The sequence below is a fragment of the Pantoea sp. SM3640 genome, assembly GCF_015654165.1.
Lineage (GTDB): Bacteria > Pseudomonadota > Gammaproteobacteria > Enterobacterales > Enterobacteriaceae > Pantoea > Pantoea vagans.
Genome location: NZ_CP064872.1, coordinates 573581 through 688923, shown reverse-complemented (window position 1 = coordinate 688923; position 115343 = coordinate 573581). Strand labels below are relative to the sequence as shown.

At 56.8% G+C, this 115343-nt stretch carries 97 protein-coding genes, 3 tRNA genes, 1 other RNA gene and 1 pseudogene (2 of these 102 running past the window's edge); 29 read left to right on the top strand and 73 right to left on the bottom strand.

The features are described from left to right. On the bottom strand, positions 1-3745 hold the 5' portion of the coding sequence (locus IV493_RS03275) for a nitrate reductase subunit alpha (RefSeq protein WP_095706756.1). Its footprint begins 17 nt before the window's first position; the window shows 3745 of its 3762 coding nt (coding positions 1-3745); the start codon lies at positions 3743-3745; the stop codon falls past the left edge of the window. Between the two features lie 101 nt (positions 3746-3846). Next, a complete protein-coding gene (locus IV493_RS03270; RefSeq protein ID WP_195857725.1) occupies positions 3847-5238 on the bottom strand; it encodes a NarK family nitrate/nitrite MFS transporter in 1392 nt (463 codons plus the stop codon). A 355-nt stretch (positions 5239-5593) separates the two neighbouring features. On the opposite strand from IV493_RS03270, the gene narL reads away from it, so the two are divergent. Continuing rightward, positions 5594-6196, top strand: a complete 603-nt coding sequence (gene narL / locus IV493_RS03265) for a two-component system response regulator NarL (protein WP_230300002.1) — start codon at positions 5594-5596, stop codon at positions 6194-6196. Positions 6197-6501: 305 nt separating this feature from the next. Further along, entirely contained in the window at positions 6502-9063 is a 2562-nt protein-coding gene (mutS, locus tag IV493_RS03260) for a DNA mismatch repair protein MutS (RefSeq protein ID WP_033783961.1), read from the top strand. Positions 9064-9196: 133 nt separating this feature from the next. Here mutS and rpoS read toward each other — a convergent pair whose 3' ends face one another. The 13 genes from rpoS to cysG all read right to left on the bottom strand — a co-directional run bounded on the left by rpoS (position 9197) and on the right by cysG (position 20559). Continuing rightward, positions 9197-10189 carry an RNA polymerase sigma factor RpoS gene (rpoS, locus tag IV493_RS03255; protein WP_009086923.1) on the bottom strand — a complete coding sequence of 331 codons (993 nt, stop codon included), beginning with the start codon at positions 10187-10189 and terminating at the stop codon, positions 9197-9199. Between the two features lie 57 nt (positions 10190-10246). Further along, positions 10247-11347 carry a murein hydrolase activator NlpD gene (nlpD, locus tag IV493_RS03250; RefSeq protein ID WP_013358860.1) on the bottom strand — a complete coding sequence of 367 codons (1101 nt, stop codon included), beginning with the start codon at positions 11345-11347 and terminating at the stop codon, positions 10247-10249. A gap of 162 nt (positions 11348-11509) precedes the next feature. After that, positions 11510-12136 (bottom strand): protein-L-isoaspartate(D-aspartate) O-methyltransferase, encoded by a 627-nt coding sequence (locus IV493_RS03245; RefSeq protein WP_013358862.1) that lies wholly within the window; start codon positions 12134-12136, stop codon positions 11510-11512. Next, positions 12130-12891, bottom strand: a complete 762-nt coding sequence (surE, locus tag IV493_RS03240) for a 5'/3'-nucleotidase SurE (RefSeq protein ID WP_013358863.1) — start codon at positions 12889-12891, stop codon at positions 12130-12132. The genes IV493_RS03245 and surE overlap by 7 nt, the downstream gene beginning before the upstream one ends. Positions 12892-13082: 191 nt before the next feature. Further along, positions 13083-14123 (bottom strand): tRNA pseudouridine(13) synthase TruD, encoded by a 1041-nt coding sequence (gene truD, locus IV493_RS03235; RefSeq protein ID WP_195857723.1) that lies wholly within the window; start codon positions 14121-14123, stop codon positions 13083-13085. Continuing rightward, positions 14120-14602, bottom strand: a complete 483-nt coding sequence (ispF, locus tag IV493_RS03230; RefSeq protein ID WP_008927107.1) for a 2-C-methyl-D-erythritol 2,4-cyclodiphosphate synthase — start codon at positions 14600-14602, stop codon at positions 14120-14122. Before ispF ends, truD begins: the two co-directional genes overlap by 4 nt. Further along, complete coding sequence (ispD, locus tag IV493_RS03225; protein WP_195857722.1) at positions 14602-15318, bottom strand: 2-C-methyl-D-erythritol 4-phosphate cytidylyltransferase; 717 nt, start codon at positions 15316-15318, stop codon at positions 14602-14604. Before ispD ends, ispF begins: the two co-directional genes overlap by 1 nt. 3 nt (positions 15319-15321) lie before the next feature. Then, positions 15322-15639, bottom strand: coding sequence for a cell division protein FtsB (ftsB, locus tag IV493_RS03220; protein ID WP_013358867.1), 318 nt, complete (start codon positions 15637-15639; stop codon positions 15322-15324). A 169-nt stretch (positions 15640-15808) separates the two neighbouring features. Further along, entirely contained in the window at positions 15809-16129 is a 321-nt protein-coding gene (locus tag IV493_RS03215; RefSeq protein ID WP_013358868.1) for a DUF3561 family protein, read from the bottom strand. Between the two features lie 52 nt (positions 16130-16181). Next, a complete protein-coding gene (gene cysC, locus IV493_RS03210) occupies positions 16182-16787 on the bottom strand; it encodes an adenylyl-sulfate kinase (protein WP_095706752.1) in 606 nt (201 codons plus the stop codon). Further along, on the bottom strand, positions 16787-18214 hold the full coding sequence (gene cysN / locus IV493_RS03205) for a sulfate adenylyltransferase subunit CysN (RefSeq protein WP_095706751.1): 1428 nt from the start codon (positions 18212-18214) through the stop codon (positions 16787-16789). The genes cysC and cysN overlap by 1 nt, the downstream gene beginning before the upstream one ends. An 11-nt stretch (positions 18215-18225) precedes the next feature. Beyond that, positions 18226-19134: a sulfate adenylyltransferase subunit CysD gene (gene cysD, locus IV493_RS03200; RefSeq protein WP_013358871.1), complete on the bottom strand. Its 909-nt coding sequence runs from the start codon at positions 19132-19134 to the stop codon at positions 18226-18228. 9 nt (positions 19135-19143) lie between these two features. Continuing rightward, on the bottom strand, positions 19144-20559 hold the full coding sequence (gene cysG, locus IV493_RS03195) for a siroheme synthase CysG (RefSeq protein WP_013358872.1): 1416 nt from the start codon (positions 20557-20559) through the stop codon (positions 19144-19146). Positions 20560-20924: 365 nt separating this feature from the next. Between cysG and IV493_RS03190 the strand changes: the two genes are divergently transcribed. Next, a complete protein-coding gene (locus IV493_RS03190; protein ID WP_013358873.1) occupies positions 20925-21938 on the top strand; it encodes an aminopeptidase in 1014 nt (337 codons plus the stop codon). A gap of 9 nt (positions 21939-21947) precedes the next feature. Beyond that, entirely contained in the window at positions 21948-22232 is a 285-nt protein-coding gene (locus IV493_RS03185) for a YciI family protein (protein WP_013358874.1), read from the top strand. 59 nt (positions 22233-22291) lie between these two features. Here the strand turns inward: IV493_RS03185 and IV493_RS03180 are convergent, their stop codons facing one another. The 3 genes from IV493_RS03180 to cysJ are packed head-to-tail and all read right to left on the bottom strand — an operon-like array spanning position 22292 to position 26555. After that, a complete protein-coding gene (locus tag IV493_RS03180) occupies positions 22292-23026 on the bottom strand; it encodes a phosphoadenylyl-sulfate reductase (protein WP_195857721.1) in 735 nt (244 codons plus the stop codon). After that, positions 23023-24744, bottom strand: coding sequence for an assimilatory sulfite reductase (NADPH) hemoprotein subunit (gene cysI / locus IV493_RS03175; RefSeq protein ID WP_013358876.1), 1722 nt, complete (start codon positions 24742-24744; stop codon positions 23023-23025). The genes IV493_RS03180 and cysI overlap by 4 nt, the downstream gene beginning before the upstream one ends. Next, positions 24744-26555 carry an NADPH-dependent assimilatory sulfite reductase flavoprotein subunit gene (cysJ, locus tag IV493_RS03170; RefSeq protein ID WP_195857720.1) on the bottom strand — a complete coding sequence of 604 codons (1812 nt, stop codon included), beginning with the start codon at positions 26553-26555 and terminating at the stop codon, positions 24744-24746. The genes cysI and cysJ overlap by 1 nt, the downstream gene beginning before the upstream one ends. Before the next feature lie 298 nt (positions 26556-26853). Between cysJ and queD the strand changes: the two genes are divergently transcribed. After that, the gene (queD, locus tag IV493_RS03165) at positions 26854-27213 is read left to right on the top strand and encodes a 6-carboxytetrahydropterin synthase QueD (protein ID WP_013358878.1); all 360 of its coding nucleotides are present in this window, start codon (positions 26854-26856) and stop codon (positions 27211-27213) included. A 93-nt stretch (positions 27214-27306) separates the two neighbouring features. Here queD and queE read toward each other — a convergent pair whose 3' ends face one another. The 6 genes from queE to rlmD all read right to left on the bottom strand — a co-directional run bounded on the left by queE (position 27307) and on the right by rlmD (position 35884). Then, positions 27307-27978 (bottom strand): 7-carboxy-7-deazaguanine synthase QueE, encoded by a 672-nt coding sequence (gene queE, locus IV493_RS03160; RefSeq protein WP_107320067.1) that lies wholly within the window; start codon positions 27976-27978, stop codon positions 27307-27309. A gap of 150 nt (positions 27979-28128) precedes the next feature. Beyond that, positions 28129-29424 carry a phosphopyruvate hydratase gene (gene eno, locus IV493_RS03155; protein WP_013358880.1) on the bottom strand — a complete coding sequence of 432 codons (1296 nt, stop codon included), beginning with the start codon at positions 29422-29424 and terminating at the stop codon, positions 28129-28131. A 76-nt stretch (positions 29425-29500) separates the two neighbouring features. Then, a complete protein-coding gene (gene pyrG, locus IV493_RS03150; RefSeq protein WP_013358881.1) occupies positions 29501-31138 on the bottom strand; it encodes a glutamine hydrolyzing CTP synthase in 1638 nt (545 codons plus the stop codon). A 230-nt stretch (positions 31139-31368) separates the two neighbouring features. Next, positions 31369-32157, bottom strand: a complete 789-nt coding sequence (gene mazG / locus IV493_RS03145; protein ID WP_095706748.1) for a nucleoside triphosphate pyrophosphohydrolase — start codon at positions 32155-32157, stop codon at positions 31369-31371. A 149-nt stretch (positions 32158-32306) separates the two neighbouring features. After that, positions 32307-34538 (bottom strand): GTP diphosphokinase, encoded by a 2232-nt coding sequence (relA, locus tag IV493_RS03140; protein WP_013358883.1) that lies wholly within the window; start codon positions 34536-34538, stop codon positions 32307-32309. A 29-nt stretch (positions 34539-34567) separates the two neighbouring features. Continuing rightward, positions 34568-35884 carry a 23S rRNA (uracil(1939)-C(5))-methyltransferase RlmD gene (rlmD, locus tag IV493_RS03135; protein WP_195857719.1) on the bottom strand — a complete coding sequence of 439 codons (1317 nt, stop codon included), beginning with the start codon at positions 35882-35884 and terminating at the stop codon, positions 34568-34570. 93 nt (positions 35885-35977) lie between these two features. Between rlmD and barA the strand changes: the two genes are divergently transcribed. Next, positions 35978-38713, top strand: a complete 2736-nt coding sequence (gene barA, locus IV493_RS03130; protein ID WP_013358885.1) for a two-component sensor histidine kinase BarA — start codon at positions 35978-35980, stop codon at positions 38711-38713. A 175-nt stretch (positions 38714-38888) separates the two neighbouring features. On the opposite strand, the gene IV493_RS03125 is transcribed toward barA, so the two are convergent. From IV493_RS03125 to IV493_RS03100, 6 genes are all read right to left on the bottom strand, one after another. Next, the gene (locus IV493_RS03125) at positions 38889-40028 is read right to left on the bottom strand and encodes a glycerate kinase (protein WP_013358886.1); all 1140 of its coding nucleotides are present in this window, start codon (positions 40026-40028) and stop codon (positions 38889-38891) included. Between the two features lie 73 nt (positions 40029-40101). After that, positions 40102-40986 carry a 2-hydroxy-3-oxopropionate reductase gene (gene garR / locus IV493_RS03120; RefSeq protein WP_013358887.1) on the bottom strand — a complete coding sequence of 295 codons (885 nt, stop codon included), beginning with the start codon at positions 40984-40986 and terminating at the stop codon, positions 40102-40104. Positions 40987-41005: 19 nt separating this feature from the next. Continuing rightward, positions 41006-41776 (bottom strand): 2-dehydro-3-deoxyglucarate aldolase, encoded by a 771-nt coding sequence (garL, locus tag IV493_RS03115; protein WP_013358888.1) that lies wholly within the window; start codon positions 41774-41776, stop codon positions 41006-41008. A gap of 45 nt (positions 41777-41821) precedes the next feature. Beyond that, complete coding sequence (gudD, locus tag IV493_RS03110; protein ID WP_195857718.1) at positions 41822-43153, bottom strand: glucarate dehydratase; 1332 nt, start codon at positions 43151-43153, stop codon at positions 41822-41824. A gap of 10 nt (positions 43154-43163) precedes the next feature. After that, positions 43164-44510, bottom strand: coding sequence for an enolase C-terminal domain-like protein (locus IV493_RS03105; protein WP_195857717.1), 1347 nt, complete (start codon positions 44508-44510; stop codon positions 43164-43166). Beyond that, on the bottom strand, positions 44507-45868 hold the full coding sequence (locus tag IV493_RS03100) for an MFS transporter (RefSeq protein WP_033733627.1): 1362 nt from the start codon (positions 45866-45868) through the stop codon (positions 44507-44509). The genes IV493_RS03105 and IV493_RS03100 overlap by 4 nt, the downstream gene beginning before the upstream one ends. Positions 45869-46433: 565 nt before the next feature. On the opposite strand from IV493_RS03100, the gene garD reads away from it, so the two are divergent. Beyond that, positions 46434-47993, top strand: a complete 1560-nt coding sequence (garD, locus tag IV493_RS03095) for a galactarate dehydratase (RefSeq protein WP_013358892.1) — start codon at positions 46434-46436, stop codon at positions 47991-47993. A 49-nt stretch (positions 47994-48042) separates the two neighbouring features. Here the strand turns inward: garD and IV493_RS03090 are convergent, their stop codons facing one another. From IV493_RS03090 to syd, 4 genes are all read right to left on the bottom strand, one after another. Beyond that, positions 48043-48489 carry a flavodoxin gene (locus tag IV493_RS03090; RefSeq protein WP_195857716.1) on the bottom strand — a complete coding sequence of 149 codons (447 nt, stop codon included), beginning with the start codon at positions 48487-48489 and terminating at the stop codon, positions 48043-48045. A gap of 12 nt (positions 48490-48501) precedes the next feature. Further along, positions 48502-49281: a tRNA pseudouridine(65) synthase TruC gene (gene truC / locus IV493_RS03085; RefSeq protein ID WP_033783976.1), complete on the bottom strand. Its 780-nt coding sequence runs from the start codon at positions 49279-49281 to the stop codon at positions 48502-48504. After that, entirely contained in the window at positions 49281-49610 is a 330-nt protein-coding gene (locus IV493_RS03080) for a YqcC family protein (protein WP_195857715.1), read from the bottom strand. The genes truC and IV493_RS03080 overlap by 1 nt, the downstream gene beginning before the upstream one ends. Positions 49611-50198: 588 nt before the next feature. Beyond that, a complete protein-coding gene (syd, locus tag IV493_RS03075) occupies positions 50199-50747 on the bottom strand; it encodes a SecY-interacting protein (RefSeq protein WP_013358896.1) in 549 nt (182 codons plus the stop codon). Positions 50748-50809: 62 nt separating this feature from the next. On the opposite strand from syd, the gene queF reads away from it, so the two are divergent. From queF to xni, 3 genes are all read left to right on the top strand, one after another. After that, entirely contained in the window at positions 50810-51655 is an 846-nt protein-coding gene (queF, locus tag IV493_RS03070; protein WP_013358897.1) for an NADPH-dependent 7-cyano-7-deazaguanine reductase QueF, read from the top strand. Between the two features lie 169 nt (positions 51656-51824). Further along, positions 51825-53189 (top strand): nucleotide 5'-monophosphate nucleosidase PpnN, encoded by a 1365-nt coding sequence (ppnN, locus tag IV493_RS03065; RefSeq protein WP_195857714.1) that lies wholly within the window; start codon positions 51825-51827, stop codon positions 53187-53189. A 34-nt stretch (positions 53190-53223) separates the two neighbouring features. Next, positions 53224-53979, top strand: coding sequence for a flap endonuclease Xni (gene xni, locus IV493_RS03060; RefSeq protein WP_161732836.1), 756 nt, complete (start codon positions 53224-53226; stop codon positions 53977-53979). A 24-nt stretch (positions 53980-54003) separates the two neighbouring features. Here the strand turns inward: xni and rlmM are convergent, their stop codons facing one another. The 4 genes from rlmM to IV493_RS03040 form a co-directional block, all read right to left on the bottom strand. Then, on the bottom strand, positions 54004-55104 hold the full coding sequence (rlmM, locus tag IV493_RS03055) for a 23S rRNA (cytidine(2498)-2'-O)-methyltransferase RlmM (RefSeq protein ID WP_033783981.1): 1101 nt from the start codon (positions 55102-55104) through the stop codon (positions 54004-54006). Next, positions 55097-55492, bottom strand: coding sequence for a DUF423 domain-containing protein (locus IV493_RS03050; RefSeq protein WP_013358901.1), 396 nt, complete (start codon positions 55490-55492; stop codon positions 55097-55099). The genes rlmM and IV493_RS03050 overlap by 8 nt, the downstream gene beginning before the upstream one ends. 50 nt (positions 55493-55542) lie before the next feature. Further along, positions 55543-56460: a transcriptional regulator GcvA gene (locus tag IV493_RS03045; RefSeq protein WP_003854641.1), complete on the bottom strand. Its 918-nt coding sequence runs from the start codon at positions 56458-56460 to the stop codon at positions 55543-55545. Positions 56461-56794: 334 nt separating this feature from the next. After that, positions 56795-57016: a YgdI/YgdR family lipoprotein gene (locus IV493_RS03040; protein ID WP_003854643.1), complete on the bottom strand. Its 222-nt coding sequence runs from the start codon at positions 57014-57016 to the stop codon at positions 56795-56797. A gap of 209 nt (positions 57017-57225) precedes the next feature. Here IV493_RS03040 and csdA point away from each other — a divergent pair, with 209 nt between their 5' ends. Next, the gene (gene csdA / locus IV493_RS03035; protein WP_195857713.1) at positions 57226-58434 is read left to right on the top strand and encodes a cysteine desulfurase CsdA; all 1209 of its coding nucleotides are present in this window, start codon (positions 57226-57228) and stop codon (positions 58432-58434) included. Positions 58435-58436: 2 nt separating this feature from the next. Then, positions 58437-58892 carry a cysteine desulfurase sulfur acceptor subunit CsdE gene (gene csdE / locus IV493_RS03030; protein ID WP_095706740.1) on the top strand — a complete coding sequence of 152 codons (456 nt, stop codon included), beginning with the start codon at positions 58437-58439 and terminating at the stop codon, positions 58890-58892. Here the strand turns inward: csdE and tcdA are convergent. Continuing rightward, positions 58871-59683 carry a tRNA cyclic N6-threonylcarbamoyladenosine(37) synthase TcdA gene (gene tcdA, locus IV493_RS03025; protein WP_013358904.1) on the bottom strand — a complete coding sequence of 271 codons (813 nt, stop codon included), beginning with the start codon at positions 59681-59683 and terminating at the stop codon, positions 58871-58873. The genes csdE and tcdA overlap by 22 nt on opposite strands. A gap of 48 nt (positions 59684-59731) precedes the next feature. Next, on the bottom strand, positions 59732-60880 hold the full coding sequence (gene mltA / locus IV493_RS03020) for a murein transglycosylase A (RefSeq protein WP_195857712.1): 1149 nt from the start codon (positions 60878-60880) through the stop codon (positions 59732-59734). A 203-nt stretch (positions 60881-61083) separates the two neighbouring features. Here mltA and IV493_RS03015 point away from each other — a divergent pair. From IV493_RS03015 to IV493_RS03005, 3 genes are all read left to right on the top strand, one after another. Further along, positions 61084-61160: transfer RNA gene (locus IV493_RS03015), tRNA-Met, on the top strand. A 65-nt stretch (positions 61161-61225) separates the two neighbouring features. Then, positions 61226-61302 (top strand) — tRNA-Met (locus tag IV493_RS03010). Positions 61303-61356: 54 nt separating this feature from the next. Next, positions 61357-61433: transfer RNA gene (locus tag IV493_RS03005), tRNA-Met, on the top strand. A gap of 110 nt (positions 61434-61543) precedes the next feature. Here IV493_RS03005 and amiC read toward each other — a convergent pair. Next, positions 61544-62788, bottom strand: a complete 1245-nt coding sequence (gene amiC, locus IV493_RS03000) for an N-acetylmuramoyl-L-alanine amidase AmiC (RefSeq protein ID WP_195857711.1) — start codon at positions 62786-62788, stop codon at positions 61544-61546. Positions 62789-63020: 232 nt separating this feature from the next. Between amiC and argA the strand changes: the two are divergent. Next, positions 63021-64348 (top strand): annotated as a pseudogene (gene argA, locus IV493_RS02995) (amino-acid N-acetyltransferase). A gap of 49 nt (positions 64349-64397) precedes the next feature. On the opposite strand, the gene recD reads toward argA, so the two are convergent. From recD to rppH, 12 genes are all read right to left on the bottom strand, one after another. Further along, entirely contained in the window at positions 64398-66239 is a 1842-nt protein-coding gene (recD, locus tag IV493_RS02990) for an exodeoxyribonuclease V subunit alpha (protein ID WP_195857710.1), read from the bottom strand. Further along, positions 66236-69775 carry an exodeoxyribonuclease V subunit beta gene (recB, locus tag IV493_RS02985; protein WP_195857709.1) on the bottom strand — a complete coding sequence of 1180 codons (3540 nt, stop codon included), beginning with the start codon at positions 69773-69775 and terminating at the stop codon, positions 66236-66238. The genes recD and recB overlap by 4 nt, the downstream gene beginning before the upstream one ends. After that, positions 69772-72663, bottom strand: a complete 2892-nt coding sequence (gene ptrA, locus IV493_RS02980; RefSeq protein ID WP_195857708.1) for a pitrilysin — start codon at positions 72661-72663, stop codon at positions 69772-69774. The genes recB and ptrA overlap by 4 nt, the downstream gene beginning before the upstream one ends. A 108-nt stretch (positions 72664-72771) precedes the next feature. After that, positions 72772-76149 (bottom strand): exodeoxyribonuclease V subunit gamma, encoded by a 3378-nt coding sequence (gene recC / locus IV493_RS02975; protein ID WP_147790012.1) that lies wholly within the window; start codon positions 76147-76149, stop codon positions 72772-72774. A 101-nt stretch (positions 76150-76250) separates the two neighbouring features. Next, the gene (locus IV493_RS02970) at positions 76251-76490 is read right to left on the bottom strand and encodes a prepilin-type N-terminal cleavage/methylation domain-containing protein (RefSeq protein WP_195858145.1); all 240 of its coding nucleotides are present in this window, start codon (positions 76488-76490) and stop codon (positions 76251-76253) included. A 46-nt stretch (positions 76491-76536) separates the two neighbouring features. Beyond that, complete coding sequence (locus IV493_RS02965) at positions 76537-76941, bottom strand: DUF2509 family protein (protein ID WP_013358914.1); 405 nt, start codon at positions 76939-76941, stop codon at positions 76537-76539. Next, positions 76938-77465: a prepilin peptidase-dependent protein gene (locus IV493_RS02960; protein WP_195857707.1), complete on the bottom strand. Its 528-nt coding sequence runs from the start codon at positions 77463-77465 to the stop codon at positions 76938-76940. The genes IV493_RS02965 and IV493_RS02960 overlap by 4 nt, the downstream gene beginning before the upstream one ends. Continuing rightward, complete coding sequence (locus IV493_RS02955) at positions 77462-77932, bottom strand: prepilin-type N-terminal cleavage/methylation domain-containing protein (RefSeq protein ID WP_033783991.1); 471 nt, start codon at positions 77930-77932, stop codon at positions 77462-77464. The genes IV493_RS02960 and IV493_RS02955 overlap by 4 nt, the downstream gene beginning before the upstream one ends. A 188-nt stretch (positions 77933-78120) precedes the next feature. After that, complete coding sequence (thyA, locus tag IV493_RS02950; protein WP_195857706.1) at positions 78121-78915, bottom strand: thymidylate synthase; 795 nt, start codon at positions 78913-78915, stop codon at positions 78121-78123. Further along, the gene (gene lgt / locus IV493_RS02945) at positions 78912-79793 is read right to left on the bottom strand and encodes a prolipoprotein diacylglyceryl transferase (RefSeq protein WP_033733822.1); all 882 of its coding nucleotides are present in this window, start codon (positions 79791-79793) and stop codon (positions 78912-78914) included. Before lgt ends, thyA begins: the two co-directional genes overlap by 4 nt. A 138-nt stretch (positions 79794-79931) precedes the next feature. Further along, positions 79932-82178, bottom strand: a complete 2247-nt coding sequence (gene ptsP, locus IV493_RS02940; protein ID WP_033783993.1) for a phosphoenolpyruvate--protein phosphotransferase — start codon at positions 82176-82178, stop codon at positions 79932-79934. Positions 82179-82190: 12 nt separating this feature from the next. Next, on the bottom strand, positions 82191-82718 hold the full coding sequence (rppH, locus tag IV493_RS02935) for an RNA pyrophosphohydrolase (protein WP_009087042.1): 528 nt from the start codon (positions 82716-82718) through the stop codon (positions 82191-82193). A 684-nt stretch (positions 82719-83402) separates the two neighbouring features. Between rppH and mutH the strand changes: the two genes are divergently transcribed. From mutH to IV493_RS02915, 4 genes are all read left to right on the top strand, one after another. Further along, positions 83403-84080, top strand: a complete 678-nt coding sequence (mutH, locus tag IV493_RS02930; protein ID WP_110330840.1) for a DNA mismatch repair endonuclease MutH — start codon at positions 83403-83405, stop codon at positions 84078-84080. 100 nt (positions 84081-84180) lie between these two features. Further along, on the top strand, positions 84181-84891 hold the full coding sequence (locus IV493_RS02925; protein WP_195857705.1) for a TerC family protein: 711 nt from the start codon (positions 84181-84183) through the stop codon (positions 84889-84891). A 118-nt stretch (positions 84892-85009) separates the two neighbouring features. Further along, entirely contained in the window at positions 85010-85228 is a 219-nt protein-coding gene (locus IV493_RS02920) for a YgdI/YgdR family lipoprotein (RefSeq protein WP_013358922.1), read from the top strand. 139 nt (positions 85229-85367) lie between these two features. Beyond that, positions 85368-86408 carry an NADP(H)-dependent aldo-keto reductase gene (locus IV493_RS02915; RefSeq protein WP_013358923.1) on the top strand — a complete coding sequence of 347 codons (1041 nt, stop codon included), beginning with the start codon at positions 85368-85370 and terminating at the stop codon, positions 86406-86408. 39 nt (positions 86409-86447) lie between these two features. Here the strand turns inward: IV493_RS02915 and IV493_RS02910 are convergent, their stop codons facing one another. Continuing rightward, positions 86448-86897 (bottom strand): GNAT family N-acetyltransferase, encoded by a 450-nt coding sequence (locus IV493_RS02910; protein ID WP_095706730.1) that lies wholly within the window; start codon positions 86895-86897, stop codon positions 86448-86450. A 3-nt stretch (positions 86898-86900) separates the two neighbouring features. Beyond that, positions 86901-88157: a diaminopimelate decarboxylase gene (lysA, locus tag IV493_RS02905; RefSeq protein WP_033783995.1), complete on the bottom strand. Its 1257-nt coding sequence runs from the start codon at positions 88155-88157 to the stop codon at positions 86901-86903. Between the two features lie 102 nt (positions 88158-88259). Here lysA and IV493_RS02900 point away from each other — a divergent pair, with 102 nt between their 5' ends. Beyond that, the gene (locus tag IV493_RS02900; RefSeq protein ID WP_195857704.1) at positions 88260-89180 is read left to right on the top strand and encodes a LysR family transcriptional regulator; all 921 of its coding nucleotides are present in this window, start codon (positions 88260-88262) and stop codon (positions 89178-89180) included. Here the strand turns inward: IV493_RS02900 and IV493_RS02895 are convergent. After that, positions 89177-90340, bottom strand: a complete 1164-nt coding sequence (locus tag IV493_RS02895; protein WP_033783996.1) for an MFS transporter — start codon at positions 90338-90340, stop codon at positions 89177-89179. The two genes, IV493_RS02900 and IV493_RS02895, sit on opposite strands and share 4 nt — an antisense overlap. A 361-nt stretch (positions 90341-90701) precedes the next feature. On the opposite strand from IV493_RS02895, the gene IV493_RS02890 reads away from it, so the two are divergent. Continuing rightward, on the top strand, positions 90702-91328 hold the full coding sequence (locus IV493_RS02890) for a serine protease (protein ID WP_013358928.1): 627 nt from the start codon (positions 90702-90704) through the stop codon (positions 91326-91328). On the opposite strand, the gene IV493_RS02885 is transcribed toward IV493_RS02890, so the two are convergent. The 6 genes from IV493_RS02885 to xerD all read right to left on the bottom strand — a co-directional run bounded on the left by IV493_RS02885 (position 91325) and on the right by xerD (position 98165). Then, positions 91325-91819 carry a cupin domain-containing protein gene (locus IV493_RS02885; RefSeq protein WP_195857703.1) on the bottom strand — a complete coding sequence of 165 codons (495 nt, stop codon included), beginning with the start codon at positions 91817-91819 and terminating at the stop codon, positions 91325-91327. The two genes, IV493_RS02890 and IV493_RS02885, sit on opposite strands and share 4 nt — an antisense overlap. A 123-nt stretch (positions 91820-91942) precedes the next feature. Then, positions 91943-93463, bottom strand: a complete 1521-nt coding sequence (gene lysS / locus IV493_RS02880) for a lysine--tRNA ligase (RefSeq protein ID WP_195857702.1) — start codon at positions 93461-93463, stop codon at positions 91943-91945. Positions 93464-93465: 2 nt separating this feature from the next. Further along, positions 93466-94564 (bottom strand): peptide chain release factor 2 gene (gene prfB, locus IV493_RS02875; RefSeq protein WP_098052461.1). Its coding sequence is split into 2 segments (ribosomal slippage): positions 93466-94488 and positions 94490-94564, totalling 1098 coding nucleotides; the frame shifts between segments, so codons are not numbered across the junction. A gap of 232 nt (positions 94565-94796) precedes the next feature. Continuing rightward, positions 94797-96533, bottom strand: coding sequence for a single-stranded-DNA-specific exonuclease RecJ (gene recJ / locus IV493_RS02870; RefSeq protein WP_195857701.1), 1737 nt, complete (start codon positions 96531-96533; stop codon positions 94797-94799). Between the two features lie 3 nt (positions 96534-96536). Next, the gene (gene dsbC, locus IV493_RS02865) at positions 96537-97250 is read right to left on the bottom strand and encodes a bifunctional protein-disulfide isomerase/oxidoreductase DsbC (RefSeq protein WP_013358933.1); all 714 of its coding nucleotides are present in this window, start codon (positions 97248-97250) and stop codon (positions 96537-96539) included. A gap of 21 nt (positions 97251-97271) precedes the next feature. Next, positions 97272-98165: a site-specific tyrosine recombinase XerD gene (gene xerD / locus IV493_RS02860; RefSeq protein WP_013358934.1), complete on the bottom strand. Its 894-nt coding sequence runs from the start codon at positions 98163-98165 to the stop codon at positions 97272-97274. A 102-nt stretch (positions 98166-98267) separates the two neighbouring features. Between xerD and fldB the strand changes: the two genes are divergently transcribed. Next, positions 98268-98786: a flavodoxin FldB gene (gene fldB / locus IV493_RS02855; RefSeq protein WP_033733827.1), complete on the top strand. Its 519-nt coding sequence runs from the start codon at positions 98268-98270 to the stop codon at positions 98784-98786. A 72-nt stretch (positions 98787-98858) separates the two neighbouring features. On the opposite strand, the gene IV493_RS02850 is transcribed toward fldB, so the two are convergent. Continuing rightward, positions 98859-99269 (bottom strand): protein YgfX, encoded by a 411-nt coding sequence (locus tag IV493_RS02850; RefSeq protein ID WP_195857700.1) that lies wholly within the window; start codon positions 99267-99269, stop codon positions 98859-98861. Then, positions 99244-99510, bottom strand: a complete 267-nt coding sequence (sdhE, locus tag IV493_RS02845; protein ID WP_013358937.1) for an FAD assembly factor SdhE — start codon at positions 99508-99510, stop codon at positions 99244-99246. Before sdhE ends, IV493_RS02850 begins: the two co-directional genes overlap by 26 nt. Positions 99511-99736: 226 nt before the next feature. On the opposite strand from sdhE, the gene ygfZ reads away from it, so the two are divergent. Then, entirely contained in the window at positions 99737-100723 is a 987-nt protein-coding gene (gene ygfZ / locus IV493_RS02840; RefSeq protein WP_195857699.1) for a tRNA-modifying protein YgfZ, read from the top strand. A gap of 49 nt (positions 100724-100772) precedes the next feature. Here the strand turns inward: ygfZ and IV493_RS02835 are convergent, their stop codons facing one another. After that, positions 100773-101438, bottom strand: a complete 666-nt coding sequence (locus tag IV493_RS02835) for a hemolysin III family protein (RefSeq protein WP_013358939.1) — start codon at positions 101436-101438, stop codon at positions 100773-100775. Positions 101439-101608: 170 nt separating this feature from the next. Here IV493_RS02835 and IV493_RS02830 point away from each other — a divergent pair, with 170 nt between their 5' ends. Then, entirely contained in the window at positions 101609-102328 is a 720-nt protein-coding gene (locus IV493_RS02830; protein ID WP_013358940.1) for a MurR/RpiR family transcriptional regulator, read from the top strand. Positions 102329-102443: 115 nt separating this feature from the next. After that, positions 102444-103883 (top strand): 6-phospho-beta-glucosidase, encoded by a 1440-nt coding sequence (locus IV493_RS02825; RefSeq protein ID WP_195857698.1) that lies wholly within the window; start codon positions 102444-102446, stop codon positions 103881-103883. A gap of 30 nt (positions 103884-103913) precedes the next feature. Here the strand turns inward: IV493_RS02825 and IV493_RS02820 are convergent, their stop codons facing one another. From IV493_RS02820 to IV493_RS02785, 8 genes are all read right to left on the bottom strand, one after another. Then, positions 103914-104657: an SDR family oxidoreductase gene (locus tag IV493_RS02820; RefSeq protein ID WP_195857697.1), complete on the bottom strand. Its 744-nt coding sequence runs from the start codon at positions 104655-104657 to the stop codon at positions 103914-103916. A 66-nt stretch (positions 104658-104723) separates the two neighbouring features. Beyond that, complete coding sequence (gene gcvP / locus IV493_RS02815) at positions 104724-107597, bottom strand: aminomethyl-transferring glycine dehydrogenase (RefSeq protein WP_195857696.1); 2874 nt, start codon at positions 107595-107597, stop codon at positions 104724-104726. A gap of 80 nt (positions 107598-107677) precedes the next feature. Further along, on the bottom strand, positions 107678-108064 hold the full coding sequence (gcvH, locus tag IV493_RS02810) for a glycine cleavage system protein GcvH (RefSeq protein WP_033733675.1): 387 nt from the start codon (positions 108062-108064) through the stop codon (positions 107678-107680). Between the two features lie 23 nt (positions 108065-108087). Continuing rightward, entirely contained in the window at positions 108088-109185 is a 1098-nt protein-coding gene (gene gcvT, locus IV493_RS02805) for a glycine cleavage system aminomethyltransferase GcvT (RefSeq protein ID WP_195857695.1), read from the bottom strand. Between the two features lie 432 nt (positions 109186-109617). Further along, the gene (ubiI, locus tag IV493_RS02800) at positions 109618-110820 is read right to left on the bottom strand and encodes an FAD-dependent 2-octaprenylphenol hydroxylase (protein WP_195857694.1); all 1203 of its coding nucleotides are present in this window, start codon (positions 110818-110820) and stop codon (positions 109618-109620) included. A gap of 13 nt (positions 110821-110833) precedes the next feature. Continuing rightward, complete coding sequence (gene ubiH / locus IV493_RS02795) at positions 110834-112012, bottom strand: 2-octaprenyl-6-methoxyphenyl hydroxylase (protein WP_195857693.1); 1179 nt, start codon at positions 112010-112012, stop codon at positions 110834-110836. Further along, positions 112009-113331 (bottom strand): Xaa-Pro aminopeptidase, encoded by a 1323-nt coding sequence (gene pepP / locus IV493_RS02790; protein WP_081463853.1) that lies wholly within the window; start codon positions 113329-113331, stop codon positions 112009-112011. The genes ubiH and pepP overlap by 4 nt, the downstream gene beginning before the upstream one ends. 46 nt (positions 113332-113377) lie before the next feature. Continuing rightward, positions 113378-113956 (bottom strand): YecA family protein, encoded by a 579-nt coding sequence (locus IV493_RS02785; RefSeq protein WP_195857692.1) that lies wholly within the window; start codon positions 113954-113956, stop codon positions 113378-113380. A 170-nt stretch (positions 113957-114126) separates the two neighbouring features. Between IV493_RS02785 and zapA the strand changes: the two genes are divergently transcribed. The 3 genes from zapA to IV493_RS02770 all read left to right on the top strand — a co-directional run. Beyond that, positions 114127-114456: a cell division protein ZapA gene (zapA, locus tag IV493_RS02780; RefSeq protein ID WP_008925677.1), complete on the top strand. Its 330-nt coding sequence runs from the start codon at positions 114127-114129 to the stop codon at positions 114454-114456. A gap of 40 nt (positions 114457-114496) precedes the next feature. Then, positions 114497-114680: non-coding RNA, 6S RNA (gene ssrS / locus IV493_RS02775), on the top strand. Positions 114681-114772: 92 nt separating this feature from the next. Continuing rightward, positions 114773-115343: the 5' portion of a 5-formyltetrahydrofolate cyclo-ligase gene (locus tag IV493_RS02770; RefSeq protein WP_095707692.1), read on the top strand. It continues 23 nt past the right edge of the window; the window shows 571 of its 594 coding nt (coding positions 1-571); the start codon lies at positions 114773-114775; its stop codon lies off the right edge, out of view.

Below are 115343 nucleotides of genomic sequence, written 5' to 3'. Positions count from 1 at the left end.
GCTGGCTGCCCTGGCAGGCATCGTTGCCTTCCCCATCTAACCAGTTAACGTTGTTCATTTTTCTCACCACCACGAACTCATCGCGGTTAGAGCCGACGGTGCCGTAGTAGTTAAAGCCCCAGGAGAGCTGGGCATAACCGCCGATCATATGGGTCGGTTTCGGACAGGTTCGCGTCACGGAGTTATGGATGCCGCCGCGCTGGCTGGTGATTTCCGAACCGGGGATATTCACGATACGTTCCTGTGCGTGGTACATCATGGTCATACCGGCCGGGATACGCTGGCTCACCACAGCACGCGCGGTCAGTGCACCATTGGCATTGAACGCCTCGATCCAGTCGTTATCCACAATGCCCAGCTCGCGGGCGTCATCTTCACTCATCCAGACAATCGGTCCGCCACGCGACAGCGTCAGCATCAGCAGGTTGTCACTGTAGGTAGAGTGGATGCCCCACTTCTGATGTGGCGTCAGGAAATTAAGCGCCTTCTCCGGATTACCGTTAGGCTTGCTGTTCAGCAATGGCTTCGCCGCACGGGTATCGATAGGCGGACGATAGACCATCAGGCTCTCACCGAAGGCGCGCATCCACTCATGATCCTGATAGAGCTGCTGACGACCGCTCAGGGTACGCCACGGGATCAGCTCATGAACGTTGGTGTAGCAGGCGTTGTAGGAGACATGTTCATCTTCCAGACCTGACCAGGTCGGGCTGGAGATAATTTTGCGCGGCTGCGCCTGAATATCGCGGAAGCGGATCTTCTCATCTTCTTTGTTCAGCGCCAGATGCGTGTGGTCACGACCGGTAATCGCGCCCAGCGCCTGCCAGGCTTTCACCGCCACCTGACCATTGGTTTCCGGAGCGAGCGCCAGGATCACTTCGGCTGCATCAATCGCCGTGTCAATATTTGGCCGTCCCGCTGCCGGGCCATCCGCTTTGACATAGTTAAGCTGTTTGAGGAAATCGACCTCTTTGCTGGTGTTCCAGCTGATCCCTTTGCCGCCGTTACCCAGGGTATCCAGCAACGGCCCCAGCGAGGTAAAGCGTTCCCAGGTCGCCGGATAGTCGCGTTCCACCACCATGATGTGTGGCGCGGTTTTGCCCGGAATCAGGTCGCACTCGCCTTTTTTCCAGTCTTTGGCTTCAAACGGCTGCGCCAGTTCGGCAGGTGAGTCATGCAACACCGGCAGCGTCACCACATCCGTTTCAACACCTAAATGGCCAGGGCAGAGATCGGAGAAGGCTTTGGCAATGCCTTTGTAGATCTCCCAGTCGCTTTTTGAATCCCAGGCCGGATCGACAGCCGCCGAAAGCGGATGAATAAACGGATGCATATCCGAGGTATTCATATCGTCTTTTTCATACCAGGTGGCGGTTGGCAGCACGACGTCAGAGTAGAGACAGGTGCTCGACATGCGGAAGTCGAGTGTGACCACCAGATCCAGCTTGCCTTCGGCACCCTGATCCAGCCATTCCACTTCTTCGGGTTTCACGCGACCCTGCTGACCTAAATCTTTCCCCTGAATACCGTTTTCGGTGCCCAGCAGATATTTCAGCATGTACTCATGCCCTTTGCCTGAGGAGCCGAGCAGGTTGGAACGCCAGACAAACAGGTTGCGCGGGAAGTTCTGCGGGTTGTCCGGCTGTTCAGCGGCAAACCGGATAGTGCCCTGCTTCAGGCTCTCCACGGTGTAATCCAGCGGTGACTGGCCGGCGGCTTTCGCCTTCGCCGCGATATGCAGCGGGTTGACGTTGAGCTGCGGCGCGGAAGGTAACCAGCCCATGCGTTCGGAACGGACGTTAAGGTCGATCAGGCTGCCGCTGTAGCGGCTTTTGTCCGCCAGCGGTGACAGCAGTTCGCTGGTGGCCAGGGTTTCATAGCGCCACTGACTGGAGTGGTTGTAGAAGAAAGAGGTGCTGTTCATCTGACGTGGCGGACGCTGCCAGTCCAGGCCAAAGGCCAGCGGTGTCCAGCCGGTCTGCGGACGAAGTTTCTCCTGACCGACATAGTGCGCCCAGCCCCCGCCGCTCTGACCGACGCAGCCGCAGAAAATCAGCATGTTCATCAGGCCACGGTAGTTCATGTCCATGTGATACCAGTGGTTCATACCGGCACCGACGATGATCATTGAGCGGCCACGGGTTTTTTCAGCGTTTTCGGCAAATTCGCGGGCAATGCGGATGATGTTCTGACGGGAAACGCCCGTAATCTGCTCTGCCCAGGCCGGGCTGTAGGCTTTAATCTCGTCATAGCTTTGCGCGCAGTTGGCATCATCCAGACCACGAGCCAGACCATAGTTCGCCAGCGTCAGATCGTAGACGCTGGTAACCAGCGCTTCACTGCCATCCGCCAGCTGCAGGCGTTTCACCGGCAACTTGTGCAGCAGAATCTCATCCAGCGCGACGCTGTTAAAATGCTCGCGGGTGATGCCGCCAAAGTAAGGGAAACCGACCTCAACCACCTCATCGTGGCTGCCGAGCAGGCTGAGCTGCAGCTCCACTTCTTTTTGCGACAGGCCGTCGCGCTGCTCCAGGTTCCATTTGCCTTTTTCACCCCAGCGGAAGCCGATAGAGCCCTGCGGGGCAATCAATTCACCGGTCGCCTGATCCAGCGCCACGGTTTTCCACTCCGGATTATTCTCCTGACCCAGACCATCCACCAGATCGCTGGCACGCAGCTGACGGCCTGCGGCGTAGTAACCGCCCTCGCGTGGCTCCAGCATGACCAGCATCGGCATATCGGTGTAGCGGCGCACGTAATCGCGGAAATAGCCGACTTCGCGATCAAGATGGAACTCTTTCAGCATCACATGGCCCATCGCCAGCGCCATCGCGCTGTCGGTGCCCTGCTTCGGACTCAGCCACTGGTCACACAGCTTCGCGACTTCGGCATAGTCCGGGGTAATGGCCACGGTTTTTGTCCCTTTATAGCGGACCTCCGTGAAGAAGTGCGCATCCGGGGTACGGGTCTGCGGCACGTTCGAGCCCCAGGCAATAATGTATGAGGAGTTGTACCAGTCGGCCGATTCCGGCACGTCGGTCTGCTCGCCCCAGGTCATCGGTGACGCAGGTGGCAGATCGCAATACCAGTCATAGAAGCTCAGGCAGGTTCCGCCGATCAGTGACAGGTAACGTGCGCCCGCAGCGTAGGAGACCATCGACATCGCCGGAATCGGCGAGAATCCCATAATACGGTCAGGGCCGTAGGTCTTCGCGGTGCAGATGTTCGCAGCAGCGATCATCTCGTTCACTTCCTGCCAGCTGGAACGCACAAAGCCACCGCGTCCGCGCGCCTGCTTATAGCTTTTCGCTTTCTCTGGATTGCTGATGATGGATGCCCAGGCCTCTACCGGATCGCTGTGCTGCGCTTTCGCGTCGCGCCACAGCTGGATCAGCTTCTTACGCATCAGCGGATACTTCAGGCGGTTAGCGCTGTAGAGATACCAGGAGTAGCTGGCTCCGCGTGGGCAGCCGCGCGGCTCATGGTTGGGCAGATCGGGACGGGTACGTGGATAGTCGGTCTGCTGGGTCTCCCAGGTGACCAGTCCATTTTTGACGTAGATTTTCCAGCTGCAGGAGCCGGTACAATTAACACCGTGGGTAGAGCGCACAACTTTATCGTGCTGCCAGCGGCTGCGGTAGCCATCTTCCCAGTCGCGGTTGCTGTTTAAGGTCTGCCCATGCTGGCCGGAAAAAGGCTCAGCCAGCTGTTTGAAATAACGAAATCGATCAAGAAACTTGCTCATCCGGAATACTCCTGAAGGCCTGGTATGACATTGCTGACTCTGCATCTGTCGCGACACAGAAAGTAAAATGGTGCCGGTGCGCCACACCGGCTTTGTCGTTATCAGGCGCGGGCTTTTCGTCCGTAAACCAGCCAGGTCACGGCGATGCAGCAGAGATAAAAGACCAGGAAGATTTTCATCGCGCCAGCGGGTGAACCGGTCATGGCGAGCGACAGGCCAAAGGTCTGTGGAATAAAGAAGCCGCCCAGTGCGCCAATAGCGGAGATAAAGCCCAGCGCAGCCGAGGTTTCTGTCGCCGCTTCACGCTGCGCATGCGCATCGTCGCCACCTTCAGCTTTAATACGTTCCAGCGTCAGCTTGCGGAAGATCACCGCAATCATCTGGTAGGTGGAGCCACTGCCCAGACCGGCAGTCAGAAACAGGCCCATAAACACCGCGAAGAAGGCGATAAACGAGCCATCATGTCCGTCCCCCGGCAGCGTGAGAAACAGCAGCGCGGCAAACAGCGCCATCAGGATGTAGTTGACCAGCGTGACGCGGGTCCCGCCGAGGCGGTCAGAAACAATGCCGCCTGCTGAACGGGCCAGCGCACCAATCAGCGGGCCGAAAAAGGCGTAATGCATGATCACCACATCCGGAAACTGCGTTTTCGTCAGCATGGCGAAACCGGCAGAAAACCCGATAAAGGAACCGAAGGTCGCCAGGTAGAGCAGCGCCATGATCCACAGGTGTGGACGTTTCAGCACCGGCAACTGCTCACGCAGCGAGGATTTCGCCGCTGCGAGATCGTTCATGCCGAACCAGGCCGCCAGCGTGCCGACCGCCAGGAACGGCACCCAGATCCAGGCCGCATTTTCCAGCCAGAGGCTGTCGCCGGTGACGGTGGTATGGCCCACATCGGCAAAGCCAAAAATGGCACAGGAGATTGCCAGCGGTGCGACAAACTGCATCACGCTGACGCCAAGATTACCGAGACCACCGTTGATACCCAGCGCGCCGCCCTGATGGGCTTTAGGGAAGAAGAAGCTGATGTTGCCCATGCTTGACGCGAAGTTAGCGCCACCAAATCCGCACAGCAGGGAGATCACCATAAATGTCGCGAATGAGGTCTGGCTGTCCTGAACCGCAAAGCCGAGCCACAGGCAGGGAATGATCAGGATACCGGTGCTGAAGGCGGTCCAGCGGCGGCCACCAAAGATGGGGATCACAAAAGAGTAAGGCACACGCAGCAGCGCGCCGGACACCGACGGCAGCGCGGTCAGCAAAAAGAGCTGCTCCGTAGTGAAGTTAAAGCCGACTTTATTCAGGTTAACCGCGACGGTGCTGAACAGCATCCAGACGCAGAAGCCCAGTAGCAGGCAAAAAACAGAAATCCACAGATTACGGCTGGCGATACGCTTGCCGCGCATCTGCCAGAACGCCTCGTTTTCCGGTTGCCAGTCCTGGATTAATGCGCCGCGCGTCGGGGTTTGCAGTGGGGCAGATTGGGTCATAAATCTCTCATCAGCAGAATAATAATTGTGCATATCCTGCGCATCCGGCCTGGCGGCTTGCTTGATACAAATCAACGGCAATGCAGGTTCAAAGGCGTGGCAATCTCTGATTATCCTGGTTAAGTAGTTAACTGAATGCAGATAACCCTTATAAATCATGCGGTTTAATTACTGCTGCGAACCCCTTCAGCAAAAGGGCATCTGAATGGAAATAAAGGAGTAGTCCTTTGGGGGTATATAGCAACCCCGCTTCACCGGTAAGATAGGCACCTTCGCCCGCACAGGGCCGGCGTACAGGACAGGAAAGATTGTGACGGCAGAGAAATTTACGCTCTTATTAATCGATGACCACCCCATGCTGCGCAACGGGCTGAAGCAGCTGATTGCGCTGGATGAACGACTGCAGGTGGTGGCCGAAGCGGGTAACGGCATTGATGGTCTGGCGCTGGCACAACAGCACGATCCCGACCTGATCCTGCTGGATCTTAATATGCCGGGTCTGAACGGGCTGGATACCCTGACCCAGCTGCGCGAAATCGCCCTTTCTGGCCGCGTGGTGGTGTTCAGCGTTTCCGATAATGAAGAGGATGTGGTCAGCGCACTGAAGCGCGGCGCGGATGGTTATCTGCTGAAAGATACGGAACCGGAAGCCTTGCTGAAAGCGCTGCATCAGGCGGCCGCCGGGCAGATCGTACTCAGCGAAGCGTTAACCCCGATTCTGGTTGCGCGGTTGCGCGAATCGCAGCCTGCACAGACGCGCGATATCAGCCAGCTAACCCGACGTGAACGCGACATCCTGCAGCTGATCAGCGATGGAATGACCAATAAAGCCATTGCCCGCAAACTGGACATCAGTGAAAGCACGGTTAAGGTTCACGTCAAATATCTGCTGAAAAAAATAAACCTCAAGTCCCGCCTTGAAGCCGCCGTCTGGGCGCTGCAGAACGGGCTGCACTGAGCATTTTTCTTCTGCTGTGCGCTATAGCGCCGCCCCGCACACCGTAAACTGACGCAGAAATCGCGAGCCGCCTCGCAGCACCGCGCCAGAGTAATGAAAAACGCCACTTTTCTGTCGCCAGCCGTCGCCACATTTGCCAGGATGCCTGTCAGGTTACACCCGGTCAGGATCAGGACGTTTATCAGGCTGGCATATGCCCTGCCCTATTCGTTATCATCTGGTTATCCTGCGTGCCTGGAATCCCTTTCGGTTTCATGGGCGTTGACCGCCAGAAATTCACCGCATTAAAGATGAGTTAAAACCTTATGCAAGAGCCAACCGAAAAGGACTTTCCTTCCCATACGCCCATGATGCAGCAGTACCTGCGCCTCAAGGCGGAGCATCCTGATATTCTGCTGTTTTACCGGATGGGTGACTTCTACGAGCTGTTTTATGACGACGCCAAACGCGCCTCGCAGCTGCTGGAGATTTCACTTACCAAACGCGGGGCGTCCGCGGGCGAACCGATCCCGATGGCGGGTGTGCCCTATCATGCGGTTGAAGGCTATCTGGCTAAGCTGGTGCAGCTGGGCGAATCGGTTGCCATCTGTGAGCAGATAGGCGATCCGGCGCTGAGCAAAGGCCCGGTGGAGCGCAAAGTGGTGCGCATCGTAACACCCGGCACCATCAGTGATGAGGCGCTGTTGCAGGAGCGGCATGACAATCTGCTGGCGGCGATTGTGCAAAGTCCGCGCGGTTTTGGCTACGCCACGCTGGATATCAGCTCAGGCCGTTTTCGCTTAAGCGAACCGGCGGATGCTGAAACCATGGCGGCAGAGCTGCAGCGCACCAACCCCGCCGAGCTGCTCTATCCCGAGGATTTTCAGGCAATGTCGCTGATCGATCAGCGTCGTGGACTGCGCCGTCGTCCGCTGTGGGAGTTTGAGATCGATACCGCGCGCCAGCAGCTGAACCTGCAGTTTGGCACCCGCGACCTCAATGGCTTCGGCGTGGAGAACGCGCACCTCGGGCTGAGCGCGGCGGGCTGCCTGCTGCAATATGTCAAAGATACCCAGCGCACCACACTGCCCCATATCCGCTCGCTGAGCATGGAGCGGCAGCAGGATAGCATCATCATGGATGCCGCCACCCGCCGTAATCTGGAGATCACCCAGAACCTGGCAGGCGGCACCGACAACACCTTAGCGGCCGTGCTGGATAAAACCGTTACGCCAATGGGCAGCCGGATGCTGAAGCGCTGGCTGCATATGCCGCTGCGCGATGTGCGCATCATTAACCAGCGTCAGGAGTCGATTGCTGAGCTGCAGAATCTCAGCGAAGTCCTGCAACCGGTGCTGCGTCAGGTTGGCGATCTGGAACGTATCCTGGCGCGACTCGCACTGCGCACCGCCCGTCCGCGCGATCTGGCCCGCATGCGCCATGCGTTTCAGCAACTGCCAGAACTGAACCAGCTGCTGGCCGACGTAAAAGCGCCACAGCTACAAAAGCTGCGCACGCAGATGGGCGAATTCACCGCACTACGCGAGCTGCTGGAGCAGGCGGTGATTGAGTCACCGCCGGTGCTGATTCGTGACGGCGGCGTGATCGCGCCCGGCTACAATGCAGAGCTGGATGAGTGGCGCGCGCTGGCCGATGGCGCAACCGACTATCTGGACCGGCTGGAGATCCGCGAACGCGAGAAGCTGGGACTGGATACGCTGAAGGTCGGCTTTAACGGTGTGCATGGCTATTACATCCAGGTCAGCCGTGGCCAGAGCCATCAGGTGCCGATGCACTATGTCCGTCGTCAGACGCTGAAAAATGCTGAACGCTACATCATCCCGGAACTGAAAGAGTACGAAGACAAAGTCCTCACCTCGAAGGGCAAAGCGCTGTCGCTGGAGAAAAGCCTGTATGAGGCGCTGTTCGATCAGCTGCTGCCGCACCTTGAAGCGCTGCAGCTGAGTGCCGCCGCGCTGGCCGAACTGGACGTATTGAGCAACCTGGCCGAACGTGCCTGGACCCTGAACTATTGCCGTCCGGTGCTGCAGGATAAAGCCGGAATTAAAATCAGCGGCGGTCGCCATCCGGTGGTTGAGCAGGTTCTGAAAGAGCCGTTTATTGCTAACCCGCTGTCACTGGCACCACAGCGCAGAATGCTGATCATTACCGGTCCCAACATGGGCGGTAAAAGTACCTATATGCGACAGGCGGCACTGATTGCACTGATGGCATGGATCGGCAGTTTTGTTCCTGCTGATGAGACGCTGATTGGCCCGCTGGATCGCATCTTTACCCGCGTCGGTGCAGCTGACGATCTCGCCTCCGGGCGCTCGACCTTTATGGTGGAGATGACCGAGACCGCCAACATCCTCCACAACGCCACTGAAAACAGTCTGGTGCTGATGGATGAGATTGGACGCGGCACCTCGACCTACGACGGTTTATCGCTGGCCTGGGCCTGTGCTGAAAACCTGGCGAACCGCATCAAGGCAATGACACTGTTTGCCACTCACTACTTCGAGCTGACAACATTGCCGGAAAAAATGGAAGGCGTGGTCAACGTTCATCTGGATGCGGTTGAGCATGGCGACACCATCGCCTTTATGCACAGCGTTCAGGAAGGGGCTGCAAGCAAGAGTTATGGTCTGGCCGTCGCCGCGCTGGCCGGTGTGCCTAAAGAGGTGATCAAGCGGGCGCGGAACAAGCTGAAAGAGCTGGAGACCGTTTCAAACCACTCGGCATCATCAACGGTAGATGGTTCTCAGCTGCCGCTGCTGGTTGAAGAGACCTCACCAGCGGTGGAGGCGCTTGAGGCGCTGGATCCGGATACGTTGACACCGCGTCAGGCACTTGACTGGATTTATCGGCTTAAATCGCTGGTGTGATAGCACGCCGTATCGTGTAAAAGCACGGTGCGGCACTGGCATTTCTTTGTAAATCACTTTTCTGCAGGCATAAAAAAAACGGTGGTTTTCACCACCGCTTTTTGCATTCGAACTCAGACCATCTTACAGACGATTATTCACGAAACAGTGCTTCAATGTTGAGACCCTGCGCCTGCAGGATTTCGCGCAGACGGCGCAAACCTTCAACCTGAATCTGACGTACACGCTCACGGGTTAAGCCGATTTCACGACCCACATCCTCAAGCGTTGCCGCTTCATAGCCCAACAGGCCGAAACGACGCGCCAGCACTTCACGCTGCTTGGCGTTCAGTTCGAACAGCCACTTGACGATGCTTTGTTTCATATCATCGTCCTGCGTGGTGTCTTCCGGGCCGTTATCTTTCTCATCGGCCAGAATATCCAGCAGCGCTTTTTCAGAATCACCGCCTAATGGCGTATCAACTGAGGTAATGCGTTCGTTGAGACGTAACATACGGCTTACGTCATCAACTGGTTTATCAAGCTGCTCGGCGATCTCTTCCGCACTTGGCTCATGGTCGAGCTTGTGGGAAAGTTCACGCGCGGTACGCAGATAAACATTCAGTTCTTTAACAATGTGAATCGGCAGACGAATGGTACGGGTTTGATTCATGATCGCCCGTTCAATAGTCTGACGAATCCACCAGGTGGCGTACGTCGAGAAACGGAACCCACGCTCCGGGTCAAATTTCTCTACGGCGCGAATCAGGCCGAGGTTACCTTCTTCAATCAGGTCCAGCAGTGCTAAACCACGATTGCTGTAACGACGGGCGATTTTCACCACCAGGCGTAAGTTACTTTCGATCATGCGACGACGGGAAGGGATATCACCCCGCAATGCACGGCGAGCGAAGAAAACTTCTTCCTCTGCCGTTAACAACGGAGAATAGCCAATCTCCCCAAGATAGAGCTGCGTCGCATCTAATACACGCTGCGTCGCACCCTGTGATAGCAACTCTTCTTCCGCTACGTCGCTATCACTGGCTTCATTTTCAACAAGGGCCTTCTCGTCAAAAATTTCAGCTCCGTTCTCATCGAATTCCGCGTTCTCATGTAACTCGTTTACTTTCAGCGTATTCTGGCTCATAAGCGGCTCCTACCCGTGATTCCAGGGCAGAACATAAAAAGGGTTTGTTCTGCCGGATTATCGCTGCGGTAAATAACGCAACGGGTTTACGGATTTCCCCTTGTAACGAATTTCAAAGTGTAATCTGACTGAACTGGTTCCGGTGCTACCCATGGTAGCGATTTTTTGCCCCGCCTTAACTTCCTGTTGTTCCCGAACCAGCATTGTATCGTTGTGGGCGTAGGCGCTCAGGTAATCATCGTTGTGTTTAATGATGATTAAATTACCGTAACCCCGGAGTGCGTTACCTGCGTAAACCACTCGTCCTGAAGCAGTGGCAACCACAGATTGTCCGCGCGTCCCGGCGATATCGATGCCTTTATTGCCACCTTCGGCGGCAGAGAAGTTATCGATAATCTTCCCGTCAGTCGGCCAGCGCCAGCTTCCGACCGGCGTTGAACTGTTGGTAGTACTGCTAACCGTTGGGGGTGCGGTAACCACCGGAGCTGTTGTCGTTGCAACATTTGCTCCTTTCGAAGGCAACAATTTGCTGCCACCCGAATTACCTGAATCATCAGAATACGTAATAACAGGTTGCTGTGCAACAGCAGGCGATTTAATTTGTGGCGCCGCCGGAACGCCGCCCTGCGTTGCATCAGCAACGGTAATGGGATTGCCACCGGTAATCGGCTGACCCGACCCGTTACCAATCTGTAAAGTCTGACCCACATTCAGGCTGTATGGCGCAGCAACGTTGTTGCGCTGGGCTAAATCACGGAAATCATTGCCGGTAATCCAGGCAATATAAAACAAGGTGTCTCCGCGCTTAACGGTATACGTTTCACCGGAGTAGCTACCCTTAGGAATATTCTGGTAACTGCGGTTGTACACGATCCGGCCGTTCTGCGTCTCAACATTACTGTTGGTACTAACCATTCCGCCATTGCTGGGGACGGATGCTGAATTTCTGCTTAACATTTGTCCCTGAGACGGCGCGGCAGGCACACCACCCGAAACCGGGCCTGCGCCAGCCTGGCTGTTCATCATGCCGCCATCATCGCCAACGCGGCTGATCGGTGCCTGTGAGTTGTCGCCAGAGCTGCAGCCTGCCAGCCAGAATCCTACCAGTGAAAGTGCCGCCAGACGGCGTAACTGAAAAAGTGTGCTTCCCGTGCTCATTAATCCCCCGTGATGGCAACGCTGATCTATCTGTTTCACTGTACCCGCCAGCAGAATGCTCTGCGCGGCGCGATAAAATCTGTGTTTTCGTTGAATGAACTGGATAGTAACAATATCAACCAGGTGGTGCCATGAAACAGTTGTGAAGAAATACGAAGAGCGTCAGGCGAGATCGCCCTGTACGAGCGGAACAAAACGCACCGGTTCAATGATCTCTTCCGTGACCTCTTCGCCCTGACGGCGCAGGCGCTTCAGTACCTGCTGATCTTCGCCAACCGGCAGCACCATAATGCCGCCTTCTGCCAGTTGTGCTATCAGCGCAATCGGAATTTCCGGTGGAGCGGCGGTAACAATGATGGCATCGAACGGACCGCGAGATGGCCAGCCCTGCCAGCCATCGCCATGGCGGGTTGATACATTATGCAGATCCAGCTGTTTCAGACGGCGTTTGGCCTGCCATTGCAGCCCTTTGATGCGTTCCACTGAATAGACATGGTCGACCAGATGGGCAAGAATCGCTGTCTGATACCCGGAACCCGTACCAATCTCCAGTACACGCGAATGCGGATTCAGCCCGAGCAACGCGGTCATCCGCGCGACCATATAAGGCTGTGAAATCGTCTGACCGGAGCCGATAGGCAAGGCCACATTGTCCCAGGCTTTATGCTCAAACGCCTCGTCGATAAACCGTTCGCGCGGCACCTCGCTGATGGCTTTCAGCAGATTTTCATCATCAATACCCTGCTGACGCAGTTGTGACAGCAGTGTCTCAATACGCCGATTCACCATGCCAGGTTCACCTCAGCTTTAGCCAGCCAGTCACTAAGCACGTTCTGCGCGCTGTGTGCCGTTAAATCGACATGCAGTGCGGTGACAGAAACATAGCCCTGATCCACGGCGGCAAAGTCCGTATCCGGGCCCGCATCCAGTTTTTCGCCCGGCGGGCCAATCCAGTAGAGGGTATTGCCACGCGGATCCTGCTGCGCAATCACCTGATCCGCCGGATGGCGACTGCCACAGCGCGTCACGCGGATGCCTTTGAGTTCGGTCAGCGGCAGATCGGGGACATTGATGTTGAGAATGCGGCCGGTGCGCAGCGGTTCATGCGTCAGCGCCCTGAGGATCGCGCAGGTCACCGCTGCCGCGGTGGCATAGTGCTGATGGCCGTTAAGTGAAACCGCTATCGCCGGTAAACCAAGATGCCGCCCTTCCATCGCCGCCGCCACCGTGCCGGAGTAGATGACATCATCGCCCAGATTGGGGCCGGCGTTGATGCCTGACACGACAATATCGGGACGCGGCTGCATCAGCGCATTCACCCCCAGATAGACGCAATCGGTCGGGGTACCCATCTGAACCGCGATATCGCCGTTTTCATGGGTGAAAGTACGCAGGGGTGTTTCCAGCGTTAAGGAGTTAGAGGCACCGCTTCGGTTACGATCGGGAGCAACAACCTGCACGTCAGCAATCTGCCGCAGAGCGTTTGCCAGAGTCTGAATGCCTGGCGCATGAATGCCGTCATCGTTGCTGAGCAATATCCGCATTTCGTTCTGACCTTTTTTTATTCGACTGGTCGCCGTGACTGGACCTGTTTGAACGGCATGGCAACAGGTGATGAATGGACAGCGATTTTTGCATTCTAGCGAGGCACGCAAGGAAGTGGTAGGCGTAAATCACACGACGGTGGGGGTTTGCCGCAACATTACCCACAAGTCGGGTCATGTTGCAGCGAAGATTACTCATCAGGCTGATCGGGCGAATCCGTTTGAGTCAGCAGCTCCCGGACCACGCTGGTAGCAAAGCTGCCCGCAGGCAGCCAGAACGACAGTTCCAGCGTGACGTCATCCCACCAGCCCCACTGCATATCGCGCGGCACCACCAGCATAGCGCGGCGGGCTGCATCAACCTTCTCACGTTCGATCAATCCCAGCAGCAGCGACTCATCCGCCAGCGCCTGCTGTTCAAAGGCCAGCGCGTCAGCCTGCGGGCCAGGCTGGCCGCGTCCCGGCAGCGGCGCGGTAATGCGCAGCTCATGCTGTTCAACCCGGCGCTGTGACTCTGCCAGTTCATCAGGCTGGGCGACAAACCAGCTGCCACGGCCAGTCAGTTGCAAAGCATCGCCGTTGAGCACCTGCGTCAGGCTGCTCTGCTGTTGCAGACGCACGCTGGTCACCTGATTAAACAGCGCACTGCGTGCGGCGGAGAGCATCAGGCTGCGCTTGTTGCGGTCGCGAATAATAATCTCATTGCGCGCCCACTTCTCCGCCATCACCAGGTTATTGCCGCCGCGACCAAATCGCTGTTCACCAAAATAGTTGGGCGCGCCCGCATCGCGAACCTGCACCAGACGCGTTTCAACCGCATCGCGGTCGCTGATCTGGCGGATAACCAGCCGGAACGCATTTCCCGCCAGTGCGCCGATGCGCAGCTTACGCTTGTGACGCACCACCTGCAAAATATCGACGCCCTCAAGCGAAAAACCGCGCAGATCGGGCATCGCATTGCCTGGCAGACGGAAACAGAGGGTCTGCTCCGTGACCGCATGGCGGTCTTTCATCCCGGCATAGCTCATGTCGCGCTGATGAATACCAAGATACTTAGCCAGCGCCTCCGCCACAAAGCGGGTATTGGCCCCGACTTTACGGATGCGTACCAGCAGATGCTCACCTTCCCCATCCGCGCTATACCCGAGGTCTTCCACCACCACGAAATCTTCCGGATTGGCTTTGATCACGCCGACGGCTGTGGGCGTGCCGTGCAGGTAATTCAGCGTCATTGGCTGTCAGCTTTCAGGACTAATGCGACCGCTTCACAGGCGATGCCTTCGCCGCGCCCGGTAAAACCGAGCTTCTCGGTGGTGGTCGCTTTGACGTTGACCGCATCCATGTGGCAGCCTAAGTCTTCTGCGATGTTGATACGCATCTGTGGCACGTGCGGCAGCATTTTCGGTGCCTGAGCAATAATCGTGACGTCGACATTACCGATACGATAGCCTTTGGCTTCAATACGACGCCAGGCCTCACGCAGCAGGCCGCGGCTGTCCGCCCCTTTAAAGGCCGGATCGGTGTCGGGAAACAGCTTGCCGATATCGCCCATCGCTACTGCGCCCAGCAGTGCGTCAGTCAGCGCATGCAGCGCCACATCGCCATCGGAATGGGCGATAAAACCGTGTTCAAACGGGATCCGCACACCGCCAATCACTAACGGACCTTCTCCGCCAAAGGCGTGAACGTCAAAACCGTGACCGATACGCATCATGCGCTCTCCTTTAATTGAATCTGACTCAGATAAAAAGCCGCCAGGGCCAGATCTTCTGGCCGGGTGACTTTGATGTTATCACTGCGTCCGCTGACTAACAGCGGATGGTAGCCGCAATACTCCAGCGCCGACGCTTCATCGGTGATGGTCGCGCCTTCTGTCAGCGCCCGCGTCAGGCAGGCGGTAAGCAGCGCATGAGGGAAAAATTGCGGCGTTAAGGCGTGCCAGAGATCGTCACGTTCTACGGTATGGGCTACTGCCGCTTTGCCCGGCTCGCCCCGCTTCATGGTGTCGCGCACCGGCGCAGCCAGAATTCCGCCTACGTGGCTCTGTTCGCGCACGTTGAGCAGTTGCTGGAGATCGTCGGGATGCAGACAGGGACGCGCAGCGTCATGCACCAGCACCCAGGCGGAACCCTGTGCGGCCTGCAGTCCGGCCAGCACCGATTCGGCACGGGTTTCTCCGCCTGTCACCCTGAGCACGCGCGGATCGCGCGCCAGCGGCAGGGAAGCGAAGTGCTCGTCATCGGGGCTGAGGGCAACAATCACCTGTCTGATGGCGGGATGGGAAAACAGACGTGTAATGCTGTGTTCCAGAAGGGTGTGCTGACCAATGGTCAGATACTGCTTCGGACAGGTTGCCTGCATGCGGCTGCCGATCCCGGCAGCGGGCACCACGGCAATCACATCCGCAAGGGAGGCCAGAGTGTTCATGTTTTATCGTTGTTGGTTTTGCGCTGCTTGTTGCGCGTTGCGTTTGTTCTGGTCAGGCACCAGACGATAGAAAGTCTCACCGGGCTTAATCATGCCCAGTTCATTGCGTGCACGCTCCTCGATCGCTTCCGAGCCGCCATTGAGGTCGTCAATTTCGGCAAACAGCTGATCGTTTCGCGATTTCAGTTTGGCATTGTTTGCCTGTTGCACCGCGACATCATCATTGACGCGCGTATAGTCATGGATGCCATTTTTCCCCAGCCACAATGAATATTGCAGCCAGCCTAGCAGCACCAATAACAGTAACGTCAGTTTTCCCATCCCGCCCCCTAAAAACGGCCCAATCATCCCATAACTTTGCACAGGACTCCACACCAGCGGCGAAAATGGCATGCTTTGCTGCGCGTATGCGTAATGAGTACCGATTCTGGCGGGAAAAGATTTGTAACCTGCCGATGCGTTTGCACATCAGCACGGGCGCAGTGATGGCTTACCAGCCGGAGAGAAAGGAGAACATTAACCAGAATAGCGTGACCACCATAATCACGGTGGCGAGTGCGGCCCAGAGCCACTGCCCGCTCAGCAGCGTATTCAGTGCAATACCCGTAACCACAGCGACCGGCAACAACGCCAGAAAGAATGGCCAGGTATAGAGAAAGAAAAACAGCGTGTTAGAGCCGAACAGCAGGAAAGGGATCGCCAGCGCACACCCGTAAGCAAGAAAACCGATAACGCCGCCCGGCAGCAGTGAGCGTGGCTCATCCGGGGCGGAGTCATCTTTACGGGCGAGCATTGGGGTAATGTTCTGCATAGGCATCCTGTTGGCGCGAGGGCGGCAGATCAGACGATCTGCCGATGTCTCTTCAGGATCTGATGATATCGCGGTCGCGCAGCAGATCTAACAATTGGGCGGCCAGTTTTGTAACCAATTGTTCGCCATCCAGCTGGATTTCCGGGCTGTCTGGCGCCTCATAGATGCTGTCGATGCCGGTGAAATTACGCAGCTCACCGGCGCGCGCTTTGCGATATAACCCTTTCGGATCGCGCGCTTCACACACGGCTAATGGCGTATCGACAAACACCTCAATAAACTGCCCTGGCTCCAGCAGGTCGCGCACCATCTGACGCTCGGCGCGATGCGGCGAAATAAAGGCGGTAAGCACCACGAGTCCGGCATCCACCATCAGTTTCGCCACTTCACCGACCCGGCGGATGTTTTCCTTGCGGTCATCATCGCTGAAGCCGAGGTCACGACAGAGGCCGTGGCGCACATTGTCACCATCCAGCAGATAGGTGCTGACACCGATGCGGTGCAGCGCCTGCTCCAGCGCACCTGCGACGGTGGATTTCCCCGAGCCCGAAAGCCCGGTGAACCACAGCACCACGCCCTGATGGCCGTGCTGCTGCTCGCGAGAAGCGCGTGTTACCGGATGGTCATGCCACACCACGTTATCATCGTGCTGCGCCATTATTGACCGCCCAGCAGGTCGCGCGCGTTCCAGTGTGGGAAGTGACGACGCACCAGCGCATTCAGTTCCAGCTCAAACGCGCTGAACTCACCGCTGTTAACCGGCGCATCATGGTTTGGCTGATGGATCATACCGGCACCCACGGTGACGTTGCTCAGGCGATCGATAAAGATCATGCCGCCGGTTACCGGATTCTGCTGATAGTTGTCGAGCACCATCGGTTCGTCAAAGGTGATCTCAATGCGACCAATACCGTTCAGCGGCAGCGAATCGACCTGACGTGTCTCCAGCGAGTTGATCTCAACCTGATGCAGCACCTTCTCAACGCGACCACGGGTTTTCTTACCGGCGATTTTCAGATCATAGCTCTGACCGGCCTGCAGCGGCTGTTCCGCCATCCAGACCACATCAACACTGGCAGACTGCACCGCCGACAGCGCTTCGCTGGCATCGACCAGCAAATCGCCACGGCTGATATCAATCTCATCCTGCAGCACCAGGGTGATCGCTTCACCTGCACCCGCTTCCTGCAGATCGCCATCAAAGGTGACAATGCGGGCAATCGTCGACTCCACGCCAGACGGCAGCACTTTTACGCGCTGGCCGACCTGCACGCTGCCTGACGCCAGGGTACCGGCATAGCCACGGAAATCCAGGTTCGGGCGGTTGACATACTGCACCGGGAAACGCATCGGCTGATGATCGACAACGCGCTTCAGCTCCACGGTTTCCAGCACATCCAGCAGGGTCGGGCCGCTGTACCACGGCATAGTCTGGCTGGCAGAGGCGACGTTATCCCCTTCCAGCGCTGACATCGGCACAAAGCGGATATCAAGGTCTTCCGGCAGCTGGGCAGCAAAGTCGAGGTAATCCTGTTTGATCTGCTCGAAGCGTGTCTGCTCGTACTCCACCAGATCCATCTTGTTGATCGCCACCACCAGGTGCTTGATGCCCAGCAGCGTCGAGATAAAGCTGTGACGGCGGGTCTGATCCAGGACGCCCTTACGCGCATCGATCAGCAGGATCGCCAGATCGCAGGTTGACGCGCCAGTCGCCATGTTGCGGGTGTACTGCTCATGTCCCGGCGTATCCGCAATAATGAATTTACGCTTTTCGGTCGAGAAGTAGCGGTAGGCCACATCAATAGTAATGCCCTGCTCACGTTCCGCCTGCAGGCCATCCACCAGCAGCGCCAGATCGAGCTTCTCGCCCTGGGTGCCGTGACGTTTGCTGTCGTTGTGCAGTGATGAAAGCTGATCTTCATAGATCTGACGGGTGTCGTGCAGCAGACGACCAATCAGGGTACTTTTTCCGTCATCAACGCTGCCGCAGGTCAGAAAACGCAGCAGGCTCTTATGCTGTTGAGCGGTCAGCCAGGCTTCAACGCCGCCCTGGTCGGCAATCTGTTGTGCAATTACGGTATTCATCTGGCGTCTCCTTAGAAATAACCCTGGCGTTTTTTCAGTTCCATCGAACCGGACTGATCGCGATCGATCATGCGGCCCTGACGCTCGCTGGTGGTGGAGACCAGCATCTCTTCGATGATCTCCGGCAGCGTCTGCGCTTCGGACTCTACCGCACCGGTCAGCGGCCAGCAGCCGAGCGTACGGAAACGGACCATCCGCTGGGTGATCTCTTCACCCGGCTGCAGGTTGATGCGATCGTCATCGATCATCATCAGCATGCCATCACGCTCCAGCACCGGACGCGGCGCGGCAAGATAGAGCGGCACGATCTCGATGTTTTCCAGGAAGATGTACTGCCAGATATCCAGTTCAGTCCAGTTCGACAGCGGGAAGACGCGGATGCTTTCGCCCTTGTTGATCTGGCCGTTGTAGTTGTGCCACAGCTCAGGACGCTGGTTTTTCGGATCCCAGCGGTGGAAGCGGTCACGGAAGGAGTAGATACGCTCTTTGGCGCGTGACTTCTCTTCATCACGACGTGCGCCGCCAAAGGCCGCATCGAAACCATATTTGTTCAGCGCCTGCTTCAGCCCTTCGGTCTTCATGATGTCAGTGTGTTTGGCACTGCCGTGGACAAAGGGGTTAATCCCCATCGCCACGCCTTCCGGGTTGCGGTGAACCAGCAACTCTGCGCCCATCGCTTTCACGGTGCGGTCGCGGAACGCGTACATTTCACGGAATTTCCAGCCGGTATCCACATGCAGCAGCGGGAACGGCAGCGTGCCCGGATAAAAGGCTTTACGCGCCAGATGCAGCATCACCGAGGAGTCTTTGCCGATAGAGTACATCATCACCGGATTGCTGAACTCCGCCGCCACTTCGCGAATGATGTGGATACTCTCCGCCTCCAGCTGACGCAGATGAGTGAGTCGTTTTTGGTCCATGATTTTCCCTCAAGCCAGATTGACAACGGCGGACTCGCGAGTCCCCTGCTGTGCTGAATGTTTAAACCAGGCGAGTTGCCCGTGCAGATTAACCACCTCTCCGATCACCAGCAGCGCCGGGGTAGGTGCCGAGGCGGCCAGCGCCTCAAGTTGTTCTAAGGTGCCGGTCAGCACCTGTTGATCCTGACGGGTGCCGCGACTGATCACCGCCACTGGCGTTGATGGCGCGCGACCGTGCTGAATCAGCGCCGCGCTGATAGCAGCCGCTTTAACCGTGCCCATGTAGATCGCCAGCGTCTGACGCGCGCGCGCCAGCGATGGCCAGTCGATATCATCGCCATCGGGACGGCAGTGACCGGTAATAAACATCACGCTCTGCGCGTAATCGCGATGGGTCAGCGGAATCCCGGCATAGGCCGTCGCACCAGCAGCCGCGGTGACGCCCGGCACCACCTGGAACGGCACGCCCGCCTGCTGTGCCGCCTGCAGCTCTTCGCCGCCGCGGCCAAAGATAAAGGGATCGCCACCCTTGAGGCGGACAACGCGCTTACCTTTCAGCGCCAGTGAAACCAGCAACTGATTAATCTCTTCCTGCGGTAACGTATGCGCGCTGGCGCGTTTACCGACGCAGATGCGGTCGGCGTCGCGACGCACCAGGTCCAGCACCTCTTCGCTGACCAGATGGTCGTAGAGCACCACATCAGCTAACTGCATTACCTGCAGGCCACGCAGCGTCAGCAGGCCGCTGTCGCCCGGCCCGGCACCGACCAGAAAGATCTCGCCCTGACGGGTTGGCTCTTCCAGCAGTTCACGATCCAGCGTGCGCTTCGCCTCTTCGACGTTACCGGCTGACATCTGACTGGCGAACAGACCGTCGAAGGCCCGCTCCCAGAAACGCCGACGATCGGACATGCGGCTGAAGCGCTGTTTGACCTTATCGCGCCAGAGTCCGGCTACCTCCGCCATCTGACCAAGACTGGCAGGCAGCAGCGTTTCGATTTTTTCGCGCAGCATGCGTGCCAGCACCGGCGCGGTGCCGCTGGAGGAGATCGCCACTACCAGCGGTGAGCGGTCAACAATCGACGGGAAGATAAAGGTGCATTTTGGCTGGTCGTCGACCACGTTAACCAGCTTATGCCGCGCGTTAGCGGCTTCAAAAACCTGGGTGTTGAGATGGTTATCGTCGGTGGCAGCAATCACCAGGAAAACGCCATCCAGCTGGGACGGATCAAATTCGGTCGCCACCCACTCCAGCTCCTGCTTATCCAGCAGTGCCTGCAGTTCCGGGCAGAGTTCACGAGAGGCGATCTGAACGCGCGCGCGCGCGCGACGCAGCAGTTCAATTTTTCGCGCCGCAATATCTCCACCGCCGACAACCAGAACCGGGCGGCCAGAGAGATCGGCAAAAAGAGGCAAATAGTCCACGTTAACCCTGATGATTTAACTTTGTATTAACGCGACTATACGTCGCTGAGTTTATCCAGATGAAATTACGAATTGGAATGAGTAGTTACCGAATGGAATAACGACACCGCAAAGCACAGAACAATTTGATCTTAACAGATGAAATTTAATGGCTTTTTCGTGAACAGGCTCACACATTCCGGTCAGCGCCTGCGCCCGCAAAAGCAGATAAGTGCCAGCGATAAATATGCGTAGGTGCTTTCCCTCTCAGTAGCGCCCGATTCCGCTAACCAGCTCGCAGAACAAAAGGGGTATAATGCGCGCGGCATGAGCAGGCCTGGCCCGCATGCCTGTTAGCTCCCGGATAATGTAAAAAAGGATGCACTATGTTTTGTTCCCTCCGCCTGAGGGTCGCGACAGTTTTGTTGAGCGCACTTATTTCCCCGCTGGCCCTGGCCGCGCCAGCGGGTCAGTTTGCCGAACAGCAGGTCCGGCACATCGCCACTTATTTTCCTGGCCGCATGAGTGGTAGTCCGGCTGAGTTGATGGCCGCTGACTATCTGCAACAGCAATTTACCGCGCTGGGGTATAAAACCGATACCCGCCAGTTCAACACCGGCTATAAGTGGCAGGAAGATGACGGCACGCAGCGCTGGCATAAGCTCACGGCCACCTCGGTGATTGCTGCGCGCGCCGGCAGCGTGCCGCAGGAGATTCTGATCGTGGCACATCTGGATACCTGGACGCCGCAGAACAGCAGCCAGGTCCATCATAATCTGGGCGGCTTACGTCTGCAGGGCGTGGACGATAATGCGTCGGGTCTTGGCGTGATGCTGGAGCTGGCGCAGCAGCTGAGTCGTAAACCGCTGCACTACGGCATCCGCTTTGTGGCGCTCAGCGCCGGAGAAACCGACCTGCACGGCATGGATGATTACGTTGAGCGGATGAGCACGCGTGAGAAAAAGAACACGCTGCTGGTCATCGACCTCAATAGCCTGATCACCGGCGATCATCTCTATTTCAACAGCGGCATGAACACGCCCCGGGCGGTGCGCAAGCAGACCAGCGATCGCGCGCTGCTACTGGCCCGTCAGCAGGGCATTCCCGCTGCGAGTCATCAGCTGACTCGCAAAGACTTCAACGGTCTGAATGCCTTCGACAGGGCGGGCTTTCCGCTGCTGGATGTGACCGCCAGCAACTGGACGCTGGGGAATAAAGATGGCGCATTACAGCGTCATCGCAGCCACCACTTTCCGGATGGTGTGACCCGTCATCAGACTGATCTGGATAATCTGAGCTATCTCGACCGCTGGCTGCCGGGCCAGATAGCCCTGCGAACCCGCGACAGCGTCCGCGTGCTGCTGCCGCTGATCAGCGAACTGACCAATCCTAAAGTGTGAGGATCTGACATGTACGTAGTTTTTCTGAATTATGTTCGTCCGGTAGAAGAGGTTGAAGCGCTGCTGGCAGGCCATATCGACTGGCTCGATCGCTATTTTGATGCGGGCTTTTTTATTGCCGCGGGACGTAAAGATCCACGCACGGGCGGCATGTTGCTGGTCAGAGAGATGGAACGTGAAAAGCTGGATGCGATCTTAGCGGAAGATCCATTTGTTGCCGTGGCGGAGTATGAGGTGACGAAAGTGAATGTGACGCGCGAAGCGGAGGCGTTTGCCGGATTAAAAGGCGTTTAACTTCCTGACTGACTGCGTGAAGACATTCTCTCCCCCTCGCGGGGGAGAGAAGAACGTCATCAGCCTTCGTGCAGACCACACTCGCGCTTAAGACCGAAGAAGCGTGTCTCTTCTTCTGCCATACCCGGCTCCCATTTGCGGGTGGTATGGATATCACCTACTGAAAGATAGCCTTCATCCCACAGTGGATGGTACTTCAGCTTGTGCTGTTCCAGGTACTGATGAATCTGGCGGTTATCCCAGTCAATAATCGGCAGCAGCTTAAAGACGCCACGCTGCACGCCCAGCACCGGCAGATTTGCCCGGCTGCCGGACTGGTCACGGCGCAGGCCGGCAAACCAGGTCTGGGCACCCAGGGTTTCGATAGCCCGGTTCATCGGCTCGACTTTATTGATCTCGTTATATTTCTCAATCCCCTCGACGCCCTGTTCCCACAGCTTGCCGTAGCGCGCTTCCTGCCAGGCCGGTGAGGTTTCGGCGCGGAACACTTTGAGGTTGAGATTGAGCTGGTCCGCCAGCTCATCAATAAAACGATAGGTCTCCGGGAACAGATAGCCGGTGTCGGTGAGGATCACCGGAATATCGGGCTGCTGACGCGTCACCAGATGCAGCGACACCGCCGCCTGAATACCGAAACTGGAGGAGAGCACGTAGGCGCCCGGTAAATTCTCCAGCGCCCAGCTGACCCGCTCTTCTGCTGATGACTTCTCCAGCTGTGCATTGGTCGCGGCCAGCGCCATCGCACGCTGGACTTTGGACATCTCATTCAGTGCTGCGAGGTCGGGCTGACTCATTTTGCTTCCTCCCAGAAGTCGCGTGCCGGGTCCAGCACCGGCGCAACAATGCCTGCGCGGATGGTGAAGTCACCAAAGCCTTCAGCGGCCTGGCGCTCGGTGGCCCAGCGTCCCACCAGCTCATCAATGGTGGCGAGAATTTCGCTTTCGTTAATGTTTTCACGGTACATACGGGGAATACGCGTTCCGCTGCGGTTTCCGCCCAGATGCAGGTTGTAGCGGCCTGGCGCTTTACCCACCAGACCCAGCTCCGCCAGCATGGCACGGCCGCAACCGTTCGGACAACCGGTAACGCGTAACACTATGTGCTCATCACCAACGCCATGCGCGTGCATGATGCCCTCGACTTTGGTCACAAACGCGGGCAGGAAGCGTTCGGCTTCTGCCATCGCCAGCGGACAGGTCGGGAACGCAACGCAGGCCATGGAGTTTTCGCGCTGTGGCGTCACATGATCCATCAGACCATGTTCGCGGGCGATCGCTTCAATCTGCGCTTTTTCGCTTTCCGGCACACCCGCCACAATCAGGTTCTGGTTGGCTGTCAGGCGGAAGTCACCCTGATGGATTTTCGCAATTTCCGCGATGCCGCTTTTCAGCGGTCGGCCCGGATAGTCGAGCAGGCGGCCATTTTCAATAAACAGTGTGAGGTGCCATTTGTTGTCGATGCCTTTGATCCAGCCAATGCGATCACCACGGGTGGTGAACTCATAGGGACGGATCGGCTCAAACGTCAGGCCAGCGCGCTTTTCAACTTCCGCTTTAAAGGTCTCGACACCAACACGTTCAAGGGTGTATTTGGTTTTGGCGTTTTTACGATCGGTACGGTTACCCCAGTCACGCTGCGTCGTCACGACCGCCTCGGCAACATCAAGGATCTTCTCAACCGGGAAGTAACCAAATTCGCTGGCGGTACGCGCGTAAGTCGCTTTGTTACCGTGCTCGATCGAAAGGCCACCACCCACCAGCAGGTTGAAGCCCACCAGCTTGCCATTCTCGGCGACGGCGACAAAGTTCAGATCGTTGGCGTGCAGATCCACATCGTTGTGCGGCGGGATCACTACCGTCGTTTTGAATTTACGCGGCAGATAGGTTTCACCGAGAATCGGCTCTTCGTCTGTTGTCGCGACTTTTTCTTTATCCCACCAGATTTCTGCATAGGCACGGGTGCGCGGCAGCAGATGCTCGGAGAGCTTCTTCGCCCACTCATACGCTTCCTGATGCAGTTCCGACTCAACCGGGTTCGACGTACAGAGCACGTTACGGTTGACGTCGTTGGCGGTCGCCAGCGCATCCAGCCCCACTTCATGCAGCATCTGATGCGTCGGCTTGACGTTCTTCTTCAGAATACCGTGAAACTGGAAGGTCTGACGGTTGGTCAGACGGATGCTGCCATAAATGGTTTTATCGGTGGCAAATTTGTCGATGGCCAGCCACTGCGTCGGCGTGATGATCCCGCCCGGCAGTCGGCAGCGCAGCATCATGGCGTGGCGCGGTTCCAGCTTCTGCTCGGCACGTTCGGCACGAATGTCGCGATCGTCCTGCTGGTACATGCCGTGAAAACGGATCAGCAGGAAGTTATCGCCGGTAAAGCCGCCGGTCAGACCCTCTTCCAGATCTTCTTTGATGGTGCCGCGCAGATAGTTGCTCTGCTTCTTCAGACGCTCAGCGTCTGCTAATTTGCCTTCTACAACCAGCGGTCCAGGGTGTTTATCGCTCATTAGTAAACGTCTCGCTGATAACGGCGCTCAATGCGCAGCTCACTTAAAAATTCGTCGGCCGTTTCACGATCCATTCCGCCGTGTTCGACCACCACATCCAGCAGGGCCTGCTCGACGTCTTTTGCCATACGATTCGCGTCGCCACAGACATACAGATGCGCGCCCTCTTCAATCCAGCGCCAGACTTCAGCCCCTTTCGCGCGGATCTTATCCTGTACGTAAATCTTCTCTGCCTGATCGCGTGACCAGGCGAGGTCGATATTCGTCAGCAGCCCATCCTTCACATATTTCTGCCACTCCACCTGATAGAGGAAATCGTCGGTGAAGTGCGGATTACCAAAGAATAGCCAGTTTTTGCCGCTGGCACCGTCGTTGTCGCGCTGCTGCATAAAGGCGCGGAACGGCGCGATGCCGGTGCCCGGGCCAATCATGATCACCGGCGCGTCCGGATTAGCCGGCAGGCGGAAATTATCGTTGTGCTCAATGAAGACACGGACTTCGCCCTCTTCTTCAATGCGATCGGCCAGCCAGGTCGATGCACCGCCGCCGCGCTGGCGACCTTCAATATCGAAGCGCACTGCACCCACGGTGATGTGCACTTCGGTGTCGGTTTCGGCCTGCGAAGAGGCGATAGAATAGAGTCGCGGCGTCAGCGGTCGCAGCAGGCCGGTCAGCTGTTCTGCCGTGAGTTCAGCCGGAGCCAGACGCACCATATCCACAATCGGATAGTTCTGCGCATAGTGCTGCAACCGGGCTTTATCATCCACCAGCGACAGCAGCTCCGCATTACGGGACAGCTGGGCGTACTGCGCGACGATCTGCGCCGTGTTCACCGTCAGCTCGAAATGCTTTTGCAGCGCCTCCGCCAGCGGCAGGGTTTTGCCCTGAATCTCTACCGGCTCATCGCCTTTCAGCCAGACCAGCTCCAGCAGTTCACTGACCAGCGCCGCGTCATTTTCATACCAGACGCCCAGCGCATCGCCAGGCTGGTAGCGCAGACCGGAGTCGCCCAGATCGATTTCGATATGGCGCACATCTTTGTCTGAGTCACGTCCGGTAATTTTCTGATTCACCGCCAGACTGGCGCTGAGTGGAGACTCTTTGCTGTAGGGGCTGGTGGTCACTTCGTTGACGCTGCCTGCCGCTGTCGCCGCAGCCTGCGCCGGGGATTCGGTCGGCACGCGCTGTTTCAGAATGTCGGTCAGCGCACTGCGCCAGGCCGAAGCCTGCTCTGCGTACTCGACATCCGCATCAACGCGATCCAGCAGGCGTTCGCCGCCCAGCTCAGCCAGACGATTGTCAAAATCTTTGCCCGCCTGACTGAAGAATTCATAAGAGGTGTCGCCCAGGCCAAACACCGCAAAGGCCGCACCCTCCATTTTCGGTGCCTTCTTCGACATCAGGAATTTATGCAGCGCCACCGCCTCTTCCGGCGGCTCGCCTTCGCCCTGAGTAGAGGTTACGACCACCAGCATTTTTTCCTGACCAATCTGCTTAAACTTGTAATCACCGGCATTTACCAGGTTTACGTTCAGCTTCGCGGCCAGCAGGTCATCACGCAGCTGCTCAGCCAGGCGACGGGCATTGCCGGTCTGGGAAGCAGAAAGCAGGGTAATAACCGGCGTTTCAGCGGCGGGCACGGACGGTGCGCTGCTGGCGACGGCGCTACCCGGCGTCTGCTCTACCCGGCCCCAGAAATAGCCTGACAGCCACGCCAGTTGAGTCGGGGAATAATCTGTCGTCGCCGCCTGTAAGCGGGCGAGTTGTTCCGGAGAGAGCGGAAGCAGTGAACCAGGTGCCTGAGTCGTCATCGCGTTAAAAATTCCAGTATCAGAAGTCCGGACCGTAAAGTGGCGGAAGAGTGCGTAGGTTACCGGGCTGTATATTAACGATTAAATACGCCTTCGACATATCAAATAACCAAAATGACTAAGTGGTTTTTCTGGTAGAGCTAATCGTTAAAACTGGTAAGTAAACGGGTGATTTATCAGTTAATTAGCTGGACACGATCCGGCAATCGGATGTGAAAGTATCGCTTTGTGCGGCGCGGGTGCGAAAAAAGCGGTAATCAGGTAGAATTCAGCGGTTTTTTAATGTCTGAGAACCACTATGTCTACCACCTTGTTTAAAGAGTTCCAGTTCGAAGCCGCGCACCATCTTCCGAATGTGCCGGCCGGACACAAATGTGGCCGTCTGCACGGTCATTCGTTCCTGGTTCGTCTGGAGATTACCGGCGAAGTGGATGCGCATACCGGCTGGGTTATGGATTTTGCTGAACTGAAGGCGGCGTTTAAGCCTCTGTACAATCGGCTGGACCACTACTATCTGAATGATATTCCTGGCCTGGAAAATCCCACCAGCGAAGTGCTGGCAAAATGGATCTGGGATCAGATGAAGCCGCAACTGCCGCTGTTAAGCGCGGTCATGATCAAAGAAACCTGCACTGCAGGCTGCGTTTACCGCGGCTAAGCCTGTCGGATCGAGCCTTTCGATCCGACGCTGTTTCGCTTCCATCCCGCATCAAGCCCCTTCCCTGTGGTTAACCGCTCAGCACACTTTTTATCAGGCGATATTGAGATATTTGTGGGTCTGCATCGACAGACGCCAGTTACGTGCAATGCAGGTCTCAATGCAGAGTCGGGTAGCATCGTCTTTACGACTGATAGGCTGCAGAGCGATGATTCGGGCTTTGGTGTCGTCAATCCCCGCCAGCAGCCCATCCAGTGCGTCCACATCACGCTGACGTGCCACCGGATGTTTAATTTCATCGGCCCGGCTCAGCGCCTGGGGCAGCACATCGTAGCCGCCGCGCATGTTGACCTTCGGCGAGACAGTCACCCAGGTCTGCTCAGAACAGTGGATCTCGTGAGTGCCGCTGGTCTCAATCTGGCACTGGAAACCGTGCTGTTCCAGAATCGTGGTTAACGGACGCAGGTCGTAAATCGCCGGTTCACCACCGGTGATCACCACATGACGCGCCGTCCAGCCCTGCTGTTCGATGCTACGAAGCAGTGTGACGGCATCGGCATCGCCCCAGGCGTCGCTCTCCACCGTTTTGATCAAAATATCACCCAGAGACGTTTCCCGATCTGCCCGCTTTTCCCAGGTGTGTTTGGTATCGCACCAGCTACAGCCCACCGGGCAGCCCTGCAGGCGGATGAAAATGGCAGGCACGCCGGTGTAATAACCTTCGCCCTGCAGTGTCTGGAACATTTCGTTAATCGGGTAGAACATTTTTTACTCGCCTGGATAAATCGGGGCGCTGATTATGCCAGCGTGTGTCGCACAACAACAGCTGCGCGACACGAAAAAAGCAAAAGCCCCACACAAGGCGGGGCTTTCAGCGTATGCGATGCCGCTTAACGCGCCATCAGCACAGGGTCATTACTGACCTTTAACTTCTTTCAGACCGTTGAATGGCGCTTTAGAACCCAGCGCTTCTTCGATACGGATCAGCTGGTTGTACTTAGCAACACGGTCAGAACGGCTCATTGAACCGGTTTTGATCTGGCCCGCAGCAGTACCTACCGCCAGGTCAGCGATGGTTGCATCTTCAGTTTCGCCTGAACGGTGAGAGATCACGGCAGTGTAGCCCGCGTCTTTCGCCATTTTGATCGCAGCCAGGGTTTCGGTCAGAGAACCGATCTGGTTGAATTTGATCAGAATGGAGTTGGCGATACCTTTATCGATACCTTCTTTCAGGATTTTGGTGTTAGTTACGAACAGGTCGTCACCCACCAGCTGGATTTTGTCGCCCAGCACTTTGGTCTGGTAAGCGAAGCCGTCCCAGTCAGATTCATCCAGGCCATCTTCGATAGAGACGATCGGATACTGTTTAGTCAGATCTTCCAGGAAGTGGGTGAACTCTTCAGAGGTGAACGCTTTACCGCCTTCACCGGCCAGAACGTATTTGCCATCTTTATAGAACTCAGATGCCGCACAGTCCATCGCCAGGGTGATGTCTTTGCCCAGCTCGTAGCCTGCTGCTTTTACCGCTTCAGCGATAACTGCCAGCGCTTCGGCGTTGGAACCCAGGTTAGGCGCGTAGCCGCCTTCGTCACCCACTGCCGTGCTCATGCCTTTGCTTTTCAGCACTTTTGCCAGGTTGTGGAATACTTCAGACCCCATACGGATAGCTTCTTTAACGTTAGAAGCGCCAACCGGCTGGATCATGAATTCCTGGATGTCGACGTTGTTGTCGGCATGTTCGCCGCCGTTGATGATGTTCATCATAGGCAGTGGCATAGAGTATTTGCCTGGGGTGCCGTTCAGCTCAGCGATGTGCTCATACAGCGCCTGACCTTTAGAAGCTGCCGCTGCTTTAGCCGCTGCCAGTGAAACAGCCAGAATGGCGTTAGCACCGAAGTTAGATTTGTTCTCAGTACCGTCCAGGTCGATCATGATCTTATCGATGTTCGCCTGATCTTTCGCGTCTTTGCCTTTTACCGCTTCAGCAATCGGACCGTTTACTGCAGCAACGGCTTTGGTTACGCCTTTGCCCAGGAAACGTGATTTGTCACCGTCACGCAGTTCCAGCGCTTCGCGTGAACCGGTAGAGGCACCTGATGGTGCAGCTGCCAGGCCTACAAAACCGCCTTCCAGATGCACTTCAGCTTCAACAGTCGGGTTACCACGTGAGTCGATAATTTCGCGACCGATGACTTTTACGATTTTGGACATTACGATTTTCCTCAGTACAAGTTAGTCAATCCTAAGACAGACAACGCGCGAAAAGTTCGCGCGTTGTCTGTGAAACTTACTTCGCTAAACGCTTCTGATGCTCATGCGCGGCTTTAACAAAGCCGGCAAACAACGGATGGCCGTCGCGTGGGGTCGAGGTAAACTCAGGGTGGAACTGGCAGGCCACAAACCACGGATGGTTCGGGATCTCGATAATCTCAACCAGTTGATCATCACCCGAGCGACCTGCTACGCGCAGACCGGCTGCTTCAATCTGCTTTAACAGCATATTGTTTACTTCATAGCGGTGGCGATGGCGCTCAACGATGGTGTCAGAGCCGTAGAGCTGGCGAACCTGGCTGCCCGGCGTTAACTGACACTGCTGGCTGCCCAGACGCATGGTGCCGCCCAGATCGCTCTGCTCGCTGCGGACTTCGACGTTGCCTTCTTCGTCACGCCATTCGGTGATTAATGCCACCACCGGGTATTTACAGTCTGGCACAAATTCAGTGGAGTTGGCGCCCGGCATGCCCGCGACATTGCGCGCGAACTCCATCAGCGCGACCTGCATGCCCAGACAGATGCCGAGGTACGGCACGTTGTTTTCACGTGCGTACTGGGCGGTCATCAGCTTGCCTTCCACACCACGGTAGCCAAAGCCGCCTGGGATCAGAATCGCATCCAGATCTTTCAGTAATTCGACACCGCGGGATTCAACATCCTGCGAATCGATCAGTTTGATGTTCACGGTGACGCGATTTTTCAGGCCACCATGTTTCAGCGCTTCGATGACGGACTTATAGGCATCCGGCAGCTCAACATACTTGCCCACCATACCGATGGTGACTTCACCACCCGGATTGGCTTCTTCGTAGATTACCTGCTCCCATTCGGCCAGGTTGGCTTCCGGTGCATTCAGGTTGAAGCGCTTGCAGATGTAGTCATCCAGGCCCTGCGATTTCAGCATGCCAGGAATCTTGTAGATGGAATCCACGTCCTTCAGCGAGATAACCGCTTTTTCAGGGACGTTACAGAACAGCGCTATTTTGGCACGTTCGTTGGCCGGAACGGCACGATCAGAACGGCAAATCAGCACGTCTGGCTGGATACCAATCGACAGCAGCTCTTTTACGGAGTGCTGAGTCGGTTTGGTTTTCACTTCACCCGCCGCCGCCATGTACGGCACCAGCGTCAGGTGCATATACATGGTGTGTTCGCGGCCCACATCCACGGCCATCTGGCGAATCGCTTCCAGGAACGGCAGTGATTCGATATCCCCTACTGTGCCGCCGATTTCGACCAGCACTACATCATGACCTTCACCGCCTTCAATAATGCGTTCTTTGATGGCGTTGGTGATGTGCGGGATAACCTGAATGGTTGCGCCCAGATAGTCGCCACGGCGCTCTTTGCGCAGGACTTCTGAGTAGATACGGCCGGTGGTGAAGTTGTTACGGCGCGACATTTTGGTGCGGATGAAGCGCTCGTAGTGACCCAGATCGAGATCGGTTTCAGCGCCGTCATCAGTGACGAAAACTTCGCCGTGCTGGGTCGGGCTCATGGTGCCTGGATCCACGTTGATATACGGGTCCAGCTTCATGATGGTCACGTTCAGACCACGAGCTTCGAGAATGGCTGCGAGGGAGGCGGCGGCAATGCCTTTACCCAGAGAGGAAACGACCCCGCCGGTCACAAAAATATAATTCGTTGTCATGCTGAACCTGAGAGTTTAGGTTTAAAGACGGTGGAATAACCAGGACGGGAAAACAGTATACTGGAAACCGCTATCAGCCACAATTGATGAATCACAGCCATCCTCCAACGCATTGCTGCGTCCTAACATAGCGGATAGCTGCCAATGAAATGTTGATGTGCGTCACAAAGTTGTACCCACGCTGAAACGAGTAAGCATATCTGGCGACTTTATGCACAGCGCTGGAATAATCAGCGCTTCTCGCCCTGTTTCACCTGCTGCCAGGCCGCTTCCATCTGCTCCAGCGTGGCACCCGGCATGCTTAACCCCTGTGCTGCGATGATTGCTTCAACTTCACGGAACCGGCGCTCGAACTTGTCATTCGCCTTTTGCAGCGCCGTTTCCGCTTTACTGCCAAGATGACGCGACAGGTTAACTGTGGCAAACAGCAGGTCGCCAATCTCCTCTTCCAGCTTTTCGCCGTCCACCACGCTCTGCTGCGCCTCGTGCATCACTTCATCAATCTCTTCATGCACTTTTGCCACTACCGGCCCCAGCGTGGTCCAGTCGAATCCCACATTGTGACAGCGCTTCTGAATCTTATGGGCACGCATCAGTGCGGGCAGCGCTTTAGGAATGTCATCCAACGCCGAATGCTGGGCTTTATCAGCCCGCTCGGCGGTTTTAATCGCTTCCCAGTTTTTCAGCACGTCATTGCTGGTTTCTGCCGTGGCATCGCCAAAAATGTGCGGATGACGGCGCTCCAGCTTGTCACTGATGGCGTGACAGATATCCTCAAAATTAAAGCGACTCTGTTCGCTGGCCATCTGCGCGTAGAACACCACCTGAAACAGCAGATCGCCCAGTTCGCCGCGCAGATCGTCAAAATCTTCGCGCTGGATGGCGTCCAGCACTTCATAGGTCTCTTCCAGCGTATAGGGCGCGATAGAGGTGAAGGTCTGTTCACGGTCCCACGGGCAGCCATGTTGGGGATCGCGCAGGGTTTTCATGATGCCAAGCAGGCGCTCAATAGCGTTCATTCAGACGGGTCCTTGAGTAGTCAGGTGACAGGCAGCGGGCAAGGAGGCGAGGCGTATAACAGTGCCGGACGGGGTGAACCGCGTCCGGCACGCTCAGGTACCGCAGAAAACGTCCGCGCAACCTCCGGTTGCCGCAGTGCAGCTGAATATCAGTGCAGGCGGCGGGCGTCAATAATATCAGAGACCTGGTTCAGGCGCGCCAGGACACGTCCCAGTACCTGATGGTTGTAGATCTCAATATCCATGTCGATGGTCGCCAGCTGCTTTTTAGTGTCGCTGCGGCTTGAGACGCCCAGTACATTCACTTTCTCGTTGGCAAGAATGGTGGTGATGTCACGCAGCAAGCCGCTGCGATCGTTGGCGGTGACGCGCACCACCAGCGAGTAACCGCTGGAGTAGCTCTCGCCCCATACGGCATCGACGATACGTTCCGGCGCATGTGAAATCAGTTCAGAGAGCTGGTCGCAGTCGGCGCGGTGAATGGAGATGCCGCGCCCCTGAGTGATGAAGCCGACAATATCATCGCCCGGAATCGGCTGACAGCAACGGGCAATGTGGTGCATCAGATTGCCCACACCCTCGACGACCACGCGCCCACTCTCTTTGCGTGCAGGCTGCGAGTACGATTTCTGGGTCAGCTGCCGCAGCGCTTCGCGATCTTCCTCTTCAGCACTCGGCTTGTTCAGCTTCGCCTGCAGGAAGTTAACCATCTGGTTAAGACGAATATCGCCGCCGCCAATCGCCGCCAGCAGCTCTTCCAGTGAGGTCACGTTGTAGCGCGGCAGCAGCAGTTTCTCTGCTTCGCGCAGGCTGATATCAAGCTGATTCAGTTCGTTATCCAGAATCTGCCGTCCGGCGATAATGTTCTTGTCGCGATCCTGCTTGCGGAACCAGTTGTGGATCTTTGAGCGTCCACGGCTGGTCGTGATATAGCCCAGATTCGGGTTGAGCCAGTCGCGGCTTGGGTTCGGCTGTTTCTGGGTGATCACTTCAACCTGATCGCCCATCTGCAGCTGATAGGTGAACGGCACGATGCGGCCACCGATTTTTGCACCGATGCAGCGGTGACCGATATCACTGTGAATATGATAGGCAAAGTCGAGCGGCGTCGAACCGGCCGGCAGATCCACCACGTCACCTTTCGGGGTAAAGACGTAAACCCGGTCGTCGAACACCTGGCTACGGACCTCTTCCAGCAGCTCGCCGGAGTCAGCCATCTCTTCCTGCCAGCTAATCAGCTTACGCAGCCAGGCGATACGCTCTTCGTGACCTGCTGCGCCGCGCGCGCTGCTTGAGGTTGGCCCCTCTTTATATTTCCAGTGCGCCGCCACGCCCAGCTCGGCATCTTCATGCATCTGGCGGGTACGGATCTGGATCTCCACCGTTTTGCCCTGCGGCCCTAACACCACCGTATGAATCGACTGATAGCCGTTGGGTTTTGGGTTAGCGACGTAGTCATCGAATTCGCTGGGCAGATGACGATAGAGGGTATGCACCGTGCCCAGCGCGCCGTAACAATCCTGCAGGCGATCCGCCACGATGCGCACCGCACGCACGTCAAACAGCTCATCGAAGGCCAGCGATTTTTTCTGCATCTTGCGCCAGATGCTGTAGATGTGTTTCGGACGTCCGTAGACTTCGGCGCGCACGCCCTCTTTAACCATCTCTTTGCGCAGATTGTTAACGAAGTTATCGATGTACTGCTCACGATCGATGCGACGCTCATGCAGTAATTTAGCAATGCGCTTATATTCGTCGGGATGCAGATAGCGGAAGCAGTAATCTTCCAGCTCCCATTTGAGCTGACCGATACCAAGACGGTTGGCCAGGGGCGCATAGATGTTGGTGCTCTCTTTGGCGGCCAGCACCCGCTCATCTTCCGGCGCATCTTTCATTTCGCGCAGGTTCATGATGCGTTCGGCCAGCTTGAGCACCACGCAGCGGAAATCTTCCACCATCGCCAGCAGCATGCGGCGGACGTTATCGACCTGTTCAGAGGCCATGGAGTCGTTGTGGATCGCTTTCAGCTGGCGGATGGCGTCCATATCGCGCACGCCGTGAACCAGCGAGACGATGCCTTTACCGACGGCGGTTTCCAGCTCCTCTTCACTCACCACTTCATCGTTAGCCAGCGGGAAAATCAGCGCCGCACACAGGCTTTCAATATCCATGCTGAGCATGGAGAGGATCTCCACCATCTCGATACCGCGCCACAGGAGCAGCGACTGATCGGGATGGCCCTGCGTCTGCGCTTCGCAGTAGCGCCAGGTCTCAGCAACGCGTTGACAGGATTGCGGGTTGGCAATACCGAGACTGGCGATCCACTGGTCGAGGGCGAAATCCCCCTCAGTATTTAAATGCGCACTTCTGACCGCAACCATAACCTCTCCTGCACAACGACATTCATCGCTTATGTTTTTCTGAACAGCACCATGGATTCGAGATGACGGGTATGTGGGAACATATCCAGCATCGCGACCCTTTCCAATTGGTAGCCTGCCGACAGCAATGTCTGGCTGTCGCGGGCGAGTGTTGTGGGATTACACGAAACATAGACCACGCGTTCTGGTGCAAGTTTAACCACATGCGCCATGACGCCCGCAGCCCCGGCGCGTGCCGGATCGAGTAATACCTTGTTAAATCCCTGTGCCGCCCACGGCTGGCGCGACACCTCTTCTTCCAGATTATGCTGAAAGAAACTGACATTTTTAAGATTATTCAAATCAGCATTATACGCTGCCTGCCGCACTAATGCTGCAATCCCCTCCACACCAACCACATTTTGTACGAAGATTCCTACAGGAAGTGTGAAGTTTCCCATGCCGCAAAACAGATCCAGCACCCGGTCTTCCGGCTGCAGGTCGAGCCAGGCGATCGCCTTCGCGACCATCTGCTGATTAACCGCATCGTTAACCTGGATAAAATCCTGTGGGCTGAAGGTGAGCTTAAGCTGGTGCGAGTGATAAAACGGCACCGACTCATTTAACGCATTCAGTTCTTCTTCCCCCGCATCCAGGAACAGCATCAGCTGATGCTTATGCGAAAACTGTTCCAGTTTTTCACGATCATCGGCATGCAGCGCATCAAGATGGCGCAGAATCATCAGCGGGCCGTTATCCGCCAGCACCAGTTCCACATGTCCGAGACGCCTGACGGCGCGCAACGCACTGAGGCACTGGTGCAGCGGAACCAGTAACGCTTCAAGTTCGGGCGCTAAAATGGGGCAGTGCTGAATATCGACCAGATCGTTGCTGGCTTCCTGGCGGAAGCCCATCTGTAAGCGTTGCGCTTTATTTTGCCATTGCAGACCCAGACGGGCGCGACGGCGGTAGCCCCAGGGCTGACCGGCAATCACCTCATCTACCGCCACGTTCTGTGCTGCGGCCCTGCTCAGCATCCGGCTCAGCGCCTGGGCTTTGCTCTGCTGTTGCAGCGCCACATCCGCATGCTGCTGCTGACAGCCACCGCAGCGTTCATAGTGCGGGCAGCGCGGCGTAACGCGGTCCGGACTGCGGCTAATCAGTCGTGTCACTTTCGCCCGGGCAAATTGACGTTTATCCTCTGTCAGTACGACCTCCGCCTGTTCACCCGGCAGAGCACCCGTGACAAAAAGGGTTTTGCCCTTGTGACGCGCCACGCCCTGTCCGAACGGATCGAGCTCATCAATGGTGACGGTGATCCGTTGTTGCGTCGTCACGCGCTGTTTTGCAACGTAAAATTGCGCCATAGTGTTATTCATTCTCTTTATCGAAAACGGCCTGCATCGTTTTGTCGACCGCATGCACAGGGACGTTAATGCCGGAGTAGCCAGGCGACTATTATGACCAAATACAGCCTGCGGGCGCGAATGATGATTTTAATCCTGGCACCCACGCTGATGGTTGGCCTGCTGCTCAGCTCATTTTTTGTGGTGCATCGCTACAACGAACTGCAGCGCCAGGTGATCGATGCCGGGGCTAACATCATCGAACCACTGGCAATCTCCAGCGAATACAGCATGACCTGGCACAATCGGGATGCCATGCGTGAGCTGGTCAGCCTGCTGCACCGCCGCCATTCCGGCATCGTCCGGGCCATCTCGGTGTTTGATAATCATAATCAGCTCTATGTCACCTCTAACCACAAGCAAAACCTCAGCCTGCTGCAACAGGATGATATCCGCGCCCTGCCTGACGATGTCTCAATGGAGCGCCACGGCAGCCTATTAATTCTGCGCACGCCGATTACCTCCGAGCGTTACGATGTAGACGAATTACCGGATGAAGATGCCAAGCCCGCGGGCAATCCGCTGGGCTATGTGGCGATTGAACTGGATCTGCAGTCGGTGCGCCTGCAGCAGTACAAAGAGGTGTTTGTTGCCACGCTGATGCTGCTCTTCTGCCTCTGTCTTGCCATGCTGTTTGCTTATCGTCTGATGCGCGATGTTACCGGCCCGATCCGCAATATGGTCACCACCGTTGACCGCATCCGTCGCGGCCAGCTCGACAGCCGCGTTGAGGGCTACATGCTGGGTGAACTCAACATTCTGAAAAACGGCATTAACGCGATGGCGATGTCGCTGACCGCCTATCACGAAGAGATGCAGCACAATATCGACCAGGCAACCTACGATTTAAGAGAGACGCTGGAACAGCTGGAAATTCAGAACGTTGAACTGGATCTGGCGAAGAAACGCGCGCAGGAAGCCGCGCGTATTAAATCTGAGTTTCTGGCCAATATGTCGCATGAGCTGCGAACGCCGCTCAATGGCGTACTGGGTTTTACCCGGCAGATGCTGAAAACCCAGCTGCGCACCACGCAGCGCGACTATATGCAAACCATTGAACGCTCAGCCAATAATCTGCTCAGTATTATCAACGACGTGCTCGATTTTTCGAAGCTGGAAGCGGGCAAGCTGATGCTGGAGGCGATCCCCTTCCCGCTGCGCGCCACGCTGGATGAAACCCTGGTGCTGCTGGCGCCGTCGGCGCATGAAAAGGGGCTGGAGCTGACGGTGGTGTGTGACAGCAGCGTGCCGGACAACGTGATTGGCGATGCGCTGCGACTGCAACAGATTCTGATCAACCTGATTGGTAACGCCATCAAGTTTACTGAGAAAGGATACATCGGCCTGCGCGTCGGACAGCGGGTGATTACCCAGTCGCGCGTCGAGCTGGAGATTCAGGTTGAGGATAGCGGTATCGGTATCTCTGAGCAGCAACAGACACAGCTGTTCCAGGCGTTTCGTCAGGCTGACGCCAGCATTTCGCGGCGTCATGGCGGCACCGGGCTGGGTCTGGTCATCACCCAGAAGCTGGTGCGGGAGATGGGGGGGGAAATTACCTTCAGCAGCCAGCCGGATCAGGGTTCGACCTTTATGATTCGCGTGCAGCTGGATCTCAATCCCAATGCGCCCGGCATGCCCCGCGTGCTGGAAACGCTGTCCCAGGCGCGTATTGCTTATGTGGAAGCGGATGCTAACGTTGCCAGCGCCGCGCTGGAGATGCTGAGCGCCACCCCATTGCAGATTGACTACAGTGAAACGCTGGAGGGATTGAAAGCGTCTCACTATCCGCTACTGCTGATGGCGATGCCGGTCGGTATCAGCCAGCCTGAACTGCTTAATGAGCGCCTGATCAATGGGCTGCTGGATCGGGCAGACAACGTGCTGATGGCCCTTCCCAGCCCGATGATGTTGCTGGCTGATGAACTAAAGGTACGCGGCATTGACGGCTGCATCGCTAAACCGATCTCTCTGACGCGGCTTCTGCCGATGTTACTGGATATCCATACCCGCCAGGTCAGCGAACTGCCGCTGTCACCGCGACTGCCGCTGACGGTGATGGCGGTGGATGATAATCCCGCCAACCTCAAGCTGATTGGCGCGCTGCTGGAGGAGCAGGTGCAGAATATCCTGCTGTGCAGCAGCGCCGAACACGCCATCCGCGAAGCGCGTCAGCAGTCGCTGGATGTGATTCTGATGGATATTCAGATGCCTGAGATTGATGGCATTCGCGCCAGCGAAATTATCCGGGGTCTGCCGCATCACGCAAATACACCGATTGTGGCGGTGACCGCACATGCGATTGATGGCGAGCGTGAACAGCTGATCAAGGCGGGTATGAATGACTATCTTGCCAAGCCGATTGATGAGAGCAAGCTGAGACAGCTGCTGGCGCGCTATACGCCGCCGCCGGTGGTCTCCCTGCCGGAACTGCAGCCAATATTACCGACGCTGGACTGGCAGCTGGCGCTGCGTCAGGCGGCGAACAAACCCGAGCTGGCGCGCGATCTGCTACGAATGCTGCTGGAGTTTTTACCGGAAGTGCATGCGAAGATGGCGCAGTTTATGACGACCAATGAGGTCAACGCCCTGCGTGAAATTATTCACAAGCTGCACGGCAGTGCCAGCTATAGCGGCGTGCCGCGCATGAAGCAACTTTGTCATCAGCTGGAACGGGGGCTGCTGGAGGCCAGCGATATCGCCGCGCTGGAGCCGGAACTGCTGGAGCTGCAGGATGAGATGGAGAACGTCGCCAGAGAAGCCCGGCGACTGTTAGGGTTCGGGGAAGTCTGACCGGCCTGCTGCCACGCCAGCTATATGCGCAAACGCTAACCGGCAGGTGCTTTAGCTTCCGCTGACGCACACCTGCCGCCGAAGTCACGGACTGACGCCGTAAAACTATGCCTGACCACCTGCATCACCCTCTACAGATCACGGCCCGCATTGCATGGCCGGATAGTCCTGACGGTCAGTGGAATCCGGCCAGTTTCAGCGTCGCGGCTACGTTACGCGCCGTCATCTCGACATTCTTTCCGGCATTCGCGAGTGCCTCATCCAGCGTACAGATGCTGTAGAGCACGCTGAATACCGCATCAATCCCGTGGTGATGTACGACGCCGACATCCGCCGTCAGGCTTCCGGCGATGCCAATCACCGGCTTGTTAAAGCGCTTTGCCACGCTGGCGACTCCAATCGGCACCTTGCCATTTATACTCTGGCTGTCGATACGCCCTTCACCGGTAATCACCAGGTCCGCATCTTTGACCTCTTCAGCCAGCCCCAGCGCCTCAGTAACAATCTCAATGCCGCGCCGCAGCTCCGCCTGACAGAAGGCGTGCAGCGCCGCGCCCATGCCGCCCGCTGCGCCGCCGCCGGGAATATGCAGCACATCGATATCAAGATCGCGGTGAATAATCGCGGCGTAATGGGCCAGCGCCTGATCGAGCTGCTGCACCAGCGCCGGGGTCGCCCCTTTCTGCGGACCGAAAATGGCCGATGCACCCTCTTTGCCGGTCAGCGGATTGGTCACGTCACAGGCCACTTCGATGCGGCACTGATGGATACGGGCATCCAGGGCGTCAATATCAATGCTGGCGAGGTCAGAGAGCGCGCCGCCACCGTGACCAATCTCGCTGCCCTGGGCGTCGAGCAATCGGGCGCCCAGCGCCTGCATCATCCCGGCACCGCCATCGTTGGTGGCGCTGCCGCCGATACCAATAATGATGTGAGCAACGCCTTTATCCAGTGCATTCCTGATCAACTCGCCGGTGCCAAACGACGTCGTTATCAGCGGGTCACGCTGTGAAGCGGGCACCCGCTCCAGTCCGCTGGCCGCCGCCATTTCGATATAGGCGGTACGTTCATCTCCCGACAGACCGTAAAAGGCATCAACCTGCGTGCCTAACGGACCTGTCACCTTCAACCTGACGATCTTTCCCTTCGTCGCCGCCACCATCGCTTCTACCGTGCCTTCGCCACCGTCGGCGACCGGTATTTTCACGTAATGCGCATCGGGGAAAATGTCACGGAAACCCGCTTCAATCGCCGATGCCACATCCAGGGCGGATAAACTCTCTTTATATGAATCCGGTGCGATTACGATTTTCATAGGCAATCCGAGCGCAGTTGAGTAATTGAAACGGCTCTTAACCAGTCCGGTTTCAGGAAACCGGCACCGGGTTTTAGCGGGCGATTTCAACCTTCGCTAACTTCTCATAATAGCAGGCCAGCGCACTGTGGTCGGCAGTACCCTGACCCTCGTTGCGCAGCGCCTGCATCATCTCCATCACCGCCGCCGTCAGCGGCAGATGCGCGCCGATGCTGTGCGAGGTATCCAGCGCGTTCGCCAGATCTTTGATATGCAGGTCGATACGAAAGCCCGGTTTGAAGTTGCGGTCCATCACCATCGGCGCTTTGGCATCCAGCACCGTGCTGCCCGCCAGGCCACCGCGAATCGCCTGATAAACCAGATCCGGATTCACACCCGCTTTCGTCGCCAGCGACAGCGCCTCAGACATGGCCGCAATGTTCAGCGCCACAATCACCTGGTTTGCCAGCTTGGTGACGTTACCTGCACCGATGTCGCCGGTATGCACGACCGATCCCGCCATTGATTTCATGATGTCGTAGCAGGCATCGAACACCGCTTTATCGCCACCGACCATCACAGAGAGCGTGCCTTCAATCGCTTTAGGTTCACCGCCGCTGACCGGCGCATCCAGCATTTTGATGCCTTTTTCTGCCAGCGCATCATGGACTTCACGGCTCGCCAGCGGCGCAATCGAACTCATGTCGATCACCACCAGGCCCGGCTTCGCCCCTTCGACGATGCCATTTTTACCCAGGCAGACCTCGATCACCTGCGGCGAGTTAGGCACCATGGTAATCACCACGTCGCACTGTTCCGCCACTTCTTTAGGCGATTTCGCCACGGTCGCGCCCAGTTCCGTCAGCTCCGCTTCGTTTTCGGCGTTGTGATCGCGTACCACCAGCGAATAACCGGCTTTCACCAGATTTTTACTCATGGGTTTGCCCATAATGCCCAGGCCAATAAATCCAATTTTCATTGCGTTTCTCCTTGATCGATTAGCGCTTAAATTTGTCGCATAACGCCTGCGAGGCGTTGCGGAACATTCCGACATCGCTGCCGACGGCCACAAAGGTGGCTCCCCACTCCAGATAGCGACGCGCGTCCGCTTCCACCGGCGCCAGAATGCCGCTCGGCTTACCGGCCGCTTTGGCACGTTCAAAAATGTGTTTAATCACTTTCAGCACTTCAGGATGCGCAGGCTGGCCGAGATAGCCCAGCGCAGCGGAAAGATCGCCCGGCCCGACGAAAATACCGTCGACGCCATCCACCGCCGCGATGGCGTCAATGTTGTCGACCGCCTGCTGGGTTTCGATCTGCACCAGCACCGTGATGTTGTCATTAATGGTGCTGTTGTAATCCGGCAACGTGCCGTACATGTTGCTGCGGTGCGACACCGAGACACCGCGAATCCCGGCGGGCGGATAGCGGGTTGAGGCGACGGCACGCAGAGCTTCCTCTTCGGTTTCGACAAACGGCACCAGGAAGTTGTTAAAGCCGATATCCAGCAGACGCTTAATGATCACCGGCTCGTTGCAGGGCGGACGCACCACGGGGGCGCTGTGGCTGCCTTTCAGCGCCATCAGCTGCGGCACAAAGGTCGTGATGTCGTTGGGCGCGTGTTCGCCATCCAGTACCAGCCAGTCGAAACCGGCCAGCCCCAGGATTTCAGTTGAGATCGGGCTAGCCAGCGCACACCAGCTGCCAATCAGGGTGTCGCCCGCTAACAGGCGACGACGAAATCCATTGGGCCAGGCTGCATTACTCATGGTTGAACTCCTGTGACGATGGCTCCGCGGCGGGAGCCAGAAAGGTTAACGTACCAGGCACGGGCGTTTATTGTCGAAAGTCCATCCCGGCACTAAAAATTGCATCGCTTCAGCATCGTCACGCGCACCCAGCCCCTGCTTCTGATAGAGCGCATTGGCCTGCATCACCTGATCCATATCCAGCTCTACGCCAAGACCCGGCTTCTGCGGCACCTGCACCATACCGCCCTTGATCTGGAACGGCTCTTTGGTCAGGCGCTGATTGCCCTCCTGCCAGATCCAGTGGGTATCAATGGCGGTAATCGCGCCCGGTGCGGCGGCGGCCACGTGGGTAAACATGGCCAGCGAAACGTCGAAGTGGTTATTGGAGTGCGAACCCCAAGTCAGGCCGAAGTCGTGACACATTTGCGCCACGCGCACCGAACCCTGCATGGTCCAGAAGTGCGGATCGGCCAGCGGAATGTCCACCGACTGCAGCGATAGGGTATGCCCCATCTGCCGCCAGTCGGTGGCGATCATATTGGTGGCGGTGGGCATGCCGGTCGCACGGCGGAACTCCGCCATCACTTCACGCCCTGAGTAGCCCTGCTCTGCGCCACAGGGATCTTCTGCGTAGGCCAGCACATCTTTGAGCTGTTTGCCGAGCATGATCGCCTCGTTGAGTGACCAGGCCCCGTTGGGGTCGAGGGTAATGCGAGCTTCAGGAAAACGTTTTGCCAGCGCCGTAACCGCTTCGGCCTCTTCACCGCCGCGCAGCACGCCACCTTTAAGTTTGAAGTCGTTAAAACCATATTTCTCATAGGCCGCTTCCGCCAGACGCACTACCGCATCCGGCGTTAACGCCTCTTCGTGGCGCAGGCGATACCAGTCGCACGGATCATTCTGCTGGTTCTGATAAGAGAGCGAGGTTTTAGTGCGGTCGCCGATGTAGAACAGGTAACCGAGCATCTCAACACGGTCACGCTGCTGCCCGTCACCCAGCAGCGAGGCGACGTTGACGCCCAGGTGATGACCCAGCAGATCAAGCAGCGCCGCTTCGATGCCGGTTACCACATGAATCGTGGTGCGCAGATCAAAGGTCTGGTTGCCGCGGCCACTCGCATCGCGGTCAGCAAAAGTACTGCGCACCAGACTGAGGGTATTTTTGTACTCACCCAGCGTTTTGCCGATCACCAGCGAGGCGGCATCTTCCAGCGTCTGACGGATTTTCTCGCCGCCCGGAATTTCACCGACGCCGGTATGTCCGGCGTTATCTTTGATAATCACAATGTTGCGGGTAAAGAATGGCGAGTGAGCGCCACTGAGGTTCAGCAGCATGCTGTCATAGCCTGCGACCGGAATAACCTGCATGGCGGTCACTTTCGGTGTTGAACTCATCTCCTGCTCCTTATGCTGTTTTCCGGCCGAATGCCGGGCGCTTGCGATCAAAAGTCCAGCCGGGGATCAGATACTGCATCGCCGTCGTGTCGTTACGTGCACCGGCGGGCAGTGACTGATAAAGCTGATTGGCTTTGTTTACCTGGTCCCAGTCGAGCTCAATGCCCAGACCCGGTGCATCCGGTACGGCGATTTTTCCATTGCGGATTTGCAGCGGATTTTTCGTCAGGCGCTGATCGCCCTCCTGCCAGATCCAGTGGGTATCAATCGCGGTGGGATTACCCGGCGCCGCCGCACCCACATGGGTGAACATCGCCAGGGAAATATCGAAGTGATTATTGGAGTGGCAACCCCAGGTGAGGCCCCACTCATCGCACAGCTGGGCGACCCGCACGGCACCGCTCAGCGTCCAGAAGTGCGGATCCGCCAGCGGAATATCGACCGCATTCAGCATCACCGCGTGGTTCATCTCGCGCCAGTTGGTGGCGATCATGTTGGTGGCGACCGGCAGGCCGGTGGCGCGCCGGAACTCGGCCATGACTTCACGCCCCGAATATCCCTGCTCTGCGCCGCAGGGATCTTCGGCGTAGCTCAGCACATCCTGCATCCCTTTACACAGCGCTATCGCCTCATCCAGCAGCCAGGCCCCATTGGGGTCAACTGTAATGCGCGCATCGGGAAAGCGCTGCTTGAGCGCTGCCGCCGTGGCGATCTCCTGCTCACCCGGCAGCACGCCACCTTTGAGTTTGAAATCTTTAAAGCCGTACCTATCCTGTGCCGCCTCAGCCAGCCGCACCACGGCATCGCTGCTTAGCGCTTCCTGATGGCGCAGGTGATACCAGTCGTGACTGGCCTGCTCACCCGTGAGATAGGGCAGATCGGTTTTGCGCCGATCGCCGAGATAGAACAGATAGCCCAGCACCGTCACTTCATCACGCTGTTTGCCCGGCCCCAGCAGCTCAGCCACCGGGACGCCCAGACACTGTCCCAGCAGATCGAGCAGCGCCGCTTCGAGCGCGGCCACCGCATTGACGCGCAGCTCAAAAGTCCAGGCACCGTTGCCAAAAGTGGTGAAGTCAGCCGACTGATTCCCTTTGTGTACCTGCTGCACCAGACTGTTCATGCGGGCAATCTGCTGGCCTAAAACCCGCGGAATCGCCTCCACCAGCGTCTGATAGATGGTGTCACCGCCGGGCGCTTCACCCACGCCGGTGTGGCCGGCGCTGTCGGTGAGGACCACAATGTTGCGGGTAAAACAGGCGTTGTGGGCACCGCCAATATTAAGCAGCATGCTGTCGTAACCGGCGACCGGGATAACCCGCATCTCCGTGATTACCGGGGAACTTTGCGTATTCATGATGCATCCTTACCGTGCCAGGATTTCAGTTCGACACGTTTGATATCACCGGCAATCACCAGGAAGCTGAATGCCGCAACAAAGGCATGAATGCCGACATAGACCAGTGCACCTTCAAAGGAACCACTGGTGGCGATGATGTAGCCGATAGCAATGGGGGTCACGATGCCGGAGAAGTTACCGAACATGTTAAACAGGCCGCCGCTGAGTCCGCTGATCTCTTTCGGTGCGGTATCCGCCATCACCGCCCAGCCCAGCGCACCAATGCCTTTACCAAAGAACGCCAGTGCCATAAAGAACACCACCACCCATTCGGTCTCGGTGTAGTTACACATCACCATCGAAATAGAGAGCAGCATGCCGAGCACGATCGGCGTTTTACGCGCGATATTCAGCGAGCCGGTTTTACGCATCAGCCAGTCGGAGATGACTCCGCCCAGCACGCCGCCCAGGAAGCCGCACACTGCCGGAATCGAAGCAATAAAGCCCGCTTTCAGAATCGACATGCCGCGCGCCTGCACCAGATAGACCGGGAACCAGGTGATGAAAAAATAGGTTAAGGCGTTAACACAGTACTGACCGAGGTAGATACCCAGCATCATGCGTGACGTCAGCAGCTGCTTAATCTGGAACCACTTCTCGCTCCAGCTCACCTTGCGGGTATCCTTTTTGACATCCATGTTGATCAGCGCGCCGCCCTGCTCCATGTACTCCAGTTCAGCTTTGTTCACGCCGGGGTGATCGGTGGGATCGTGGATCACTTTCAGCCAGATAAAGCTGAGGATGATGCCCAGGCCACCCATGAACCAGAACACATGCGCCCAGCCCACTTCAGAGACCAGCCAGCCCATGATGGGTGCAAAGATCACGGTGGCGAAGTATTGCGCGGAGTTGAAGATCGCCACTGCCGTGCCGCGCTCCTGCGCCGGGAACCAGGCGGCTACAATCCGGCTGTTGCCGGGGAAGGAAGGCGCTTCAGCCAGACCCACCAGGAAACGCAGAATAAACAGCGACATGATGATGCCGAAGCCGCTGAAGATATCCACGAAGCCCTGCAGCAGCGTAAACAGCGACCAGGTAAAGATGCTCCAGAAGTAGACGCGTTTAGAGCCGAAGCGATCGAGCAGCCAGCCGCCCGGAATCTGGCCAATAACATACGCCCATGAGAAGGCAGAGAAGATATAGCCCAGTCCGACCGAATCGAGGCCGATATCTTTGGACATCGCGGAACCGGCAATCGAGATGGTTGCGCGGTCACCGTAGTTGAATGAGGTGACGATAAATAACATCACCACAATCCAGTAGCGGGCATTGGTGCGCTTCTGCACCGTTTCCGCGGTCTGGCTGAAACTATTCATGATGCACTCCTGAAATATAGCGTGAGCTACATTCGCTCTGACTGCATACACATCGCGTTGGGTATCAGAGAGAAGTTGGGTTAAACACGGCGATCTTTTTGTTGTGGCAAACCTTTATTTATCCATCTGCGAGGTGGCAGCCAATGCGCTTCTGCGACCTCTGCGGATGAGTAATACGTCGTGACAGATAACCTGACTTTGGCTAACGGAACCCAGTATAAGAACAGCCTGAAGCGAGCACATTGGCACATCGCCCTGGAATAACCTCAGTGCAGAAGTGATTGTCTGGCGGATGCACAAAACCCTGCGGGATGGCTCACGAAAGCGGCAAATAACCGAGTGAAAACCGCCGCAGGTAACGCTTTCCCCCGCTGTTTGTGAGGCTCTTCACTTGCTTCTGGATAATCGCCCCAAATCGATAAGGCGAATTGTCTCAATGGTGGTCATTTGCACAATGCGCGCCCTGCTCCGCCTCCCTATACTGAAGCTGGCAAACAAACGTGTGACAGGTCAGAACATTACAGCGTGCCGCACAAGTACGGCACGACAGACGGGAAGGTGAGCGATGTACCCCAAAACAGATGAACAACCGCTCTATATCAAAGTCCATGAGCACGACAATGTGGCGATAGTGGTTAACAGCCTGGGCCTGCCGGCTGGCACGCAGTTTGCGGATGGCCTGACACTCACGGAGCATGTGCCACAGGGTCACAAAGTCGCGCTGCGCGCGATTAACCAGGGTGCAGAGATCGTGCGTTACGGCGAAGTCATCGGCTATGCATTACGGGATATTGCCCAGGGCAGCTGGATTGATGAGTCGCTGGTCGCGTTGCCGGAAGCGCCTCCGCTGGCGAGTCTGCCGTTAGCCACGCAGGTTCCGCCTGAATTGCCGCCGCTGGAAGGCTATACCTTTGAAGGTTATCGCAATGCGGATGGCAGCGTCGGCACGCGTAACCTGCTCGGCATCACCACCAGCGTCCACTGCGTGGCCGGTGTGGTGGATCATGTCGTACAGATCATTGAACGGGATTTACTGCCGCGCTACCCGAATGTGGATGGCGTAGTCGCGCTCAATCACCTTTATGGCTGTGGCGTGGCGATTAATGCACCTGCGGCGGTGGTGCCGATTCGCACCATTCATAACCTGGCGCTGAATGCCAATTTCGGTGGCGAAGTGATGATCGTCAGCCTGGGCTGTGAGAAGTTACAGCCGGAGCGTCTGCTGACCGGCACGCCCGACGTGCAGGCGATTTCGCTGGACGATCATGACATTGTGCGCCTGCAGGATGAGAAGCTGGTCGGTTTTGGGGCGATGGTAAATGAGATTCTGCAGGTAGCGGAGCGCCATCTCCAGCGGCTGAATCAGCGCCAGCGCGAAACCTGTTCTGCTGCAGAACTGATTGTCGGCATGCAGTGCGGTGGCAGCGATGCATTCTCAGGCGTAACGGCGAATCCGGCAGTGGGTTTCGCGTCTGATTTGCTGGTGCGCTGCGGTGCGACGGTGATGTTTTCGGAAGTCACTGAAGTGCGTGATGCGATTCACCTGCTGACGCCGCGGGTGATTAATCAGGAAGTCGGTAAGCGCTTACTGGAGGAGATGGCCTGGTATGACAACTACCTCGACCAGGGCCAGACCGATCGCAGCGCGAATCCGTCGCCGGGCAATAAAAAAGGCGGTCTGGCGAACGTGGTGGAAAAAGCGCTGGGATCGATCGCCAAATCGGGGCGCAGCGCCATTGTCGAAGTGCTCTCGCCCGGTCAGCGACCTACGCGACGTGGCCTGATCTACGCGGCGACGCCCGCCAGCGATTTTGTCTGCGGTACGCAGCAGCTGGCATCCGGTATCACGCTGCAGGTGTTTACTACCGGCCGCGGAACGCCCTACGGTCTGGCTGCGATTCCGGTCATCAAGATGGCAACGCGCAATGCGCTGGCCGAGCGCTGGCACGATCTGATGGATATTAATGCCGGCACGATTGCGACCGGTGAAGAGAGTATTGAGCAGGTGGGCTGGCGATTGTTTGAGTTGATTCTGGATATTGCCAGTGGCAGGAAGCAGACCTGGTCCGATCGCTGGGGCATCCGTAATCAGCTGGCGGTGTTTAACCCGGCACCGGTGACCTGATATCGCATGCCAGGCTTATCCTTATGCTGCGATAAGCCTGGCGTTGCCATCAGAGCTGCGCGCCCCAGGCTTCAACCCACGGAGAGGTCACCGCTTCCGGCTCAGGATTTTCGGTGGCATCAACCAGTAACACCTCACCGACCCGCTGTGCGCCCTGCTCCTGCAGCAGCGCATCGAAAGTTTTACCCGCGCCACAAAAATGGTCATAACTGCTGTCACCCAGCGCAATCACGCCATAGCGCAACGCAGGCTGATGACCGAGCTTATCTTTAACCGCATGGAACAGGCATGAAATCGTATCCGGAAAATCGCCCTGTCCGGTGGTTGAGGTGACAATTAACGCCACGTCGCTGGCATAGTTCTGCCAGTCTGCCAGCGTCGGATCGTCAAACACGGTGACGCTATGACCCTGCTGCTGCAGAAGGGGCTCTGCTTCTTCCGCTACCAGCAGCGCATTGCCGTATACCGTCCCTACAAAAATGCCAATCTTTGCCATCTGCTTTCTCCCTTATTCTGAAACGTTATCCTGTCCTGGCGCTGCGTTAAACTCAACCCGCGGCACCTCAGGAATGCGATCCTGCCAGCCAAACTGGTTCATCACGTTCTGCCAGACGCCATCCAGCCCGGCACGGATCAGTAAAGGTTCACCGGTCACCGGATGGGTGAGTGCCAGGCTGCTGGCGTGCAGCATCAGCCGGTTAGCGCCAAAGTGTTCAGCGGCACCCCGGTTCTGGCGCAGATCGCCGTGCGCCGAATCGCCAATAATCGGATGACGCAGGTGCGACATATGACGACGCAGTTGATGTTTGCGGCCGGTTTTAGGGGCCATTTCGACCAGGCTGTAACGCGAAGTAGGATAGCGGCCAATGCCGACCGGCATCTCGACCGTCGCCAGTGACTGATAATCGGTGACGGCGGGCTGTGCGGTGCGCGCTTCAGTGGCGTGCCTGTCAGCAATTTTATCCAGCTCTTCCACCAGCGGATAGTCGAGCGTTCCGCTGCTCTCCAGCCAGCCGCGTACCACGGCATGATAGGTTTTCTGCATCTGATGCTGTTCGAACTGCAGGGAAAGCAGACGACCGGCTTCGCTTGAAAGCCCCATCAGCAGTACGCCTGAGGTGGGTTTGTCCAGGCGATGCGCGGTAAACACATGCTGTCCAATCTGGTCGCGAACGGTCTGCATCACAAACACGGTTTCATGGCGATCCAGCCAGCTGCGGTGAACCAGCCAGCCGCTGGGCTTGTTGACGGCAACCAGCCACTCATCCTGATAGAGTATCTCCAGCATCAGTGGGCTGCATCCTTGATTAACGCGTCAAGCTGACGCAGGGTCAGCAGCAGCGGCGCAATACCGGGCTGGTCAGGCACCAGCGCCACCTCGTAGTAGGGAGCAACCGCAAAATTTTGCGGTAACGGATGCTGAGCCGCAATCAGGGCATGCATCCGCGGGACCAGCACCCACTGGAGCCACTGCAGCGGCTCCAGTGTATCCAGGCAAAAGGGTTCACGGCTCTCGAGCGCGTCTTCGGCCGGAGGGGTACTCTGCCAGAAATGGTACTCACGCATCACCGCTTCCAGTTGCTCCAGCCGTTGCGTAATCAATTGTTCAGGCGTCATGCGCCACCTCCGGCAAGCAGTCAAAAATGGGCGGCAAGCATATCACTTGTTGGCACAGGCACAAAAAAAGGGAGCACTGTATAAACAGTGCTCCCGGTTCGTTTGCAGCCATCCTGCTACGTTTTTGCTCCCTGCTCTTCCATGACAACTTGTCCAGTGCGAACTCCTGTCGCGCATCGTCCTGATGTATCCTTAGCATCCTGGCCCACCACCTCTTCTGAGGGGGTTCTCATTCTCCATCCTGGAGGTGTCCCTTGCTCACTCCTGAGCGATCCTGTTTCATCCTGAAACCTTCCGTGTGCCGTAAGCTCCGTTACGTTCCTGCCTCATGGCTTATCATCATCCTGACGATATCTGTTTCCTGAGCATCCTGCAGTGGGAAACATTTTGACAGAACTCGTTACGCGCACAAGGTACTTACAGCGAAACTTTACGAAATGTGCTGCACAAATTCAGATTAACGCCATTAAGTTGATGATTCACAATATTTTTACATCACGGCCTTCCGGATGTCTCAACTGTTATATGGCGATCTCTCACAGTATATGTAAGAGATGTCTCACAAGCCAGGCGGCAAATCACTGCAATTCAGATGATAACCGGTTGTAATGACTTAAGAAATATCTCAAGACTTTCTGCCAGTACCACGCGCTGTTTACGACCAGGCTGCTCCAGAATTACTTCGCCGCTGAGATTAGACAGGGAGATGATCTCCTCCTCTGAATCGGTGGTGGCAATGAATAGCGTAGGCGACTGTCTGAGGCGGCGCTGCATCACCAGATGCCCAATCAGATTCTCCTGTAATCGCAGGAAATCCTCTTCACTCCACACCTGCAAAAGGGTCAGCTGATTCTCGCCAAAACGGGCCTGCATATCGCCGGCAAACTGCGTGGTATAGAACGCCGTGATCGGCGGCTGAAGCTGGATGTCGACCGCCCGCTCAATCGCATCCAGCGTCGTTGGCAGACTAAACGGCTGCGGCTGCCAGACGACCCGCTGCTCGCGATCTTCCAGTGCACAGGGCGAAGGAACGCCATAGAGATCGCTGCTGGCCGGCCCATGTCCCGCCTGCTGAAGCCAGTGCTGGCAGTATCGGGTGGTAAAGTCGCGCAACGCGGCGGCAGTTTGCTGCATCATTCATATTCTCACTTCTGATAGGTTACACTTAGCCACTTTGATTAATTTTGGTGGTAACCGCAATGACTACTCACGAACAGGATCAGGCGCTCAGTAACCTGACGCTGGGCAAACCCACAGCCTATCACGATCGGTATGACAACAGCTTACTGCAGGCGGTGCCGCGCAGCCTGAACCGTGAACCGCTTGGCCTGTTTCCCGACAGTCTGCCCTTTACCGGCAGCGATATCTGGACCCTGTATGAACTCTCGTGGCTCAACAGCAAAGGTCTGCCACAGGTTGCCGTTGGCGAAGTGGTGCTGGATGCGCAAAGCCGTAATCTTATCGAGTCGAAAAGCTTCAAGCTCTACCTGAACAGTTTCAATCAGACCCGCTTTGCCGACTGGGGTGAGGTTCGTCAGACGCTGGAGCGGGATCTGAGTGCCTGTGCTGAAGGGGAAGCGCGGGTCGCGTTGTTCCGTCTCAATGAAATAGAAGGTCAGCCGATTGGTCATTTTGAGGGTTGCTGCATTGATGAGCAGGATATCGCCATAGAGGATTACCGCTTCAATGCTGACTATCTGGCGGATGCCGCAGGCAGCGAAATCGTTGAAGAGACGCTGGTCAGCCATCTGCTCAAGTCGAACTGCCTGATTACCAACCAGCCCGACTGGGGCTCGGTGATGATCCGCTATAAAGGCCCGCGTATCGCGCGTGAAGCACTGCTGCGCTATCTGGTCTCATTCCGTCAGCACAACGAATTTCACGAGCAGTGTGTTGAACGCATCTTTAATGATGTGATGCGATTCTGCCATCCGGAAGCGCTGACCGTTTATGCGCGCTACACCCGTCGCGGCGGGCTGGATATTAACCCGTGGCGCACCAATGTGCCCTTCTCGCCCGGTTTTTCGCGGCTGGTCCGTCAGTAGTTTGCGAGACTTCTCTCAGGCTGGGCGCCGTAAGCGCAGTTCCGCTTGAGCTGTGCGGGCCGACAAGGCTACTCTGGTGAAGGCGGCAATCTGCGGGTTGCCGACCAGGGATTTTCGTCACTGCCATTGCAGTGCCAATCAGCACCCAGGCGGGTGCAAAGGAGTTCATTTGATTACCCATATCAGCCCACTTGGCTCAATGGATCTGCTCTCGCAGCTGGAAGTCGACATGCTCAAGCGCACAGCCAGCAGCGACCTCTACCAGCTGTTTCGCAATTGCTCTCTGGCCGTGCTTAACTCCGGCAGCCAGACTGACAGCAGCCACGAACTGCTCTCCCGCTTTGAGAATTTCGACATCAACGTGCTGCGCCAGGAGCGCGGCGTCAAACTGGAACTGATCAATCCGCCGGAAGAGGCGTTCGTGGATGGCCGCATCATCCGCTCACTGCAGGCTAACCTGTTTGCGGTGCTGCGTGATATCCTGTTTGTCAGCGGCCAGCTCAACATACCGGGCCGGTTAAGTGCAGCCGAAGAGAATGATTCCGCCACCATTACCAACACGGTGTTTTCCATTCTGCGTAATGCGCGGGCTCTGCATATCGGCGAGTATCCCAACACCGTAGTCTGCTGGGGTGGTCACTCAATCAACGCCGTTGAGTATCAGTATTGCCGCAATGTCGGTACGCAGCTTGGACTGCGTGAGCTGAATATCTGTACCGGCTGCGGGCCGGGCGTGATGGAAGCGCCGATGAAAGGCGCAGCAGTTGGCCATGCTCAGCAGCGCTATCGCGACAGCCGCTTTATTGGCCTCACCGAACCCTCAATCATTGCAGCTGAACCGCCGAATCCACTGGTGAATGAGCTGATCATCATGCCGGACATTGAAAAACGTCTGGAAGCGTTTGTGCGCATCGCCCACGGCATCATCATTTTCCCTGGCGGCGTCGGTACGGCTGAAGAGCTGCTCTATCTGCTGGGCATCCTGATGAATCCGCAGAACAACAATCAGGTGTTGCCGCTGATTCTGACCGGGCCGAAAGAGAGCGCCGATTACTTCCGCGTGCTGGATGATTTCATCGTTAACACACTGGGTGAACAGGCACGTAAGCATTACCAGATCATCATTGATGACGCGGCAGAAGTGGCGCGTCTGATGAAGAAAGCGATGCCGCAGGTGAAAGAGAATCGTCGTGAAACCGGCGATGCGTACAGCTTTAACTGGTCGATTCGCATTGAGCCCGATCTGCAGGTGCCGTTCATGCCAAGCCATGAAAATATGGCCAATCTCAATCTCTATACCAATCAGCCTCCCGAGAAGCTGGCTGCCGACCTGCGACGCGCCTTCTCAGGTATCGTCGCCGGTAATGTCAAAGAGATGGGCATCCGCGAAATCCGCGAGAAGGGACGCTACAGACTGCATGGCGATCCCGACATCATGCACCGCATGGATGAGCTGCTACAGGGATTCGTTGCCCAGCAACGCATGAAACTGCCAGGCACCGCCTACATCCCCTGCTACGAAATTATCAAATAACCCAGGAGGCAGCCTCCGGGCTGCCGATACGCTCATGGCTCTTCATCTTGTTATTGTTGACGCGCTGAATCTGATTCGCCGTCTGCATGCGGTACAGGGCTCACCCTGTGTCGACGGCTGCGTGGCTGCGCTGCGCCAGGTACTGGGTCACGCCCGTCCGACTCACGCTGTCGCAGTATTTGATGGCGAGGCACGTCATCAGGGCTGGCGACATCAGCTGCTGCCCGATTACAAAAGCGGTCGCCCGCCGATGCCAGACGATTTACAGGCAGAGATGCCGGCGTTGCAGGAGGCCTTTCGTTCGGCAGGTGTAAGCTGCTGGATAGCGGGCGAGGATGAGGCAGATGATTTAGCGGCGACGCTGGCGGTGAAAATGGCACAGGCCGGACACCAGGCCACCATCGTGTCCACCGACAAAGGTTACTGTCAGCTGCTGGCCCCCGAAATCCGCATCCGCGACTACTTCCAGAAACGCTGGCTCGATCTGCCTTTTATCGAGGCTGAATTTGGCGTTGCACCCCAGTTACTTCCCGACTACTGGGGATTATGCGGCATCAGCAGCAGTAAAATTCCAGGCATCACCGGCATCGGCCCGAAAAGCGCGAAACAGCTGCTGGCAGAGTTTCATACGCTTGAAGGAATCTATCAGCAACTGGATAAGGTGCCCGCCAAATGGCAGGAAAAGCTCGCAGAAGGTCAGCAGATGGCTGAGATCAGCCGTCAGGTAGCCACGCTAAAGCGGGATCTGGTATTGCAGGGCAATCTGAATACGCTGCGTTATACCGGCTGAGTGCAGTTGCACTCAGCCCGGCGATTAACGTTCGTCGCGACGGCCACCGGTCGCTGCCCACATACGACGCACATGTACCGTTACCTCTTCGCGGTCATGATAAAGCTGGCGGGCACGAATCTGCACGTTGATGCCATTCTCATCAAAGCGCTCCTGCATCATGGCCAGATTCTGCGTCACCTCTTCATAACGCTTTTTCATCGGCAGCTTCAGGTTGAAGATGGCTTCACGGCACCAGCCGTTAACCAGCCAGTCGGTCATCAGGTTAGCCACACGCACCGGCTTTTCGACCATGTCACACACCAGCCAGCTGATATTGGTGCGGGGTGGACGGAATTTAAACCCATCGGCTTTCTCGTGCATGACCTGGCCGGTATCCATCAGACTCGGGGCCATCGGTCCGTTGTCCACCGCATAAACCATCATGCTGCGCTGGACCAGCTGATAGGTCCAGCCGCCCGGGCAGGCGCCGAGATCCACGGCGTACATGCCGCTGGCTAAACGCTCATCCCACTCATCCGCAGGAATAAAGACGTGGAACGCCTCTTCCAGCTTGAGGGTCGAGCGGCTTGGTGCATCGGAGGGGAACTTAAGCCGTGGAATACCCATGTAAAACGGCGAGCTGTTTTCCCGGATCGAGTAGCCGACGTAACAGGTACCTGGCGCAATGAAAAACACATGCACCACAGGGCGTTTCGGACTTTCATAGTTCAGCAGAATCTTGCTTTCACGCAGTGCTGAACGCAGCGGCACGGTGAACTTACGGCAGAATTTGGTCAGCTCTTTGGCTTCGTTCGTGTCCGGCACTTCAACACGCAGCTCGCCGCCCTTCTCCACCACGCCGGTCAGCATGCCGACGATCGGGGTGATGCGATCTTCCTGCGGCAGGTCACGCAGCATTTCACCGACAACCAGCATCTGCCGGGCAAAGATCAGCTCGTCAAACGGTAACTCACGCGCCAGACGCTCAGCATCTTCAAACTGATAGCACTCAAACAGCACGTAGCCGGAGTCATCTTTAACCCGCGGAAAGCCGTAGATTTCACGTTCCGCTGCTTTGGCACTGATTTCTGCCGCACACTCTTTTTCAAAACCGGGACGACAATAGAGTAAAACTTTATTCATGGCGTTCTGCCTTTCGTTTAAGACGCAGCGCGCCAATCAACATCAATACCCAACCGGCGAGGAAACAGATCCCGCCTACCGGTGTGATAAAAACCCAAAACTTCAGATGTGACAGCGCCAGACAATAGAGGCTGCCACTGAACAGTACGGTGCCGAGCGCCATCAGCGCACTGCTCCAGTAAAACCAGATATTGGCGCGGCGTAACATCGCGGCACCCAGTCCCATCACCGCTAACGTGTGATAAGCCTGATATTCCAGCCCGGTATGAATCCAGGCCATCTCAGCCGCACCCAGCGACTGACTTAAAACGTGGGCACCAAATGCGCCAAAAGCCACCAGCAGAAAGCCGCTGATAGCCGCAAAAACAAACATGGCACGACTGGACATTAACCTATCCTCAGGATGTTTTTGCATCGTAATGCAAATAAATCAAGATGTTATTGTTGATAGCGAAAGCGGAATTTTTCTTGTTCGGTTGCAGCTTTTTCCAGGATCCACTGTCGGAAGGCGGCTATTTTACCCAGTTCTGCCTGACTGTCATGACAAACCAGATAAAAAGCGTTTTTACTGACTAATACATCATTAAAGGGGCAGATTAATCGCCCGGCCTCTATTTCGCTCTGCGCCATGACGTTGTTGGCCAGCGCCACGCCCTGACCATGAATTGCCGCCTGCAACACCATGGCGCTGTGGCTGAAGATCGGCCCCTGCTGCACGTTGATATGCTGTAAACCCAGCTGGCGGATATACGATTGCCAGTCACGGCGGGAGGCGTCATGCAGCAGGGTAAAGCGTGAGAGGTCCATTGGTGTTTTCAGCGGATTATCACCGGTCATCAGTGATGGCGAACAGACCGGCAGCAGATATTCGGCATAGAGTTTTTCAACCCGCAGGCCGGGCCAGTTGCCGCGTCCGTAGAAAATTGCCACGTCGACATCGTCGGCCAGTTTCTCTTCATCGCGGTCAACGGCCTGGATACGTACGTCGATTCCCGGATAAGCCATATTAAAGCTGGAGAGGCGGGGAACCAGCCACTGAATAGCAAAGCTCGGCAGTAAACTGACGGTCAGCGCGCCCTTTGCACTGCGCGCCTGTAGTTTGCGGGTCGCTTCGTTAATTGCCGAGAAAATCTCTTTGATGTCGAGATAGTAGCTTTGCCCTTCTTCGGTCAGTAACAGCGAACGATTCCTCCGGCGAAACAGCTTTAACCCCAGAAAATCTTCCAGAGATTTAATCTGATGGCTTACGGCAGCCTGGGTGACAAACAGCTCTTCAGCGGCTTTGGTAAAGCTTAAATGGCGCGCAGCGGCATCAAAAACCCGCAGTGCGTTAAGAGGAGGAAGGCGTTTCGACATGGTTTTCCGTATCCGGATCGGCGAAAAATACGCAGGCTTATACAAAGCGTTTACGTATTAGAATTTTTAATCCGAGGCATTATAATTTGTCCGTTGAGGAACCTCCAGCAAATACCTATAGTTGCCGCACTTCCTGAGCCGGAACGAAAAGTTTTTAGATTTGTGAGTGAGTTCGCAGATTTTCTGAAAGCTTTTGGCTTGAGGTCGTGATGTTGTGTTTGCAATTTTTGATCCGACGATTGCGGATCGAACTCTTAATTCCTGTAGATTTACCCTGTCTGTCCATAGTGATTTTTAAATAGCACCGCAAATTGCGGTGCTTTTTTTTTGCTGCTTACTTTGACTCGACCATCTCTTTGACATCAGAGCGATTGATCTGCTGCTCGTTGCCATTCGCATCTTTATAGCTGATCATGCCGGTATCGTTATCAACTTTAGGCTTGCCGGCAGCCACGATGGTACGACCATCGTTGGTATGCATGACATAATTGCTTGAACAGGCACTCAGGGTAAAAGCCAGAGTACACACGGCCAGGACTGCGGTAAGTTTTTTCATCTGCTATCTCCTTGTAGATTGATTGCATCAAACCACCCGCGTTACGCTAACCAGAGGCAGCCGATAAGTGAGATCGACTATTAAACGTCCGATCGTTATGCGGGTTTGGTTCAAACCTTGCAATATTCAGCATAACGCGCTTTTCCAGCTTTGCCAGACGCAGACCATTCTTTCAGTGTGGTCCTAATTTTTCTTATCATGGACCCGGCATGACCGCATTTAATCCCACCGCATTCCGCCAGCAGTTTCCCGCGCTCGCCGACGCCGGCGTCTACCTCGACAGCGCCGCAACCACGCTGAAACCGCAGGCCGTGATTGACAGCACGCAGCAGTTTTACAGCCTCAGCGCGGGTACGGTTCATCGCAGCCAGTTTGCTGCGGCGCAGGCCTTAACCCAGCGCTATGAGCAGGCGCGCAATCAGGTTGCCCGCTGGGTTAACGCCGCGGACGATCGAGAGATTGTCTGGACGCGTGGCACCACCGAAGCGATAAACCTGGTGGCGAACAGCTGGCTGCGTCCGCGCCTGCAGCCCGGTGATGAGATCGTGGTGAGTGAGGCTGAGCACCACGCCAACCTGGTTCCCTGGCTAATGGCTGCGCAGGCGTGCGGTGCCCGCGTCGTAAAATGGCCGTTAGGGCCAGATCGTCTGCCCGATATCAGCCTGTTACCCGCTCTGCTTAACAGCCGCACCCGCCTGCTGGCTGTAGGTCAGATGTCGAACGTCACCGGGGGATGCCCCGATCTCGCACAGGCGATTTCACTGGCACATGCCGTGGACGCGAAAGTGATGGTCGATGGCGCGCAGGGGGTGGTGCACTGCCCGCCTGACGTACAGGCGCTGGATATCGACTTTTACGCTTTTTCCGGCCATAAAATTTACGGCCCGATGGGCATTGGCGCGTTATATGGCAAAGCGGAGCTGCTGGAGGCGATGGTGCCCTGGCAGGGCGGCGGTAAGATGATCACGGATGTCGACTTCAATGGTTTCACGCCGCAGCCGGTACCGTGGCGTTTTGAGGCTGGCACCCCGAATGTGGCTGGGGTGGTGGGATTGAGTGCGGCACTGAGCTGGCTGGCGCAGTACGATCTGCCCGAAGCCGAGCGCTGGAGTCAGCAGCTTGCCTCGCTGGCGGAAGAGCAACTGGCAGAACTGCCCGGCTTTCGCAGCTTCCGCTGTGGCAATGCCAGCCTGCTGGCCTTTGAATTCGCAGGTCTGCATCACAGTGACCTGGTAACGCTGCTGGCCGAGCAGGGAATCGCACTGCGCGCCGGTCAGCATTGCGCGCAGCCCTTGCTGGCGGCGCTGGGCGTCAGTGGCACGCTGCGCGCCTCTTTTGCACCCTATAATAATCTGCAGGATGTTGATGCGCTGGTGCGCGCCATGAAGAGCGCCATCGCGCTGTTATCGGAGTTTTGATTATGTGTTCATCGCGGTTAGCGCCACACCCGTTTGGCGAACAGATTACCGTTGCCAGTCTGAAAGAGAGCTTTGGCCGCTTTCATCAGTGGGAAGATCGTTATCGTCAGCTAATCCAGCTGAGCCGCCAGTTACCTGCCTTGCCGGAGGAACTGAAAACAGCGGAAATTGAACTGAGCGGGTGTGAAAACCGGGTCTGGCTGGGCAGCCAGCTGTGTGAGGATGGCTCACTGCATTTCTATGGTGACAGTGAAGGACGGATCGTGCGCGGCCTGCTGGCCGTGCTGCTGACCGCCGTTGAGGGCCAGACGCCGCAGCAATTACTGGCCACCGATCCCTTAACCCTGTTTGATGAGCTGGGGCTGCGCGCCCAGCTCAGCGCCTCACGCAGCAGCGGCCTGCAGGCGCTGGCTGCTGCGGTAGAGCATGCCGCGCGTCAGGCGCTGACCGCATCCTGACGGGCGGCGCGTGCCAGAAACTTCTTCAGCGCATGCGAAACGGCCACAAAGCCGAACGTCGCGGTCACCATGGTGGCCGCGCCAAAGCCGGATGTGCAATCCATTCTCTTCGGACCCTCTGCGGTGCTGCGTGAAGCACAAACGCTGCCGTCGGCCTGCGGATAGACCAGCGCTTCGGTAGAAAAAACGCAGTCGATGCCAAGTTTGCCCTTGCTGCTTTTCACCACCCCCAGGCTTTTCAGGCGTTCGCGCAGCTTCGCCGCCAGCGGATCCTGAATGGTTTTCGCCAGATCGGCGACCTGGATCTGGGTCGGATCAATCTGTCCGCCCGCGCCACCGGTGGTGATCAGCGGGATCTTATTCCGGCGACACCAGGCGATCAGCGCCGCTTTAGGGCGCACGCTGTCGATCGCGTCGATCACATAGTCGAAACCGGCGGCCATCAGTTCGGCGGTGTTCTCGGGCGTAATAAAGTCATCAATGCAGATCACGTCGCAGTCCGGATTGATCGCCCGTAGCCGCTCCGCCATCACCTCCGTTTTGGCTTTGCCGACGTTGCCCTGCAGCGCATGAAGCTGTCGATTGGTGTTGGTAATGCAGACATCATCCATATCTATCAGGGTGATTTTACCAATGCCGGTGCGCACCAGCGCTTCCGCTGCCCAGGAACCCACGCCGCCAATACCAATGACGCAGAAGTGTGCGTCAGCAAAACGTTGCAGCGCATCCTGGCCATAGAGACGCGCCGTGCCGCCAAAGCGCTGATGCCAGGCGTCATTTAACACTTTCATAGTTGAACCTGTTACGTCGTGCGGGCCCGTAGGCCCGCAGAGAAGACATTAGTTAGCGCCGAGAAGCAGTGAACCATTATTACCGTTTTGCGGGCTGGAGAACAGCGGCTGTCCGACACCCGGTGCGGCTTTGATTACCCAGACGCGTCCGTAGTGATTATAGAAGCCCGCCAGATGCGCGGCATCCGGGCCGATACCCTGATAGATATCAAAGTGTTGTCCCTTAATCGCGCCACCCACATCGAGCGCCACCATCAGGCGCATCTCATATTTGCCGTTGAATTTGCCCTTCTCATTCAACTGCGGCACTTCTGCCAGCAGCACCGTGCCCGCCGGAATAATTGAGCGGTCAGAAGCCACCGAGGCTTTCGCTACCAGCGGAACGGCGCTGGCACCGCGCACCGGCGTAAACGGCTCAGCCTTAAAGAAGACGAATGACGGGTTGGTTTCCAGCAGCGCACGCACTTCCTGCGGTGAGTGCTCCTGCGCCCACTGGCGAATCGCCTGCATCGACATATCTTCGCGCTTCACTTCACCACGGTCGATCAGCTCTTTACCAATACTGTGGTAGCCCCAGCCATTTTTACCGGCGTAACCAAAGAAGGTCATCGGGCGGCCATCGCCAAAGTCGACGTAACCACTGCCCTGCACATCCATCATGAAGTTATCAATCAGCGAGTTGCTGTAGGCAATGACGTAGCGGTCATCAAGTCCGCCACTATAGATAGAGGCGCGGCTCGGTAATTTCTCTCCGCGTTTGCGCGGCGGCATACGGTAGATTGGATACTGGAATTCGCCCTGACGGGTGTAGCGCGCTTCCACGACCGGCGTGTAGTAACCGGTGAACTGCACATTACCGTAGTTATCCGTGCCCTCCATCTGCCAGGCATTCAGGCCATACTGGCGAAGCTGCCGGGTATCAGCACCCGCCATCAGCCAGCTTTCAATGGCGCTGTAAGTGCCGTTCTGACGACTATAAAGAGCGGATGAGGCGGACTGAATCTGGCGCACCTGATCGCCAAAGTCTTTGCCATTAACCGGCGCGCCTTTAGCATTGGGCTGATTCACCAGCGCCAGCGGCTGTTCCAGTTTGCCATCTTTATATTGCTGACCGCGATCGGTCGGTTTAGAGCTACAGGCCGCCAGCAGCGTGATTAACGCGCCAGTGAGTGCATACTTCACCCAATGTGATTTCATTCTCTTCTCTTTTTATAACTGTTCGCCCCGCGACGATAGCAAAGCCCCCGACAGAATGAAATGCATCCGCTTTGACGCAGCGCATATCAGTTCAATAATTAATCAGATGGCTGAATCCTTCAGCAACTGGCTGTTAATTTGGCTTTTATCTTTAAAAAGGGGTTGCATGAATTAGCGCGGAGAGTATAGTGCGCTTCCACGGACGCGGGGTGGAGCAGCCTGGTAGCTCGTCGGGCTCATAACCCGAAGGTCGTCGGTTCAAATCCGGCCCCCGCAACCAATACTTCTGCAGCGGTTTTACAGAAGTCACAGTGTGAGAAGTAAAAGTAATAGAAGCAATACGGACGCGGGGTGGAGCAGCCTGGTAGCTCGTCGGGCTCATAACCCGAAGGTCGTCGGTTCAAATCCGGCCCCCGCAACCAATACTTCTGCAGTTGTTTTACAGAAGTCACAATGTGAAATAAGTATGATACGGACGCGGGGTGGAGCAGCCTGGTAGCTCGTCGGGCTCATAACCCGAAGGTCGTCGGTTCAAATCCGGCCCCCGCAACCAATCATTTAAACACCTGAAAGGGTGTTTTTTTGTTTCTGACGTTCGCGAATTCCTCTTAAACCTCCCTCTCGCAGATAAATGCGCGGATAGCCGTGACTACCCGCACTCCTTTACCGATGGGCCAGTGCCGCCCCACTCTCTACATACGCTTTGATACCGTTCAGAATCGCCTCTGCCACCTGATGCTGATAGCGGGTGGTTCGCAGCTTCCGCTCCTCTTCCACATTACTGATGAACGCGGTTTCTACCAGGATTGACGGGATATCCGGGGCTTTCAGCACCGCAAAGCCAGCCTGATCCACGGTGCGTTTGTGCAGATGGTTGATGCGCCCCATACGATGCAGCACCTCTTTACCAAACTTCAGGCTGTCATGAATCGTCTGCCGCTGCACCATGTCGAACATGGTGTGATCAAGATAGCGGTCGCCGCTTTTGCTGACGCCGCCAATCAGGTCTGATTCATTCTGGGTCTGCGCCAGGAAACGGGCGGCGGCTGAAGTGGCACCGCTGGTGGATAAGGCAAATACCGAAGAGCCGCGTGCTGCCCGACTGGTAAACGCATCCGCATGAATAGACACAAAGAGATCGGCACGCTGTTTACGGGCTTTTGCGACCCGGACGCGCAGCGGAATAAAGACATCTTCATTGCGCGTCATATAGGCTTTCATATGGGGCTCTTTATCGATCAGCGCTTTGAGCCGCCGTCCGATCTTCAGCACAATATCTTTCTCGCGGGTCTTATATTTGCCGTGCGCGCCAGGATCTTCTCCACCGTGACCGGGATCGATCATAATGATAATCGGACGATCGCGTCCCGCTTTGCCGGGTAACGGCGCCTGCACCCCTTCATCCTTGTCCAGATCGCCCTGATTATAATCTTTCAGCAGAGCCAGCAGCGGATCGTCTTCCACATGGTTCTGGGTCGGATAGAGATCGACCACCAGCCGGTGATTGATCCCGGCGACCGGTGCCAGATTAAAGATCTTCGGTGCGACGTTGCGCTTCAGCTCCAGAACAACGCGCACCGTGTTGCTGTCGAACTGGCCGACCCGGGCATTTTTGATAAAGGGATCGTCGACCCGTACCTGCTTATCCACCCCTTTCAGGGCCGAATTAAGATGCAGGCCCTGAATATCTATGACGAGACGTTCGGGATTGCTCAGCGCAAACTGCTTGTATTTCAGCGCGACACTGGACTCCAGCGTCATGCGCGAATAGGTGGATGAGGGCCAGATACGCACCGCCACAATGTGGTTTTTTGCCGCCAGGCCTGTGCGGCTGACGCTCAACAGCAGTAAGGTGCCTGTCCCCTGTAAAAAACGTCTGCGTGAAAAATGGGAATTACCGTCTGACATGCCGCTCCAGCTGCTGTGTTATGTCTAAAAAAGCGCCAGTTAATCAAATGGCGGCGAAAACTTTATCCAATCCGCGAGATGATGTCACCCCGGAAACCCTAAATAATGCAGGCTGTTAGCGGCTTTGACACCCATAAAAACGTAAATTTTCGTCAGGATTAAGACTTGCAAAATCGGGCGTAAAAGCATAAAAATACAGAAAATACGAATAAACATTCACTGAGGGTTGGCCGTGAAGGAACGTAGTACCGAACTGGTTCAGGGTTTTCGCCATACCGTTCCCTATATCAATGCCCACCGGGGTAAAACCTTTGTCATCATGCTGGGTGGCGAAGCGATTGAGCATGAGAACTTCTCTGGCATCGTTAACGACATCGGCCTGCTGCACAGCCTGGGCATCCGCCTGGTGGTGGTTTATGGCGCACGGCCGCAGATAGACGCCAGCCTGGCTCAGCAGCAGCTGGAACCGGTTTATCATAAATTTACCCGGGTGACCGACGCGCAATCGCTGGAGTTAGTGAAGCAGGCTGCCGGTCGGTTGCAGTTAGATATCACTGCCCGCCTCTCAATGAGTCTTAACAATACCCCACTGCAGGGCGCGCATATCAATGTGGTCAGCGGCAACTTCATTATTTCGCAGCCGCTGGGCGTGGATGATGGCGTGGATTACTGCCACAGCGGGCGTATCCGTCGTATCGATGAAGAGGCGATTCATCGCCAGCTGGATAACGATGCCATCGTGCTGATGGGACCGGTGGCGGTCTCTGTGACCGGCGAGAGCTTTAATCTGACTTCAGAAGAAGTGGCTACCCAACTGGCGATTAAGCTCAAAGCCGAAAAATGATCGGCTTCTGCTCCGAGCAGGGTGTGCTGAACAGCGACGGTGAAATCATTTCCGAGCTGTTCCCGAACGATGCTCAGGCCCGCATCGACGAGATTGAAAAAGAAGGTGATTATCTTTCTGGCACGGTCCGCTTCCTGCGCGGTGCGGTGAAAGCCTGCCGCAGTGGCGTGCGCCGCAGCCATCTCATCAGCTACCAGGAAGATGGCGCACTGTTGCAGGAGCTCTTCTCACGCGACGGTATCGGTACGCAGATTGTGATGGAGTCGGCCGAGCAGATTCGTCGTGCCAATATCAACGACATCGGCGGTATCCTCGAACTGATCCGTCCGCTGGAGCAGCAGGGTATTCTGGTGCGTCGCTCACGCGAGCAGCTGGAGATGGAGATCGATAAATTCACGATTATTCAGCGTGACAATCTGACCATCGCCTGTGCCGCCCTCTATCCGTTTATGGATGAGAAGATTGGCGAGATGGCCTGTGTGGCGGTTCATCCTGACTATCGCAGCTCCTCACGCGGAGAAATGCTGCTGCAGCGCGTGGCATTACAGGCGAAGCAGATGGGACTGCAAAAGCTGTTTGTGTTAACCACGCGCAGCATCCACTGGTTCCAGGAGCGCGGCTTTACGCCGGTTGATATCGAGTCACTGCCCGAGAGTAAAAAAGAGATGTACAACTATCAGCGCCGTTCCAAGGTGCTGATGGCCGACCTCACCTGATTCAATCATGAAGGGACAGGCCACCTGGCGTGGACTGTCCCCCTTCTTCTCAGCCGGTTTCACCCAGTCGTTCCACCAGACCGCTGCGTCGCTGCGTCTGCAGCTGCACGGCGCGCTGAAATACGCCCGGTTCGCTGTAAATGGTCAGTTGCTTACGTGCGCGGGTAATCGCGGTATAGACCAGTTCTCGGGTCAGCACCGGCAGAAACTGCGTCGGCATCACCAGCGCAGTGTGGTCGAACTCCGACCCCTGCGATTTATGCACCGTCATCACCCAGGCCGTTTCATGTGAAGGTAACCGGCTCGGCTGGATCGCCTTGATTGACCCATCCGGCAGCGGGAAAAAGACCTTCAGGTTACCCTCTTCATCCCGCAGCGTAATGCCGATATCACCGTTAAACAGGCCGAGCGCACTGTCATTTCGGGTGATCATCACCGGACGCCCGGCATACCAGCGACTGCCGATACCAGGACGCCGGATGCGCTGCAGTTGCATCAGTCGCTGCTCAATACGCTGGTTCAGGCCCTGCACGCCAAATGGCCCGTCACGTAACGCACACAGCAGCTGATAACGGCCAAAGGCGGCAATCACCTCAGCAGGATCCGCCTGCTGTCGGATAAGCTGCAGGAAGGGCTGATAGCCCTGTGCGACCTCATCCAGCATCACCTGATACGCTTCCGCGCTGTTCAGCGTCTGGTAACTGACATCGTCATGGGCCGCAGCAAATACCGCCCTGACCTGCTCTGCATCACCAAGGTTGATCGCTTTTGCCAGTTGGCCGATGCCGGATGAAGCGTCAAAACGATAACTTTTTTGCAGCAGGCAGATGCTGTCGCGCACGACCGGTGCCTGTCCATCATCACTGCCCTGCAGCGTACAGCCGGTCAGCAGGGCGAGCTGTTCGGCCCGCGCCAGGCTGTAGCCGCTTTCCGTGCAGCGGCAGATATCGCCCAGCACCGCACCGGCTTCAACGGAGGCGAGCTGATCGCGGTCGCCCAGAAACACCACGCGGGCATGGGCAGGCAGCGCGGCGATCAGTTTTGCCATCATCGAGAGATCGACCATCGACGCTTCATCCACTACCAGCACATCAAGATGCAGTGGGTTACCGGCATGGTAGCGTAACCGCTGGGTATCGGGCTGTGCGCCCAGCAGACGATGCAGCGTGGTGGCTTCGGCGGGAAAACGCCGCCGCTCTTCGTCGCTGACCGCCAGATCCTGCAGCGCCCGGCCCAGCGACTCGGTCAGTCGCGCAGCGGCTTTGCCCGTCGGTGCTGCCAGCTGAATCCGCAGCGCGCCGGGATTCAGGCGAATCAGGGCAGCGAGGAGTTTCGCCACGGTGGTGGTTTTACCGGTGCCCGGCCCGCCGGAAATGACCGCCGTCTTGCGGGTCAGCGCCACGGCCGCAGCAATTTTCTGCCAGTTCTCCGGCTGGTCACCAAACAGACTGTTCAGCACGTCACCTGCGGCACGCATATCAAACGCGGTTTTCACGTCTTGCGCAGCAAAAAAGTCGGCGACCCGACCTTCACTGTGCCACAGCCGATGCAGATACAAACGCTGGTTGCTCAGCACCAGCGGCGTCACCCGACTGCCATCACTGACCGCCGACCAGTCTGCCATGCGTGATGGCCAGTCATCCGGCTTACCCGCTGCCTGCCAGATGGCCAGGGCCAGGGCAGGCTGACGCCCGGCAAACAGACTGTCTTCACAGAGGTTGCTCAGCGGCAGACAGACGTGACCTTCACCGGCCTCCGCGCTGACGCAGGCGGCCGCCAGCAGCAGCGCAGGTTGTGATTCTGTCGCCATCAGACGGGCAAACTGAATATCCAGCGGCCGCAGGAGACGCTTCTCAACCGCCTGCAGCAGCAGGCTCAGCATGTCACTCATAGCATCTCCCCGCTTTCACCAAACAGCGCATCAATCTCTTCCACAAAAGCTTCGGAAGGTCGGGTGGCAAAAATGCCGTTGTCCGGCGAGCTGCCATCCATCCCACGTAAAAACAGATAAAACACCCCACCAAAATGGTGCTGATACTCATAGTCCGGCAGGCGATGCTGCAGATAGCGATGCAGCGCCAGCGTATAGAGCTGATACTGCAGATCGTAGCGGTGGCCAATCATCGCCTGCGCCATCGCCTCGGGCGTATAAGCGGCGTGACTTTCCCCCAGCCAGTTCGATTTGTAATCCAGCAGATAATATTTCCCCTGCCAGCGGAAGACCAGATCGATAAAGCCCTTCAGCATGCCGCGCACCTGGCGGAAATCCAGCGGAGCGGCCTGCTGAGAGAGTGTATCGTGACGACGCAGCAGATCGTCAAGATCCGCCGCCGTCAGCAGATTGTTGATCGGCAGATAAAACTCCGTCTCGATGAGCCGTTCGCTGCTTTTGATTGCCGACAGCGTCAGCCCCTCGACGTTGAGCGGGGTATGTAACACCCGATCAATCCACTGTTCAATGACCGGTAACCAGCTCAGCGGGTAACCATTGTGCTGCAGCTGATCTTCCAGCCAGATGCGATCCGGCGGTTCGGTAAAGTCGATCGACTCAAACAGACCGTGCAGGAAGGTGCCGGGTGCCGCTCCGCGAGGAAAGTGATGCGGCGTCAGTGCCGCTTCTCCACCATTTTCTTCTTCGCCCGCTGCGTCGATATCGAAGTTAGGGAGAGCATCCAGCAGTGGCGAACTGTGATGCTGTTGAAGACCGGAGTAACTGGTTACCCGCCAGACATCCGCCAGGGCGCGGGTCACGTCGCGGCTGCTTAGCGCCTCATCACCCTGCTCAGCGTCCCGCCACATTTCGCCCGGCAGCAGATCTTCTTCAACCAGTGCAATCCCTTCACCGGTTAATGCATTGAGTCGCTGGCTGAGCTGCTGCGCATCGGCCGCCTGCCCCTGCTGCACCAGGTAGCCCAGTGCGCTCTTGTGGAGATCGCTTTCGCCCTCTTTTTTACGGGTGCCTTTGATCAGCGGTGCAATGCCAACGCTGCAGTGATAAACGGAACGGGTCAGCGCCACGTAGAGCAGACGCAGATCCTCTGCCAGACGCTCCTCTTCGGCCAGCGCCAGGCTCTGCGCATCACCCTGCACATCGAGCAGCGCCGTGAAGTTGTCGCGATCGTGATAGAGCGCGCTGGCCGCCTCGCGGAACCCGGCAGCAAACGGCAGCCAGACCAGCGGATACTGCAGCCCTTTTGATTTATGGATGGTGATGATCTGCACCAGATGGCGGTCGCTTTCCAGACGCAGCTGCTGGCTGGAGGCCTGGCTGTTTGGCCGGGCAATCTGCTGCGCCAGGAAGCGTACCAGCGCGTGCGGACTCTCCAGCTGCACCGAGGCCTCCTGCAGCAGTTCACCCAGATGCATCAGGTCAGTCAGGCGACGTTCACCGTTCTCCGAGGCCAGCATATTCTCCGCCAGTTGCCGCTTGATCATCACATCACGCAGCATCGGTAACACGCCGCGCTGATGCCACAGCTGCTGCCAGACGGCAAACTGCTCCACCAGCGCATCCCACTCGCGCTCATTCTGTGTCAGCGCGTCCAGCGTCGCCGCATCGATGGCAAAAATAGAGGTCGCCAGCGCGCTACGCAGCAGCCGTTCCTGTTCCGGTGCCTGTATCGCCTGCAGCAACCAGAGTAATTCGCGCGCTTCCGGCGTGGTATAGACGCTGTCCCGGCTGGAGAGATAGACCGACGGAATCGACAGTGCATTCAGCGCGTCGCGAATTAAGCCGGCCTCATTGCGACTGCGCACCAGCACAGTGATATCGGAAGCCCGCACTGGCTGCAGCGCCTCACCTTTACCCAGCCAGGCTCGTCCCTGCTGTCCTGCCACCAGCCAGCGGCTGATATCGGCGGCACACTGCTGCGCCATAAACTGCTGGTAGTCACTGTTGCCGACCCCCTCGCCAGGCTGCAGCCAGAAACGTAATGCCGGTTGCTGCTGCTCATCAAAAATCAGCTTCAGTGACTCGTTGGGCGCAGCAGGTTTCACCGGCAGAAAGGGAATCGCCGAAAACAGGAAAGGTGAATCGAGCTGAGAAAAAAGGCGGTTGACGCTCTCTACCATCTCAGGTGAAGAACGCCAGTTAGTATCCAGTGTGTAGTGAGCACTGACTTCGCTTCTGGCCCGCAGATAGGTAAAAATATCCGCGCCGCGAAACGCGTAGATTGCCTGCTTGGGATCGCCAATCAGAAACAGCGCCTGCTCCGGCTGATTAATATAGAGCGTGCGGAAGATGCGATACTGCTGTGGATCGGTATCCTGGAATTCATCAATCAGGGCCACCGGGAAACGCGCCCGGATGGTTTCTGCCAGCAACACGCCGCCGGGCTGCTGCAACGCCTCATCCAGTTTACTGAGCAGATCGTCAAAACCTAACAGCGCGCGTAACCGCTTTTCACGCTGTACCGTGGCACGCACATCGGTCAGCGCCTGCGCGATAATCACATCGCGCAGCGACAAGGGTTCTGCCAGAAACTGATCGATCGCCTCAAACAGCGAGTGTCGCGGAGCATCACCTTTTTTGGTTTTCTCATCCAGCACCTGCTGACCAAAGCGTTCCAGCTCTTTCGGCAGCTGATAATCCAGCGTCTCACTGCTGGCCCACTGCGTGACTTTTGCGACCCAGTTGGGTAGATGTTTACTGCTGTAGCTGCGCTTATCCACGCCAGAAGCACTGATCATGCCTTCAACATCGGCGCTAAGCGCCTGCCACTGCTGCTTGATGGCCTCAATGCGCGCCAGGTTACGGGCGTGACGTGATGCCAGCGTCTCATCGGCTGCGGGCGGACGTTTCAGGCTGGGTGATTCTCCCTGAAGCCAGGGGCGCAGCGTGGTCAGCAGGCTGTCGGGCCCGCTCCATTCTGCGGCAATGATCCGCGCGACATCCAGACTCAGTGGATAGCACTGACGACGCCAGAAGTCGGCAGTCGACTGTTTCAGCAGCGCCTGCTCATCTTCAATTAACTCCTGCTCAAACAGCATGCCCGATTCAAAGGCGTTGAGATTGAGCATCCGCTGACAGAAACCGTGAATAGTGAAGATAGCGGCTTCATCCATCTGCCGTTCAGCAGCCAGCAGTTGCGCGGCGGCCTGACTCAAATCGGGCATCTGCTCCAGCAGTAACTGGTGCATCGGGTTGCTGCTTTTGCCGCGGATACAGGCCAGACGCAGCTGATGAATATTCTCGCGGATGCGCCCGCGCAGCTCCGCAGTGGCGGCCTCGGTGAAGGTCACCACTAAAATTTCTTCTACCGAAAGCGGGCGGCTGTAGGCGTTTTCTCCGCCCAGCCCCAGCAGCAGGCGCAGATAGAGCAGACCAATGGTAAAGGTTTTTCCGGTGCCCGCTGACGCCTCAATCAGCCGCTCGCCTCTGAGCGGCAGCGTTAAAGGATTCAGCGAGACGGGCGGTAATTGCGTCATTGGGTCTCACTCTTTACCGGCAGCGACTGCTGCAGTTGCGCCACTTCATTCCAGGTTTTCCAGCCGGGCTGGCGGGCAAATTCAGTTTTGCCGGTGCCGGTGCCGGCAATCTGCGAGGTCATTACCATGCCCTTGTGTTCAATCACAGCCTGCCGGAAAAAGTCTGCCAGGCTGGCCGGGGTTAACTGCTGAACCTGCTCGATCACTTTTTGCCGGGTATTAAAGTGATCATTCTGCCGATCAAAGTCGCGGCTAAAACGATCCGCTTCCTCAAAAAGCGTCTGAGGACGCTGCTGCAAATCGTTGATCATCGCCTGCTGGTACTGGGCAAAATCTGCCTTACTCATGCTGCGTAATCGTTTTTCTGCCTGTGGATAGAAGGCCTTATAACGCTGCAACAGCCAGTCCGGTTGTTTGCTGTTACTTTGCAGCAGGAAGCCGACACCCCACTGTCGGCCCACCGGCATCTGGAAGGCAAACACCGCATAGCCGAGCTGCTCTTTAGTACGCAACTGATTGTAGAACCACGGCTGAACGATCTGGCTCAGCATCGAGCTGTGCGCCATGCTCTGATATTCACCATATCCCAGTGGAACATAAAGAGCGGCAAGAGCGGAGTCGGTGCTGCTACCCTGCTGTTGCAGGTTGGCTTTCAGCGGTTTTTTAATCGTCACATACTGGCTGTGCCAGTCGCGGGTCGCATTACTCTGCATCTGCTGTTTAAGCTCATGCCCCAGCTGCGTCACGCTGTCAGCACTGAGATTACCCACCACCAGCACCTCTGGCGTCGCATCGCGGAACAGCGTATCGCGATAGGTCGTCACATCCTTAAGTGAGATTGTGCTGACCAGCTTGCGGCGGGTCTCGCGCTGGGTATAAGGCAGCTGCGACAGCAGTTGCATCGGCTGAATCGCCTGCTCAAACGCTTTGCCTTTTTCCGCCGCGTCCAGCCGCTCCAGATACCAGGATTTGGCCTGCTCCAGCTGCTGTTCTGTCGGCTGGAAGGTGGCATAACCCTCTACCAGTTTCTTCAATAGCGTCGGCAGACGTTGCGTGAAACCGTTGGCGCTGAACACCAGCCCCTGATCTTCACCGGTTGAAAAGCTGATGCCGCCCACCGAGGCCTGCGAGTTAAGCTCGTCCAGTGCCAGGCTGGAGAGGTAGTCATTCAGGCCAAACAGCACCTGCTGACGGGCGTCGCTGATGGCATTTTTATTGCGTAACGCCAGGGTTATCGCCGCTTTAGGCTCGCTGGCGTAATAACGACTGGGCATCCAGTAAATGCGCATACCATCATGGTTATCCAGCTTCACCGGGTGCTGATACGTTTTTCCGTCCGACGGCAACAGGGTGAAGTCGTCCGGGATATAGGGGTTCAGCACGGGCATCGCCAGCGTGATCTGGCTGGCGCGTTGCTGCCAGTCGGCAAAGGTTTGTGGCGTGATCTTCTCAACCTGATAAGGCGCATCCACAAAATAGGCGGTTTTGTTATGCGGCTCCTGCGGGCTGATATACCAGATGCGCGCATGCTGCGGGGTCATCTCGTCCAGCCGGGCCTTGATCGCGGCGGCATCGTACTGATCCGCCAGATAGGGCGCATCCAGCGTGTGTTCAACCGGCACGCGCAGCATGGTATCAACCAGCCATTCGATGTAATCCATATCGCGGGTGATAGAGGGATAGCGGAAGTCGAGCGCCAGCACGTGTGAAACTTCATCGAAATAGCGCTTATCATCGGCCTGCTGACGCAGCAGATTGATGTAGCTGAATATGGCCGCTACCACTTCGTCACGCTGTGCCAGGCCTTTATCAGTGAGTGACGCGGTAATCGCAAATACGCCACTGTTACGCTCGGTCATCGGGTCAGCGCCCGCATTGACCCCGTCGGCCAGCCCCTGCTTTTGCAGCCAGTCAGTCAGCGTGTTTTTGCTGCGGTTGCTGATTAAATAGCTAATCAGCGTGTCGGTCTTACTGCGGAAGCTGTCGCTGTTATTGGCAATGCGAAATTCAATTTTGAGCTGCTTACGCGGCTGGGCCGGAACGTAATGAATGATGACGCCCTGCTGTGCATCCGTCACCACCGGCACCGTAATCTCCGGCACGCTGGCGTCATGATTTTGCACCCGGCCAAAGGTTTTAGCCGCAATCGATGCCATCTCTGGCAGCGGTTTGTTGCTGTAGATCACCGCCTTCATCAGGTTGGCGGAGTAATGCTTGTGATAAAAATCCAGCAGCGCCTGATGCAGTTTGCTGCCGGGCTTATCTTTCAGTGTTTCAAGATTGCCGCCCGAGAAACGTGACGCCGGATGCGCCGGGTTCAGGGTTTCAGCACCCACCTGGGCCATGCGCAGGCCATCGCGCGAGCGCGCCATGGTCAGCTCGGCGTTCACGGCGTGGCGTTCTCGATCGGCGTTAACCGGATCCAGCAGCGGCTCCGCCACCGCATCCGCCAGGCGATCAACCGCCGGTTCCAGCGAATCGTTTTCCACTTCCAGGTAAAAAGCGGTGCGGTAAGAAGCGGTGCTGGCGTTATGGCTGCCGCCATGCTTTTTCAGAAATTCGGCCAGGTTGTCCGGCTGCGGGTAGCGCTTTGAGCCCATCAGCACCATATGCTCGAGGTAGTGTGCCAGTCCCGCCTGCTGATCGGGATCGTCCAGCGATCCTATCGGTAGCGTCAGCGCCGCCAGCGATTTCGGTGCCACAGGATCGGAAACCAGTAACACCGTCATCCCGTTGTCGAGCCGGATCGCCTGATAGTGGCGCGGATCCTGTTCACTTTTGCGAATAGTGTCGTTAACTGGCTGCCAGCCTGATGATGTCTGCGCCTGTGCTGTGCAAGCCACCAGGCTTAACAATAGCGCCGCTATCCAGCGTGCATGTACCCGCATGTAAACCCCTCTCGTTTCCCGATAAACCGCCAATCTCTGACACGGCGGCTCAAAGCAGAGCAAAATTTCTGTGTAATAAGCCAGCTAGCAAAAATGCCTTCTGACCTGCTATTCATCATCCTGATGTGCAGCCAGCACCGGTAAATACCAGCGCTGTGCCGCCTCAGTTATCTGCTGCAGTTGTGGCTCATCCAGCACACGGCAAAGACGCTGCAGATAGGGATCGCCGCCCTCGCCCTCGACCTGATAGTTACCCTGCCAGGCGGTCAGCAGTCGATTACGCGCTTTGAGCTGCGTCGCTTCATCGGTCAGCAACTGCTGGCTTTTTTTGTCATAGCTGGCGGTCAGCCACGCGCCGCCACTCTTGTTAAGCAGCATCAGCGGCTGGCGCATACCGGCGAGATAGCCTGCGACATATTCATTCAGCGCAGCGATCGCCTCAGCCTGCGGTACGGCGAGGAAACACCAGCGGCTCTGCTGCCGGCCAAACATCCGGCTGCTGCCGGTGCCGCCCAGCGCGCAGTAGACCAGATGCTCCAGCCAGAGTAACAGTCCGTCGTTCATATTGAGCACGCCCGGCCGCCAGCGCAGTAATCCGTCACTCTGCACCTGCGTCAGCCAGCCGGTTAAGCTGACCTGCTCCAGCTGCAGGTTTACTTCCCAGCTCTCGCCATCACTGCGCTGAGTGACCACTTCAGCAGCCACTTCCTGCATCTCATCACGCTGCGCCTGCCAGAACAGCTCACCGAACGCGCCGTAAGGCAGATTACCGGCCGCGCGATGGTGCGCATAAAGCCGCTGGGTGTCCTCGCCTTCGACCAGGGCATTCAGCAGCTGCGCGTTGATCTGGTAACGCTCCAGGTTGTCGAGCGCAAACGGCTCGCTGTCGGGCAGTTCGTTCTCCTCCAGCCAGAAACTCACGCCGAGCCGCTGGTGGAACCAGGCGCGGACCGGATGCCGCCAGAAACGCAGAAACGCTTCCAGCGTCAGCGCATCAATTAACGGCGCTTCCAGCGGCTGAACAAAATCGGGTTGCGGCTGCCCTGCTCCCTGCGCCGCAGGCAGCCACTCACGGGCAAAACTCTGCAATCTGGCAGCCGGCTGGAAGTTCTCTGCAGCAAAGGGCATCCGGCTGTGCAGGTGCTGCAGGTGCATCCGCACCCGTTCGGCACTTTCATCCAGCTCAAGATGACCGTCGCCCTCCAGATAAAAACTCTGTCCAATGTAATCCAGCAGTTCTGTGACCAGCACCGACGGGTAGCGTTCCGTATTATCCTGAATCGCCCGGCCGATATAACTGATGTAGAGCTGCTGCTGTGCCGAAATCATCGCCTCCAGGAAGAGATAGCGATCATCATCACGGCGGCTGCGGTCACCTTTGCGGGACTGCTGCTGCATCAGGTCAAAGCCCAACGGTGCCAGGGTCCGGGGATAGACGCCGTCGTTCATGCCAAGCAGACAGACCAGCTGAAAAGGAATGGAGCGCATCGGCATCAGGGTGCAGAAGTTAATCTGTCCGGCCAGAAAACGCTGGCTGATGCGCTGCTGATCAAGGCGGCTACGCAGATCATCGCGCAGCAGCGCCACCGGAATCGCCTCTTCAAAGCGCGCATCCATCCCATATTCGATCAATTGCTGCCACTGCTCTTCCACCAGCAGCAGGGCAGCCTCGGTTTCTGCATCGGGGCTGAAAAAGGCGTTCAGCAATTCCCGGCACAGTGGCAGCCAGGCGACCAGCGGACGGGGTTCGGCCAGCAGCTGTCGCCAGTGATTAAGCCGGGAGAGCAGCTCAGCCAGATGTCCCGCCAGTTCCCCCACCAGACCACTCGACTCGTCATAAGGCAGAATCCCTTCCCAGTCACCGTTGTGGCTCTCCATTGCATAGCCCAGCAGCATACGCTGCAGGCCAAAGCGCCAGGTGTGCTGGCCGGTAATCGGAAGTGACAGCGCTTCTACGCTGGCATCATCCAGCCCCCAGCGCACACCCGATTCGCTGACCCAGCGCCGGAGTAATCGCAGGCCACTTTCATCAATAGAGAAGTGAGCAGCCAGCGCCGGAACATCCAGCAGCGCCAGAACATCCTCTGAGACAAAACGGCTGTCCGGCAATGCCAGCAGATTCAGAAATGCCACAATGGCCGGATGCGCCTGACTGGCCCGCCGGTCTGAAATCGCAAACGGCAGGTAGCGATCGGCGGGTGCGTTGGCGAACACTGCCTGAATAAACGGCGCGTAGGCGTCGATATCGGCCACCATGACGATAATGTCACGCGCTTTCAGCGTCGGATCGGCCTCCATCATCGCCAGCAGATGATCCTGCAATACTTCGACTTCACGCTGGGCGCTGTGGCAGACCTGAACCGCAATGGAGCGGTCCTCCGGATCCAGACAGCGCTTCTGATCGCTGTGCGCCAGTTCCGCCGCATTCAGCCCGATGACGGCGTTATCCTGCAGGTTGAGAAGATCGTGCTGCATGCAGTGCAGCAGGTTATCTGGCTCCACATCCACAAACGCATCAATATCGTCGTTTGACTCCATCTGACTGAGCAGAAACAGGTTATCGCGCCCCAGCTTGCCCCATGAGGCAAGCAGCGGGTTAGTGAGCTGCTGTTCACCAGCGTCGTTAAACAGCGCCGGAGCCTGCTCTGCATCCCGGAAAAGTCCGCGTGATTCATCGGCACCATGACGTCGGCGCTGACGGCTCTGCAGTTTCGCCAGAAACGCATAGTCCTGAATGTCGCCCCAGTAGTCGCGGCAGGGATTGGTGAACAGCAGATGGATGTCGATGTGTCGTCCCAGCGCCTGCAACGCCTGCAGATAGACCGGCGGTAGCGCAGAAATACCACAGATGAAGACCCGTTTCGGCAGATTTTCCGGCGTAGTTTTCGCCTGCTCCAGCGTCTGGATAAATCGCGAATAGAGGTTGGCACGGTGCCATTCGGGCTGGCGCAGCGCCTGGGTGTAACTTACCAGATCGCGCCACAGTGCGGCCTGCCAGCGCTGCGCTTCGCCCAGTCCGTCAATGGTTTCGCCACGCTCCCAGCTGTTGAGCCAGTCGGCACGATAAACCAGATACTGGTCGAACAGATCGGCCACGCGTGAACTGAGCTGATACAGTTTTCGCTTGTCGCCGTCGTCATGGAGATAGTGGCGTAAAGAGACAAACTCTTCCTGTTCGAGCATCACCGGCAGCCGGTGCATCAGCTTCCAGCCCATGCTGGCCTTGCTGAAAGCACTTTCTACCGGGATATCGGGCAGTACGCGGACGAACATCTCCCAGATAAAACTGGCAGGCAGCGGGAATTCGATATTGGCCGCAATGCCAAAGGTTTGCGCCAGCTCCATCTGCAGCCATTGCGCCATTCCGGGGCTCTGCACCAGCACCATTTCTGAGGCGAAAGGATCATCAAGAGGATCATGTTTAATCACCGCCGCCGCCAGAATCTTCAGCACATCAAGCTGATTTGAGTGATAAACGTGAAACATGAAAACTCCTGTGATAACTCAGAACGTGACTGCGGTATTGCGGCTCTGTCACTTTACCGCGTATCGCGGTTGAAACCCATCAAAAGGGCGACCCGCGACCTTTAACATCGTAGCCGCGTCAGAGTAGCGCGGCGCTGATAAGGCCCCGTCACGTCAGCCCGCTCCAGGGTGCAGCCTGAAGGACCGCTCTGCTGTTGCAGCGTCGATGTCCAGCCCGCAACCTCATGCCCTGCCAGGCGCTGCTCAGCCACCCGCCATGCCTCGCGCTGATACCACTGCTGACTGAATCCCAGCGCCAGTGCGCGATGATAGTGCAACAGCGTGCTGCTGCTTAATGCCATTAACAGCAGAGCAAACAACACTTCCGGCAGACTGAATCCGCCGCATTTACTGGCAGGTTGCCGGGGACGTGAGCGGACAGTAATCAATCCAGCCGTGCGGCAGCGCACTAATCTGATTGCCCCGTAAATGCACCCAATGCCACACCGCCATGCCACTGCCGCTGGCCTCACCTTTAAGCAGACCTTCATCCCTTTCACCTCGCTGTAAACAGCTGCGCCAGCCCTGACGATCATCCTGCTGACACAGGGCTGACTCCGTCGCTGGCCAGCTCAGAGAAAGACCCCATTGCAGCGCCGACTGCGCCCGCCAGAAATCCTGAATAAACTGCTGCTCATCCGCCAGCAGTCGCATTCCCTGCTCAGACATCTTTCGGCTGGCATGCAGCGTAAAGCTGCCGATCACCATAATCATCAGCACCATGCCCAGCGCACTGCTGCCTCGCTGCTTCACAGGTTCACGCCCTCTATCCAGCTCTCCACCGTTTCAAGCCAGCGTCCGGTCCGTCCCTGCAGCACGATCCTGACCTGTGTACCCTGCTGGCTGATGCGGAACTGCTCCACTGTCATGAATGCGGGATCGGAGAGCCGTTCCCAGCCCGCTGACTGACACTGGTCAACGCCGCGCTGCATCTCAAGCTGCTGCTGGCGCAGGCGAAAGCCGTAATAGTCACTCTCCGTATGGCTCGCCGGTTCCCATTGACCGTTGCTGTTCTCATCCCAGCGCAGCAGCAGGCAGTTCTCGCTGATTTTCAGCGCACCACTGCCGCACTCACCGTGACAATAACCGGCACGCCGAACCGCCTTTTCCAGCGTGGCCATCATCTGTTGTAACTCCTGACGCAGCTGCGCCTGTTGCAGTACGCCGGCACTCTCCGCCAGCAACAGCGGCAGAAAACGCCCGGTACTTAACATGACGACCGCGCTGATTGCCATGGCGATTAGCATCTCCAGCAGGCTGAATCCGGCGATTTTCAACGGCACGTCTCCTCATCCATCATGCAGAGGCGAATACGGGCTCTGGCTGAGATAATCAGCCGCATGCGTCCGGCGCTGTTCCCCAGTTCTATACTGCCCGCCTTAGCGACATTGCGGCGGCCATAGAAACCCGGCTCGCCCCGAATATCATAGAGCGCCACGCCCGCGTGCGGCGCGATGAAATGCAGCCGTTTCCCGTGAACACACCCCGCAACCGGGCGGCTTCCAGCCCCAATGCACCAGAGATCGCCAGGCTGTGACCATAACACCAGGTCGCTATTTTGCCGGTTGGCCTGGGCACGCAGTCGTAGCAGGAATCCCTGTAATTGCTGAGCGCTGTCGCGCAGTTGCTGCCGCTGTTGCCAGCGCTGCCAGCCGTGTAGCGCGGCAAGGCTTAGAATGCCGGCAATCACCATTACCAGCAGCAGCTCCGGCAGGGTAAAACCGCGTAAGTGTGCTGTTTTCATGGCGTCAGAGTGCGGGTGATGAACAGTCGAAACAACAGGTGTTGTGACAGGCTGGAAAGCGTGCCGCAGAGAATCTTCCCCCCCACACAGGCAGTGGCAGAAGCGTGCGAGGGGTGCCGCAGATTTACCGGTATGCAGGCAAAAAAAAGCCCCGGCGAAGTTGCCAGGGCGTTATCGTTTACTGCGGATCAGATGGCGACAGGCGCTTTGATCGCGGGATGCGGATCGTAGCCTTGAATCTCGAAATCGTCGAACTGATAGTCAAACAGTGATGCTGGTTTGCGTTTGATCACCAGCTTTGGCAACGGACGCGGCTCGCGGGTCAGCTGCAGGCGCGCCTGCTCCAGATGGTTGCTGTAGAGGTGCGTGTCACCACCCGTCCAGACGAAGTCGCCCACCTGCAGATCGCACTGCTGCGCCACCATATGCACCAGCAGCGCATAGCTGGCGATGTTAAACGGCAGCCCCAGGAAGATGTCGCACGAGCGCTGATAAAGCTGGCAGGAGAGCTTGCCATCCGCCACATAGAACTGGAAGAACGCATGGCACGGTGCCAGCGCCATCTCGCTGAGCTCACCAACGTTCCAGGCAGAAACGATAATCCGGCGTGAGTCAGGATCGCGCTTCAGCTGCTCCATCACCTGGCTTAACTGGTCAATTTGCTGACCGCTGGCCGTGCCCCAGCTGCGCCACTGTTTGCCATACACCGGGCCGAGATCGCCATTCTCATCTGCCCACTCGTCCCAGATGGAGACGTTGTTTTCCTTAAGGTAACCGATGTTGGTGTCACCTTTCAGGAACCATAGCAGCTCATGAATAATGGAGCGGATATGGCATTTCTTGGTGGTGACCAGCGGAAAACCATCCTGCAGATTGAAACGCATCTGGTGACCAAAAATTGAAAGCGTACCCGTGCCGGTACGGTCAGCTTTTGGTGTGCCTTCGTGCAGCACATGTTGCATTAAATCCAGATACTGTTTCATTTTTCCTCGCGAAATTGTGGCTGGGGGCGACGACGATACGCCCAGATCATCATAATAATACCGGCAACAATCATCGGCACAGAGAGGATCTGTCCCATACTGATTCCGCCTTCAAACAGGCCAAGCTGGGCATCCGGCTGGCGGAAGAACTCAACGATGATACGGAAGGCACCGTAGCCAATCAGGAACAGGCCAGAGACGCTGCCCATCGGGCGCGGCTTGCGAATAAACAGGTTCAGAATGATAAACAGCACCACACCTTCCAGCGCCAGTTCATAGAGCTGCGAAGCATGACGTGGCAGTACGCCGTAGGTATTAAGGAGTTCCTGATATTGCGGATTGGTGGCGGCCAGCGCGACATCTTCGCTGCGGGAGCCGGGGAACAGCATGGCGTAACGGAAGCCCGGATCGACACGTCCCCACAGCTCACCGTTAATGAAGTTGCCGAGACGACCGGCACCCAGACCAAACGGGATCAGCGGCGCAATGAAATCCGAAACCTGGAAGAAATTACGTTTAGTGCGGCGGGCAAAGATCAGCATCACCACAATCACCCCGATCAGGCCACCGTGGAACGACATGCCGCCATCCCAGACTTTGAACAGATAGAGAGGATTTTCCAGGAACAGCGGTAAGTTGTAGAACAGAACATAGCCGATACGGCCGCCCAGGAAGACGCCCAGGAAACCGGCGTAAAGCAGGTTCTCAACTTCCTCTTTTTTCCAGCCGCTGCCAGGCTGATTGGCGCGGCGTACTGCCAGCCACATGGCGAAAACAAAGCCCACCAGATACATCAGACCGTACCAGTGCAGCGAAACCGGTCCGATCGAGAAGATCACCGGATCGAACTGCGGAAATGCAATATAGCCGTTATTCATCATTCACCGTCTATTTTTCAACCCTGAAAAGGGGCGTTGTCAGGCACATAAATTAAGGCTGCGCATCATAGCACAGCCGGTTTTGTGAATTGTCTTGCAAATGTAAACGCGGATAACGCGTAAAGCCTGCTTCAGCGTCTAACGACCACCACGGATAAGCCCACCTAATCCGCGCCGCTCCATAAAGGCCGAGACCAGATGGCGAACTTCGGTGGCAGTGTCGGCATTCATTCCCTGCTCGCTGAGCTTCTGTACCTCTTCATGATCCAGATGACGCAACAGGTACTTAACGCGCGGTACGTTTTTACCGTTCATGCTGAGATGGTGATAACCCAGGCCGACCAGCAGCGCGACGCACATCGGATCACCTGCCATTTCACCACACAGGCACAATTCCAGATTGGCCAGGCGGGCTTCCTGCGCAATCGCATTCAGTGCGCGCAGCATCGCCGGATGCAGCGAGTCGTACAGGTTCGCGACGCGGGTATTGTTACGATCCACCGCCAGCAGATACTGCGTCAGGTCGTTGGTGCCGACCGAGACAAAATCGACCCGGGACGCCAGATGCGGGATCATAAACAGCATCGACGGCACTTCGATCATGATGCCGATACGCGGCGCGGGAATCGCATAGCCCAGCATCTCTTCCACTTCGCGTCCGGCACGATCGATCAGCTGTTTTGCGTCGTCGATTTCGTCGATATGACTGATCATCGGCAGCAGGATACTGAGGTTGCCGGAGGCTGCATTGGCGCGCAGCATCGCGCGCACCTGTACCAGGAAAATTTCCGGCTGGTCGAGCGTCAGGCGGATGCCACGCCAGCCCAGGCAGGGGTTCTCTTCACTGATCGGCATGTAGGGCAGCTGTTTGTCTGCCCCCACATCCAGCGTTCGCAGCGTTACCGGCTTGTTGTGGAACAGCTGCAACATGCCCTGATACTGCGCCACCTGCTCCTCTTCCGACGGGAAGCCGTTCTGCAGCATAAACGGGATTTCGGTGCGGTAGAGGCCGATACCATCCACCCAGCTGCCCAGCGCCTGTTCATGTTCCGGGCTTAATCCGGCATTGAGCATCACCTGCACGCGTTCGCCACTTTTCAGCTCACCCGGCTGATCGACCACGCCTTCCGCCATTTTGCTCAGCGCGTTCTCTTCGCTGATCAGCCGCTGATACTCCTGCACCAGCACCGGCTCGGGATCGATCAGCAGCTCACCACGATAGCCATCAACGATCAGCAGGCGTTTGTTGAGCTGATGAGGCTGGATGTCAGCGCCCATCACCGTCGGGATGCCCATGGCGCGGGTCAGGATCGCCGCATGGGAGTTAGCCGCGCCATCACGCACTACCACACCCGCCAGCCGCTCCTGCGGCAGCTCCGCTAAGGTGGTGGCGGTCAGCTCATCGGCGACCAGCACAAAGCGTTCCGGCCAGGCATTCGTGCCGACCAGAGTATCATCGAGGTGAAACAGCAGACGCTGACCCAGTACCCGCAGATCGCCTGCGCGTTCACGCAGGTAGTTGTCAGTCAGGCTGGCGAACTGTTCAGCAAACTTCTCGATCACCTGTTTCACAGCCCACTCCGCGACCGATCCGCGCTCGATCTCGTCGAACAGATCTTTCTTCAGCCGGGCATCGGTTAACAGGTGAGAGTAGAGATCGAAAATGGCCGCGCTCTCTTTCTGTGCGCTGGCGCTGAAACGTTTGCTGAAGCGGCGGAATTCACTGGCCGCTTCGCTCATGGCAAGTGACAAACGCTCACGTTCACGCTGTACATCCAGCGTCGAGGCGGCCGAAACCTGATCGAGCAGAGGCTGCGTCTCATCGACCCAGCCGGGTGCCACCGCTACGCCAGGCGCTGCCGCAATGGCGCGCACCCGCGTCTGCCGGAACTGACCAAACAGCTGACCCATCTGAGACTGCGACAGCAGCGCCGCCATCTGGGTAGCGAGCGTAACCAGGAATGACTCTTCGCTTTCATCAAACTGACGGTGTTCGCGCTGCTGCACCACCAGCACGCCAAGAAGCTGGCGACGGCTGATAATGGGCACGCCGAGGAAGGAGCGATAACGCTCCTCTTTGACTGCGGGGATATATTTAAAGCTGGGGTGACTCTGGGCGTCAGCAAGGTTAATCGGTTCGGCCAGACGGCCCACTAAACCGACGATACCTTCGTCAAACGCCAGCGTCACGGTGCGGCCACGCGGTTTTTTGAGGCCGCGCGTCGCCATCAGGTAATAGCAGCGACGATCGTGGTCAGCGAGGTAAACGGAACAGACTTCCGTATCCATCGCCAGACAGATCTCATTGACCAGGATGTCGAGTGCTTCATTGAGACGCGGCGCACTCGCCACTTTTTCTACAATTTCGCGCAACTGAGTGAGCATAAAGGGCGTGGCCTATCCTCTCTTACGTCGATGGGCAGGATTATTTCGCTGCCCCGCACTCTCCTGCATAGACATCACCACGCCAGCGAATTCCTTCATTACCCGACGATAGACATCGCGCTTAAAGGAGACAACCTGACGCACCGGATACCAGAAACTGACCCAGCGCCAGCCGTCAAATTCCGGCGTGCTACTGTGCTGCACATTGATATCCGCGTCATTACACATTAACTGCAGAAGAAACCACTTTTGTTTCTGGCCGATACATACCGGCTTTGTGTCCCAACGCACCAAACGTTTTGGCAACTTGTAACGCAACCAGTTACGGGTAGAGGCAAGTATTCGAACATCTTTCCGGTGTAATCCGACCTCTTCGAACAGTTCGCGATACATCGCCTGTTCTGCGGTTTCACCGGGATTGATGCCTCCCTGAGGAAATTGCCAGGAGTGCTGTCCAAAGCGCCTGGCCCATAACACTTGTCCCTGCCGGTTACAGATTACGATACCAACATTCGGGCGGTAGCCATCATCATCGATCACCGGACTACCTCAAAGCAAAATTTGAATGGCCTGATTGTTTCACACTCCTTACAGGCGGTAAACCACTGGATTCATGGGGGGTTGAGCCATCAATAGCGGGATAACTCACAGAAAAGGGCAAAGTTATAAACAAAGACCGCAAAAAAGATCGATCTTATTCACCTTTTCTGTGGATAGCTTTGTGCAGAACGCGGGAGTTAACTGAATAACCCTGCCATCACACCTGGGAATGCCAAAAAGAGTTAGTTTATTATCTTATTGATTAATAATTAAATTAATAAAGAATCTCGCTTCATCGGCTTTTTATAAACAGCGAATATTTTTACGCCCACTGACAATTGGCTAAATTATAAGCACAATGCTTTTTATCCACAGATAATTGCTCAGGGTTAGGTCATGGCGGTGAAAATTTGGTCAAATAGCGAAAAGTCAAGGCTGTAAATGGAACCAGTACCGCAAACATAAGGGGGTTATCCCACTTTTCTGTGGATAACCGGGCTGGAGATCCTGTTCATTGTTGCGGGTAAGCTGGGATAACCCTGTCCCACTGCGGATAGCGCAAGGGCAATCCATCTAAAAAAGCATGATCTATCATGTTATTATCGATCACGGACACGATTTATTTTAGCGGGACAACTTAGCCACCCGCAGCTGTACAAATTTTAACCATTGCGAGTTATCAACATGCGTTATCCCCCAGGACCACCCGAAGATGAAGCCAGCCTGCTGGCACGCGCGCAGGATTTAGCCGGATTACCTATGGAAACGCTGGCTGCGCGTGCCGGTCTGCCCATGCCTGCGGATCTTAAACGCGATAAAGGCTGGGTCGGCATGCTGCTGGAGTGGCACCTTGGGGCGAGCGCAGGCAGCAAAGCGGAACAGGACTTTGCCCATCTCGGTATCGAACTGAAAACCATCCCGATTGATGCACAGGGTAAACCGCTGGAAACCACCTTTGTCTGCGTCGCACCGCTGACCGGTAACAGCGGCGTGACGTGGCTCACCAGCCATGTGCGTCACAAGCTGGCGCGGGTGCTGTGGATCCCGGTTGAAGGCGGGCGGGAGATTCCGCTGCGGGAACGCCGTGTCGGCGCGCCGCTGTTATGGAGCCCGAATGCGGAAGAAGATGAGATGCTGCGTCAGGACTGGGAAGAACTAATGGATATGATCGTGCTGGGGCGCGTTGAGCAGATTACCGCACGGCATGGTGCCTGGCTGCAAATCCGGCCCAAAGCCGCCAACAGCAAGGCACTGACCGAGGGAATTGGCGATCAGGGCCAGCCCATCATGACCCTGCCGCGCGGCTTCTACCTGAAGAAGAGCTTCACCGGTCCCCTGCTGGCGCGCCATTTTCTCCTGTAAATCGCTTATCCTGCGCGACCATCGTCGCAATTTTGTGGGAGATTGGCGAATTCAATGCGTATAATCGCCGTTTACTTTTCGTTTAGGATTGAATGCCGGTATGTTTGAGTGGATTTCCGATCCCAACGCCTGGCTGGCGCTGGGCACCCTGACCATCCTTGAGGTGGTGCTGGGTATTGATAACATCATTTTCCTGTCGCTGGTGGTCGCTAAGCTGCCAAAGCACCAGCAAGCCAGTGCACGCCGCATTGGTCTGATGGGCGCGATGTTAATGCGTCTTGGCCTGCTGGCTTCCATCGCGTGGGTCGCCCGTCTGACTAATCCGCTGTTTACGCTGATGGATCATGCGTTCTCGGCGCGCGATCTGATCCTGCTGTTTGGCGGTCTGTTCCTGCTGTGGAAATCGAGCATGGAGATCCATGAAACGATTGAAGGCAGCGAAGGCGAACACAATACCCGCGTTCATTCGTTCCTTGGCGCGATTGTGCAGATCATGATGCTCGACATCATTTTCAGCCTCGACTCGGTGATCACTGCCATCGGCCTCTCCGATCATCTTTTCATTATGATGGCAGCCGTTGTGATTGCGGTGCTGATGATGATGTTTGCCGCACGCGCGATTGGTGAGTTCGTCGAGCGCCATCCGTCAGTGAAAATGCTGGCACTCTCCTTCCTGATTCTGGTCGGTTTTACCCTGATTCTGGAGAGTTTCGCGGTCCACGTACCAAAAGGTTACATTTATTTCGCTATGTTCTTCTCCATGGCGGTTGAGTGCCTTAACCTTATGCGCAGTAAGAAAAAGCACGACTGACAAAGTCAAGGGCGAGCCTGCTCGCCCGGTTATTTTCAGAATCCTACGATTAACCCTGCCGGCAAAACCATTTATTACTACACTTTTTGCACTTAACGATTTGTGAGGAAGAGGCGTGATGAAAGGGTTGGCAGGCGTAGCACTAGTGATGGTAACCGCAGCGTTACTGAGTGGATGCAGTTCTGATTATGTCATGGCGACTAAAGATGGCCGGATGATCATGACCGAGGGCAAGCCGAGCATTGATAAAGAGACCGGCCTGGTGCAGTACACCGACCAGACGGGTCACGAGGTGCAGATTAACAGCGATGAGGTCTCAACGATCATTGAACGTTAAGTGCCCGATTTAATTACCTGCCACCGATTCCGCGCTGGCAGGTGATTTCCCCGACTTTTCCCCCTTCCTTCCCCGCCGTTGCTCGCGCTATAGTCCCTGAGGACACAACATTCCATTCCATAAAAAAAGGAAGCTGGCAATGCACTATCATCGTATTCCCCACAGCACGCTGGAAGTGAGTCAGCTGGGGTTGGGCACTATGACGTTTGGCGAACAGAACAGCGAAGCCGACGCCCATGCTCAGCTGGATTTAGCTATCCGTTCCGGCATCAACTTTATTGATACCGCTGAAATGTATCCGGTGCCACCGCGCCCGGAAACCCAGGGTCTGACCGAACAATACATTGGCAGCTGGCTTAAACAGCGCGGCAGCCGCGATAAAATCATTCTGGCCAGTAAAGTGGCGGGTCCGTCACGCGGCAATGATGCGTCGATTCGCCCGGATATGGCACTGGACCGTAAAAACATCCGCGCCGCACTCGATGCCAGCCTGAAACGTCTGAACACCGACTACCTTGATCTCTACCAGCTGCACTGGCCGCAGCGCCAGACCAACTATTTTGGCAAGCTGGGCTATCAGTACAGCGAGACCACGGCGCAGGTGACGCTGCTGGAGACGCTGGAAGCGCTGACCGAGCAGGTGCGCGCCGGTAAAATCCGTTATATCGGCGTGTCGAACGAAACCGCGTGGGGCGTGATGCGCTATCTGCAGCTGGCGGAGAAGCATGAACTGCCGCGCATTATCAGCATTCAGAATCCTTACAGCCTGCTGAACCGCAGCTTTGAAGTGGGTCTGGCCGAAATCAGCCAGCATGAAGGCGTCGAGCTGCTGGCGTATTCCAGCCTGGCGTTTGGTACGCTGAGCGGTAAATATCTGAACGGTGCGCAGCCTGCGGGCGCACGTAACACGCTGTTCAGTCGCTTTACCCGGTATAGCGGCGAGCAGTCTCAGAAGGCGATTGCCGAATATGTGGCGTTAGCGCAACAGCATCAGATTGACCCGTCGCAGATGGCGCTGGCCTATGTGCGTCAGCAGCCGTTTGTGGCCAGCACGCTGCTGGGCGCCACGACGCTTGAGCAGTTGCAGATTAATATCGACAGCTTCAATCTGACCTTAAATACAGAGATTCTGGAAGGTATTGAGGCAATCCACCGCCGTTATACCTATCCTGCGCCATAAATACTCTGTTGCCAGCTGCCGCAGGGCGGCTGGCCTCTCTCACAGGTCACGATAATAGAGTTTCACCGGCTTATCGGGATACTCCAGCGCCTCTCCCTGCGCCAGCCAGCCAGACCGTTCATAATATCCCCCAAACGTTGACCATAACCACAATCGTGGATAGCCGCGAGCCTGTGCATAAGCCATGACATGCTGCTGCAGCGCCTCACTGACACCTTTGCCGCGCGCCGACTCATCCACATACAGCGCCGCCAGCCACGGATAGAGATCCTGACGGCTGATCAGATCGCAGCGCCAGAATCCCGCCGTGCCGATTGCCCTGCCCGCCTCTACGGCGACAAACGTCACCGGAAAATCAGCGCCGGTCAGGCTGCTGTTTACCACACTGGCGAAGAACGCCCGGCTGCTGGCTTCGCCAAAAGCGCGCCACTGCCAGTCGGTGATCTGATCGGCAAACTGCGGCACATCGCTGAGCGGGACGATTTTCATAAGTTAATCGATTTCCAGCGCCAGCAACGACTCAATCGTCTGCGCGCGACGGATTTCGCGCGGCTGGCCCTGCTCAAACAGCACTTCCGGGATCAGCGGACGGCTGTTGTAGTTTGAGGACATAGAGGCACCGTAAGCACCGGTGTCGTGAAACACCAGATAATCGCCCACTTTTGCTGCCGGCATCGCGCGCGGTTCGACCATGCCGCCCTCCAGCTGGGTAAAGACATCGCCCGATTCGCACAGCGGACCGGCCACTACCGTGTCGATGGTCTGCTGCTCATCAATCGCCCGTTCATCGCCCGCCATCAGCGAAATATGGTGATAGCTGCCATACATGGAGGGACGCATCAGGTCACTGAAACCGGCATCGACCAGCACGAAATGACGGCTGCCCATCGACTTCACTGCCCGCACCTGCGACACCAGCACGCCCGCTTCGGCCACCAGGAAACGGCCCGGTTCGATCTCCAGTTTGACCGCATGACCCAGATGCTGAGCGATACGCTGACGCGCCGCGTCCCACAGTCCAAAGTAGTGATCGGTATCGATCGCCTCCTCGCCGTAGCGATAAGGAATAGAAAGGCCACCGCCCGCAGAGATCGCAGTCAGATCCTGACCCGATGCCATCACCAGTTCCACCATCGCATCACAGACCTGCTGCAGATGCGAATAATCCACGCCAGAGCCGATGTGCATGTGAATGCCTACCAGCTTCAGGCCGTGCTGTTTAATGGCCGCCAGCGCCTCGTCTAAGTCGTCGTGCCAGATACCGTGCTTGCTGTTTTCGCCGCCAGTATTGGTTTTCTGACTATGGCCATGACCAAAACCTGGGTTGACCCGCAGCCACACCGCATGTCCCGGTGACACCGCGCCGAGCTGATGCAGCATATCGATCGAACCGGCATTGACCGGCACCTTCAACGCAGTAATCCGCGCCAGTGTCGGCTGATCGAACAGATCCGCAGTGAAGACGATCTCGTCACCGCCAGACTGGTAGCCAGCAGCCAGCGCACGTTCGATCTCACCCAGCGATACCGAATCCACTTTCACACCCGCTGCACGCATCAGGCGCAGGATATGAATATTTGAGCAGGCTTTCTGCGCAAAACGCACCACATCAAACGCCTGCAGCTGAGCAATACGCGCCTGAATAATCTGTGCGTCATAAGCCCAGAATGGACCGGCATAACGGCGTGCCAGCGGCAGCAGGTTAGTGGCGTTGAGGGCGGTGTCGGTACTCTGTAATGAACGTGGCATAGCAATTCTCCTGTGGCGATAACTGCATTAAGCCAGAATCATGCCATAGCGAAAAATATCTGTTTTAATAGCATCTATTCAGAATAGATATAGGAAGGCGGCGTGGCGAACATTAACTGGCGGCATATCGAAATTTTTCATGCGGTGATGACCAGCGGCAACCTGACCCAGGCTGCTACGCTGCTGCATACCTCACAGCCGACCGTAAGCCGGGAGCTGGCACGACTGGAGCAGCAGCTGGGATTAGCGTTGTTCGGGCGGGTACGCGGTCGCCTGCAGCCGACGGTACAGGGGTTACGTCTGTTTGAAGAGGTACAGCGATCCTGGTATGGGCTGGATCGCATCATGGAAGCGGCAGAAGGGTTGCGTCAGTTTCGTCAGGGTGAGCTGTCGATCGCCTGCCTGCCGGTTTTTTCGCAGTCGCTGCTGCCACTGCTGTGTCAGCCTTTTTTACAGCGCTACCCGGATGTGAGCCTGAATGTGATTCCGCAGGAGTCGCCGCTGCTGGAGGAGTGGCTGTCGGCACAGCGCTACGATATCGGCTTAACCGAAACCCAGCACGCGCCGGCTGGCACTGACCGCCTCGCCCTGCTGACCTGTGATGAAGTATGCGTGTTGCCACAGCATCATCCTCTGAGTCAGCGTGCAGAACTGACACCGCACGACTTTGCGGGCGAACAGTATGTCAGCCTGTCGCGCAACGACAGCTATCGTCAACTGCTGGATGCGCTGTTTCAGGATCAGGGCGTCGAACGGCGGCTGGTGATGGAGACGCACAGCGCCGCGTCGGTGTGCGCGATGGTCAGAGCGGGCGTGGGTATTTCGATTGTGAATCCGCTGACGGCGCTGGATTACGCCGACAGCGGTGTGGTGATGCGAAAATTCAGCGTGGCGGTGCCGTTTACCGTCAGCCTGGTGAGGCCACAACACCGTCCCGCGTCAGCGCTGGTCGATGCCTTTGTCAGCCATCTGCAGCAGCAGGTGGCTGACTTTCCGGCACGTATTGCCGCCCGCCTGGCTTAAGCGCGAACTCTGGCGGCTGCGCTGCCCGATTTACGGAAGGTGATCAGGCAGATCAGCAGGCCGATAGCGGCCAGCGCAGCTGCCGCAACCGGCACCGCCGTCAGGCCAAAACCACGGCCAATGACTGCCCCGCCGACCCAGGCACCCAGTGCATTACCGACGTTAAACGCCGAAATGTTCAGGGTTGAGACCAGATTCGGTGCCTCTTTGCCGTGACGGACCACGTTGATCTGCAGGCCCGGTACCGTGGCAAAGGTCGCCATTGCCCACAGGAACAGGGTGAGCTCCGCCAGCCACAGCGCATGGCTGGTCCAGCTGAACAGCAGCGAGAAGATGGCGATCAGAGAAAAGCTGAGGATCAGACTGAAGGAGACTTTCCAGTCGGCCAGTTTGCCGCCAAGAATGTTACCCACTGTCAGGCCCGCGCCAATCAGGAACAGCGTCCAGCTGACACCCCGATCGCTGATGCCCGTTACCTCTAACAGCAGCGGCGCAATGTAACTGAACAGGGCAAACATCGCCGCGGCAAAGAACACCGTCATCAGCAGCGAGAGCCAGAGTTTGCCGTTGGCCAGCGCACCGATTTCACTCGCCAGATGAACCGGCTTCTCTTCTTTATTGTTCGGCAGACTCACGATCAGGGCGATAAACGCCAGCACGCCGATCACCGCTACGCCCCAGAACGTAGCGCGCCAGCCAAACATCTGTCCGAAGCTGGTTCCCAGCGGGACGCCCAGCACGTTAGCCAGGGTCAGCCCGGTAAACATCAGCGCCACAGCAGAAGCCTGACGACCGGCCGGCACCAGGCTGGCGGCCACCACCGCGCCGATACCAAAGAAAGCACCGTGACAGAGCGCGGTGACGATTCGCGCCAGCATCAGCAGGTTGTAGTTGTAAGCCAGCGCGCACAGCAGGTTGCCGACAATAAAGATCACCATCAGCAGGATCAGCGTTTTTTTGCGCGGCAATCTGGCGGTGAGCAATGCCATAATCGGCGCACCAATCGCCACTCCCAGCGCATAGCCACTGATCAGCCAGCCCGCCGACGGAATCGACACCTGAAGGTCACGTGCCACCTCCGGCAGCAACCCCATAATGACAAATTCGGTGGTTCCGATGGCGAACGCACTCAACGCCAGCGCCATTAATGCTACAGGCATAACACTCTCCCGGTTTTATTTGCAGGTGAACCGCGCAGACGCGCCGCCCCTCGACGCTTGTTAGAATTTGATCTGCGTCACGTTGAGTATTACAGCACAGCACTGATTTGCGACATAGCCTGCGTGCAGCAAAGGATTATTGCCGCCGCCGCAATAATCCTGCCGCGTTATCGTAAAAATCTTTCGTCTCCAGCCTGCAGGCCAGGCCCGCACAGCCTCATTCCCCCACTGTCAGGTTGTCATTTTCTGTTAACCGGTTACGCTTTTTAATGCGGAATTAATTAATAAATCTTTAACGTTGCCGATATATCCCTAATCAATTGCCAGGTGATGTAATCAACTTCTGACGCAGGGAGAGAGAATGCAACGACTCATAGCCTTAATGGTGTTTGGCTTAACCGGCTGCTCGGTGGGTCATTATGAGTACAGTAAAGAGGCTGAAAAACGGGTTGATATGACCGTCACCGGCATTCCCACCGTGCTGGGCTTTGGTACGCTCGGTACCACTATCCCGCTGACGCCGGAGTACAGTCTGACCGCCGCGCACGTGGCGAAGTTTTCACTTTACCGCGTCAAAGCCTGGCATCCGCAATGCGATCTGGCGGTGGTCTACCACAAAAACAGCGAAATGAACCTGCCACCCAGCTTCCGCAACAGTCATATCGGCGACCAGGTGAATCTCTACGGCTACAGTTTTATTTCGGCCATGCCGGTCAGCTCCAGCGGACAGAACCTGATTAATACCACGCTGGCAAACAGCTGGAACAAGCCAGACTGTGTCGTCGTCGCGGCGAATGCGGGTGTGGTGAAAGGGATGTCGGGCGGCGCGGTCTATAACGCCTCAGACGACACGCTGGCAGGTGTAATTATTGGCTACAGCAATAACATCAATGACAATGCCAGCGGTAAGACGCTGTATAAGAACGTTGCGCTCTATGTGCCCTATTCACGGTTCCAGACCTGGCTGGATCAGGCGATAAAATCTTAAGTTTTTTTGTCGGGCAAACCGGGATGGTTGCCCATAGGATGTTCGGGCGGATTCAGCCATCTGTCTTTACGGGTTGCTTCGTAATCCGGGTTAAGAGGATAAGTAATACGATTTTCAGGCTTGCTGGTCTCCCCCACCACTAAAAAGCGTGCCTCGTGCTGGCTGTTATTGATAAAGGTGTGGCAAATGCCCGTGCCCGCCGGAAAGGCCACTGCATCGCCCGGCGACAGTGGATAAAGCTCGCCGTTAATCCAGGCGTCAGGATGTCCTTCAAGCACAAAAATGAACTCTTCTTCCGCGCTCTCCGCGTGGGGATAAGACAAGCGGCGTCCGGGCAACAGCCTTTCATGGTGAATGCCAAGGCGGGTTAATCCCAGCAATCTCCCCAGTGGCGCACCAATCGACATGCGCTCATCGCTGTCGGCATAGTGTTCGTTATCTTCGCCTTCCAGCGCCTGCCAGTGGCGAATACAGTCGGGACGTTGCGTCATGATGATGGCTCCAGGTTGAGACATTCAGCCTGGCAGAGGAAGCGGCATGACTCAAGCATGGCGAGGCGAACAGCAGATATAAAAAAGGCCGGGATGCCCGGCCTTTTCTGAGAACAGTCAGACTTACTTGCTGCCTGGACGCAATGCCGGGAACAGGATCACATCACGGATAGTATGGCTGTTGGTAAACAGCATCACCATACGGTCAATACCGATGCCCAGACCCGCGGTTGGCGGCAGACCGTGTTCCAGTGCGGTGACATAGTCTTCGTCGTAGAACATCGCTTCGTCGTCACCCGCATCTTTGGCATTCACCTGCTGCAGGAAACGCTCAGCCTGATCTTCTGCATCGTTCAGCTCGGAGAAGCCGTTGCCGATTTCACGACCACCAATGAAGAACTCAAAGCGATCGGTGATTTCCGGGTTCTCGTCATTACGGCGGGCCAGCGGAGAGACTTCAGCCGGATATTCGGTAATGAAGGTTGGCTGAATCAGATGCGCTTCTGCCGTCTCTTCGAAGATCTCGGTCACGACGCGGCCCAGACCCCAGCTCTTCTCTACTTTGATGTGCAGGGATTGTGCAATCGCCACGGCTTTGTCGAAGTCTTCCAGATCGGCCAGATCCGTTTCCGGACGATATTTCTTAATCGCTTCACGCATGGTCAGTTTTTCAAACGGCTTGCCGAAATCAAACTCCTGCTCGCCGTAAGGCACAACCGTGCTGCCCAGCACATCCTGCGCCAGCGTACGGAACAGGCTTTCGGTCAGCTCGATCAGATCTTTGTAATCCGCATAAGCCATATAGAGTTCCATCATGGTGAACTCTGGGTTATGACGTGGCGAAATACCTTCGTTACGGAAGTTACGGTTGATCTCGAATACGCGATCGAAGCCGCCCACCACCAGACGCTTCAGGTAGAGCTCTGGCGCAATACGCAGATACATGTCGATATCCAGCGCATTGTGATGGGTGATAAACGGACGCGCAGAGGCACCGCCCGGGATCACCTGCATCATCGGGGTTTCCACTTCCATAAAGTCGCGGCCCACCATGAACTGGCGAATACCGGCCATGATCTGCGAACGAATTTTGAAGGTGTTGCGAGACTCTTCGTTGGCGATCAGATCAAGGTAACGCTGACGGTAACGGGTTTCCTGATCGGCCAGGCCGTGGAACTTATCCGGCAGCGGGCGCAGTGCTTTGGTCAGCAGACGCAGTTCTGAACAGTGAATCGACAGTTCGCCGGTCTTGGTTCTGAACAGTTTGCCACGCGCACCCAGGATATCGCCGAGGTCCCATTTCTTAAACTGCTCGTTGTAGATGCCTTCCGCCAGATCGTCACGTGAAACGTAAAGCTGAATCCGGCCGCCCACATCCTGCAGGGTGACGAAAGAGGCTTTACCCATGATACGGCGGGTCATCATGCGGCCGGCGACGCTGACTTCGATACCCAGCGCTTCCAGCTCTTCGTTGCTCTTCTCGCCATAGCTTTTCAGCAGCTGGTTCGAAAGGCTGTCACGACGGAAATCGTTGGGAAACGCCAGACCGTTGGCACGCAGCGCGCTCAGCTTTTCACGGCGCGTTTTCAGTTCGTTATTTAACTCAACGGCGGCATCAGCGCTCTGCGGTTGTTGTTCAGACATGTCTATAACCCTGCTTTTAAACTAGCTTCAATGAAACGATCCAGATCGCCGTCCAGCACCGCCTGGGTGTTACGCGTCTCTACGCCGGTGCGCAGATCTTTGATGCGTGCATCATCGAGAACGTAAGAACGGATCTGACTTCCCCAGCCAATGTCGGACTTGTTGTCCTCCAGCGCCTGTTTCTCAGCATTTTTCTTTTGCATCTCAAGCTCGTACAGCTTCGCTTTCATCTGCTTCATCGCCTGATCTTTGTTCTTATGCTGAGAACGGTCGTTCTGACACTGGGTGACGGTACCGGTTGGAATATGGGTAATACGCACCGCAGATTCGGTCCGGTTAACGTGCTGGCCGCCCGCACCCGACGCACGATAGACGTCAATGCGCAGATCGGCCGGGTTGATGTCGATATCAATATCGTCATCCACTTCCGGGTAGATAAAGGCGGAGCTGAAGGAGGTGTGACGACGGCCGCCGGAGTCGAATGGGCTCTTACGCACCAGGCGATGCACGCCCGTTTCGGTGCGCAACCAGCCAAAGGCGTAGTCGCCTGATACGCGAATGGTCACAGACTTGATGCCCGCAACTTCACCTTCAGACTCTTCGATGATTTCGGTTTTGAAGCCTTTCGCTTCGGCCCAACGCAGATACATACGCATCAGCATGCTGGCCCAGTCCTGCGCTTCGGTGCCGCCGGAACCCGCCTGCAGATCGATGTAGCAGTCGGCGCTGTCATATTCGCCTGAGAACATGCGGCGGAATTCCAGTTCGCCCAGCTTGCCCTCAAGGACATCCAGCTCGGCAACGGCTTCGTTGAAGGTCTCTTCGTCTTCCGCTTCTACGGCCAGCTCAAGCAGACCCTGCACATCTTCCAGGCCCTGCGACATCTGTTCCAGCGTCTGTACGATGGCTTCCAGCGAGGAGCGCTCTTTGCCCAGCGCCTGAGCACGCTCAGGTTCGTTCCAGACATCGGGCTGTTCCAGCTCGGCGTTTACTTCTTCGAGGCGTTCTTTCTTGGCATCGTAGTCAAAGATACCCCCGAAGAACGTCGCTGCGCTCACTGAGGTCCTGAATACGGTTTTTGACCGGGTTGATTTCAAACATGGCTTTAGCGTCTTTCTTATGTTCGATGGGACAGGAAAATTAACGCACAAGTTTACCCGAAACTGGCGGCAGATTGTAGCGCTGAGACAGCGGGCGGATGCCGGGGTTGTGTGACGTGTCGCATTTGCGTCTTGCAGCGCGTCGACATGCTCGCAGGTAGCGGGTTAATGCAGGGGATAATCAGGCTGTCGCGCATCTGCCGTGGCCGGAGAGTCGCGACAGCCTGTCTGACTCAGTTCAGCGGCCAGATATGGTCGATGATCAGCTGCACTGAGCGGTTACCGCGATACTCATTAATATCCAGCTTATACGCCAGTTCGACCTGACGAATGCTGCTGTCGGGCCAAAGCGTGGTATCGACATTAAAGGCGATACCATCGATCAACGGCCCACCATTAAGCGGCTCGACCATCACTTTCAGATGACGCTCGCCCACCAGACGCTGTTGCAGCAGCTTAAATTTGCCGTCAAACGCGGGTTCCGGGAACGCCTGGCCCCAGGGACCGGCTTCGCGCAGCATCTCTGCGGTCTGCAGCGAAAACTCCTGCGGCTGTAACGCGCCATCGGACCAGATAATGCCCTGCAGCGATTCGCCATCCAGCCACTCACCGACCAGGTCGGCAAAGCGCTGACGAAACTCCTCGTAACGTGCGGTTTCCAGCGATAAACCGGCCGCCATGGCGTGACCGCCGAACTTCAGCATCAGGCCTGGATTCAGCGTGTCCAGACGCTCGAGTGCGTCGCGCAGATGCAGACCGGCAATCGAACGGCCCGAACCTTTCAGCGTGCCGTCGCCGGCCGGCGCAAAGGCAATGACCGGACGATGGAAACGCTCTTTCAGACGAGAGGCGAGAATGCCCACCACGCCCTGATGCCATTCGGGATGATAAAAGGCCAGTCCCAGCGGCAGATCGCTCTGTTCACGCTCCAGCGCCTGACACAGCGCCAGCGCTTCGCTCTGCATGCCCTGCTCTATCTCTTTGCGCGTCTGGTTCAGCGCATCCAGTTCACTGGCCAGCATGCGCGCCTGGCTGAGATCGTCGGTCATTAACAGCGCTACGCCCACCGACATATCGTCGAGGCGGCCTGCGGCGTTGAGCCGCGGCCCCAGCGCGAAACCGAGATCGCTGGCCGCCAGCTGACGCGCCTCGCGATTCGCAATCTCCAGCAGCGCCCGGATGCCTGGCCGACATTTTCCGGCCCGGATACGGCTGAGCCCCTGCCACACCAGAATGCGGTTATTAACGTCGAGCGGCACCACATCGGCTACCGTGCCGAGTGCCACCAGATCCAGCATCTCCGCCAGATTCGGTTCAGCGCGGGTAGCGCCAAACCAGCCCTGGGTACGCAGATGGGCGCGCAGCGCCAGCATCAGATAGAACGCGACGCCCACGCCCGCCAGCGCGCGTGAGGGAAAGTTGCAGTCCGGCAGATTGGGATTCACGATCGCTTCAGCGGCCGGTAAGGTTTCGCCCGGCAGATGGTGATCGGTAATCAGCACCGGAATACCGTGCTGATGTGCGCATTCCACACCGGCATGAGAGGAGATGCCGTTATCGACCGTCAGGATCATCGCGGCACCGCGCGCGCGCGCCTGCTCAACCACTTCCGGACTGAGGCCATAACCATCTTCAAAGCGGTTAGGCACCAGATACTGCACGTTGCCGCCCCCCATGCTGCGCAGCGCCATCACCGTCAGCGCAGTACTGGTTGCGCCATCGGCATCAAAGTCGCCCACCACCATAATGCGACGCCCATCCAGCAGCGCCTGGTGCAGCAGCGCCACAGCGCTTTCAATCCCGCTTAAGGACTGATACGGCAGCAGGTTTTTCGCACCGCGCTCCAGTTCCGCGGCGTCGCACACGCCGCGTTGCAGATAGAGTCGTTTCAGCAGCGGCGGCAGCGTAGCCGGCAGCGCATCATCAACCGTCACCTCCCGGCGACGCAGTTCCACTTCCTGTTTTAACACCGATTAACCACCACGCTTCTGATTGTCCAGCACCTGCTTCAGCTCCTGCGGCGACTGATAACCCGGGATCATCATGCCGGTGTCGGTCAGCATCGCGGGAGTGCCCTGAATGCCGAACAGCACGCCCAGTTTGTAGTGCTGAGCAATATCGATTTTGCAGCTGTCCGGCGCGGCCATTTTCGGTGCATTGCCTTTCATCGCCTCATCGAACGCTTTATTGCGATCAGCGCTGCACCAGATCGCTTTCATCGCTGGTTCGATCTGACCATTCAGCCCTTCACGCGGAAACGCCAGGTAGCGCACGGTGATGCCCAGCGCATTGTAGTCCGCCATCTGCTCGTGCAGCTTGTGACAGTAGCCGCAGGTGATGTCGGTGAAGACCGTGATCACATGCTGCTCTTTTGGCGCTTTATAGACGATCATTTCCGGCACCAGCGCCTCGACTTTTTTGTCCAGCAGCTGGTTGGTGACGTTGACCGGCTGTTTGCCGCTGACATCATAGAGCGGGCCCTGAATCATATGTTTGCCGTCATCGGTCACATAGAGCACGCCGCTTTCCGACAGCACGGTTTTAAATCCCGGCAGCGGTGACGGGCTGATCTCCGTCTGGTTCAGGCCGAGCTTTTTAAGAGATTGCTGAATGGCGCTGTCATCGGCCTGTGCCAGACCGGAAAAGGCGCTGGCTAACAGGGCCAGCATGGCAAAATGCTTGTTCATTTTTATCCTTATGGCCGCGAATCAGGCTCGCGGATGGTGTTGTTGATGCAACTGACGCAGGCGCTCAGTGGCGACGTGCGTATAAATTTGGGTGGTAGAGAGATCGCTATGTCCCAGCAGCATCTGTACGACACGCAGATCCGCGCCGTGGTTCAGCAGATGGGTCGCAAAGGCGTGACGCATCACATGCGGCGATAACTTTTCGCTGTCGATCCCCGCCAGCGTGGCGTAATGCTTGATGCGATGCCAGAAGGTCTGGCGCGTCATCTGCTGTGCCCGATTACTGGGAAACATCACGTCCAGCGTCTGACCATTGAGCAGCCATGGGCGACCATGTTCCATATATTGCTCCAGCCAGTAAACCGCTTCTTCACCTAACGGCACCAGCCGCTCTTTATCGCCTTTACCGATAACCCGCACGACGCCCTGGCGCAGGCTGATGTCGCTGAGCGTCAGTCCAGTCAGTTCAGAGACGCGCAGGCCGGTGGCATAGAGCACCTCCAGCATCGCCTTGTCGCGCAGCTCCAGCGGAATGTTGGTATCCGGTGCCTGTAACAGCCGCTCAACCTGGGCTTCACTGAGATCTTTCGGCAGACGCTGCGGCAGTTTTGGCGCGGACAGCAACGCGCTGGGATCGTCCGGGCGCAGCTTTTCGCGATAAAGATACTGGAACAGGCGACGCATCGCGCTGAGCAGCCGCGCTGAGCTGGTCGCCTTGTAGCCGCCCTCCAGCCGTTCGGCCAGAAACTGCTGCAGATCCAGCGGCGTCACGCTGAGCAGCGTCAGCTGGTGATGCGTCAGCCAGCCGGTCAGCGTCTGAAGATCCTGACGATAAGAGGAGAGAGTATTCTGCGCCAGATTGCGTTCAATCCAGAGCGCATCAAGAAACTGTTCTGTCAGTTCGCTGTCCTGCACGTTATCTCCGCCGTCTGGTGTAAAATCATGCTCATTATGCCTGATTCAGCGGTGCTTCTGGTACAATTGCGCCAAAGTCAGTATTTACAGAGTGTTATCTGCATGAAAATCGGTCTTTTTTACGGTTCCAGTACCTGTTACACCGAAATCGTAGCGGAAAAAATTCGCGATTTTATTGGCGAAGAGTTAGTAACGCTGCATAACGTCAAAGATGACGACCCGCGCCTGATGGAGCAGTACGACTTGCTGATCATGGGCATCCCGACCTGGGATTTCGGTGAGTTGCAGGAGGACTGGGAAGCCATCTGGACGCAACTGCCCGCGCTGAATCTGCAAAACAAGATTGTCGCGCTCTATGGCATGGGCGATCAGATTGGCTATGGCGAGTGGTTTTTAGATGCGCTCGGCATGCTGCACGAGTTGCTCCAGCCGATGGGCGTGCGCTTTGTCGGCTACTGGCCGCTTGAAGGCTATGAATTTACCAGCCCGAAACCGCTGAGTGCCGATGGCGCGCAGTTTGTGGGGCTGGCGCTGGATGATGTGAATCAGTTTGAGGTCACCGATGAGCGTGTTGAGCAGTGGTGTGAACAGGTGTTAACCGAAACCGCCGCACTGCTCTGACCGGTCAGGCGCGCTGGTTTGCTGTTGTTGAACCCATGCGCCAGCAGACGATGATTGCCAGCCCTGTTGCCGTTAATGCCGCGCCTTACTGAAGCAGCTGGCGCGCAACGCCCGCCATTCGTCCGGCTGCATATTGTCATGCATCAGCCACCAGCGCAGCATAGCCCCCTGTTCGCTCTTCGCTACCAGCAGTATGCCAATCGGTAACCACCGCAGCGGCTGGGTGGGCCGCCAGCGTTTTCCCTGCCAGATCCAGCAATGAACGCTTTCCCGCTGCAATGTGCCATGTCGCCGAATCAATCGCCGGTAACAACGCCAGCCTTCAGCCAGCATCAGCAGAATAACCGGCGTTTTAATCAGCCAGCCGCCCACAGGCAGCGTCATCAGGATTACACCAGGAACGGCAGCCACCAGCCAGGCGCACAGACATCCGCACGCCAGGCGAGAGGGTCGCAGCTTACATTGCCACCGGGCCGCGATCATGGTTACGCTGCTGGATCAGTTTTACCATCCGCTTAAGCTCCGGATCGGCTGGCTCGCCATGATTCATGAGCCAGTTAAACAGATCGGGATCGTCACTCTTCAGCAGGGCAACAAAGACCTGCTTATCCGTGTCGTTCAGCGTGTCATACTCAAATTTGAAGAACGGCATAATCGCCACATCCAGTTCCAGCATGCCGCGACGGCAGGCCCACTGAATACGTGATTTATCATTAATATCCATGCGTCAATTTCCACAATTCACAACGTGGCCGCTAGTGTAACCTGGTTTACTGCGGCTCGCAGGCGCAGCGTCGCAGGCTGTGCAACCTGCCACATTTCAGAACGCGCGTTTTCAAGGTTATCACGCCTTTTGTGCGCCGTTTTCCGTAAACAGGTTGCATTGCCAGTCGGCTCTTTTAACATTGAAGACAATATTCCGGATGAAGCTTCTTATACAGGATACCTCCATGCCCACTTTTACTTTACCGCCGCGCCAGCCTGCCGCGTCGTCTCGTCTGCCGTTAACCCTGATGTCACTGGATAGCTGGGCGCTGGTTTCCATTACCGGTGCCGACAGCACCGCTTACCTGCAGGGTCAGTTAACGCTGGATGTCGCGGCGCTGGATGCAGACCACCATTCGCCCGCCGCACACTGCGATGCTAAAGGCAAAATGTGGAGCAATATGCGCCTGTTCCATCGCGGCGAAGGCTATGCCTATCTGATTCGCCGTGACCTGCGCGACACCCAGTTGACCGAGTTAAAAAAATACGCGGTGTTTTCGAAAGTGACGATGGCGGCTGACGATGAGTCCGTGCTGCTGGGCGTTGCCGGTTTTCAGGCACGCGCCGCGCTGGCGAATCTGTTTGATAGCCTGCCCGACAGCGAGAAACCGGTCGTGCAGCAGGGAGAAACGACGCTGCTGTGGTTCGCCCATCCGGCCGAGCGCTTTCTGATTGTTACCTCGCAGGCACAGGCTGAGACGCTGAAGCAGAAGCTCAACGATGATGCACAGTTCAATGACAGTCAGCAGTGGCTGGCACTGGATATTGAAGCGGGAATTCCGGTGATCGATCCGGCCACCAGCGTGCAGTTTATTCCGCAGGCCACTAACCTGCAGGCGCTGGATGCCATCAGCTTTAAAAAGGGCTGCTATGCCGGTCAGGAGATGGTCGCCAGAGCGAAATATCGCGGTGCCAATAAACGCGCGCTTTACTGGCTGGCGGGTCAGGCCAGTCATCTGCCCGAAGCCAACGCCCCGCTGGAGTTGCAGATGGGTGAACGCTGGCGTCGTACCGGCAGCGTGCTGGCTGCGGTGCAGTTAGATGACGGCATCAGCTGGATTCAGGTGGTGCTGAATAACGATCTGGAGCCGGATAGCGTGCTGCGGGTTGAAGGTGACGAGGGCGGGCATCTGACCATTCAGCCACTACCCTACTCGCTGACTGAAGAGTGATGTAACGTCCAGGCCCTTCCTTTAACGGAAGGGCCATGCCGCAATCTACTCAGCGCACATAGAAGTAGATGGCGCAGAAGTGGCAAAGGCTGCCGCCCAGCACGAACAAATGCCAGATGGCATGGTTATAGGGAATGCGGCGCGCCACATAGAAGATCACGCCCAGCGAATAGATAATCCCGCCTGCGGCCAGCAGCCAGATACAGCCCGCTGGCAGGATCATCGCCAGCTGATAAACCACAATCAGCGACAGCCACCCCATACAGAGATAGGTCACCAGCGACAGCGCTTTAAAGCGATGTGCAATCGTGAGCTTGAACAGAATCCCGGCCAGCGCCAGCCCCCAGATCACCGCCATTAATCCATATGCCAGCGGCGTCCTCAGCCCGACCAGCAGAAACGGCGTATAGGTGCCCGCAATCAGCAGATAGATAGCGCAGTGATCCAGCTTTTTCAGCCAGGGTCTGGCCGGTCCATCCGGAACCGCATGATAGAGCGTCGAGGCCAGAAACAGCAGGATCATGCTACCGCCATAGAGGCTGTAACTGATAAAAGTGAGGGTGTCCGCCTGCCGCGCAGTGGCCTGGTTGATCATCAGTATCAGCCCGACGATACCGAACAGGCAGCCAAGGCCGTGACTGATACTGTTGGCAATTTCTTCAGCAACTGAATAACCCGCAGCGGGCCGGTGTTTTTGAGAGAGTGTAGTGGTCATATCCGGTTCCTGAACAGCTCCATAGCAGTCATAACTGTTACCCAGCGTAGCCAATAATTTTTTCAGTGTACACGTGTACGCTAAAATTATTTAGCTGAAATTCACTCTCCGTTAAACCCGGTGCTGAATCTGGTAAACTGACCGCCGGTCAACTGTTCAATGAGCCATCCATGTTTTCGCATCGCGATCTTGCCCGCCTTAACGATCTGGAAATGCAGGTCTATCAGTTCATCATTAAGCATCGCGAAGGCGTCAGCTACATGACGATCCGCGAGCTGGCTGCGCAGGCTGGTGTCTCCACCACCACCGTGCTGCGTTTCTGCCGCAAGATGGACTGCGAAGGCTGGTCGGAATTCCGCATCCGCCTGCGCTTAAGCGAAAAACAGAGCGCGCCATTGCTCAACACGGCGGGCGTCAGCGAGATGCTGAGCTTTTTTAAAAGTATTAATAACCCGGAATTTGAACAGCTCATCGCCCAGGCCGCGCAGAAAATTAATCAGGCTGAGCGGGTCTTCTTTATTGGTGTCGGCACCTCCGGCAGCCTGGCGAAATATGGCGCGCGCTTTTTCTCCAACCTTGGTAAATTCAGTCATGCGATTGATGACCCCTATTATCCGGTCGCTCCCGATCTCTATGAAAATGCCATTGCCATTATTTTATCCGTCTCTGGTGAAACCGAAGAGATCCTGCGTATTGCCAGCCAGTTCAGTCTGAATAAGTGCAGAATCATTGCGATAACCAATACGGAAAGCTGCTCGCTGGCGAAGATTGGTGATTTCAACCTCTGCTACCATGTGCCGATTATCCGTATGGCGGACAACACGGATATTACGACGCAGGTGCCAGTGACCTATATTATTGAAGCGATCGGCCGCCAGTTGGGCAAATAAAACAGCCTGTTTTTCAGGTGTAACAAACGCAATGACTGGCGCGCTGTTATATCGTGACTTTCATTATTGCCTTGCTACACTCAGCCCAATTTCAATATCCGCAATGGGGTGAAGCATGAGTGCAGAATTGCAGTTACCAAAAGGCTTTCTGTGGGGCGGCGCGGTGGCGGCGCATCAGGTTGAAGGCGGCTGGGATCAGGGCGGCAAAGGCGTCAGCATTGCTGACGTGCTGACCGGCGGTTCGCATGGCGTTGACCGGGTGATCACCGACGGCGTGCAGCCTGGCCATTTTTATCCGAACCACAAGGGCGTGGAGTTTTACTCCCACTACAAAGAGGATGTCGCGCTGTTTGCCGAGATGGGCTTCAAATGCTTCCGCACCTCCATTGCCTGGACCCGCATCTTCCCCAACGGGGATGAGCAGCAGCCCAACGAAGCGGGTCTGCAATTCTATGACGATCTGTTTGATGAACTGCTGAAGTATGGCATTGAACCGGTTATCACCCTTTCGCACTTCGAAATGCCTTATCACCTGGTCAAAGAGTATGGCGGCTGGCATAACCGCAAAGTGGTCGACTTCTTTGTGCGCTTCAGCGAAGTGGTGCTGAATCGCTATAAGAACAAAGTGAAATACTGGATGACTTTTAACGAGATCAATAACCAGCGCAACTGGCAGTATCCGCTGTTTGGTTACTGCTGTTCTGGCGTGATCTTCACCGAACACGAGAAGCCTGAACAGGCAATGTATCAGGTGATGCACCACCAGTTTGTTGCCAGCGCCAGAGTGGTCAAACTCGGTCACGCTATCAATCCTGACTTTCAGATTGGCTGCATGATCGCCATGGTCCCGGTCTACCCGTTTTCCTGCCATCCGGACGATGTGGTGCTGGCCCAGGAGTCGATGCATCAGCGCTATGTGTTCAGTGACGTGCAGATGCGCGGCTACTATCCGGCGTACACCCTGAAAGAGTGGGCGCGCAAAGGGTATAACATCCAGATGGAAGCGGACGATGCCGCGACGCTGCGCCAGGGTTGCGCCGACTATGTCGGCTTCAGCTACTACATGAGTAACGCCGTGAAGACCGATGCCAGCGGCGTTGACGACCCGATTACCGGCTTTGAAGGCGTGGTGAAAAACCCGCATGTGAAAGCGTCAGACTGGGGCTGGCAGATCGACCCGGTGGGCCTGCGCTATGCCATGAACGAGATGTACGAGCGTTATCAGAAGCCGCTGTTTATTGTGGAAAACGGCTTTGGTGCTATCGATAAGCCCAATGCCGACGGGCTGATTGAAGATGATTACCGTATCGACTATCTGCGTGCGCACATCGAAGAGATGAAGAAAGCCGTGACACATGATGGCGTCGAATTAATGGGTTATACGCCGTGGGGCTGCCTGGATTGCGTTTCGTTTACCACCGGCCAGTACGACAAGCGTTACGGCTTTATTCATGTGAATAAAAACGATGATGGCAGCGGCGACTTTTCTCGTGCGAAGAAGAAGAGCTTTAGCTGGTATCAGCAGGTTATCGCCAGCAACGGCGAAAACCTCTGATTCTTCACGCCGCATAAGCTGCGAAGCCACCTAACGCCCACCGGCAGCGTCAATGATGCTGCCGGTGACGTAAGAGGCCGCGTCGCTGGCCAGCCAGACGATCGCTTCCGCCACCTCTTCTGCCTCACCGCCACGTCCCATCGGGATCACGCTGGCAAGCCTGTCTACCCTGCCCGGCTCGCCGCCATCGGCATGCATCTCTGTATAGATGAATCCCGGACGGACGCCGTTGACCCGAATCCCCTGCTGCGCCACTTCCAGCGACAAACCTTTGGTCAGTGTATCCATTGCCCCTTTTGAGGCGGCGTAATCAACATATTCACCGGGCGCACCGATACGCGACGCGGCCGACGAGACGTTTACGATCGCGCCGCCCTGACCGCCGTGATGGGTGCCCATCCGCTTCACCGCCTCACGACAACAGAGAAAGGTCCCGATGACGTTGGTGGCAAAGACCTTATGCAGGCGCGCCGCATCCAGCTGCTCTGTACGGCACTGCTGAAACAGAATCCCGGCGTTGTTCACCAGCAACGCCAGCGGCACAGACTGCTGGTCGAGCTGCGCAAACATTGCCATCACCTGGGCTTCATCACTGATATCCGCCTGAACCGCAAAGGCTTCACCGCCCTGCTGCTGGATCTGTGCCACCAGCTGTTGCGCTTCTGCCTCGCGCTGACGGTAGTTCACCGCAACCCGATAACCCCGCGCGGCCAGTAACAGCGAGGTGGCCCGTCCGATACCGCGGCTGCCACCCGTAACCAGTGCCAGTTTCATGCTGATTCTCCAGAAAAAAGGGCCGACGAAGCGGCCCCTGATGGTTAATGCTTGTCTGTGCGAAGATTACTGATAGTCGCTCATCGGCACGCAGGAGCAGAACAGATTACGGTCGCCAAATACATCATCCAGACGTTTCACCGTCGGCCAGTATTTGTTGTGGCTGCCCGCCGGGAAGACGGCCAGTTCGCGACTGTAAGGATGTGACCACTCGCTGACGATTTCCAGCTGGGTATGTGGCGCATTCACCAGTGGATTGTCGTCCAGCGGCCATTCACCTGCCGTAACCCGGTCAATCTCCATGCGGATCGCCAGCATCGCGTCGATAAAGCGATCCAGTTCGATTTTGCTCTCAGACTCGGTCGGCTCCACCATCAGCGTGCCTGCTACAGGGAAAGACATGGTCGGCGCGTGGAATCCGTAATCGATCAGGCGCTTAGCGATATCCAGCTCACTGATACCGGTCTGCTCTTTCAGCGGGCGGATGTCGAGAATACATTCATGCGCCACGCGTCCGTCACGGCCAGTGTAAAGCACCGGATAGGCGGACTGCAGGCGGCTGGCGATGTAGTTGGCATTCAGAATGGCGACTGAACTGGCCTGCTTCAGCCCTTCCGCACCCATCATGCGAATGTACATCCAGCTGATCGGCAGAATAGAGGCGCTGCCAAACGGCGCTGCGGAGACCGCGCCCTGCTGCGTCAGCACACCGTCAATCTGCACCACGCTGTGCCCCGGAACAAACGGCGCCAGGTGCGCTTTCACGCCAATCGGTCCCATACCCGGACCGCCGCCGCCGTGCGGAATGCAGAAGGTTTTATGCAGATTGAGGTGCGAGACATCGGCGCCGATGTAGCCCGGCGTGGTAATGCCGACCTGCGCATTCATATTCGCGCCATCAAGATAAACCTGGCCGCCGTACTGATGCACAATCTGGCACACCTCACGGATGGTCTCTTCGTAAACGCCGTGGGTGGACGGATACGTCACCATGATGCAGGAGAGCTTATCGCCCGCCTGCGCCGCTTTTTCGCGCAGGTCGCCGAGGTCGATGTTGCCCTGTTTATCGCAGGCCACCACCACCACGTCCATGCCCGCCATCTGGGCTGAAGCCGGGTTCGTACCGTGCGCCGAGCTCGGTATCAGGCAGAGATGACGATCGCCCTCGCCGCGGCTTTCGTGATAGCGGCGGATCGCCAGCAGCCCGGCATATTCACCCTGCGCGCCGGAGTTCGGCTGCATACAGAGTGCGTCATAGCCGGTGAGCTGCACCAGCCACTGTGAAAGCTGGCCGATCATCTGCAGATAGCCGGTCGCCTGTTCCGCCGGGCAGAACGGATGTAATTCTGCAAATTCCGGCCAGGTGATCGGGATCATTTCGGCAGCAGCATTCAGCTTCATGGTGCAGGAACCGAGCGGGATCATCGCCTGATTCAGCGCCAGATCCTTTTTCTCCAGGCTGTGCATGTAACGCATCATCTCGGTTTCGCTGTGATGACGGTTGAACACCGGATGGGTCAGGATCTCGCTGTGGCGTTGCAGGCCAGCCGGAATCGCATGGCTTTCGCTGGCGACTTCGCTGTCGAGCTTTTCCAGATCCTGGCCGTGCTCATCACCCAGCAGAATAGCGAACAGCGCCAGAATATCGTCGCGGCAGGTGGTTTCATCCAGCGTGATGCCAACGGCGTTATGGATGTCACTGCGCAGGTTAACGCCAAAGCTCAGGGCGCGATTCAGCACGGCGGCTTTATCCGCCACTTCCACTGTCAGCGTATCGAACCAGTGCTGATGGCGCAGCTTCAGGCCGCCCTGCTGCAGTCCGGCTGCCAGAATATTCGTGAAGCGGTGAATGCGTGAGGCAATGCGTTTCAGACCGGCCGGGCCGTGGAACACCGCGTAGAGACCGGCGATGTTGGCCAGCAGCACCTGCGACGTACAGATGTTGGAATTAGCCTTTTCACGGCGGATATGTTGTTCGCGGGTCTGCATCGCCATACGCAGCGCCGTATTGCCTGCGGCATCACGTGACACACCGATGATGCGGCCTGGCATGGAGCGTTTATGCTCATCGCGGCTGGCGAAGAAGGCGGCATGCGGGCCGCCGTAACCCATTGGCACGCCGAAGCGCTGAGCGGAACCAAAGACGATGTCTGCGCCCTGCTTACCTGGCGCTTCCAGTAACACCAGCGACATAAAGTCCGCCGCCATGCTGACTACGACTTTGCGTGCTTTCAGCCCGGCAATCAGCGCGCTGTAATCATGCGCTTCACCCGTTGTGCCCACCTGTTGCAATAGCACGCCAAACAGGTCGTCGTGATCGGATGCCTTGTCGGCGCTGTCGATGATCAGTTCGAAGCCGAACGTCTCCGCACGGGTACGGACCACATCCAGCGTCTGCGGATGAATATCGTCGGCAATGAAGAATTTATTGGCGTTTTTGAGCTTACTGACGCGTTTTGCCATTGCCATCGCTTCGGCGGCGGCAGTGGCTTCATCCAGCAGCGAGGCGGACGCGATATCCATGCCGGTGAGATCCAGCGTCAGCTGCTGAAAGTTCAGCAGCGCTTCCAGACGGCCTTGTGAAACTTCAGGCTGATACGGCGTATAGGCGGTGTACCAGCCTGGATTTTCAAGCATGTTACGCAGGATAACCGGCGGGGTAATAACCGCGCTGTATCCCATACCGATCCAGGATTTGTACCGCATATTCTGGCTGGCAATGGCTTTCAGTTCGGCCAGCGCCTGCTGTTCCGTAGCGGCTTCGCCCACCGCGGGCGGGCCAGGCAGCTGAATATCTGCCGGCACAATCGTGCTGATTAACGCGTCCAGCGAACGGGCACCAATCGCGTCAAGCATCTGCGCCTGCTGCTCAGGTGAAGGACCAATATGGCGCTCGATGAATGCACCGTTGTGTTCAAGCTGGCTGAGAGTCTGAGTCATTAGCAGTAAATCCTGAATCGGGCTGGGGGAACCGGAGAGCAAACAGAAATCTGCGGCCTCTGCACGAGGCCGCCTGACGACTACTCGTCGATGGAGGCTTTGTAAGCATCCGCATCCAGCAACGTGTCGATTTCAGACGCGTCGCTGGCTTTGATTTTAAATAACCAGCCGCCGTCATAAGGCTCGCTGTTGACCTGCTCCGGCGAGTCGGTCAGCGCTTCGTTGACCGCCACAATCTCACCGCTGATCGGCGCATAGATGTCTGAGGCCGCTTTAACGGATTCAGCCACCGCGCACTCTTCACCGGCAGCAAACGTCGCGCCCACTTCAGGCAGATCAACAAACACCATGTCGCCCAGTAACTCCTGCGCATGTTCCGTAATCCCCACCGTGTAGCTGCCATCGGCTTCTTTGCGCACCCATTCGTGGCTGTCGCGGTACTTCAACGTATTCGGCACATTGCTCATTGGCCATTTCTCCTGAATAAAATTTACTGGGCGACCGGTTTACCGGCGCGGACAAAAACGGGACGGGTAACCTGAACCGGCATCTGGCGGTTACGGATCTCAACGATGGCAGTGCTGCCAACAGAGGCAGGAACACGCGCCAGGGCGATGCTGTAACCCAGCGTCGGTGAGAAAGAACCACTGGTGATGATGCCTTCCTGCAACTGCCCCTGGTCATCGGTGAAACGCACCGGCTGGCCGTTACGCAGCACCCCTTTTTCTGTGAGGATCAGCCCCACCAGTATTTCGGTGCCACGTTCACGCTGCAGTTCCAGCGCTTCCCGGCCGATGAAATCGCGATCGGCGGGTTCCCAGCAGACGGTCCAGCCCATGTTGGCGGCCAGCGGTGACACGCCTTCATCCATCTCCTGACCATAAAGATTCATACCCGCCTCCAGACGCAGCGTATCGCGTGCGCCAAGGCCAGCCGGTTTTACACCAGCGGCCAGCAGACGCTGCCAGAAATCGGCCGCTTCTTCTGCGGGCATCGCAATTTCATAGCCCGCTTCGCCGGTGTAGCCGGTCGTAGCGATAAACAGGTCACCTGACTGCACACCGAAAAACGGCTTCATGCCAGCGACAGCCAGACGCTGTTCTTCGCTGAACAGGGTCTGCGCTTTCTGCTGCGCCTGCGGCCCCTGCACGGCAATCAGCGCCAGGTCATCACGTTCGGTGAGCGTAATGCCATAGCCCTCTGCGTGTTGGGTAATCCAGGCGAGGTCCTTCTCACGGGTCGCGGAGTTCACCACCAGCCTGAAGAACGCTTCGCTCATAAAGTAAACAATTAAATCATCAATGACGCCACCTGAAGCATTCAGCATGCCGGTGTAGAGCGCTTTACCCGGCTGCGTCAGTTTTGCCACATCATTTGCCAGCAGGTAGCGCAGGAATTCGCGGGTACGCGGACCTGTCAGGTCAACAATGGTCATGTGAGAGACATCAAACATACCGGCGTCGCTGCGCACCACATGATGTTCATCCATCTGGGAGCCATAGTGCAGCGGCATCATCCAGCCATGAAAATCTACCATGCGGGCACCGCAGGCCTGATGCTGTTCAAACAGAGGTGTTTGCTGAGTCATAACCATCCTGTGCAGAAGCGGTTGAGTGCAAAAGTGCGCCGGAATTAAGGGCCGACGCAAACGTTCTCTTACGGCTGACGTTACCACCGAATCTGACGATTAACCATAAGCAAACCGGGGTCGAAAGCAGATGCACAGCCTAACCAGGAACAGCTGACCACAGGATAAAAAACTGCAATTTTGTGATTAATCGCGCAATAAATGCAGGGCTTTTAAATATACGCAGCAAATTTATGCGGGATGGCATTCAGGATGTTAAAAAAATTCCGCACCCTGCCAGGAGATGAATGAGAAAAAGTAATGCGAATTCGGCCGCAAAATTAGAATAAATCAAACGAAGATCCCTGATGGTGCAGCGTTGCCTTTTGGTGGTGCAGAGGGGTTAAGGGATAAAAAAAGCCAGCAGATGCTGGCTTATCAGAAGGTGTGGATTTAGCGTAGCCAGGCGGGCAAATCATTCAGGCCCATCGCCTGCTTCAGCATCATGGGTTTTACCCCAGGCAGGCGATCGGCCAGTTTCAGACCGACGTCGCGCAGCAGTTTTTTTGCCGGATTATTACCGGCGAACATTTCACGGAAGCCCTGCATTCCCGCCAGCATCATGGCAGCACTGTGCTTACGGCTGCGCTCGTAGCGACGCAGATAAAGGTGCTGACCAATATCTTTACCCTGCTGATGCAGACGGCGAATTTCACCAATCAATTCGGCGGCATCCATAAAGCCAAGGTTAACGCCCTGACCCGCCAGTGGATGAATGGTGTGGGCCGCATCGCCCACCAGCGCCAGGCGGTGTGCCGCAAAGTTGCGAGCATAGCGCGCCACCAGCGGGAACGACTGACGCTCGCTCTCGAGCTGGCACAGGCCAAGGCGCATATCAAACGCCACTGAGAGATGCTGATTGAACAGCGCTTCCGGCATGGTTTCCAGACGACTCGCTTCCTGCGGCGAGAGCGACCAGACGATGGAGCTCAGATGGGGATCCTGCATCGGCAGGAAAGCCAGAATGCCGTCGCCGTGGAACACCTGGCGCGCTACCGCATCGTGAGGCTTCTCAGTGCGGACGTTAGCCACTAACGCATGGTGATCGTAATCCCAGAAGGTCAGCGGAATATCGGCTTTATTACGCAGCCAGGAGTTAGCCCCGTCAGCGGCAATCATTAATCGCGCGCTTAACATGCTGCCATCCTGCAGGGTAATAAAGGCTTCGTTGTCGCCAAATGCCACCTGCTGTAACTGCGAGGGTGCCATCAGCGTTACGTCACTGCAGGCGCTGGCGCGTTGCCAGAGCGCGTTATGAATCACCGGGTTTTCGATGATATGGCCCAGATGCGACAGGCCCTGCTGCTCATCATCAAAGGCGATGGTGCCGAAACTGTCCTTATCCCACACTTCCATGCCGTGATATGCGCGGCAGCGCAGCGAGAGAATGGTCGACCAGACATCCAGCTTCTGCAGCAGCCGTTCGCTGGCAGCATTGATTGCCGACACGCGAATGGACGGAGACGCACTCAGCGCCAGCGGTGGCTCCGGCGATTTTTCCAGCACGGCGATGCGCAGCCCGCTGCCCTGCAAGCCGCAGGCCACCGCCAGCCCCACCATACCGCCACCGGCAATCACCACATCAAAAGTTTGCATCTGAGCCTCTTTATTAACGCTTAACCCAGCCAAGCGTACGCTCAGCCAGTTGATTTCGTAACCACGGCAGATGATCCATCGCCAGCAGACCCAGGTTGCGACCGGCCACCATCGGGCCATAGCGATTCGCAAAGACACGAACCAGACCGTCGGTAATACCGATAGTCGCGGCGCGGTCGGGCTGACGACGCTGCTGGTAATGGTTCAGCACCGCATAGCTGCCGGGGTCCTGCTGCTGGCGATGGGCGGCGGCCAGGGTTTCGGCCAGCGACATCACATCCCGCAGGCCAAGATTGAAGCCCTGACCAGCAATCGGATGCAGCGTCTGTGCTGCATTGCCCACCACCGCCACGCGGTGGGTCACGGGCGAGATCGCCCGGTGGAGTGCCAGCGGGTAATATTCACGCTGACCGGTGTGGGTGAATTTGCCCAGGCGCCAGCCAAAGGCACGCTGAAGCTGGCTCAGAAATTCGGCCTCGCTCCACTGCTCAATGCGTTCACGCTGCGAAAGCGGATGACACCAGACCAGTGACAGACGGTTGCCGGACATCGGCAGCAACGCCAGCGGGCCATGTTCGGTGAAACGCTCGAATGCCCGGCCCTGATGAGGCAACGCAGTGGTGACATTGGCAATCGCTGCGAGCTGCTGATAGTCGTCCCGCTGCCACTGAATACCGCACGAGGCGGCCAGCGCAGAGCGCGTGCCATCCGCCGCTACCAGCAGTTTGCCGCTCAGTTGCTCGCCACTGTCCAGCGTCACCTCAACCTGCTGCTCGCTGCGTTGGGCATGCGTAACGCGCGCCGGACAGCGCAGCGTCACGCCTGGCGCTTTTTTCAGTTCAGCAAATAGCCGCTGACCGACGTCAAACAGTTCGACCACCTGTCCCAGCGCCGGAATCGCGTAATCAGCCGCTGCCAGCGACACAAAGCCAGCGTGCCCGCGGTCGGAAACATGGATATCGGTAATCGGGGTGGCACAACTGGCGATGCGCTGCCACAGATTGATGTCCGCCAGCTGCTGGCAGGTGCCGGCAGAGAGCGCAATCGCGCGGCCATCGAAACCAGGATGCGCCCGACTGCCAGGCTCACTGCTTTCAATCAGCGTCACCGGCAGTGTGCCCTGGGTGAGATGGGAGATCGCCAGCGCCAGCATCGCCCCGGTCATGCCGCCTCCGGCAATCAGAATCGTCATGCCTGTTTTGCCGCCGCCATCAGTGCTTCAATCTCATCGGCCTCTTTCACCACGCTGTCGGTGAGATTCTCAATGCCATCTTCCGTAATCACAATGTCATCTTCAATTCGGATGCCGATGCCGCGATACTGTGCGGGCACGTCCGCATCCGGGGCGATATAAAGGCCCGGCTCGACGGTTAACACCATGCCCGGCTCCAGAATCCGGTCGCGGCTCGGCGTGCCATAGTGACCGACATCGTGCACATCCAGCCCCAGCCAGTGGCTCAGGCCGTGCATAAAGAACCGACGATGCGCCTCTTCGGCAAGCAGGGTATCAACGTCGCCCTCAAGGATGCCCAGTTCAACCAGACCGGTAATCATGATGCGCACCACTTCATCATTCACTTCACGAATGCTGACGCCAGGGCGGAACATCTCAAGCGATCGCTTCAGCGAAGCCAGCACGATGTCGTAAATCGCGCGCTGCGCCGGGCTGAATTTGCCGTTAACCGGGAAGGTGCGGGTGATATCGCCCGCATAGCCGTAGAATTCACAGCCTGCATCGATCAGCACCAGATCGCCGTCACGCATCTCACTTTCGTTTTCGGTGTAGTGCAGAATACAGCCGTTCTCACCGGCCCCCACAATGGTGTTGTAGGAGGGATAACGCGCGCCGTGGCGGGTAAATTCGTGATGAATTTCACCTTCAAGCTGGTACTCAAACATGCCGGGCTGACAGATTTGCATGGCACGGGTATGCGCCAGTGCGCTGATTTCCCCGGCGCGACGTAACAATGCAATCTCCTCAGCATCTTTGAACAGGCGCATTTCATGCACCCACGGTCGCCAGTCAGTGACGGTGGCCGGCGCACTGAGATTCTGACGGAAACCGCGACGCAGCTTGTCCAGCGCGCTGAACACCAGCGTATCCGCATGGGCATATTCGCCCTGCGCATGGTAAATGACGTCAAGGCCATTCAGCAGCAGGTGGAGTTGTTCACCGATATCACTCCAGGGTAAGGCACGATCAACGCCCAGTTTTTCGGGAGCCGCCTCCTGGCCCAGCCGACGTCCAGACCAGACTTCTGCTGCCGGGTCACGCACGCGGTTAAACAGCACGCTGTGATTATGATTTTCATCGCTTTTGATCAGCACCAGCAGTGCCTGCGGCTCGTTAAAGCCGGTGAAATAGCTGAAGTCGCTGCTCTGACGAAACGGGTATTCCGTGTCATTACTGCGTGTCACTTCTGGCGCAGCAAAAATCAGCGCTGCGCTGCCAGGCGCCATCTTTGCCAGCAGCGCCTGACGACGCTGCAGGTATCGTTCCAGTGAAATCATCTCTGCACTCCCTGTAAACTGACCGGTTAAACGCGTTGACCTGAAATTAGTGTAGCGTCGGTTTTTGCACTTCTGGCGCGGTGGGCTGGGGACGGGTAAACGTATCGTGGCACAGCAGTGCGGCGACACGCACATACTCGATCACCTCTTCCAGCGACTGCTCCAGCTCTTCCTGGTCTTCATCTTCTTCGTAACCAAGCTGGGCGATAGTGCGCAAATCGTCGATTGCTTCGCCGGTTTCGCCGGTGACCTTATCCAGTTTAGGCTGTGTTACGCCCAGGCCGAGCAGAAAATGGTTAACCCAGCCTGCCAGTGCATCTGCGCGGTCAAAGACAGTGATGTCATCGTCAGCAGGAAGCATCAGCTGAAACAGGAAGCCGTCATCTTCCAGCGTGGTGGCCGTGTGCTCGTGCAGCGCCGCCAGCGGCACGGCAAGAGTGTGTGAAAACGCCATGCCTTCGTTAGCCAGATCGTGTACCAGCGTCTTCCAGCTGGTGTCCTGGTTACCGCCACAGAGGATCCCGCTCAGCAGGCCATGCATTTCCGCGGGCGTCATGCCAACGCCCTGCTGGGAGAGCACAGCCGCGAGCGCGTCGTAATCGGGGGTTGCGTTCTGTAAGGACATAAGTTTTCATCGTCGTTGGCAGAATAAGTTCGTGTTATGCTACCACTAGCTGCCTCAAGGTTTCCAGAAAAGGGGTTGTATCTTATTTCGTGGGTCTATATAGTTGCCCGCCTCCCAAGCCATTGACTGCTAAGGGAGTTGCGAGCGAAGTAATCAGTCAGGAAGGTGGCATGTCTGCACAACCGGTAGATTTACAAATTTTTGGTCGTTCGTTGAGAGTGAATTGTCCGCCAGAGCAGCAAGATGCGCTCAATAGCGCGGCTGAAGATCTCAATCAACGGTTGCAAGATCTAAAAGTTCGCACTAGAGTCACAAATACAGAACAACTGGTGTTCATCGCCGCGTTAAACGTCTGCCACGAGCTGGCGCAAGAGAAAGTGAAAACGCGCGATTATGCTGCTAATATGGAACAGCGTATTCGTATGCTGCAGCAGACGATAGAACAGGCACTGGTTGAGCAAGGTCGCATCTCTGAGCGTGAAGGTGCGAAGTTCGAATAAAACTTCATGGTTGCTATCGTTACAGCAACGGTGAGGTAAATTTTCTCTGAGATGTTTGCATGTGGGCCAGTCCCCTGAGCCGATATTTCGAAAAAACAGAATGTGACGCTCTGTAACCTGTGTGCATGCTCGGTTCGTCCGAGAAGCCTGATGGTTACGACGGCATGTTCACCTTGAACCAAGGGTTCAAGGGTTACAGCCTACGGCGGCATCTCGGAGATCTCCCTTTCTGTAGTCCTGCTTTTTTCCCCGGAACGACATGTTATAGTCGCTGCACAGCGGCTTAAACGGCGGGGAAATCATGTCTGAACCTTCCATGTCATCACCTTCAATGTTACAGCGTCAGGAAATTCGTCAGCAGGTGCGCCATCTGCGTCGTGCCATGACGGATGAGCAGCAGGCCCAGGCGGCCGAACAGCTCGCTGAACTTGCCCTTAACTACGCTCCAGTTACTGCCGCGCGCAATATTGCCCTGTTTCTGTCGGTTGATGGTGAGCTGAATACCCGTCCGCTGATTGCCCGGCTCTGGCATCTGAAGAAAGCCGTCTATCTGCCGGTTTTACACCCTTTCTCCCCCGGTAATTTACTGTTTCTGCGCTACTCGCCCGATACACCACTGATCCCGAATAAACTGCGTATTCCTGAACCGCCGCTCGATATCCGGCAGTTGATCACACTTGATCAACTGGATCTGATGCTGGTGCCGCTGGTGGCCTTTGATCAGCATGGGCAACGGCTGGGAATGGGCGGCGGCTTCTATGACCGTACGCTACAGAACTGGCGGCAGCACGGTTTTTTGCCCGTCGGTCTGGCACACGACTGTCAGCAGGTGGATAGCCTGCCGGTTGCAGAATGGGATGTGCCTTTGCCAGCGGTGATGACGCCGT

Bases quoted from the DNA above. Each gene is read 5' to 3' on its own strand.
- IV493_RS03270 (WP_195857725.1), bottom strand. From the start codon at position 5,238: ATGACCCAATCTGCCCCACTGCAAACCCCGACGCGCGGCGCATTAATC.
- narL (WP_230300002.1), top strand. From the start codon at position 5,594: ATGCTGCGCAACGGGCTGAAGCAGCTGATTGCGCTGGATGAACGACTG.
- mutS (WP_033783961.1), top strand. From the start codon at position 6,502: ATGCAAGAGCCAACCGAAAAGGACTTTCCTTCCCATACGCCCATGATG.
- rpoS (WP_009086923.1), bottom strand. From the start codon at position 10,189: ATGAGCCAGAATACGCTGAAAGTAAACGAGTTACATGAGAACGCGGAA.
- nlpD (WP_013358860.1), bottom strand. From the start codon at position 11,347: ATGAGCACGGGAAGCACACTTTTTCAGTTACGCCGTCTGGCGGCACTT.
- IV493_RS03245 (WP_013358862.1), bottom strand. From the start codon at position 12,136: ATGGTGAATCGGCGTATTGAGACACTGCTGTCACAACTGCGTCAGCAG.
- surE (WP_013358863.1), bottom strand. From the start codon at position 12,891: ATGCGGATATTGCTCAGCAACGATGACGGCATTCATGCGCCAGGCATT.
- truD (WP_195857723.1), bottom strand. From the start codon at position 14,123: ATGACGCTGAATTACCTGCACGGCACGCCCACAGCCGTCGGCGTGATC.
- ispF (WP_008927107.1), bottom strand. From the start codon at position 14,602: ATGCGTATCGGTCACGGTTTTGACGTTCACGCCTTTGGCGGAGAAGGT.
- ispD (WP_195857722.1), bottom strand. From the start codon at position 15,318: ATGAACACTCTGGCCTCCCTTGCGGATGTGATTGCCGTGGTGCCCGCT.
- ftsB (WP_013358867.1), bottom strand. From the start codon at position 15,639: ATGGGAAAACTGACGTTACTGTTATTGGTGCTGCTAGGCTGGCTGCAA.
- IV493_RS03215 (WP_013358868.1), bottom strand. From the start codon at position 16,129: ATGCAGAACATTACCCCAATGCTCGCCCGTAAAGATGACTCCGCCCCG.
- cysC (WP_095706752.1), bottom strand. From the start codon at position 16,787: ATGGCGCAGCACGATGATAACGTGGTGTGGCATGACCATCCGGTAACA.
- cysN (WP_095706751.1), bottom strand. From the start codon at position 18,214: ATGAATACCGTAATTGCACAACAGATTGCCGACCAGGGCGGCGTTGAA.
- cysD (WP_013358871.1), bottom strand. From the start codon at position 19,134: ATGGACCAAAAACGACTCACTCATCTGCGTCAGCTGGAGGCGGAGAGT.
- IV493_RS03190 (WP_013358873.1), top strand. From the start codon at position 20,925: ATGTTTTGTTCCCTCCGCCTGAGGGTCGCGACAGTTTTGTTGAGCGCA.
- IV493_RS03185 (WP_013358874.1), top strand. From the start codon at position 21,948: ATGTACGTAGTTTTTCTGAATTATGTTCGTCCGGTAGAAGAGGTTGAA.
- IV493_RS03180 (WP_195857721.1), bottom strand. From the start codon at position 23,026: ATGAGTCAGCCCGACCTCGCAGCACTGAATGAGATGTCCAAAGTCCAG.
- cysI (WP_013358876.1), bottom strand. From the start codon at position 24,744: ATGAGCGATAAACACCCTGGACCGCTGGTTGTAGAAGGCAAATTAGCA.
- cysJ (WP_195857720.1), bottom strand. From the start codon at position 26,555: ATGACGACTCAGGCACCTGGTTCACTGCTTCCGCTCTCTCCGGAACAA.
- queD (WP_013358878.1), top strand. From the start codon at position 26,854: ATGTCTACCACCTTGTTTAAAGAGTTCCAGTTCGAAGCCGCGCACCAT.
- queE (WP_107320067.1), bottom strand. From the start codon at position 27,978: ATGTTCTACCCGATTAACGAAATGTTCCAGACACTGCAGGGCGAAGGT.
- eno (WP_013358880.1), bottom strand. From the start codon at position 29,424: ATGTCCAAAATCGTAAAAGTCATCGGTCGCGAAATTATCGACTCACGT.
- pyrG (WP_013358881.1), bottom strand. From the start codon at position 31,138: ATGACAACGAATTATATTTTTGTGACCGGCGGGGTCGTTTCCTCTCTG.
- mazG (WP_095706748.1), bottom strand. From the start codon at position 32,157: ATGAACGCTATTGAGCGCCTGCTTGGCATCATGAAAACCCTGCGCGAT.
- relA (WP_013358883.1), bottom strand. From the start codon at position 34,538: ATGGTTGCGGTCAGAAGTGCGCATTTAAATACTGAGGGGGATTTCGCC.
- rlmD (WP_195857719.1), bottom strand. From the start codon at position 35,884: ATGGCGCAATTTTACGTTGCAAAACAGCGCGTGACGACGCAACAACGG.
- barA (WP_013358885.1), top strand. From the start codon at position 35,978: ATGACCAAATACAGCCTGCGGGCGCGAATGATGATTTTAATCCTGGCA.
- IV493_RS03125 (WP_013358886.1), bottom strand. From the start codon at position 40,028: ATGAAAATCGTAATCGCACCGGATTCATATAAAGAGAGTTTATCCGCC.
- garR (WP_013358887.1), bottom strand. From the start codon at position 40,986: ATGAAAATTGGATTTATTGGCCTGGGCATTATGGGCAAACCCATGAGT.
- garL (WP_013358888.1), bottom strand. From the start codon at position 41,776: ATGAGTAATGCAGCCTGGCCCAATGGATTTCGTCGTCGCCTGTTAGCG.
- gudD (WP_195857718.1), bottom strand. From the start codon at position 43,153: ATGAGTTCAACACCGAAAGTGACCGCCATGCAGGTTATTCCGGTCGCA.
- IV493_RS03105 (WP_195857717.1), bottom strand. From the start codon at position 44,510: ATGAATACGCAAAGTTCCCCGGTAATCACGGAGATGCGGGTTATCCCG.
- IV493_RS03100 (WP_033733627.1), bottom strand. From the start codon at position 45,868: ATGAATAGTTTCAGCCAGACCGCGGAAACGGTGCAGAAGCGCACCAAT.
- garD (WP_013358892.1), top strand. From the start codon at position 46,434: ATGTACCCCAAAACAGATGAACAACCGCTCTATATCAAAGTCCATGAG.
- IV493_RS03090 (WP_195857716.1), bottom strand. From the start codon at position 48,489: ATGGCAAAGATTGGCATTTTTGTAGGGACGGTATACGGCAATGCGCTG.
- truC (WP_033783976.1), bottom strand. From the start codon at position 49,281: ATGCTGGAGATACTCTATCAGGATGAGTGGCTGGTTGCCGTCAACAAG.
- IV493_RS03080 (WP_195857715.1), bottom strand. From the start codon at position 49,610: ATGACGCCTGAACAATTGATTACGCAACGGCTGGAGCAACTGGAAGCG.
- syd (WP_013358896.1), bottom strand. From the start codon at position 50,747: ATGATGCAGCAAACTGCCGCCGCGTTGCGCGACTTTACCACCCGATAC.
- queF (WP_013358897.1), top strand. From the start codon at position 50,810: ATGACTACTCACGAACAGGATCAGGCGCTCAGTAACCTGACGCTGGGC.
- xni (WP_161732836.1), top strand. From the start codon at position 53,224: ATGGCTCTTCATCTTGTTATTGTTGACGCGCTGAATCTGATTCGCCGT.
- rlmM (WP_033783981.1), bottom strand. From the start codon at position 55,104: ATGAATAAAGTTTTACTCTATTGTCGTCCCGGTTTTGAAAAAGAGTGT.
- IV493_RS03050 (WP_013358901.1), bottom strand. From the start codon at position 55,492: ATGTCCAGTCGTGCCATGTTTGTTTTTGCGGCTATCAGCGGCTTTCTG.
- IV493_RS03045 (WP_003854641.1), bottom strand. From the start codon at position 56,460: ATGTCGAAACGCCTTCCTCCTCTTAACGCACTGCGGGTTTTTGATGCC.
- IV493_RS03040 (WP_003854643.1), bottom strand. From the start codon at position 57,016: ATGAAAAAACTTACCGCAGTCCTGGCCGTGTGTACTCTGGCTTTTACC.
- csdA (WP_195857713.1), top strand. From the start codon at position 57,226: ATGACCGCATTTAATCCCACCGCATTCCGCCAGCAGTTTCCCGCGCTC.
- csdE (WP_095706740.1), top strand. From the start codon at position 58,437: ATGTGTTCATCGCGGTTAGCGCCACACCCGTTTGGCGAACAGATTACC.
- tcdA (WP_013358904.1), bottom strand. From the start codon at position 59,683: ATGAAAGTGTTAAATGACGCCTGGCATCAGCGCTTTGGCGGCACGGCG.
- mltA (WP_195857712.1), bottom strand. From the start codon at position 60,880: ATGAAATCACATTGGGTGAAGTATGCACTCACTGGCGCGTTAATCACG.
- amiC (WP_195857711.1), bottom strand. From the start codon at position 62,788: ATGTCAGACGGTAATTCCCATTTTTCACGCAGACGTTTTTTACAGGGG.
- recD (WP_195857710.1), bottom strand. From the start codon at position 66,239: ATGAGTGACATGCTGAGCCTGCTGCTGCAGGCGGTTGAGAAGCGTCTC.
- recB (WP_195857709.1), bottom strand. From the start codon at position 69,775: ATGACGCAATTACCGCCCGTCTCGCTGAATCCTTTAACGCTGCCGCTC.
- ptrA (WP_195857708.1), bottom strand. From the start codon at position 72,663: ATGCGGGTACATGCACGCTGGATAGCGGCGCTATTGTTAAGCCTGGTG.
- recC (WP_147790012.1), bottom strand. From the start codon at position 76,149: ATGTTTCACGTTTATCACTCAAATCAGCTTGATGTGCTGAAGATTCTG.
- IV493_RS02970 (WP_195858145.1), bottom strand. From the start codon at position 76,490: ATGGCATTAAGCAGCAGCACGCTGTTGCACTATCATCGCGCACTGGCG.
- IV493_RS02955 (WP_033783991.1), bottom strand. From the start codon at position 77,932: ATGAAAACAGCACACTTACGCGGTTTTACCCTGCCGGAGCTGCTGCTG.
- thyA (WP_195857706.1), bottom strand. From the start codon at position 78,915: ATGAAACAGTATCTGGATTTAATGCAACATGTGCTGCACGAAGGCACA.
- lgt (WP_033733822.1), bottom strand. From the start codon at position 79,793: ATGAATAACGGCTATATTGCATTTCCGCAGTTCGATCCGGTGATCTTC.
- ptsP (WP_033783993.1), bottom strand. From the start codon at position 82,178: ATGCTCACTCAGTTGCGCGAAATTGTAGAAAAAGTGGCGAGTGCGCCG.
- mutH (WP_110330840.1), top strand. From the start codon at position 83,403: ATGCGTTATCCCCCAGGACCACCCGAAGATGAAGCCAGCCTGCTGGCA.
- IV493_RS02925 (WP_195857705.1), top strand. From the start codon at position 84,181: ATGTTTGAGTGGATTTCCGATCCCAACGCCTGGCTGGCGCTGGGCACC.
- IV493_RS02920 (WP_013358922.1), top strand. From the start codon at position 85,010: ATGAAAGGGTTGGCAGGCGTAGCACTAGTGATGGTAACCGCAGCGTTA.
- IV493_RS02915 (WP_013358923.1), top strand. From the start codon at position 85,368: ATGCACTATCATCGTATTCCCCACAGCACGCTGGAAGTGAGTCAGCTG.
- IV493_RS02910 (WP_095706730.1), bottom strand. From the start codon at position 86,897: ATGAAAATCGTCCCGCTCAGCGATGTGCCGCAGTTTGCCGATCAGATC.
- lysA (WP_033783995.1), bottom strand. From the start codon at position 88,157: ATGCCACGTTCATTACAGAGTACCGACACCGCCCTCAACGCCACTAAC.
- IV493_RS02895 (WP_033783996.1), bottom strand. From the start codon at position 90,340: ATGCCTGTAGCATTAATGGCGCTGGCGTTGAGTGCGTTCGCCATCGGA.
- IV493_RS02890 (WP_013358928.1), top strand. From the start codon at position 90,702: ATGCAACGACTCATAGCCTTAATGGTGTTTGGCTTAACCGGCTGCTCG.
- IV493_RS02885 (WP_195857703.1), bottom strand. From the start codon at position 91,819: ATGACGCAACGTCCCGACTGTATTCGCCACTGGCAGGCGCTGGAAGGC.
- lysS (WP_195857702.1), bottom strand. From the start codon at position 93,463: ATGTCTGAACAACAACCGCAGAGCGCTGATGCCGCCGTTGAGTTAAAT.
- dsbC (WP_013358933.1), bottom strand. From the start codon at position 97,250: ATGAACAAGCATTTTGCCATGCTGGCCCTGTTAGCCAGCGCCTTTTCC.
- fldB (WP_033733827.1), top strand. From the start codon at position 98,268: ATGAAAATCGGTCTTTTTTACGGTTCCAGTACCTGTTACACCGAAATC.
- IV493_RS02850 (WP_195857700.1), bottom strand. From the start codon at position 99,269: ATGATCGCGGCCCGGTGGCAATGTAAGCTGCGACCCTCTCGCCTGGCG.
- sdhE (WP_013358937.1), bottom strand. From the start codon at position 99,510: ATGGATATTAATGATAAATCACGTATTCAGTGGGCCTGCCGTCGCGGC.
- ygfZ (WP_195857699.1), top strand. From the start codon at position 99,737: ATGCCCACTTTTACTTTACCGCCGCGCCAGCCTGCCGCGTCGTCTCGT.
- IV493_RS02835 (WP_013358939.1), bottom strand. From the start codon at position 101,438: ATGACCACTACACTCTCTCAAAAACACCGGCCCGCTGCGGGTTATTCA.
- IV493_RS02830 (WP_013358940.1), top strand. From the start codon at position 101,609: ATGTTTTCGCATCGCGATCTTGCCCGCCTTAACGATCTGGAAATGCAG.
- IV493_RS02825 (WP_195857698.1), top strand. From the start codon at position 102,444: ATGAGTGCAGAATTGCAGTTACCAAAAGGCTTTCTGTGGGGCGGCGCG.
- IV493_RS02820 (WP_195857697.1), bottom strand. From the start codon at position 104,657: ATGAAACTGGCACTGGTTACGGGTGGCAGCCGCGGTATCGGACGGGCC.
- gcvP (WP_195857696.1), bottom strand. From the start codon at position 107,597: ATGACTCAGACTCTCAGCCAGCTTGAACACAACGGTGCATTCATCGAG.
- gcvH (WP_033733675.1), bottom strand. From the start codon at position 108,064: ATGAGCAATGTGCCGAATACGTTGAAGTACCGCGACAGCCACGAATGG.
- gcvT (WP_195857695.1), bottom strand. From the start codon at position 109,185: ATGACTCAGCAAACACCTCTGTTTGAACAGCATCAGGCCTGCGGTGCC.
- ubiI (WP_195857694.1), bottom strand. From the start codon at position 110,820: ATGCAAACTTTTGATGTGGTGATTGCCGGTGGCGGTATGGTGGGGCTG.
- ubiH (WP_195857693.1), bottom strand. From the start codon at position 112,012: ATGACGATTCTGATTGCCGGAGGCGGCATGACCGGGGCGATGCTGGCG.
- pepP (WP_081463853.1), bottom strand. From the start codon at position 113,331: ATGATTTCACTGGAACGATACCTGCAGCGTCGTCAGGCGCTGCTGGCA.
- IV493_RS02785 (WP_195857692.1), bottom strand. From the start codon at position 113,956: ATGTCCTTACAGAACGCAACCCCCGATTACGACGCGCTCGCGGCTGTG.
- zapA (WP_008925677.1), top strand. From the start codon at position 114,127: ATGTCTGCACAACCGGTAGATTTACAAATTTTTGGTCGTTCGTTGAGA.